Annotated in this window: 106 protein-coding genes and 3 pseudogenes (2 of these 109 cut by a window edge); 54 read left to right on the forward strand and 55 right to left on the reverse strand. The window is 65.4% G+C overall.

What is annotated here, in order from left to right; translation table 11 throughout:
* Positions 1-1,520: the 5' portion of a GMC family oxidoreductase gene (locus CLU85_RS20610; protein ID WP_100411916.1), read on the reverse strand. It extends 70 nt beyond the left edge of the window; only the first 1,520 of its 1,590 coding nucleotides appear in the window; it begins with the start codon at positions 1,518-1,520; its stop codon lies off the left edge, out of view.
* Between the two features lie 244 nt (positions 1,521-1,764).
* Between CLU85_RS20610 and CLU85_RS20615 the strand changes: the two genes are divergently transcribed.
* The 10 genes from CLU85_RS20615 to CLU85_RS20665 all read left to right on the forward strand — a co-directional run bounded on the left by CLU85_RS20615 (position 1,765) and on the right by CLU85_RS20665 (position 11,102).
* The gene (locus CLU85_RS20615) at positions 1,765-2,613 is read left to right on the forward strand and encodes a 3-hydroxybutyryl-CoA dehydrogenase (protein ID WP_100411917.1); all 849 of its coding nucleotides are present in this window, start codon (positions 1,765-1,767) and stop codon (positions 2,611-2,613) included.
* Between the two features lie 232 nt (positions 2,614-2,845).
* Entirely contained in the window at positions 2,846-3,679 is an 834-nt protein-coding gene (locus tag CLU85_RS20620) for a crotonase/enoyl-CoA hydratase family protein (RefSeq protein ID WP_100411918.1), read from the forward strand.
* Between the two features lie 271 nt (positions 3,680-3,950).
* Positions 3,951-4,415, forward strand: coding sequence for a MarR family winged helix-turn-helix transcriptional regulator (locus CLU85_RS20625; protein WP_100411919.1), 465 nt, complete (start codon positions 3,951-3,953; stop codon positions 4,413-4,415).
* A gap of 71 nt (positions 4,416-4,486) precedes the next feature.
* The gene (locus tag CLU85_RS20630; RefSeq protein WP_100412673.1) at positions 4,487-4,903 is read left to right on the forward strand and encodes an organic hydroperoxide resistance protein; all 417 of its coding nucleotides are present in this window, start codon (positions 4,487-4,489) and stop codon (positions 4,901-4,903) included.
* Between the two features lie 4 nt (positions 4,904-4,907).
* Positions 4,908-5,291, forward strand: a complete 384-nt coding sequence (locus CLU85_RS20635; protein WP_100411920.1) for a DUF1304 domain-containing protein — start codon at positions 4,908-4,910, stop codon at positions 5,289-5,291.
* A 135-nt stretch (positions 5,292-5,426) separates the two neighbouring features.
* Positions 5,427-6,185: a metallophosphoesterase gene (locus tag CLU85_RS20640; RefSeq protein ID WP_100412674.1), complete on the forward strand. Its 759-nt coding sequence runs from the start codon at positions 5,427-5,429 to the stop codon at positions 6,183-6,185.
* A 173-nt stretch (positions 6,186-6,358) separates the two neighbouring features.
* Positions 6,359-7,798: a bifunctional serine/threonine-protein kinase/universal stress protein gene (locus CLU85_RS20650; protein ID WP_100411921.1), complete on the forward strand. Its 1,440-nt coding sequence runs from the start codon at positions 6,359-6,361 to the stop codon at positions 7,796-7,798.
* 164 nt (positions 7,799-7,962) lie between these two features.
* Positions 7,963-9,057 (forward strand): DUF2855 family protein, encoded by a 1,095-nt coding sequence (locus CLU85_RS20655; protein ID WP_100411922.1) that lies wholly within the window; start codon positions 7,963-7,965, stop codon positions 9,055-9,057.
* 64 nt (positions 9,058-9,121) lie between these two features.
* A complete protein-coding gene (locus CLU85_RS20660) occupies positions 9,122-10,186 on the forward strand; it encodes a serine/threonine protein kinase (protein WP_100411923.1) in 1,065 nt (354 codons plus the stop codon).
* A gap of 181 nt (positions 10,187-10,367) precedes the next feature.
* On the forward strand, positions 10,368-11,102 hold the full coding sequence (locus CLU85_RS20665; RefSeq protein ID WP_100411924.1) for a response regulator transcription factor: 735 nt from the start codon (positions 10,368-10,370) through the stop codon (positions 11,100-11,102).
* A 15-nt stretch (positions 11,103-11,117) separates the two neighbouring features.
* Here the strand turns inward: CLU85_RS20665 and CLU85_RS20670 are convergent, their stop codons facing one another.
* The 3 genes from CLU85_RS20670 to CLU85_RS23475 form a co-directional block, all read right to left on the reverse strand.
* Positions 11,118-11,735: an exosortase H-associated membrane protein gene (locus CLU85_RS20670; RefSeq protein WP_100411925.1), complete on the reverse strand. Its 618-nt coding sequence runs from the start codon at positions 11,733-11,735 to the stop codon at positions 11,118-11,120.
* Positions 11,736-11,773: 38 nt separating this feature from the next.
* A complete protein-coding gene (xrtH, locus tag CLU85_RS20675) occupies positions 11,774-12,289 on the reverse strand; it encodes an exosortase H (RefSeq protein WP_100411926.1) in 516 nt (171 codons plus the stop codon).
* 151 nt (positions 12,290-12,440) lie between these two features.
* Positions 12,441-12,560 carry an IPTL-CTERM sorting domain-containing protein gene (locus CLU85_RS23475; protein ID WP_369858285.1) on the reverse strand — a complete coding sequence of 40 codons (120 nt, stop codon included), beginning with the start codon at positions 12,558-12,560 and terminating at the stop codon, positions 12,441-12,443.
* Between the two features lie 732 nt (positions 12,561-13,292).
* Here CLU85_RS23475 and CLU85_RS20690 point away from each other — a divergent pair.
* Positions 13,293-13,637 (forward strand): hypothetical protein, encoded by a 345-nt coding sequence (locus tag CLU85_RS20690; RefSeq protein ID WP_100411928.1) that lies wholly within the window; start codon positions 13,293-13,295, stop codon positions 13,635-13,637.
* Between the two features lie 83 nt (positions 13,638-13,720).
* Here the strand turns inward: CLU85_RS20690 and htpG are convergent, their stop codons facing one another.
* From htpG to CLU85_RS20725, 7 genes are all read right to left on the reverse strand, one after another.
* Positions 13,721-15,694 carry a molecular chaperone HtpG gene (htpG, locus tag CLU85_RS20695; protein WP_100411929.1) on the reverse strand — a complete coding sequence of 658 codons (1,974 nt, stop codon included), beginning with the start codon at positions 15,692-15,694 and terminating at the stop codon, positions 13,721-13,723.
* Positions 15,695-15,843: 149 nt separating this feature from the next.
* A complete protein-coding gene (locus CLU85_RS20700) occupies positions 15,844-16,779 on the reverse strand; it encodes an exopolyphosphatase (RefSeq protein WP_100411930.1) in 936 nt (311 codons plus the stop codon).
* Positions 16,780-16,884: 105 nt separating this feature from the next.
* Positions 16,885-18,186 (reverse strand): triacylglycerol lipase, encoded by a 1,302-nt coding sequence (locus tag CLU85_RS20705; protein WP_232727886.1) that lies wholly within the window; start codon positions 18,184-18,186, stop codon positions 16,885-16,887.
* Between the two features lie 64 nt (positions 18,187-18,250).
* A complete protein-coding gene (locus tag CLU85_RS20710) occupies positions 18,251-19,249 on the reverse strand; it encodes a pseudouridine synthase (protein WP_100411932.1) in 999 nt (332 codons plus the stop codon).
* A gap of 183 nt (positions 19,250-19,432) precedes the next feature.
* On the reverse strand, positions 19,433-21,727 hold the full coding sequence (locus CLU85_RS20715) for a bifunctional diguanylate cyclase/phosphodiesterase (RefSeq protein ID WP_100412675.1): 2,295 nt from the start codon (positions 21,725-21,727) through the stop codon (positions 19,433-19,435).
* A gap of 38 nt (positions 21,728-21,765) precedes the next feature.
* A complete protein-coding gene (locus CLU85_RS20720; protein WP_232727887.1) occupies positions 21,766-22,365 on the reverse strand; it encodes a methylamine utilization protein in 600 nt (199 codons plus the stop codon).
* Positions 22,366-22,408: 43 nt separating this feature from the next.
* Positions 22,409-23,308 (reverse strand): DUF4394 domain-containing protein, encoded by a 900-nt coding sequence (locus CLU85_RS20725; protein ID WP_100411933.1) that lies wholly within the window; start codon positions 23,306-23,308, stop codon positions 22,409-22,411.
* A gap of 393 nt (positions 23,309-23,701) precedes the next feature.
* Between CLU85_RS20725 and CLU85_RS20730 the strand changes: the two genes are divergently transcribed.
* Positions 23,702-25,414 (forward strand): methyl-accepting chemotaxis protein, encoded by a 1,713-nt coding sequence (locus CLU85_RS20730; protein WP_100411934.1) that lies wholly within the window; start codon positions 23,702-23,704, stop codon positions 25,412-25,414.
* Positions 25,415-25,513: 99 nt separating this feature from the next.
* Here the strand turns inward: CLU85_RS20730 and CLU85_RS20735 are convergent, their stop codons facing one another.
* Entirely contained in the window at positions 25,514-26,227 is a 714-nt protein-coding gene (locus CLU85_RS20735; RefSeq protein WP_198509226.1) for a Crp/Fnr family transcriptional regulator, read from the reverse strand.
* A 176-nt stretch (positions 26,228-26,403) separates the two neighbouring features.
* Between CLU85_RS20735 and CLU85_RS20740 the strand changes: the two genes are divergently transcribed.
* Positions 26,404-27,609, forward strand: a complete 1,206-nt coding sequence (locus CLU85_RS20740) for an ABC transporter substrate-binding protein (RefSeq protein ID WP_100411936.1) — start codon at positions 26,404-26,406, stop codon at positions 27,607-27,609.
* A 105-nt stretch (positions 27,610-27,714) separates the two neighbouring features.
* Here CLU85_RS20740 and CLU85_RS20745 read toward each other — a convergent pair whose 3' ends face one another.
* Positions 27,715-28,509 carry a general secretion pathway protein GspB gene (locus CLU85_RS20745; RefSeq protein ID WP_100411937.1) on the reverse strand — a complete coding sequence of 265 codons (795 nt, stop codon included), beginning with the start codon at positions 28,507-28,509 and terminating at the stop codon, positions 27,715-27,717.
* A 5-nt stretch (positions 28,510-28,514) separates the two neighbouring features.
* Positions 28,515-30,256, reverse strand: a pseudogene (locus CLU85_RS20750) (AAA family ATPase).
* Positions 30,257-30,488: 232 nt separating this feature from the next.
* On the opposite strand from CLU85_RS20750, the gene CLU85_RS20755 reads away from it, so the two are divergent.
* The 9 genes from CLU85_RS20755 to CLU85_RS20800 all read left to right on the forward strand — a co-directional run bounded on the left by CLU85_RS20755 (position 30,489) and on the right by CLU85_RS20800 (position 42,004).
* Entirely contained in the window at positions 30,489-32,435 is a 1,947-nt protein-coding gene (locus tag CLU85_RS20755) for a long-chain fatty acid--CoA ligase (protein ID WP_100411938.1), read from the forward strand.
* Positions 32,436-32,470: 35 nt separating this feature from the next.
* Positions 32,471-33,256 (forward strand): ABC transporter ATP-binding protein, encoded by a 786-nt coding sequence (locus CLU85_RS20760; RefSeq protein ID WP_100411939.1) that lies wholly within the window; start codon positions 32,471-32,473, stop codon positions 33,254-33,256.
* 15 nt (positions 33,257-33,271) lie between these two features.
* Positions 33,272-34,201, forward strand: coding sequence for a branched-chain amino acid ABC transporter permease (locus CLU85_RS20765; protein WP_100411940.1), 930 nt, complete (start codon positions 33,272-33,274; stop codon positions 34,199-34,201).
* Positions 34,202-34,355: 154 nt separating this feature from the next.
* Positions 34,356-35,432, forward strand: a complete 1,077-nt coding sequence (locus CLU85_RS20770) for a branched-chain amino acid ABC transporter permease (protein ID WP_100411941.1) — start codon at positions 34,356-34,358, stop codon at positions 35,430-35,432.
* Between the two features lie 132 nt (positions 35,433-35,564).
* Entirely contained in the window at positions 35,565-36,893 is a 1,329-nt protein-coding gene (locus CLU85_RS20775) for an ABC transporter substrate-binding protein (protein WP_100411942.1), read from the forward strand.
* Between the two features lie 226 nt (positions 36,894-37,119).
* Positions 37,120-37,932, forward strand: coding sequence for an ABC transporter ATP-binding protein (locus tag CLU85_RS20780; protein WP_100412677.1), 813 nt, complete (start codon positions 37,120-37,122; stop codon positions 37,930-37,932).
* Positions 37,933-38,156: 224 nt separating this feature from the next.
* Positions 38,157-39,404, forward strand: coding sequence for a phenylacetate--CoA ligase family protein (locus CLU85_RS20785; protein WP_100411943.1), 1,248 nt, complete (start codon positions 38,157-38,159; stop codon positions 39,402-39,404).
* 331 nt (positions 39,405-39,735) lie between these two features.
* On the forward strand, positions 39,736-40,722 hold the full coding sequence (locus CLU85_RS20790) for a tripartite tricarboxylate transporter substrate-binding protein (RefSeq protein WP_100411944.1): 987 nt from the start codon (positions 39,736-39,738) through the stop codon (positions 40,720-40,722).
* A 244-nt stretch (positions 40,723-40,966) separates the two neighbouring features.
* Positions 40,967-42,004, forward strand: a complete 1,038-nt coding sequence (locus CLU85_RS20800; protein ID WP_100411946.1) for a tripartite tricarboxylate transporter substrate binding protein — start codon at positions 40,967-40,969, stop codon at positions 42,002-42,004.
* 95 nt (positions 42,005-42,099) lie between these two features.
* Here the strand turns inward: CLU85_RS20800 and CLU85_RS20805 are convergent, their stop codons facing one another.
* Complete coding sequence (locus CLU85_RS20805; protein WP_100412678.1) at positions 42,100-42,426, reverse strand: DUF1840 domain-containing protein; 327 nt, start codon at positions 42,424-42,426, stop codon at positions 42,100-42,102.
* A gap of 367 nt (positions 42,427-42,793) precedes the next feature.
* Here CLU85_RS20805 and CLU85_RS20810 point away from each other — a divergent pair, with 367 nt between their 5' ends.
* The 7 genes from CLU85_RS20810 to CLU85_RS23675 are packed head-to-tail and all read left to right on the forward strand — an operon-like array spanning position 42,794 to position 50,138.
* Positions 42,794-45,145, forward strand: coding sequence for a bifunctional salicylyl-CoA 5-hydroxylase/oxidoreductase (locus CLU85_RS20810; RefSeq protein WP_100411947.1), 2,352 nt, complete (start codon positions 42,794-42,796; stop codon positions 45,143-45,145).
* A gap of 2 nt (positions 45,146-45,147) precedes the next feature.
* Positions 45,148-45,639 carry a MarR family winged helix-turn-helix transcriptional regulator gene (locus CLU85_RS20815; RefSeq protein ID WP_100411948.1) on the forward strand — a complete coding sequence of 164 codons (492 nt, stop codon included), beginning with the start codon at positions 45,148-45,150 and terminating at the stop codon, positions 45,637-45,639.
* Entirely contained in the window at positions 45,636-46,490 is an 855-nt protein-coding gene (locus CLU85_RS20820) for an enoyl-CoA hydratase family protein (protein WP_100411949.1), read from the forward strand. Before CLU85_RS20815 ends, CLU85_RS20820 begins: the two co-directional genes overlap by 4 nt.
* Positions 46,491-46,494: 4 nt before the next feature.
* Entirely contained in the window at positions 46,495-47,709 is a 1,215-nt protein-coding gene (locus CLU85_RS20825; protein ID WP_100411950.1) for an acyl-CoA dehydrogenase family protein, read from the forward strand.
* 7 nt (positions 47,710-47,716) lie between these two features.
* Complete coding sequence (locus tag CLU85_RS20830) at positions 47,717-49,378, forward strand: AMP-binding protein (RefSeq protein ID WP_100411951.1); 1,662 nt, start codon at positions 47,717-47,719, stop codon at positions 49,376-49,378.
* A 2-nt stretch (positions 49,379-49,380) separates the two neighbouring features.
* Positions 49,381-49,785 (forward strand): RidA family protein, encoded by a 405-nt coding sequence (locus CLU85_RS20835; protein WP_100411952.1) that lies wholly within the window; start codon positions 49,381-49,383, stop codon positions 49,783-49,785.
* Positions 49,782-50,138, forward strand: a complete 357-nt coding sequence (locus tag CLU85_RS23675; protein WP_157803993.1) for a DUF1010 domain-containing protein — start codon at positions 49,782-49,784, stop codon at positions 50,136-50,138. Before CLU85_RS20835 ends, CLU85_RS23675 begins: the two co-directional genes overlap by 4 nt.
* On the opposite strand, the gene CLU85_RS20840 is transcribed toward CLU85_RS23675, so the two are convergent.
* Positions 50,062-51,009, reverse strand: coding sequence for an EamA family transporter (locus tag CLU85_RS20840; RefSeq protein WP_100412679.1), 948 nt, complete (start codon positions 51,007-51,009; stop codon positions 50,062-50,064). The two genes, CLU85_RS23675 and CLU85_RS20840, sit on opposite strands and share 77 nt — an antisense overlap.
* Before the next feature lie 97 nt (positions 51,010-51,106).
* On the opposite strand from CLU85_RS20840, the gene CLU85_RS20845 reads away from it, so the two are divergent.
* A complete protein-coding gene (locus CLU85_RS20845) occupies positions 51,107-51,568 on the forward strand; it encodes an Lrp/AsnC family transcriptional regulator (RefSeq protein ID WP_100411953.1) in 462 nt (153 codons plus the stop codon).
* A 30-nt stretch (positions 51,569-51,598) separates the two neighbouring features.
* On the opposite strand, the gene CLU85_RS20850 is transcribed toward CLU85_RS20845, so the two are convergent.
* From CLU85_RS20850 to phnG, 12 genes and pseudogenes are all read right to left on the reverse strand, one after another.
* A complete protein-coding gene (locus tag CLU85_RS20850) occupies positions 51,599-52,195 on the reverse strand; it encodes a phosphonate degradation HD-domain oxygenase (RefSeq protein ID WP_100411954.1) in 597 nt (198 codons plus the stop codon).
* Between the two features lie 17 nt (positions 52,196-52,212).
* Complete coding sequence (gene phnE / locus CLU85_RS20855; RefSeq protein ID WP_100411955.1) at positions 52,213-53,019, reverse strand: phosphonate ABC transporter, permease protein PhnE; 807 nt, start codon at positions 53,017-53,019, stop codon at positions 52,213-52,215.
* Between the two features lie 34 nt (positions 53,020-53,053).
* Positions 53,054-54,002, reverse strand: a pseudogene (phnD, locus tag CLU85_RS20860) (phosphonate ABC transporter substrate-binding protein).
* Between the two features lie 46 nt (positions 54,003-54,048).
* Positions 54,049-54,909 (reverse strand): phosphonate ABC transporter ATP-binding protein, encoded by an 861-nt coding sequence (phnC, locus tag CLU85_RS20865; protein WP_100411956.1) that lies wholly within the window; start codon positions 54,907-54,909, stop codon positions 54,049-54,051.
* Between the two features lie 103 nt (positions 54,910-55,012).
* A complete protein-coding gene (locus CLU85_RS20870; protein WP_100411957.1) occupies positions 55,013-56,167 on the reverse strand; it encodes an alpha-D-ribose 1-methylphosphonate 5-triphosphate diphosphatase in 1,155 nt (384 codons plus the stop codon).
* Positions 56,164-56,894, reverse strand: a pseudogene (gene phnL, locus CLU85_RS20875) (phosphonate C-P lyase system protein PhnL). Before phnL ends, CLU85_RS20870 begins: the two are co-directional and overlap by 4 nt.
* The gene (phnK, locus tag CLU85_RS20880) at positions 56,891-57,679 is read right to left on the reverse strand and encodes a phosphonate C-P lyase system protein PhnK (protein WP_100411958.1); all 789 of its coding nucleotides are present in this window, start codon (positions 57,677-57,679) and stop codon (positions 56,891-56,893) included. Before phnK ends, phnL begins: the two are co-directional and overlap by 4 nt.
* Positions 57,676-58,137, reverse strand: a complete 462-nt coding sequence (locus CLU85_RS20885) for a GNAT family N-acetyltransferase (protein ID WP_100411959.1) — start codon at positions 58,135-58,137, stop codon at positions 57,676-57,678. The genes phnK and CLU85_RS20885 overlap by 4 nt, the downstream gene beginning before the upstream one ends.
* Positions 58,134-59,054: an alpha-D-ribose 1-methylphosphonate 5-phosphate C-P-lyase PhnJ gene (locus CLU85_RS20890; protein WP_100411960.1), complete on the reverse strand. Its 921-nt coding sequence runs from the start codon at positions 59,052-59,054 to the stop codon at positions 58,134-58,136. Before CLU85_RS20890 ends, CLU85_RS20885 begins: the two co-directional genes overlap by 4 nt.
* Complete coding sequence (locus CLU85_RS20895) at positions 59,051-60,163, reverse strand: carbon-phosphorus lyase complex subunit PhnI (RefSeq protein ID WP_100411961.1); 1,113 nt, start codon at positions 60,161-60,163, stop codon at positions 59,051-59,053. The genes CLU85_RS20890 and CLU85_RS20895 overlap by 4 nt, the downstream gene beginning before the upstream one ends.
* Positions 60,164-60,165: 2 nt before the next feature.
* Entirely contained in the window at positions 60,166-60,816 is a 651-nt protein-coding gene (phnH, locus tag CLU85_RS20900) for a phosphonate C-P lyase system protein PhnH (RefSeq protein WP_100411962.1), read from the reverse strand.
* Positions 60,813-61,325, reverse strand: a complete 513-nt coding sequence (phnG, locus tag CLU85_RS20905; protein ID WP_100411963.1) for a phosphonate C-P lyase system protein PhnG — start codon at positions 61,323-61,325, stop codon at positions 60,813-60,815. Before phnG ends, phnH begins: the two co-directional genes overlap by 4 nt.
* A 75-nt stretch (positions 61,326-61,400) precedes the next feature.
* On the opposite strand from phnG, the gene phnF reads away from it, so the two are divergent.
* The 5 genes from phnF to CLU85_RS20930 are packed head-to-tail and all read left to right on the forward strand — an operon-like array spanning position 61,401 to position 65,172.
* Positions 61,401-62,183, forward strand: coding sequence for a phosphonate metabolism transcriptional regulator PhnF (phnF, locus tag CLU85_RS20910; protein WP_100411964.1), 783 nt, complete (start codon positions 61,401-61,403; stop codon positions 62,181-62,183).
* Positions 62,170-62,898, forward strand: a complete 729-nt coding sequence (locus tag CLU85_RS20915; protein WP_100411965.1) for a DUF1045 domain-containing protein — start codon at positions 62,170-62,172, stop codon at positions 62,896-62,898. Before phnF ends, CLU85_RS20915 begins: the two co-directional genes overlap by 14 nt.
* Complete coding sequence (gene phnN / locus CLU85_RS20920) at positions 62,895-63,491, forward strand: phosphonate metabolism protein/1,5-bisphosphokinase (PRPP-forming) PhnN (RefSeq protein WP_100411966.1); 597 nt, start codon at positions 62,895-62,897, stop codon at positions 63,489-63,491. Before CLU85_RS20915 ends, phnN begins: the two co-directional genes overlap by 4 nt.
* A 19-nt stretch (positions 63,492-63,510) precedes the next feature.
* Positions 63,511-63,933 (forward strand): arsenate reductase (glutaredoxin), encoded by a 423-nt coding sequence (gene arsC / locus CLU85_RS20925; RefSeq protein WP_100411967.1) that lies wholly within the window; start codon positions 63,511-63,513, stop codon positions 63,931-63,933.
* A 39-nt stretch (positions 63,934-63,972) separates the two neighbouring features.
* Complete coding sequence (locus CLU85_RS20930; RefSeq protein ID WP_100411968.1) at positions 63,973-65,172, forward strand: MFS transporter; 1,200 nt, start codon at positions 63,973-63,975, stop codon at positions 65,170-65,172.
* Here the strand turns inward: CLU85_RS20930 and CLU85_RS20935 are convergent, their stop codons facing one another.
* Positions 65,173-65,847: a DNA-3-methyladenine glycosylase I gene (locus tag CLU85_RS20935; RefSeq protein ID WP_100412680.1), complete on the reverse strand. Its 675-nt coding sequence runs from the start codon at positions 65,845-65,847 to the stop codon at positions 65,173-65,175.
* Between the two features lie 82 nt (positions 65,848-65,929).
* Between CLU85_RS20935 and CLU85_RS20940 the strand changes: the two genes are divergently transcribed.
* From CLU85_RS20940 to CLU85_RS20950, 3 genes are read left to right on the forward strand one after another with little or no spacing between them, the layout of a single operon-like run.
* Complete coding sequence (locus CLU85_RS20940; RefSeq protein ID WP_100411969.1) at positions 65,930-67,084, forward strand: aminopeptidase; 1,155 nt, start codon at positions 65,930-65,932, stop codon at positions 67,082-67,084.
* Between the two features lie 13 nt (positions 67,085-67,097).
* Positions 67,098-67,505 carry a polyhydroxyalkanoic acid system family protein gene (locus CLU85_RS20945; RefSeq protein ID WP_100411970.1) on the forward strand — a complete coding sequence of 136 codons (408 nt, stop codon included), beginning with the start codon at positions 67,098-67,100 and terminating at the stop codon, positions 67,503-67,505.
* 17 nt (positions 67,506-67,522) lie between these two features.
* On the forward strand, positions 67,523-68,227 hold the full coding sequence (locus CLU85_RS20950; RefSeq protein WP_100411971.1) for a nitroreductase: 705 nt from the start codon (positions 67,523-67,525) through the stop codon (positions 68,225-68,227).
* Positions 68,228-68,266: 39 nt separating this feature from the next.
* Here CLU85_RS20950 and CLU85_RS20955 read toward each other — a convergent pair whose 3' ends face one another.
* Together CLU85_RS20955 and CLU85_RS20960 are read right to left on the reverse strand one after the other, a co-directional pair.
* Positions 68,267-69,175 carry a LysR substrate-binding domain-containing protein gene (locus tag CLU85_RS20955; protein ID WP_100411972.1) on the reverse strand — a complete coding sequence of 303 codons (909 nt, stop codon included), beginning with the start codon at positions 69,173-69,175 and terminating at the stop codon, positions 68,267-68,269.
* 133 nt (positions 69,176-69,308) lie between these two features.
* Positions 69,309-70,394, reverse strand: a complete 1,086-nt coding sequence (locus CLU85_RS20960) for an ornithine cyclodeaminase (protein WP_100411973.1) — start codon at positions 70,392-70,394, stop codon at positions 69,309-69,311.
* Between the two features lie 131 nt (positions 70,395-70,525).
* Here CLU85_RS20960 and CLU85_RS20965 point away from each other — a divergent pair, with 131 nt between their 5' ends.
* The 6 genes from CLU85_RS20965 to CLU85_RS20990 all read left to right on the forward strand — a co-directional run bounded on the left by CLU85_RS20965 (position 70,526) and on the right by CLU85_RS20990 (position 77,202).
* A complete protein-coding gene (locus tag CLU85_RS20965) occupies positions 70,526-70,945 on the forward strand; it encodes an Lrp/AsnC family transcriptional regulator (RefSeq protein ID WP_100411974.1) in 420 nt (139 codons plus the stop codon).
* Between the two features lie 457 nt (positions 70,946-71,402).
* Complete coding sequence (locus CLU85_RS20970; protein WP_100411975.1) at positions 71,403-72,548, forward strand: branched-chain amino acid ABC transporter substrate-binding protein; 1,146 nt, start codon at positions 71,403-71,405, stop codon at positions 72,546-72,548.
* Between the two features lie 37 nt (positions 72,549-72,585).
* Positions 72,586-73,584 (forward strand): tripartite tricarboxylate transporter substrate binding protein, encoded by a 999-nt coding sequence (locus CLU85_RS20975; RefSeq protein WP_232727888.1) that lies wholly within the window; start codon positions 72,586-72,588, stop codon positions 73,582-73,584.
* Entirely contained in the window at positions 73,581-74,759 is a 1,179-nt protein-coding gene (locus CLU85_RS20980) for a M20 aminoacylase family protein (RefSeq protein WP_100411977.1), read from the forward strand. Before CLU85_RS20975 ends, CLU85_RS20980 begins: the two co-directional genes overlap by 4 nt.
* 18 nt (positions 74,760-74,777) lie before the next feature.
* Complete coding sequence (locus tag CLU85_RS20985; protein WP_100411978.1) at positions 74,778-76,184, forward strand: amidase family protein; 1,407 nt, start codon at positions 74,778-74,780, stop codon at positions 76,182-76,184.
* Between the two features lie 70 nt (positions 76,185-76,254).
* Complete coding sequence (locus CLU85_RS20990) at positions 76,255-77,202, forward strand: hydroxymethylglutaryl-CoA lyase (RefSeq protein ID WP_100412681.1); 948 nt, start codon at positions 76,255-76,257, stop codon at positions 77,200-77,202.
* A gap of 65 nt (positions 77,203-77,267) precedes the next feature.
* Here the strand turns inward: CLU85_RS20990 and CLU85_RS20995 are convergent, their stop codons facing one another.
* A complete protein-coding gene (locus tag CLU85_RS20995; protein WP_100411979.1) occupies positions 77,268-77,522 on the reverse strand; it encodes an acyl-CoA-binding protein in 255 nt (84 codons plus the stop codon).
* 163 nt (positions 77,523-77,685) lie between these two features.
* On the opposite strand from CLU85_RS20995, the gene CLU85_RS21000 reads away from it, so the two are divergent.
* Complete coding sequence (locus CLU85_RS21000; RefSeq protein WP_100411980.1) at positions 77,686-79,320, forward strand: wax ester/triacylglycerol synthase family O-acyltransferase; 1,635 nt, start codon at positions 77,686-77,688, stop codon at positions 79,318-79,320.
* Positions 79,321-79,339: 19 nt separating this feature from the next.
* Positions 79,340-79,912 (forward strand): DUF922 domain-containing Zn-dependent protease, encoded by a 573-nt coding sequence (locus tag CLU85_RS21005; protein ID WP_232727889.1) that lies wholly within the window; start codon positions 79,340-79,342, stop codon positions 79,910-79,912.
* A gap of 16 nt (positions 79,913-79,928) precedes the next feature.
* Here the strand turns inward: CLU85_RS21005 and CLU85_RS21010 are convergent, their stop codons facing one another.
* The gene (locus CLU85_RS21010; protein ID WP_100411982.1) at positions 79,929-80,786 is read right to left on the reverse strand and encodes a LysR family transcriptional regulator; all 858 of its coding nucleotides are present in this window, start codon (positions 80,784-80,786) and stop codon (positions 79,929-79,931) included.
* 84 nt (positions 80,787-80,870) lie between these two features.
* On the opposite strand from CLU85_RS21010, the gene CLU85_RS21015 reads away from it, so the two are divergent.
* Positions 80,871-81,251: a tautomerase family protein gene (locus CLU85_RS21015; protein WP_100411983.1), complete on the forward strand. Its 381-nt coding sequence runs from the start codon at positions 80,871-80,873 to the stop codon at positions 81,249-81,251.
* Between the two features lie 27 nt (positions 81,252-81,278).
* Here the strand turns inward: CLU85_RS21015 and CLU85_RS21020 are convergent, their stop codons facing one another.
* Entirely contained in the window at positions 81,279-81,854 is a 576-nt protein-coding gene (locus CLU85_RS21020) for a TetR/AcrR family transcriptional regulator (protein ID WP_100411984.1), read from the reverse strand.
* A gap of 111 nt (positions 81,855-81,965) precedes the next feature.
* Between CLU85_RS21020 and CLU85_RS21025 the strand changes: the two genes are divergently transcribed.
* Entirely contained in the window at positions 81,966-82,433 is a 468-nt protein-coding gene (locus tag CLU85_RS21025) for a nuclear transport factor 2 family protein (RefSeq protein ID WP_100411985.1), read from the forward strand.
* Positions 82,434-82,534: 101 nt separating this feature from the next.
* On the opposite strand, the gene CLU85_RS21030 is transcribed toward CLU85_RS21025, so the two are convergent.
* Together CLU85_RS21030 and CLU85_RS21035 are read right to left on the reverse strand one after the other, a co-directional pair.
* Positions 82,535-83,638: a M14 family metallopeptidase gene (locus CLU85_RS21030; RefSeq protein ID WP_100411986.1), complete on the reverse strand. Its 1,104-nt coding sequence runs from the start codon at positions 83,636-83,638 to the stop codon at positions 82,535-82,537.
* Between the two features lie 87 nt (positions 83,639-83,725).
* Entirely contained in the window at positions 83,726-84,937 is a 1,212-nt protein-coding gene (locus CLU85_RS21035; RefSeq protein WP_100411987.1) for a M20 aminoacylase family protein, read from the reverse strand.
* Positions 84,938-85,014: 77 nt separating this feature from the next.
* Here CLU85_RS21035 and argE point away from each other — a divergent pair, with 77 nt between their 5' ends.
* Positions 85,015-86,172 (forward strand): acetylornithine deacetylase, encoded by a 1,158-nt coding sequence (argE, locus tag CLU85_RS21040; protein ID WP_100411988.1) that lies wholly within the window; start codon positions 85,015-85,017, stop codon positions 86,170-86,172.
* 59 nt (positions 86,173-86,231) lie between these two features.
* Here argE and CLU85_RS21045 read toward each other — a convergent pair whose 3' ends face one another.
* Both CLU85_RS21045 and CLU85_RS21050 read right to left on the reverse strand, forming a co-directional pair.
* Entirely contained in the window at positions 86,232-87,344 is a 1,113-nt protein-coding gene (locus CLU85_RS21045) for an ABC transporter substrate-binding protein (RefSeq protein ID WP_100411989.1), read from the reverse strand.
* 97 nt (positions 87,345-87,441) lie between these two features.
* The gene (locus CLU85_RS21050; protein ID WP_100411990.1) at positions 87,442-88,590 is read right to left on the reverse strand and encodes an ABC transporter substrate-binding protein; all 1,149 of its coding nucleotides are present in this window, start codon (positions 88,588-88,590) and stop codon (positions 87,442-87,444) included.
* A 129-nt stretch (positions 88,591-88,719) separates the two neighbouring features.
* Here CLU85_RS21050 and CLU85_RS21055 point away from each other — a divergent pair, with 129 nt between their 5' ends.
* Complete coding sequence (locus tag CLU85_RS21055) at positions 88,720-90,816, forward strand: molybdopterin-dependent oxidoreductase (protein ID WP_100411991.1); 2,097 nt, start codon at positions 88,720-88,722, stop codon at positions 90,814-90,816.
* Positions 90,817-90,927: 111 nt separating this feature from the next.
* Here the strand turns inward: CLU85_RS21055 and CLU85_RS21060 are convergent, their stop codons facing one another.
* From CLU85_RS21060 to CLU85_RS21080, 5 genes are all read right to left on the reverse strand, one after another.
* Positions 90,928-92,589 carry an MFS transporter gene (locus CLU85_RS21060; protein ID WP_100411992.1) on the reverse strand — a complete coding sequence of 554 codons (1,662 nt, stop codon included), beginning with the start codon at positions 92,587-92,589 and terminating at the stop codon, positions 90,928-90,930.
* Entirely contained in the window at positions 92,582-92,986 is a 405-nt protein-coding gene (locus tag CLU85_RS21065) for a DoxX family protein (protein ID WP_100412682.1), read from the reverse strand. The genes CLU85_RS21060 and CLU85_RS21065 overlap by 8 nt, the downstream gene beginning before the upstream one ends.
* Before the next feature lie 2 nt (positions 92,987-92,988).
* Positions 92,989-94,881, reverse strand: coding sequence for an amidohydrolase (locus CLU85_RS21070; RefSeq protein ID WP_100411993.1), 1,893 nt, complete (start codon positions 94,879-94,881; stop codon positions 92,989-92,991).
* A 160-nt stretch (positions 94,882-95,041) separates the two neighbouring features.
* Positions 95,042-95,725 carry a hydrolase gene (locus CLU85_RS21075; protein ID WP_100411994.1) on the reverse strand — a complete coding sequence of 228 codons (684 nt, stop codon included), beginning with the start codon at positions 95,723-95,725 and terminating at the stop codon, positions 95,042-95,044.
* A 105-nt stretch (positions 95,726-95,830) separates the two neighbouring features.
* Complete coding sequence (locus CLU85_RS21080) at positions 95,831-96,556, reverse strand: pirin family protein (RefSeq protein ID WP_100411995.1); 726 nt, start codon at positions 96,554-96,556, stop codon at positions 95,831-95,833.
* 180 nt (positions 96,557-96,736) lie between these two features.
* On the opposite strand from CLU85_RS21080, the gene CLU85_RS21085 reads away from it, so the two are divergent.
* Positions 96,737-97,639: a LysR family transcriptional regulator gene (locus CLU85_RS21085; RefSeq protein WP_100411996.1), complete on the forward strand. Its 903-nt coding sequence runs from the start codon at positions 96,737-96,739 to the stop codon at positions 97,637-97,639.
* A gap of 177 nt (positions 97,640-97,816) precedes the next feature.
* Here the strand turns inward: CLU85_RS21085 and CLU85_RS21090 are convergent, their stop codons facing one another.
* The 4 genes from CLU85_RS21090 to CLU85_RS21105 form a co-directional block, all read right to left on the reverse strand.
* Complete coding sequence (locus CLU85_RS21090; RefSeq protein ID WP_100411997.1) at positions 97,817-98,497, reverse strand: type 1 glutamine amidotransferase domain-containing protein; 681 nt, start codon at positions 98,495-98,497, stop codon at positions 97,817-97,819.
* A 171-nt stretch (positions 98,498-98,668) separates the two neighbouring features.
* Positions 98,669-99,775 (reverse strand): serine aminopeptidase domain-containing protein, encoded by a 1,107-nt coding sequence (locus CLU85_RS21095; protein WP_232727890.1) that lies wholly within the window; start codon positions 99,773-99,775, stop codon positions 98,669-98,671.
* Positions 99,776-99,974: 199 nt separating this feature from the next.
* Complete coding sequence (locus CLU85_RS21100) at positions 99,975-101,135, reverse strand: iron-containing alcohol dehydrogenase (protein ID WP_100411998.1); 1,161 nt, start codon at positions 101,133-101,135, stop codon at positions 99,975-99,977.
* Between the two features lie 398 nt (positions 101,136-101,533).
* Positions 101,534-102,550, reverse strand: coding sequence for a fumarylacetoacetate hydrolase family protein (locus CLU85_RS21105; protein ID WP_100411999.1), 1,017 nt, complete (start codon positions 102,548-102,550; stop codon positions 101,534-101,536).
* A gap of 117 nt (positions 102,551-102,667) precedes the next feature.
* On the opposite strand from CLU85_RS21105, the gene CLU85_RS21110 reads away from it, so the two are divergent.
* The 3 genes from CLU85_RS21110 (at position 102,668) to CLU85_RS21120 (ending at position 105,119) form a co-directional block, all read left to right on the forward strand.
* Positions 102,668-103,450 (forward strand): IclR family transcriptional regulator, encoded by a 783-nt coding sequence (locus tag CLU85_RS21110; RefSeq protein WP_100412000.1) that lies wholly within the window; start codon positions 102,668-102,670, stop codon positions 103,448-103,450.
* A 21-nt stretch (positions 103,451-103,471) separates the two neighbouring features.
* Positions 103,472-104,629, forward strand: a complete 1,158-nt coding sequence (locus CLU85_RS21115) for a DUF3108 domain-containing protein (protein ID WP_100412001.1) — start codon at positions 103,472-103,474, stop codon at positions 104,627-104,629.
* A 190-nt stretch (positions 104,630-104,819) separates the two neighbouring features.
* The gene (locus CLU85_RS21120; protein ID WP_100412684.1) at positions 104,820-105,119 is read left to right on the forward strand and encodes a DUF3567 domain-containing protein; all 300 of its coding nucleotides are present in this window, start codon (positions 104,820-104,822) and stop codon (positions 105,117-105,119) included.
* Positions 105,120-105,152: 33 nt separating this feature from the next.
* Here CLU85_RS21120 and CLU85_RS21125 read toward each other — a convergent pair whose 3' ends face one another.
* The 8 genes from CLU85_RS21125 to CLU85_RS21160 form a co-directional block, all read right to left on the reverse strand.
* Entirely contained in the window at positions 105,153-106,235 is a 1,083-nt protein-coding gene (locus tag CLU85_RS21125; protein ID WP_100412002.1) for an AbrB family transcriptional regulator, read from the reverse strand.
* 224 nt (positions 106,236-106,459) lie between these two features.
* Complete coding sequence (locus tag CLU85_RS21130) at positions 106,460-106,936, reverse strand: hemerythrin domain-containing protein (protein WP_232727963.1); 477 nt, start codon at positions 106,934-106,936, stop codon at positions 106,460-106,462.
* Positions 106,937-107,057: 121 nt separating this feature from the next.
* Positions 107,058-107,471, reverse strand: coding sequence for a ribonucleotide reductase subunit alpha (locus CLU85_RS21135; RefSeq protein ID WP_100412004.1), 414 nt, complete (start codon positions 107,469-107,471; stop codon positions 107,058-107,060).
* Positions 107,472-107,500: 29 nt separating this feature from the next.
* The gene (locus tag CLU85_RS21140) at positions 107,501-108,178 is read right to left on the reverse strand and encodes a nitroreductase (RefSeq protein ID WP_100412685.1); all 678 of its coding nucleotides are present in this window, start codon (positions 108,176-108,178) and stop codon (positions 107,501-107,503) included.
* A gap of 22 nt (positions 108,179-108,200) precedes the next feature.
* Positions 108,201-109,535 carry an NnrS family protein gene (locus CLU85_RS21145; protein WP_232727891.1) on the reverse strand — a complete coding sequence of 445 codons (1,335 nt, stop codon included), beginning with the start codon at positions 109,533-109,535 and terminating at the stop codon, positions 108,201-108,203.
* On the reverse strand, positions 109,532-111,979 hold the full coding sequence (locus CLU85_RS21150; protein ID WP_100412686.1) for an adenosylcobalamin-dependent ribonucleoside-diphosphate reductase: 2,448 nt from the start codon (positions 111,977-111,979) through the stop codon (positions 109,532-109,534). The genes CLU85_RS21145 and CLU85_RS21150 overlap by 4 nt, the downstream gene beginning before the upstream one ends.
* 96 nt (positions 111,980-112,075) lie before the next feature.
* Positions 112,076-112,756 (reverse strand): carbonic anhydrase, encoded by a 681-nt coding sequence (locus CLU85_RS21155; RefSeq protein ID WP_100412006.1) that lies wholly within the window; start codon positions 112,754-112,756, stop codon positions 112,076-112,078.
* Positions 112,757-112,792: 36 nt separating this feature from the next.
* On the reverse strand, positions 112,793-113,249 hold the 3' portion of the coding sequence (locus CLU85_RS21160) for a peptidylprolyl isomerase (protein ID WP_100412007.1). 482 nt of this gene lie beyond the right edge of the window; 457 of the gene's 939 nt are visible here — the last part of the coding sequence; its start codon lies beyond the right edge, outside the window — the gene reads right to left on this strand; its stop codon occupies positions 112,793-112,795.

Here is a 113,249-nt window from a genome sequence, read left to right on the forward strand (position 1 = left end):
CTCACGATGCGCGGCATGATCGATGCGTCCACCACGCGCAGGCCCAACAGGCCGTGCACACGCAACTGGGCATCCACCACATCCAGAGGCCCCGGGCCCATGCGGCAACTGCCCACAGGGTGGTAGATGGTGTCGGCGTACTGGCGGATGAACTGCTCAATCTCGGCATCGCTGCGGGCATGGGCCGATGCCGCCAGCTCCTTGGCGCCGAACTTGGCCAGCGCCGGTTGCATCAGGATCTCGCGCGTGCGCCGGAAGCCGCGCACCATGCGCACCATGTCGTCGGGGTCGGCGAGGAAGTTCGGGTCTACCAGCGGCAGGGCCATCGGGTCGCGGCTGGCCAGCGTGACCGAGCCCCGGCTCTTGGGCTGCAGCAGGCACACATGGGCCGAGTAGCCATGGCCGAAGACGGTCTTGCGCCCATGGTCCACCAGCTTGCCGATCACAAAGTGCAACTGCAGGTCGGGCGCAGGCTCTGAGGGGTCGCTCTTGATAAAGCCGCCCGCTTCGGCAAAATTGGTGGTCAGCATGCCAGTGCGGTGTTTGCGCCATTCCAAGATGCCGCGCACCGTCTGCGCCATGCCCGAGAGCGACAGGCCGAACAGGTCCTTCATTTCTGGCGCATCCAACACCTGCACCACATCCGGGTGGTCGTGCAGATGCGCACCCACGCCCGGCAGCTCGTGCAGCACCGGGATGCCATGCTGCTGCAGCTGCGCGCCCGGCCCCACGCCCGACAACATCAACAGCTGCGGCGAGAGCAGCGCGCCGGCGCTCAGCAGCACCTCGCGGCTGGCCTTTACCTGGTGCAGCGCGCCGCCCTGGCGGTATTCCACGCCCACGGCGCGCGTGCCCTCGAACAGGATGCGCGTAGCATGCGCCCCGGTAATGACCTGCAGGTTGGGCCGCGCGAGGTGCGGCGTGAGGTAACCCTTGGCCGCGCTGTGCCGCTCGCCGTTCTTGTGCGTGACCTGGTACAGGCCCACGCCCTCCTGCGTGGCACCATTGAAGTCGTTGTTGTGCGGGTGCCCGGCCTGCACACCAGCGTCGGTGAAATACCGGCTGAACCGGTTGGGTGCTCGCAGGTCCGCCACGTTGAACGGGCCGCCCTGGCCGTGCCACGCATCGGCGCCGCGCTCGTTGTTTTCGGCACGCAAGAAATAGGGTTTGACATCCTCCCAGCCCCAGCCCGGGTTGCCTTGGGCAGCCCAGTGGTCGTAGTCGGCATGCTGGCCCCGGACGTACACCATGGCATTGATCGAGCTGGAGCCCCCCAGCACCTTGCCGCGTGGCTGGTAGCCGCGCCGGTTATTCAGCGCGGCCTGCGGCGTGGTGTTGAAGCCCCAGCCGTTCAGCTCGAACTTGGCCATCACCGCCAGCCCGGCCGGGCAGTGGATGAGCACGCTCTTGTCGGCAGGACCGGCCTCCAGCAGGCAGACGCGCACGGCGGGGTCTTCGGTCAGGCGGCCAGCGAGTACGGAGCCTGCAGAGCCGCCGCCAATGACGATGTAGTCGAACATGTTGTCTTGTCTCCTCCGCCATGCTGTGTGGCGGGTTGGGTATGTAGGGCGAAGAACGGCTCACAAAACCAAGCCAAGCGGTGATGGCTCGGCGCCGCGCCGCAGGCAGTACGGGTAGTACGACAGGTCGCGGCGACGGCGCCCGAAGAGTTTTGTGGGCCGCGCCAAGCCACGATAACCGAACGGTCGTGCGATTCGCCTTACCATTCTGCCCATCCGTTTCACTTTGAAGAGGGCTCTCTATATGACGATTCAGACCGTAGGCATCATCGGCGCAGGCACCATGGGCAACGGCATTGCGCAGGCTTGTGCGGTGTCGGGCATTCACGTGGTGATGGTCGATATCTCCGATGCTGCAGTGCAAAAAGGCCTGGCCACCGTGGCGGGCAGCCTGGACCGCCTGATCAAGAAGGAAAAAATCAGCGCCGCCGACAAGGACGCTGCCTTGGCGCGCATCAAGGTCTCCACCAGCTACGACGACCTGAAAGCCGCGCAGCTCGTGATCGAGGCGGCCACCGAAAACTACGAACTCAAGCTCAAGATCCTGAAGCAGGTGGATGCCATCGTGGCCCCCGAGGTACTGATCGCTTCGAACACCTCGTCCATCTCCATCACCAAGCTGGCCGCCGCCACCAGCCGTGCCGACCGCTTTATCGGCATGCACTTCTTCAACCCCGTGCCGATGATGGCGCTGGTGGAGATCATTCGCGGCCTGCAGACCAGCGATGCCACGCACGACGCCGTGAAGGCCCTGGCCGAAGCCCTGGGCAAGAGCCCCATCACCGTGAAGAACGCGCCCGGCTTTGTGGTCAATCGCATCCTGGTCCCCATGATCAACGAAGCGTTCTTTGTGCTGGCCGAGGGCCTGGCCACGCCCGAGGACATCGATGCGGGCATGAAGCTGGGCTGCAACCAGCCCATCGGCCCGCTGGCGCTGGCAGACATGATCGGCCTGGATGTGTGCCTGGCCGTGATGGACGTGTACCTGACCGAGTTTGGCGACAGCAAATACCGTCCGTGCCCGCTGCTCAAGGAAATGGTGGCGGCAGGCCGCCTGGGCCGCAAGACAGGCCAGGGCGTGTATTCCTACTGACCCCCTGAGTCGCTTCGCGCCTTCCCCCCGGAGGGGGGACGCCCCCAGCGCACGGAGTGGAACCGACATTTGCATGTCGTGGCGGCCCTTGCGCGGGGGCACTGGTAAGGCGCCGCGCCGGTTTTTGAAGCCGCGGACGCATGGGAACCCGGCGCACATGCGTTGTCCCCCTGGGGACGGCGCAGTGAGCGCACCGGGTTTTCAATCGTGGAAACGAAAAGGAGACCCGGCCATGTCAGAAGTCAACACCACCACCCCCTCCAGCACCACGCCCCCGCCGGAGGGCTGCATCGACACCCTGGTGCTCGGCCACGTGCTGCTGATCGGCATCAACCGGCCGGCCAAGCGCAACGGCTGGACGCCCCCCATGTTCCGCCAACTGGCGGAGGCCTACACCCGCCTCGATGACGACCCGCAGCTTCGCGTCGGCGTGCTGCATGCCATGGGCGACCACTTCACGGCGGGGCTCGATCTGCCCGCCGTGAGCGCCTACATGCAGCGCGGCGAAAAAGCCATCCCCGAAGGCCTGGTGGAGCCCCATGACTACGGCCTGCCCGGCTACCGGCGCCGCACCAAGCCCATGGTGGTGGCGGTCAAGGGCATCTGCTTCACCGTGGGCATCGAGCTGATGCTGGGTGCCGACATCGTGGTGGCGGCCGACAACTGCCGCTTCTCGCAGATGGAGGTGCAGCGCGGCATCATGGCCACGGGCGGTGCCACGCTGCGCATGGCCGAACGCGCGGGCACGGGCAATGCCCTGCTGCATTTGCTCACGGCCGACGAGTTTGGCAGCGCCGAGGCGTACCGCCTGAACTTTGTGCAGAAAGTGGTGCCGGCTGGCCAGGAGCTGGACGAGGCATTGGCGCTTGCCCAGCGCATTGCCGCACAGGCGCCGCGCGCGGTGGTGGCCACGCGCCTGAATGTGCTCAAGGCCATCGAGCAAGGCCAGGCGGCTGCGGTGGCGGACTTCATCCCGGTGCAAAAGCAACTGGCCAACAGCGAGGACGCCGCCGAAGGCGTGCGCGCGTTTGTCGAGCGTCGGCCCGCGCAGTTCAGCGGGCGCTGAGGTCCTGGTGGTGCGTCGCCGCCGGAGCCACCACGCACCAAATTCCAAGCCAAATCGACCGCTAGCGCAGATAAATCATGCGCTAGCAGCTCCACTATTGATAGCACCGCCCAGCAAGCGACATGGATGCGGCGCCCCCGCATGCGCCAGCGGAGCGCGCGAATAGCACCGATGGCGCAGAGCCGCTCCCCCGCCGACACAATCCCATCCGATAACAAAGTTTTTCACAATTAAATTGCACACAATTTAATTTACCGCCACAATTCACCCCATGCCCAGCCACAGCACACTCCACACCCCCAGCCCCGCCGCCCTGCGGCTGGACAACCAGGTCTGCTTTGCGCTGTATTCCGCCTCGCTGGCGATGACCAAGTTGTACAAGCCGCTGCTCGATGGCATCGGCCTGACCTACCCCCAGTACCTCGTGATGCTGGTGCTGTGGGAGCAGGACGGCCTCACGGTATCCGAGCTGGGCGAGCGTCTGTTTCTCGACTCTGGCACGCTCACGCCGCTGCTCAAGCGCCTGGAGACCCAGGGCCACATCGCTCGGCTGCGCGATGCAGAGGACGAGCGCCGCGTGCGCATTTCCCTCACGGCAGAAGGCCGTGCACTTCGCAACCACGCAGAGATCATTCCGCAATGCGTGCTGCAAAACAGCCAATGCTCGATTGCCGAGCTGACGGCGTTGACCACCGAACTCAAACAGTTGCGTGGCCGGCTCAACCAGCAGCGCTGACGGCCACCACCAGCCCCATCACCGATTCCCTCCCCCGCCCGCCTGTGGGCAACAACCGCAAGGAAGACACCATGACCACACTCGAAAAAGTCCTGTACACCGCCAAGTCGCACGTGACCGGTGGCCGCGATGGCGCCGCCAAGACCGATGACGGCCGCCTGGACGTCAAGCTGTCCTCGCCCGGCACGGCCGGCACCGGCACCAACCCAGAGCAGCTGTTTGCATCGGGCTACGCAGCCTGCTTCATCGGCGCCATGAAGGCTGTGGGCGGCAAGATCGGCATCCCTGTGCCACAAGACGCGTCGATCGACGCTGAAGTGGACCTGGGTCCTATTCCGAACGCCTACGGCATCGCCGCCCGCCTGGCCATCAGCCTGCCCGGCCTGGACAAGGAAACCGCCCAGAAGCTGGTGGACGCAGCCCACCAGGTCTGCCCTTACTCCAACGCCACGCGCGGCAACATCGACGTCACCATCACGCTGGTGTAAGCCCATGGGCCGCCTGCTGATCCCTCGCATCGCGGTGGCCCTGGTGGCCATCGAGCATGTGTACATCCTCGTGCTCGAAATGTTCTTCTGGAACAAGCCGCTGGGGATGAAGACCTTCAACCTGACGCAGGAGCTGGCCGACGCCACCACCACGCTGGCGGCCAACCAGGGGCTGTACAACGGTTTTCTGGCGGCCGGCCTGTTCTGGGGGCTGTTCACCGGCAACCGGGTGTTCAAGGTCTTCTTCCTGGGCTGCGTGATCGTGGCCGGGGTGTTTGGTGCCGCCACGGCAGCGCCAAAAATTTTCTTCAGCCAGGCACTGCCCGCGATCATTGCGATGGCCCTGGTGCTGGCGCTTGACAAGCCTGCAACGCAGAAAAGCCCATAAACATCAAAAACCATAGCTGCCAGCGCTTATGGCATAAGCGCTGGCAGCTATTTTTTATTGAAAATCAAATGCTCCAGCCTGCATTGCAAGCTGGCATTCAGCGACACGCGCGATGATGGGGCTGGAGACAACCCCATGAAAATCGCCCTGCTGTCCGACATCCACGCCAACCGCCAGGCCCTGGACGCCTGCCTGCAGCATGCCCGCTCCCAGGGGGCGGAGCAGTTCGCTCTGCTGGGCGACCTGATGGGCTATGGCGGCGACCCCGTGGCGGTGGTGGAGCAGGTGCGTGACCTGGCCGAACAAGGCGCCCTGTGCGTGCTGGGCAACCACGACGCCATGGCCCTGGCCCCTCCGGCCAACCCGCGCAACCGCAGCGAGCTGGGCGCGCAGTGGACGCACGACCAGCTCGGCAACAGCCACATCGCCTTTTTGCAATCGCTGCCGCTCACCGCACGGCTGGGCAGCAGCGCGCTGCTGGTCCACGCCAGCGCCGACATGCCCGCGCAATGGCGGTATGTCGAAGACTCCAACGCCGCCGAGCGCAGCATGACGGCGGCCCAGGCCATCGACCCTGCCATCCGCTACGTCTTCTGCGGCCATGTGCACGAACAGGTGCTGTACTTCCTTACGCCCACCGCCAAACTCATGCGCTTTGCGCCCGAGCCCGGTGTGCCCGTGCCCGTGCCACCGCACCGCCAGTGGCTGGGCATCGTGGGCTCGGTGGGCCAGCCGCGCGACGGCGATGCGCGCGCCATGTACGCCGTGTTTGACGACACCGCCCGGCAGATCACCTTTTACCGCGTGCCGTATGACCACCTGGCCGCTGCCGCTGCGATCCGCGCGGCAGGCCTGCCCGGCTTCTACGCCGACCGCCTCGAAAAAGGCCAGTAGGGATGCGACACCCCCTGAGCGGCTACGCCGCTTCCCCCCGCTCTCGCATCGCTGCGCGCTGCGGGCAGGGAGACGACGCCAGCGCGGCGGGGCGGCCCTTGCGCGGCGTCTCTCGCTGAGGGTATGCCAGTTTCTTGCGGCGTGGTCGGCAGGCAGCAAAAGGAAGAACCGACATGAAATTGCTTGAGCCCGGCACCGAGATCGACGGCTTTCGCGTGGTGGACTGCATCCACGCGGGCGGCATGGCGCACATCTACGCGGTGGAATACGCGCAGGCCGACCGCAGCCCCGGCTTTCCGATGGCGATGAAGATCCCGCGCATGACAGCAGGTGACGGCGCCGAGAACATCGTGAGCTTTGAGGTCGAGCTACAAATCCTGCCCGTGCTCAGCGGCCCGCATGTGCCGCGTTTTGTGGCGGCGGGCGACCTGGTGCGCCTGCCCTACCTGGTGATGGAATACATCCCCGGCCAGACGCTGCAGCACTGGCTGGACGAAGGACCAGGGCAGTGCGACATCGCAACCATAGCCCGCCTGGGCGCGGCCACGGCCCACGCGGCGCACAGCCTGCACCAGCAGAACGTGTGCCACCTGGACCTCAAGCCCGCCAACGTGCTCATCAAGGCCGACAGCACCGCCGTGCTGCTGGACTTTGGCCTCTCGTGCCACGCGCACTACCCCGACCTGCTGGCCGAAGAAATGCGCCAGGCCGTGGGCTCGCCCGCCTGGATCGCGCCCGAGCAGGTGGTGGGCGTGCGCGGCGACCCGCGCAGCGACATCTTCGCCATCGGCGTGATGCTGTACGAACTGGCAACCGGCGAGCTGCCGTTTGGCGCGCCCACCACCAGTGGCGGCATGCGCCAGCGCCTGTGGATGACACCCGCGCCGCCGCGCAAACACCGCGCCGACATCCCGCCCTGGCTGCAGGAGGTCATCCTGCGCTGCCTGGAGCCCGAGGCCGCAAGCCGTTACCCCTCGGCCGCGCACCTGGCGTTTGACCTGTCCAACCCAGAGCAGGTACTCATCACCGAACGCGGCGAACGCACCGAGCGCACACCGCTGCGCACCCATGTGCGGCGCTGGCTGCGGGCGGCGGGCATGCATTACACGCCCAGCCCCCTGCCCTCGCAGCAGATCGAAGACACCCCCATCCTGATGGTGGCGGTGCCCCATGCCGATGTGAGCGACGCCACGCTGTATTCGCTGCGCCAGGCGGTAGCGCGGTCGCTGGGCATACGCCCCGGCGCACGCCTGGCCTGCGTGACCGTGATCTCGCCCGGCGCCAGCAGCACCAGCGACAGCGACCGCAGCGAAACCACGCTGCACCGCCAGCACATGGCGCGCCTGCGCCAGTGGGCCCAGGCGCTGGACCTGACCGGACATGCCGTGAGCTACCACGTGCTGGAATCGGGCGATGTGGCCCAGGCGCTGGTGCGCTATGCGGCCAGCAACCATGTGAGCATGATGATCGTGGGCGCCGCCACGCACGGGTTGCAAACGCAGCGCTTCTTTGCCACGGTGCCCATGCGCGTGGCGCGCGATGCGCCCTGCACCGTCATCCTGGTCAAGCAGGCGCTGCCTTTTGAGCAGCTGGGACAGGCGCTCCCGGGGTGATCCGGCCTCGCACTCCGCCAACCCATCCCACTACTTCCCGTTCGCTCCCATCCCGTTCAGGCCGCGAGTTGTTGCAGTGCGCCAGGCGTCCATCCACAGCGCGTCTGTCGCCGAGGCGGCGCGCCCCGCTTGAGTGCAGGCCCGCTTTCGTTTAGCGTGGTGGCATGAGCACCACCACCCTTCTCGTGCGCCAGGACCAGCTGGCCACCACCCGCCTTGTGACCACCGACGACACCCCGCTGGCCGAGGGCCAGGTCCGCGTGCGGGTGGAGTCGTTTGCCCTCACGGCCAACAACATCACCTACGCTGCGCTGGGCAACATGCTGAACTATTGGCAGTTCTTCCCCACCGGCGATGCGGGCTGGGGCATCGTGCCCGTGTGGGGCTTTGGCACCGTGGTCCAGTCGCTGAACCCGGCCGTGGCCGTGGGCGAGCGGCTGTACGGCTACTGGCCCATGGCCAGCCAGGCCGTGCTGTCGCCCGAGCGCGTCAACCCCACGGGGTTCAGCGACGGCGCTGCCCACCGCGCAGGCCTGCACGCGGTCTACAACCATTACCTGCGCACCAACACCGACGGGCTGTACCGCGCCGACAACGAAGACGTGCAGGCGCTGCTGCGGCCGCTGTTCATCACCTCGTGGCTGATTGACGACTTCCTGGCCGACCAGCAGTTCTTTGGCGCCCAGCGCATGCTGCTGTCCAGCGCATCGAGCAAGACGGCCTACGGCACCGCCTTCCAGCTCGCCCAGCGGGGCGGCATCGAGGTCATCGGACTCACCTCGCCCGGCAATGTGGCGTTTTGCGAAAGCCTGGGCTGCTACAGCCGCGTGGTCACCTACGACGCGCTGGACCAGATCGACGGTGCCACGCCCAGCGTGTACATCGACTTTGCGGGCAGCGTGGGCCTGCGCCAGCGCATCCATACCCACTTCACCGGCCTGGCCTACAGCTGCTCGGTGGGCGCCAGCCACGTGCAGGACCTGGGCGGTGCAGGCCAGCTGCCCGGTCCGCGCCCGGTGATGTTCTTTGCCCCCGCCCAGGTCAAGAAGCGCCACACCGACTGGGGCGCGCAGGGCCTGAACGAGCGCCTGGTGGCCGCCTGGAACCAGTTCAGCAGCGCTGTGTCAGCCGGGCCCCAGCCCTGGCTGGTGGTGCAGCACCATGCAGGGCCCGAGGCCACCCAGGCGCTGTTTGCCGCGGTGCTGGCAGGCAGCGGCGACCCGCGTGCCGGGCATATCGCCACCGTCTTGCCCCGCTGAGGCGGCCAGCCCCTCCAGCCACAGGCAGGCGCGAAGGCGGGAAGGCGGGCAGCGACAATGGGGCATGACCCCATTGCCCCCCGATACCGCGCCCAACATCTACGCTGCCACCGACCAACACCCTTACGCCCGACTCACCCCCGACCATGTGCTGGACGCACTGGCTGGCGTGGGCCTGTACGGCGATGGCCGCCTCATGGCCTTGTCGTCGTATGAAAACCGGGTGTACCAGGTCACGCTGGAGGACGGCGAGCGGGTGGTGGCCAAGTTCTACCGCCCCGGCCGCTGGAGCGAGGCGCAGATCCTGGAAGAACACGCCTTTGCCGCCGAACTGATGGCCGCCGAGGTGCCCGCTGTGGGGCCAGTGGTGCTGAACGGCACCACTTTGCACCAGCACGACGGTTTTGCGTTCTCGGTCAGCCCCTGGCGCGGTGGGCGCCAGCCCGAACTGGACGACTTTGAAGTGCTGGAATGGATCGGCCGCTTTCTGGCACGCATCCACACCGTGGGCGCGGCGCAGCCATTCGTGCACCGGCCGCTGCTGGACCTTCAGACCTTTGGCACGGCATCGCGCGACTGGCTGCTCACGAACGAGATCATTCCGCTCGATATGCAGGCGACCTGGAAGGCCCAGTGCGACAAAGCTCTCGATTTGATAGCTGCCCGCACAGATGGCAGTAGCACCACAGGTCGATTTGGCTTGAAAGATGCCACCCCCATCCGCCTGCATGGCGACTGCCACCCCGGCAACATCCTGTGGACGCCGCTGGACGAATGGGGCCGTGGCGGCCCGCATTTTGTGGACCTGGACGACGCGCGCATGGGCCCAGCGGTGCAGGACCTTTGGATGCTGCTGTCGGGTGACCGTCGCCAGCGCACGCACCAATTGAGCGCCCTGATCGACGGCTACGAGCAGTTCCGCAACTTCGACCGCCGCGAACTGGCACTCATCGAGCCACTGCGCACGCTGCGCCTCATCCACTACAGCGCCTGGCTCGCGCGCCGCTGGCAAGACCCGATCTTCCCGGTGAACTTTCCGTGGTTTGGCAGCAGCGACTACTGGCGTGGGCAGGTGGATATGCTGATCGAGCAGATCGAGGCGATGGAAGACGAGCCATTGACAGCCTGAGCCCACCCGCACGCCCCCCGTTGGCGTCACCGTTCGACGAGGGGGTGCTCCTCCCAAGCATTGCAAACGATTGTCAACCCACGCGCACAACAGACCGATGTCGGGCAACATCAAAGCGCTCCCCATCGAAGGGGCGTTCTGTAGATTTCCACGGGGCCCAGGCCCCTTGAGCCCGACCACCATGCGCATCGCAGTCCTTGACGACGACCTTCTCCTGCTGGAGCAGATCAAGACCACCCTGGAATGCCACAACCATGTGTGCCATACCTATGCTGACGGCACCAGCCTGCTCAAGGCCCTGCGGCAGGAAACTTTCGACCTGCTGATCGTCGACTGGCACCTGCCCGACATGGAGGGCACCGACGTCGTTCAGACGGTGCGCGACATGAACGGCATGCAGCTGCCCATTTTGTTCATCACACGCCGCAATGACGAGCGCGACGTGATCGAAGCCCTGTCACGCGGCGCCGACGACTTCATGAGCAAGCCACTGCGCATGGGGGAACTGGTGGCGCGAATCACCGCACTTCTGCGCCGCGCCTTTCCGGAAACCATGGGTACGCGCCTGGTGTTCGGCCCCTACCGCTTTGATGCCGACAAGCGCACTTTGTGCGTCGGCAGCCAACCCATTGAACTCAAGAACCGCGAGTACGAACTGGCGCTGTTCATGTTCCGCAACACCGGGCGGTTGCTGTCACGCACCCATCTGCGAGAGGCCGTTTGGGGCGACGCCACAGAAACCCCGTCGCGCTCGCTGGACACCCACATATCGCGCCTGCGGACCAAGCTGGAGCTAACGCCCGCCAACGGGTACATGGTTTCTGCGATCTATGGCATGGGGTATCGGCTCGATTCCATGAACACGAACGCCCCCCTTCTGCCTCAGCGCTCGACCGTCGCTGAAACGACGCTCTGAGCCCAAAAGACGAACTCAAGGCGAGGACACCGCAGGTGCCAGGGACTCGCGCCAACTGCGGATCAGTACGTCGTTCACAAACTTGCGGTCCATCCACAGCCATAGCAGGATGGGCACCAGCGAGGGCAATACCAATGAACCCAGTTGATAGCCGTACACAATCGCCTCCATCTGCCATTGCGCAATGCGCAGCAGGCGGATGTCGGCCTGGGCGGCAAGCACCATTTGCATCAGGGCACTCATCGTCAGGCTAAAAGCCTGGAAGGGAAGCAACAGGACATAGCCTGCAGCCATGCGGCGCACCCGCGCCCGACCACGGGCGGCGAGTACGAGTGCTAAAAATATGGGCAAACCATACGCATAACGGGCAGGGCTGACATCAATCGTGATCTCTCCACGGCGCCCACCTGCCTCAGGCACTGGGACGGAAATGGCGGTATCCACCTCCATGCTATCGGGCGACAAATGCACTTGCCGCACCCACATCGGCGCGCCTTGCTCCAACGCAATGTGCGAGAGCACCCCGACGGGATATGAAGTCCAGGCTGACACCACCGACCACAGGGCTGTGAGCGCCAAAATCCACCCGAAGGCAGAGAGCACAAAAATCGTCAATGGGGACAGGCGGCGCATGCAAAATTTCCTAGCATCTCGTTGTCAAAGACCGCCCCTCAGACCACTTCGGCCTGTGGTATCGCTTGGGCTTGTACCGCTTGATTGCCGGCACGCACCCACAACAGCCAGACAACCAGCACATCCAGCATGATGAGCGCCTGCCAGAGGTACTCATGCGCGAAGTTGAACACCTGCGTGTTCCACTGCCCCAGATAGAAAAGACTGATCACCCGTATCACATTGAGCCCCTGCACTGCCACGAAGCCGACGGCAAGGCCTATCAACTTATGGCGCCAGGAGGAGGGGAACGCGATCACGGCGGCAAACAACACGATGCATGCCTCGATCCCGTTGCAACCCGGTTCGATAGAAACGCCAAATCCAGTCACGGTATTCCACAGCACCTTGCCTGCCGCAGCCGCAGAGTTGTCAAACAGCGTCACCAGAGCCACACATGCGCGCGCCAGCAACGCGGTCCAGGGAAGTACCACATGCTGCTGCACCACCCCCAGCATATTGATACCAAAAAGGGAAAGCTGAAGCAGCACAAAAGTCAGGAAAAAACGCAGCATGGAACATCCCGGATGACGGAGGCGCCTGCAGTGAAAACCCAGGCGAAGCACGCATTATCGACAAACAAAAAAGGTCGGCACGCTATGGGAGGTTCCTGCCTCGCCTGGGCTGGTGCCCCTCCGAAAGGGAAGGAGGCCTGCCAGGAGACGATCAGCGGCGCCGACTCCACCCAGGCTGACACCATGCCATCAGACCCAGCATGGCAGACAACGTGATCAAGCCCCATTTTGACAACGTAGGGATACCGTTTGTGCCACCAGGGGGCGCCAATACGGTCGCGGTGGTGGTACCCGTCTTGTTGCCCGGATTGTTATCACCAGGCGCATGCAGCGTCGCGGAATTGACCAGTGAGCGCGTACCGATTTAGGGCAATGTCAGCGTCATACCCCGCGTGAAGCCCGCGATGCCCCAAACGCCAAAGGACCGCTGTGGCCGCCACAGTAATCGCAGGCATGTTGTTGAAATGGGTCCCGGTGTACTCTGTGCGTGTGGGGCTGATGGTGGCATCGCATCCCCATCCAGAACCAACTCCTGAGACGAAAGTCAGACCCGCCCCCAACGGCGTCTGTCACCGTGATAGGTTGACCAAAGAGTGACACACCACGATTGAGGCGCGTGTGATCGTGTACACCATGTTCGCGCCCTGAGCCACGTTGGCAATGGCGGCTGTTTTGGTGATCGATACATCCGCACTTCAGTATCTGTCGACAGGATGGATGTGCACGAACAAAGAATCGCTTCAATGGATTGAACACAAATTTTCCTGAAGTGAACGGCTCGAACTTTTGGTCACGCCGCCTCCGTGCCACGCCTCAGAGGCAGACCAGAAGAATCACGACGAACGAAGTACAGACAGGCCTTGCACATGCCTCGCGCCACCCCGATCCCCAACCAGGTGGCGCGACAGAACCGCCAGATCGTGGGGCGATCAAAAGGCTTGAACGAAGCCAACGTCGTCGGCTATGCTGCTATCTCTACCGTTTCCGCAAGCTAGGCGCGTCCATGAAGGATTTGATCCGCACGATCTTTTCGATCCGACAGGACCGCCGTCCCGCGCCGGTGGGGCATCTTCCACCGGTCGGGACGGTCATCTTGCGTGGAGAGCTGAAGATGGTGGTCACCCATCTCGTTCCCGGTGAGCTATGGGACTGGCTGGTGCTCTCCGGCTGGCGCAACATGCCCGTGAAGACGGATCGGCGCAAGGGTATGCGGCTGCCCGACGAGGCGCTCAAAACACTGATCGACGCAGAGCCACACGAGCGCAATCAGGTACACGCGCGCCTCCTGGAGCAAGCACTACCGCAAGAGCAGGCGGTCGGCACCCCACGCCCATCGGGAAAAAAATAAATCCCGGCACGCCAGGGCGTCCGGGGGGTTGAGGGCAAGCCCTTACCTCAGGGCTCTCCAAACGCGGAGAAGGATGACCTCTCTCAGACCAACAGCGCGTTCACACGCTTCACATAGGCGGCCGGGTCTTCAGGCAGTCCCCCTTCGGCCAGCAGCGCCTGATCAAACAGGATGTGGGCCAGGTCGTGGAAGTGCACGCTGCCATCGAGCTTTTTCACCAGCGCATGCTCGGCATTCACCTCCAGCACAGGTTTGGACTCCGGGGCCTGTTGGCCTGCCTGCTTGAGCATGCGGGCCAGCTGGGTGCTCATGCCGTCGTCCTGCACCACCAGGCAGGCGGGCGAATCGACCAGGCGCGTGGTCACTCGCACGTCTTCGGCCTTGTCCTTGAGGGCTTCCTTGAGCTTGGCCAGCACGGGCTTGAAGGCTTCGGCGGCTTCCTCGGCCGCCTTCTTCTCCGCATCGTCTTGTAGCGAACCCAAATCCACCGCGCCCTTGGCCACGCTTTGCAGCGGGGTGCCGTCAAAGTCGTTCAGGTAGTTCAGCGCCCACTCGTCCACGCGGTCGGTCATCAAGAGCACTTCAATGCCCTTCTTCTTGAAGACTTCGAGCTGCGGGCTGTTCTTTGCGGCAGACAGCGAGTCGGCGGTGATGTAGTAGATGGCCTCCTGACCTTCTTTCATGCGCGCCTTGTAGTCGGCAAAGCCAACGGTGGCGGTGTCGCTGGTCGTGGATGCAAATCGCAGCAGCTTGGCCAGGCGCTCGCGGTTGCCAAAGTCTTCGCCCAGGCCTTCTTTCAGCACCGCGCCAAACTCGGCGTAGAACGCGGTGTACTTGCCTTCCTTGGCCTTGTCGTCGGCGTCGACCACATCGGTCACGCCGTCCGCATTGGCTGTGGTGTCGTGCTGGTCATGTTTGGCCAGGTCTTCCAGCATGCTCAGCACGCGCTTGGTGCTGCCTTCACGGATGGCGCGCACGTCGCGGCTTTCCTGCAGCAGCTCGCGGCTCACGTTCAGCGGCAGGTCGGCTGAATCGATCACGCCCTTGACGAAGCGCAGGTAGGTGGGCATCAGCGCTTCGGCGTCGTCCATGATGAACACGCGCTTCACGTACAGCTTCACACCCGCCTTCTTGTCGCGGTTCCACAAATCGAACGGCGCCTTGGCGGGGATGTACAAGAGCTGCGTGTACTCGGTGTTGCCCTCGACGCGGTTGTGCGCCCAGGTCAGCGGGGCTTCGTGGTCGTGGCTGATGGCCTTGTAGAACTCGGCGTACTGCTCTTCGGTGATGTCCTTTTTGGGACGGGACCACAGGGCGCTGGCCTTGTTGATGGTTTCCCACTCGCCGGTCTTGACCATGCCGCCGGGCTGGCGGCCGCCGTTTTCGTCCGAAGCATTGATCAGCTCGCCATCTTTCCACTCTTCCTTTTCCATGAGGATGGGCAGGCTGATGTGGTCGGAATACTTGGCGATGACCTGCTTGAGCTTCCAGGCGTTGAGGTATTCCTCGGCGTCGTCGCGCAGGTGCAGGATGATGCTGGTGCCGCGTGCGGCGCGGGCGATGGCCTCCACCTCAAAGTCGCCGGTGCCACCGCTGATCCAGCGCACGCCTTCGTCGGCCTTGAGGCCTGCGCGGCGCGATTCCACCGTGATCTTGTCGGCCACGATGAAGCCCGAGTAAAAGCCCACGCCAAACTGACCGATGAGCTGGGCGTCCTGCTTCTGGTCGCCCGAGAGCTTGCCCATGAAGTCCTTGGTGCCGCTCTTGGCGATGGTGCCCAGGTGGTCGATGGCTTCTTGCTGGCTCATGCCGATGCCGTTGTCGGTGATGGTCAGCGTCTTGGCATCTTTGTCGAAGCTCACGCGCACTTCGAGGTTGGGCGCGTCTTCAAACAGGGCTGAGTTGTTCAAACCTTCAAACCGCAGCTTATCGCAGGCGTCCGAGGCGTTGGAGATCAGCTCGCGCAGGAAGATTTCCTGGTTGGAGTACAACGAGTGGGTGACCAGATGCAGCAACTGGGCTACTTCGGCCTGGAACGACAGGGTTTGCTTGCTCATGGGAAGTTTCTCTCTCGGTCGAGTCGGTCAATACAAAACAAAAGGGCCCGGCAGAAAAAATCACGCCTGCCGAACCAGCAGGCGTGATTTAGGGGCAACTCAGGGCTTTTCAAGGGCCAACGGGGCCGCCTGGTAGGCCCACCGGCGACTTAACCGTCGGCGTTGATGCGCTGAATCAGCGTCTTGAGCATGGCATCGGCCTTCTCATTGGCCACCTGGCATGTGCCTGCCGCCGCGTGGCCGCCGCCACCAAACTCCAGCATCAGGTTGCCGACATGGGTTTTGCTGCTGCGATCAAGGATGGACTTGCCCGTGGCAAATACCGTGTTTTGCTTTTGCAGACCCCACATGACGTGGATGGAGATATTTGCCTGGGGAAACAGCGCATAGATCATGAACCGGTTGGTGGCCCAGATGGTTTCTTCATCGCGCAGGTCCAACACCACCAGATTGCCGATGGCGATGGCGCAACTTTGCAACTGCGCCTTGGCTTTTGGCGCTTGCTCGCGGTACAGGTTCACACGCTCCTGCACATCTGGCAGCGCCAGAATCTCCTCGATGGTGTGGTCGCGGCAATACTGGATCAGGTCCATCATCAGCGCGTAGTTGCTGATGCGGAACTCACGGAACCGACCCAGACCCGTGCGCGAGTCCATGAGGTAGTTCAACAACACCCAACCTTGGGGGTTGAGGATGTCGTCGCGCGAATACTGGGCGGAGTCGGCCTGATCAACGGCCTCCATCATCTCGTCGGTAATGCGAGGGAATGCAGCCTTGCCGCCGTAGTGGTTGTAGACGACGCGTGCCGCCGAGGGGGCATGCGCCTCGATGATGTGGTTCTCGTCGCGACGGCCCGAGTTGCGGATGGTTTCGGACTCGTGGTGGTCAAACACCATGTGGGCGCCCGGCACATAGGGCAGGTTGGTGGTGATGTCCCGGTCTGTGATCGGCACTTTGCCGTCCTGCATGTCCTTCGGGTGGACGAAGGTGATTTCGTCGATCAGGTTGAGCTCGTTGAGCAGAACCGCGCAGACCAGGCCGTCAAAGTCACTGCGGGTCACCAGGCGGTATTTCGCATCACTCACTAAATTCTCCTTGTTACGTAGCGCATCGCGACATGGTAGCCGCGCCCCGGCACCTGGCAAGCACCGCGTGTGTCAAAAAGCAGGCCGTGCCCAGGTGCTCATGCATCAAGAGCCCTGCATCCAGTCCTGCAGCTGCCGGGCCACGCCCACATCCGCCAGCAGGTCCAGGTGCCCCAGGCGGTAAAACACCGCCTGCTGCGCCTTGGCAAAACCCAGCGTCCGCTCGCCATCATCGTGGATGCCCAGCGCACTGTGCAATGGCACCAACCCGTCCCCCACCAGCCGTTCGCCCACCGGGCTGCGCCGCGCCGCCAGCGTCGCCGCCACCGCGTGGCAAGCCACTCCGGCGGGCAGCGGCACCGGGGTGCGCTGGTCGGGGCTTTTGCGAAAGCGATCGCGCCCGAACCAGTCGGCATCGAGCACATGGCCGTAGCGCAGGTCAGTGATGCCCGCGCTGCGCAGCTGGGCCAGGCGTGCAAACGGGCGCGAATAGGGGGTACTTCCCAGCAGCACGTCCACCCAGTGGCCTGCGCGCTCCAGAGGCGCGCCATGGTGCGGCGTGCCCAGAAAGACCAGGTGGTGCAGCCGGGGCAGCCAGCCGCTGGCGCCTGCCGGCGCCTGAGCGGCATGGTGGCAGGCGCTGCGCGCCACGAGACCGCCCATGCTGTGGGCCACGATGGACAGATCCGTCACCGGCACGGGCCAGGAGGCCACCAGGGCTTCAAGCAGGGCCGACAGCTCAGCCCCGTTGGTGGAGGTATGCTGGCCCGTGTTGTAACGCAGGTACACCGGCGTGTAGCCCAGTGCCTGGGCCAGATGGGCGCCGTGGTCATGGTCGTGGCGGAGCCATTGCAGGTCGTTCATGCACAGGCCATGCACCAGCACCAAGAGCTTGCCCGTGGCCGCACCGGACGCGGCCAGCGCGCGCAGGTCCAGCGGCAGGCCGTGTTGGTACAAGCCCATCTGCGTGCACAGCGGGTTGCCGTCGCGCTGCAAGCGATCGCCCATCACGCCATTGAGTGCGGCAACCACCGCCTCGCGCTCCCAGTGCACCTCGCCCCTCGGGGTGGTGGAGGCAAAAAATGGCTCCAGCCGCGCCAGCCCGGCCTGCAGGCCAGCGTCCACCAGCTGTGTCACCCCCCGGATGCTTTGGTACACCAGACCGGTGAGCCCCCGCGCGCGACCCGGTTGGGCGCCCCCCGGCAGCCCCAGCGTGCCCAGTACCGACTGGTGCACGCCCTCGGCCACCCGGCTGATGCCGGTAGTGGCCTGTGTGGCCAGGCGGGCCACACCACGCAAGTCCGACGCACGCAACTGGCGCAGCGGATTGGCCGGAGCAGGCACTGCGCCTACACGGCGCTTTCCGCCAGGAGTGGGTGGCCCCAAGGGCGGTGGTGAGGGGGGCATGGGAGGCTCCGTTCAGACAATGCGATGCTATGCGCGGCATGCGTTACGCGGGGAGCCCACAGACTCAGAAGCGCTCTTGCGGCGACAGGTAGCGCCACTGCCCCGCGGGCAGGTTGCCCAGGGTCACGCGACCGATGCGGATTCGCTTGAGGCCCACCACCTTGAGCCCCACCAGTTCGCACATGCGGCGGATCTGGCGCTTTTTGCCCTCGGTGAGCACAAAACGCAGCTGCTCGGGGTTTTGCCAATCGACCTTGGCGGGCTTGAGCGCCTCGCCGTCCAGGCTCAGGCCATGGCGCAGGCGCTCCAGCAACTCAGTCGGAAACACCGCCTGCACATTGGTGCTGACAGGGTCACGCTCGTCAATTTCCTGCAGCGGCGCGGAGCGCTCGCTGGGGTGGCGGGGGACCGCCTGGCCGGGGGCCTGGTAGACCACGCGCACCAGGTACTCCTTTTCCATCTCGGAGTCCTCGCCGATGATCTGCCGGGCCACGCGGCCGTCCTGCGTCAGCACCAGCAGGCCCACTGAGTCGATATCCAGCCGCCCCGCAGGCGCCAGCCCGCGCAGTTGCGGGGGCGAAAACCGGTGGCGACTAGGGTCATCACGCCAGTGCGTGCGGGGATTGATCAGCGCCACGGCAGGCGTGTGGCCGTCTTCGGCCTGGCCGCTCACGTAGCCCATGGGCTTGTGCAGCAGGATGGTGACACGCTGCTCCTGAAAATCTTGAGCCACCTTGTCCACATCGATTCGATCGGCCGCTGTGACCTGCAGTCCCATGGGCGCCACCTCGCCATTGACCTTGACCCAGCCCTGGGCAATCCAGTCGTCGGCCTCGCGCCGCGAGCACAGCCCCAGCTCGGCCATGCGTTTGTTCAAGCGGGACGTGACCAACCCGTTCGCAGCGACGGTTGCAGCCGCCCGTACCGGCGCCTGACGCACCGGGGCAACAAACGCGCCCGTCGCCGTGCGGTAATTGGGAGGCGCGGGCGCCCTGGCAGGCCGGGGGGCAGGCGCAGGCCGCACGGGCGCTGCCTTGGCGGCGACGGCGGGGCGGCGCAGCACCGGGCGGGCAGTGGGCGCAGAGGCGGTTGGGCCATCTGCATTGGATGCAGCCGGGCTCACAGGCGGACGGGAACTGGAAGTAGACATTGCACGTATTTTCGCCTGCAAGCCAGACGGACCAAAAGTGGGAACCCATCGGCAATGCCCAGGAGGCCATCGCGACCGATGAATAACCCGTGAAGCTTACCCCTGGCGCGCCTGCCAGGCCAGGAAATCGTCGACCGGCAGGGGCCGCGTGATGTGGTAACCCTGCGCCTCATCGCAGGCCAGCGTACGCAGATGCTCCAGGATCCCGGCAGTTTCCACGCCCTCGGCCACCACGGTAAGCCCCAGGTTATGCGCCAGGTCAATGGTCGAGCGCACGATCATCGCGTCGTCTTCGCCCGTCTCCATGCCCATCACAAACGATTTGTCGATTTTGAGTTCATCCACCGGCAAGCGCTTGAGGTAGGCCAGCGACGAATAACCCGTGCCGAAATCGTCGATGGACAGTTTGAAGCCCTGCTCGGACAGCCGGTTGAGCATGGCCTCGGCGCGCTGCGGGTCGTCCATGATCGCGCTTTCGGTGATCTCCAGACAGAAGGCACTGGCCTGTACGTCATGCCGCACCAGGATGTCGGCCAGTCGGTTGCTGAGTTCCGGGTCGAGCAGGTCGCGGGTGGACAGGTTGACCGACACCCTGAGCGGCAGGCCCTGCGTGCGCGGGTCGGCCAGCAGCCGCGCAACCTCGTCAAACATCCACAGTGTGAGCTGGCGCACAAAACCGGTCTGCTCGGCAAACGGGATGAACTCCATCGGGGGAACCAGCCCCCGCTGCGGATGCTGCCAGCGCACCAGCGCCTCGGCCGACAAGCCGGGCTGCCCATGCAGCGACACCTTCGGCTGCAGATACAGGCGCAGTTCATGGTGCTCCACCGCGTGGCGCAGCTCGGTCAGCAGCGACAGGGTCTGTGCACTGGCCGAGTCGAAAGCAGCGTCGTACTGCAATGCACCACTGAGCTTGCGCTTGGCTGCGTACATCGCAATCTCCGAACGGCTGAGCAGGGTGTCAGCATCATCGGCATCATCCGGCCAGCAGGCAAAACCGATGCCGGCGCTCAAATCCACGGTCTGGTCTTCAAACGCCAAAGGCTCCTCGAACGATTGGTTGATGCGCTGGGCAATGTCATGGGCGGCAGACGCATCGGCACAAGGCAGCAAGATGGCGAACTGATTGCCGCCCAAACGCGCCACCATATCGTCGGGTGAGCGAACTTGCCGACTCAAGCGCCCAGCCACAGCCTGCAACAACCGGTCGCCAAAGGCGTAGCCCAGTACGTCATTGACATGCTTGAACCGATCCAGATCAAGGGTGAGCACCGCCAAGGGCTGCTCTGACGTAGCACTGCCCGCAATGGCCTGAACGACCGTCTCGCGAAAACGTTCGCGATTGGGAAGACCCGTCAAACGGTCCCAGTAGGCCAGGCGGCGAATCTCGGTTTGCTGCGCACCAATGTCCACCCGCATGTGGTCGAACGAACGCGCCAGGTTGCCAATCTCGTCGGTGCGGTCGGTGTGCTCCAGCGGCACATCGTATTCTCCGCGCGAGAGCCGCTGCGTGGCGGCAAGCAGCGAGCGCAGCGGCGTTGTCAGACGCTGCGCAACCACCCCGGTGCCCGCGGCAAACAACAAAACGCCCGCCACGGTGATGATGGCCAGGAGCACCTGCAACTGGCGGTAGGGCGCTACCACTTCATCCACCGAACGCAGCAACAGCGAGCGGACCTCCCCACCCACGCTATCGAGCTGGCTGGAGCGCGCCAGCAACGTGCCCTCGGCCGTCTGAATCTCGCCCACCGCCCCGGCTTCCCGTTGCAGCAAAGCCAGGGCATCCGGAGGCAGCGTGCTCACGGGGACTTTCACCGCGCCATCGGCCCCCTTGACCACCAGCGCCACATGCACCGACAAGAGCTGCCGCATTTCGTCGGCCCGCGACTGATCGATCGGGAACCCCATCAGTACCCAGCCAATGACCACAGGCGCCCGCATGGGCACCATCACAAACTGGTAAGGCACGCCGTCCATGACGGCGATCTGGCTGCCCTGGGGTTGCGACGCCAGGCGTGGCACCACCAGGCCCAGCGTGGCAGGAAACCGCTCCATCCGGTCCGACAGGCTCACCGCCCGCAGCTCCAGACGGGTATCCAACAGGGCTGTCACAGCGGCGCCGATGCGGCTACCGTGGTTTTCAAGCACCGACTGGATCGTCTCCTCGTCACCGGAGTTCACCGCCGATCTGAAGCCGTAGTCGGCAGCCAGCAGGGCCGAGCCCTGGCGCAGTCGCTCGGCGTTCTGGTCCAGCAGGCGGCTCCAGATGTTTTCGTCCAGATCCAGGGCCCGTGCGATCTGGGCCCGCGCATTGCGGTCGATAGAGGCCCGCACCACAGCAAACCCGGCCGCCTGCACGATGAGCAGCAGCAACAGCGACAACCCCACCATCCGCAGGATCAGGCTGCGCCGAACCAGGCGCAGCCGCGTCAAGGCTGCAGCCCCGTCATACGCACCGAGGCAGCAGCAGTCCCCGCCGCAGGCACCGTCACCGTTTGCTCCAGTGCCGGGGCGCCCACCGGCAAGCGGATGTGCCAGGTCCTCAGCCTGTAAGTGCCTGGCGGTACGTTGTCGAGCAGCGCCTTGCCACTACCAGCCGGTGTGCGGGCGTAGTAAGGCGTGTCCACCACCAGAATCCAGCCCACCATCTGGTCATGGATATTGCAGCCCAGTGCCACCACCCCCGGTTTGTCGAAAAGAACGGGGTTGGAGGGGGTTCCGCTATAGAGCTTGAGCTCAAACTTCTTGGTCGGAGAAAACGAATACACATGGTGCCGCACCGAGTCGCGGTTAGGAAACAGCACTTCGGTTCCCGCCGTCACCACCAGCACACCGGGCACGAACTGCCTTTTTTCCTGCGCCATTTCGGCGCCAGCCAGCGGCTTGACCTCCTTGCGCGCCTCAGCGGAGTCCAGAAAGACCACCGCGTCCGCCAGTGGTTTGCCCAACGCATCCAGTACGTCCACTTGCAGCGTTCCCGAATGTGCCAGGGTGCTCAGCCCCCCAGGCACACTGCCACGCTGGCCCACCGCACTCGGTCAGCGCAGCGCGCAAGAAGCACAAGGCCTTGCCTCATGGCTCTATGGCCATGCCCAACAGCGGGGCGCCTTCGCCCACCGTCCCCAAAGGCTTGGTGGCGCCGGTGGCCAGGTCCACCTGGTGCAGCAGGGTCTGGCTATGCGCAGCACTGCGCACAGCCACCAGCGCCGTATTGCCCACATCGGCAATGTCGAACGCCACGTCGGTGAGGGGCCCCAGCCCCAACGACCCCACGGTGCGCAACTGACCGGAGTTGGGCGAGACCACCGGCAGGGTGCCCTCGCGCGAGCCCTGCATGACCAGCACGCCCAACGCACGGTCGATGGCGTAGTTGGTGGTGATCTTGCTGTCGTTCGGGTTGTAGGTGTAAGCCGCCCCGGCGATATCAGGCTTGCGACGGGCGTTCACATCGCCCCAGGCATAGCGCAGGGCCGGGTCGGGTTGCACACCGTCCACCGCCGGATCACCATCCACCGCCGCGCCGGTGTCCGGGTGCAGGCGCAGGTTCTGACCGGTGTTGGACACCACGCGGATGCGGTCTGCGGCCGGGTTGAAGTCGAAACCGAACACGGCCCCGTTCAAAGGCAGTGCAGCAGGCGCAGCCCCCACCGGGCGCAACGCACCGCTCGGAATGTCCAGCGTGTACAAACGGCCCGCTTGCGAGAGCGCATACAACACGCCCTTGGCCACCCGAAAGTCGATGCCCACCAGGCGCTCGCCAGCAGGCAAGCCCGTCACCGGACGCCGTTCCAGGATGCGGTCAGGTTGTGCGGCATGAAAGGTGATGAGTTCATGCGACGCCGTCACCGCAACCACCGTCTCCCGCAGCCTCGCGTCGGACGCAGGCGTCGCCGCACAGCCAGCCAGCAAGGCAGAAATCGCCAGCACAGCAAAGGCTGCACGAAGCTTCGAAGGGGGAAGAACGGAGTGCATCAAAGACCTCGCAAGTGTTACAGGTTTATACCTGATGGGCGCCATCCCCGCAGCACCCAAGGGCAAACCCCGAGCCCGCTGGAAATGTTCAAATTCAATAGCAACATACCATTGAAAATAAAGCGCTTGACACGATTTTTTGCAAATCCACTGCGCCACTTTCTGTTGCATTTTTACGCACACACGTCACCCGTGTGCTCGGCTAATTTGTAACAAGTCCGTCCATGCATTTCGGGCATGGTCCCATCCGCAACGCTCATGACACATTGTGTCGTTTTTGCCTACACTGCCCCGACCACGCCCCCGGCCTCTCCGCACACCCCAAGTGTGGGCACCGTTATTGCTTCGGCCTGTTCACACTGTTTGATTCCCTTCGAGACAACAAGGACCCCCATGTCGGCCGCTTCTTCACTCAAATCCTTGTCGATCTCCAGCCGGCTCAGCCTCGGGTTTGGCTGCATGTTGGTGCTCATCATCGCGGTGGCAGCCTTGGGCCAGTGGTCTGTCAGCCAAGTACATGACCAGATGCGCCAGATCACCGGCACCGGGGCCAACAAGGCCAAGCTGGTCAATGGCATGCTGGAGGGCGTAAGCGCCATCGGTATCCAGAGCCGGTCGGCCGCGATGCTCAACGACATCGACCCCAAGCAGGCTCGCGAGCAAATAGCTGCCGTGGGCAAGACGCTCAAGGAGTACAGCACCCAGGAAGCGGCGCTGACCGAGCTACTCACCCCTGCCCTCGCCACCCCCGCCGAGATCAGGCTGCTGGGCGAGGTGAAGGCGCTGGGCCAGAAAACCCGCCCCGAACTCGACAACGCCATCAAAGCCGCGGACGACGGTGACACCGTGAGCGCCACACTGGCGCTCATGACCCGGGTGGCACCCGGCGAGACTGCCTGGCGCGCCAAGCTGCGCGAACTGGTCGAACTGCAGAGCGCCCTCAACACCGAAGCCACGGCGTCGACCGAGCAGACCCAAAGCAACGCGCGTGTGGTGGGTGGCCTGCTGGTGCTGCTGGCCATTGGGCTGGGTGCGCTGATTGCGTGGCGCATCACCTCCAGCATCACAGCGCCCATTGGCCGGGCTGTGGTGGTGGCAGAACGCATCGCACGTGGCGATCTCACCTCGCAGGTGGAAGTGCGCATCCACGACGAAACCGGCCGTCTGCTCGAAGCTATCGCAGCCATGCAGGAGCGCTTGCGCACTCTGGTGGGTGAAATCGGCCAGACCGCCGACTCCATTCTTGTGGCCAGCTCCGAGGTCGCCTCGGGCAACCTCGACCTGAGCCAGCGCACCGAACAAACATCGCACAACCTGCAAAGCGCGGCCACATCGCTGGTCGATCTGACCGGCACCGTCTCGCAAAGCGCAGACTCGGCCCGACAGGCCAATCAGCTGGCCTCCACCGCATCGGACGCCGCCACACGCGGAGGCGAAGTGGTGTCGCAAGTGGTGCGCACCATGGACACCATCAGCGCCAGCTCGCGCAAGATCGCCGACATCATCAGCGTGATTGACGGTATCGCGTTCCAGACCAATATCCTGGCCCTCAATGCGGCCGTAGAAGCGGCCCGTGCTGGCGAGCAAGGCCGTGGTTTTGCCGTGGTCGCGGGCGAGGTGCGCAGTCTGGCCGGCCGCTCGGCCAATGCAGCGCGCGAAATCAAGGCGCTGATTGGCGCCAGTGTGGATCAGGTGCAAGAGGGAAGCACCCTGGTGAACCATGCGGGCAAGACCATCGAAGAACTGGTGCTGTCGGTGCGCCGCGTGTCAGACATCATGGGCGAGATCACCGCCGCCACCCAGGAACAAAGCCAGCGCATCGGCCATGTCAGCCACTCGGTGGGCGAACTCGAAGAGATGACGCAGCAGAACGCCGCACTGGTGGAAGAAGGCGCCGCCGCCGCCGACAGCCTCAAAGACCAGGCCGGGCGCCTGACGCAGATGGTGGGCACTTTCCGGCTCACGCGTGTGGGTGGCGATGACAACAGCTGGGGTGCGGCAACCCCTTCTGCATCGCCCATGGCCGTGCCAGCGCCAGCGCGTACGGCAGCCCCGCGCGCCCTGGCCTCAGCCATCTCCCGCGCTCCGGCACTGCCACGCAGCTAACTCGACTTTAAAACTGGCGCGGCCTACACCAGGGGCGCCGAGCAAGGGCCGCCCCGCAGCGAGGGCGCCATCCCCGTCAGGGAGAAGGCGCAAAGCGCCTCAGGGGGGAGTCACACTGGACCGCAGCGCCGCCAGGTCCAGCACGCGCAGGCCGCCGTATTCCACCCGGATCGCGCCCTGCCCCTCCAGCGCCGCCAGAGCTTCGTTCACCCGCTGACGCGACAGCCCCACCAGGTAAGCCAGCTCCTGCTGCGTGATGCGCAGCACCTCACCCACGCCCGGGTACAGCACGGGGTTGAACAGCGATGCCAGGCTGCGCGCCACGCGCACATCGGGGTTGTTCAGGCGGTCGATCTCACGGGCGGCAATGAACTGGCCCAGGCGCTCGTTGAGCTGATTCATCACAAAGCGGTTGAAGCCAATGGAGTGGTCAAGCAGCCAGTGAAAGCTGTCAATCGGCAGCCCCGCCACCACGCTTTTGCGCAGCGCCTGAATGTTGTAGCGGTAGGGCTCGCGCTTGATGGTGGTGCCCTCGCCAAACCAGCCGCCAGGCGGCAGGCCTGCATAGGTCATGGTCTGGCCCTGGGCGTTGTCGGTGCTCATCTTGAGCAGGCCCTCCACCACACCGAACCAGTAGGTGACCGGGCGCCCCACGCGGCACACGTAGTCTCCCGCCTTGGCATCGCCCACCAGCAACGAGGCCACGGCACGCTCGCGCTCGGCGGGCAGCAGCAGGTTGAGCCACGGAATACCGTCCAGTTCCTGCGGCGTGGGCGACCGGCGCCGCTGGTGCAGTGACAAGTCCTGGTTCATGCGTGGGTCCATAGCGCAAAGGTTCTCATGAAAAAGGGCGGCCCGCAGCGACAGTGAGGGGCGGGAATACCACGACCCCAATTGTCGTCAGACTGACAAAAAAATGCCAATCGTGACGGGATGATGTCGCCTCGCGCCCCGGCCGCATCCGACCGGCACCCGAGGAGACCCGCACCATGACCCGACAACCGCCCACCGACACGCACACCAGCGCCCCATTGCAACGCGTCCCAAGCCCCCTGGCCCGCCGCCAGGTGCTGGCCACCGCAGCCGCCGCAGCCGTTGGCCTGCCCTGGCTGGGCTGGGGCGGCCCCGCCCGAGCGCAAGAGGGCACGATCAGGATTGCGCAGTCCACCGCCCTCACCGGGCCCCTGGGGGATCTGGGATCGGCCATGCACCAGGGCGCCAAGGCAGCGTTTGCGGCCATCAATGCGCGCGGCGGCATCCATGGCAAGGCCATCGAACTGGTCACCCAGGACGACACCTACGACGTACCCAAGGCGTTGGCCAATGTGGAACAGTTCCTGGCCGACCCGGGCTACTTTGCTTTGTTCAACTGCATGGGCACCCCCATGATCGACGCGATGCTGCCCAAAGTGATGGAGAGCGGCATCCCGTTCTTCGCCCCCTTCACCGGCGCGCAGCTGAGCCGCACCAAAAGCGCCCGCAACGTGTTCAACATCCGCGCCAGCTATGCCGACGAGGCCGAAAAACTCGTGCAGCACCTGTCAACCATCGGCATCCAGCGCATCGGCATCGTCTACCAGAACAACTCGTTCGGCAAAGAAGTGTTCACGGCGGCCAAGCAGTCGATGGATCGCCTCAAGCTGCCCGAGGCACTGAGCGTGACGGTGGAGAACAACGCCTCGGACGCAGGCGCTGCCGCCACCAAACTGGCGAGTGGCAACCTGGAGGCCGTCGTGATCGGCCTGGCTGGCAAGCCCACGCTGGAGTTCGTGAAAGCCTATCGCACCCTCAAGCGGGGCGTGACGCTGTATGCCCTGTCGGTGATGGGCACGCCCGCCACGGTAAAGGCCCTTGGCGCGGACGCCACAGGCATGGCGATTTCGCAGGTGGTGCCCCTGCCGTCCAACGTGGTGATGCCCGTGGTACGCGAATTCCAGGCCGCCTGGAAGGCCTCGGGCGCCACCGCCGAGCCCTCCCACCTGGCGCTGGAGGGCTACATCAACGCCCGCGTGTTTGCCGAAGCCCTGCAACGCGCAGGCCGCAACCCCACGCGTGCAGCCTTCATCGACGCCACCTGGAACCTCAAAAAGTGGGACCTGGGCGGTTTTGAGATCAGCGCCAGCACCCCCGACCGCAACGCCTCGCGTTTTGTGGAGCTGACGCTGGTGGGGCGCGATGGGCGGTTCATCCGCTGAGGGCGGTGCTATTGCTCTGACGAAAACTATCAAATAGATAGCACCTTGCGCATACGCATCAAGCGCTACCGGCCGATTTCTATGTGTAAAGCGCCTATGAGGCGCCTACTGTGACGCCAACCCGTACCGGTACCCCTTGAAGGACCAGATGGTCCGCCCGGGTTCGATCTTCTCCAGCAGCAAGCCGGGGCCAGCGGGATCCCCCTCATGCAGCACCTGACCATTGACGATGGCCATGCGGTACACCGGGTTGCTGGAATAGGTCACGCCAGAGATTTTCAGCGAGGGCAGCTGCGCGCGCACGGCCTCAGGAAGATCCGCCTGTGCAAACACGGTGCCCGTGGGCGCTGCCACAGCCGGGGCAGGGGTCGGGGTCGGCTCCTTGGGGATGACGACGCGGGCAACCGCCGCAGTGTCCCGGGCTGGCTCTGCTGCGCGTGAGCGGGCCGCTTCTGCGGCCAGTGCACGCTGGGCGGTCGGCACTGCGGCGGGTTTCTCGCGCTGTTCTGCGGGTGCCAACCCACCCGGCAACGGACGGGCCCCAGACGGAGCTGCCGGGGACGGCACCGCCGCAGGCGCCAATGCTGCAGGAGGCGCCGCCACGGGTGCAGCGACAGGGGATGCCAAGCCAGACAACGGCGATGGCGATGGCGACACAGAGGTTGCCGCAACCACGCCCCCCGCCCCTGGGGCATTGCGCTGCATCATCCACCAAGCACCGGCAGCGGCCACACCGGCCACAGCCACCAGGGTCACAACGACCAGCAGCGGGGCAACCACCGACCGCGCCGCCACTGGCGCCGCACCAGGCACTGGGACCACCTGCGTATGAAGCCCCGGCACAGCGCCTCGGCCCCGTTCGGCTTCTGCGCGGCGCAACGCATCAAGAATGTAGGACATGAAAATCAGACTCCGGTGCGCAAACGCGGTTCGCTCACGCCATTGACGCGGTTGAGCAACATGAGGGTCAAAGGGCCGGCGCGGCCGTCTGGCGTGACGCCCTGGGCCAACTGAAAGCGCTGGACACGGGATTGACGCACTGCGGTGGTAGCAGGTCGCCCGCCTGCCCCCAAGCCCCCGGCAGCGGCGGTCGCCAGTTGTTTGTCGAGCCAGGCGGCACCGGCGACGGTCTCGGTGATCTCGCCTTTGTCGGGCATGCCGGGCGGGGCGCGCCACAGCGTGGCAATGTCGCCGCGCCACACCTGCGCCAGCTCTGCCACGGGCACCCGCAGCGTGTGGCCGGAGCCTTCCAGCGTGGCCATATCACCGTCGAGGCCGCGCAACACGGCAGCTACCACCACGTCGCCCTCCTCCGATGGGAAAAGCGTCAGCAGCACGGGCCGGTCGATTTGTCGCACCAGATTCAGGCCCGCGCGACGATTGCGGTAGCAGCGAAGGCCATCGCGTGGCAGTGTGGCACAGGCGTCCGCCCCATCCGGCAGGCGTGCTCCCCAGGCAGACGCCAGTGCCTGCCACGCCAAGGCATCGCTGGCGGGCTGCGCCGCAAGAAACTGCTGCAGGCCAGACAAAGGCGCCAAGACCTTGGCAGCAGGCACCGAAACCGCACTGGCCGGGCCCGCCGCAGGGGGCGCCCCTGCGGTACCTGCCACAACAGGGTTGCTGCCAGCGGGCGACTGCTGGACAGCCGCGCCGGGGCGTGCTGGCGCGGTGGCAACCACGGCCCCCCCGCCTTGTGGCGGCGGGGGCCACACCCCCAGAACGCCGACCACAGCGGCCACCAAGGCCGCCCCCGCCAAAGCCCCCATCCCCGCAACGGCCCAGCGAGGCCAGCCCCCCGGGCAGTGCGCGCGGCGGCCGCAGAGGCGGGCGCATCAAACACCTCGCGGGCGGCGCGGTTGACGATGGCCACATTGACCTCACGCACTCCTGCGGCGTAGGCCCCCAGCAGCGCCCGGTCGCACAGCAGGTTGATGCGCCGGGGCACACCCCGCGACAGCTTGTGCACGCGCCGAATGGCGCGCCGGCTGAAGGGCTGCGGCCCGTTCAGGCCCGCCACGGCCAGGCGGTGCGCAATGTACTGCTGCGTCTCCTGCGGGCTGAGCGCATCCAGATGGAACCGCGCGATCACGCGTTGCGCCAGCTGCTCCAGCGAAGGGCTGGCGACCATGGCGCGCAGCTCTGGCTGGCCGATGAGAATGATTTGCAGCAGCTTGCGCTCGCTGGTCTCCAGGTTGGTCAGCAGGCGCAACTGCTCCAGCACATCGGCCGAGAGGTTCTGCGCCTCGTCAATGATGAGAACGGTATTGCGTCCGGCCCCATGGGCTGCCAATAACGCCGCGTTGAGCGGGTCGATGTAGTCCTTGACCGTCTCCCCCCCTGGCACCGTGGGCTGGTGGGGCACACCAAACTCATCGCAGATGGAGCGCAGAAGCTCCTCCACCGTGAGCTTGGGGTTGAAGATGTAGGCCACATCGCAGTGCGCCGGGATCTGCTCCAGAAAACAGCGGCACACCGTGGTCTTGCCAGCCCCCACCTCCCCCGTGAGCAGCACAAAACCGCCCCCGGCATCCAGCCCGTAGAGCAGATGGGCCAGCGCCTCGCGATGCCGCTCGCTCATGAACAGGTAGCGAGGGTCCGGGGCAATAGAAAAAGGGGGATGCTGAAGACCGAAAAACGGGGCGTACATACCCTGAGGATACCGCCCCATGCGAAGCCCTTCCCCTTGCGCCCCAGCACCACACTGCACAGGCCCAGCCGTCCGAGGCAGGGTTTCACCCGACAAGTAGTTTCCCGTAAATTGTCGTCGGCAAGACAAGATAACGTCAAAGTGCGTCCTAGCATCGGACCCAACACGCAAACACAAGCTTGCGCGCCCGGCAGTCACCGGGCTGACACCCTCTCACTTTTAGGAACCTGCAATGTTGACCACGTTCCCGCAACTGCTGCTCAAGCATGCCGCCGAACGCCCCACGGCACCGGCCCTGCGCGAAAAAGAATATGGCATCTGGCAGGCCCACAGCTGGGCTGATCTGGCACGCATGGTGGAGCAGGTGGCTGCCGGGCTGCACCTGGCCGGCCTGCAGCGCCATGAGCACATGGTGGTGATCGGGGCCAACCGCCCGCGCCTGTACGCCACCATGCTGGCTGCGCAATCGCTGGGGGCCATCCCGGTGCCGCTGTACCAGGACGCCGTGGGTGCCGAGTGCATTTTCCCGCTGAACAACGCTGAAGTGCGCTTTTGCCTCGTGGAAGACCAGGAGCAGGTAGACAAGCTGCTCGAAATCCGCGAGCAGTGCCCGCAAATCTCCAACATCTTCTTTGACGACCCACGCGGCCTGCGCAAGTACGCCGAAGAAGGCCTCGCATCTCTGGACTCGCTGATCGAGGCAGGCCAAGCGCATGTCGCGAAGAACCCCCAGTGGTTTCGCAACGAGGTCGCCAAGGCCCAGCCCGATGACGTGGCCGCGATGTTCTTCACCTCGGGCACCACCGGCAACCCCAAGGGCGTGGTGCACACCCACAGCACGCTGCTCGACCGCGCCAGTGCAGGTGCCGAGTTCGACAAGCTCACCAGCGCCGAAGAAGTGCTGGCCTACCTGCCGCCCGCCTGGATCGGCCAGAACATCTTCAGCTACGCGCAGTGGCTGGCCTGCGGCTACGTGGTCAACTGCCCCGAGTCGGCCAGCACCGTGACCATCGATTTGAAGGAAGTGGGCCCCACGTACTACTTTGCGCCCCCCCGCATTTTTGAAGGCCTGCTGACCAGCGTGATGATCCGCATGGAAGACGCGGGCGCCCTGAAGCGCAAGATGTTCCACGCCTGCATGGCCGTGGCCCAGCGCGTGGGACCGGCGCTCATGGATGGCGAAGCGGTTGGCACACTCGACCGCATCAAATATGCCATGGGCAACCTGCTGGTGTACGGCCCGCTGCGCAACAACCTGGGTTTCAGCCGCGTGCGCGTGGCCTACACGGCGGGCGAAGCCATTGGCCCCGACCTGTTCACCTTCTACCGATCCATCGGCATCAACCTCAAGCAACTGTACGGCTCTACTGAGACCGCCGTGTTTGTGTGCCTGCAGCCCGACAACCAGGCCCGCGCCGACACCGTGGGCGTGCCCATTCGCGGCGTGGAGATCAAGGTGGCCGACAACGGCGAGATCCTGGTCAAATCCGCCGGATTGCTCAAAGAGTACTACAAGAACCCCAAGGCCACCGCCGAGGTGCTGACGGCCGACGGCTGGTACCACACCAGCGATGCGGGCTTTCTGGACGCACACGGCCACCTCAAGATCATCGACCGCGTGAAAGACGTGGGCCGCATCATGGGCGGCGCCAACGACGGTGCCATGTTTGCGCCGAAGTATGTGGAGAACAAGCTCAAGTTTTTCCCGCACATCAAGGAAGTGGTGGCCCTGGGCGACAAGCGCGAGAGGGTCTGCGTGATGGTCAACATCGACTTCGACGCCGTGGGCAACTGGGCCGAGCGCCGCAACCTGCCCTACGCGGGCTACACCGACCTGGCGCAAAAGCCCGAGGTGTACGAATTGATCCGCGAATGCATCGAGAAGGTCAACGCCGACCTCGCCACCGACGCCATGCTCGCGGGCAGCCAGGTGAGCCGCTTCCTGGTGCTGCACAAGGAGCTGGATGCCGACGACGGCGAGCTCACCCGCACCAACAAGGTCCGCCGGGGCTTCATTGCCGACAAGTACGGCGTGCTGGTCGAGGCGCTGTATGCCGGGCGCACCGAGCAGTACATCGAGACCCAGGTGAAGTTTGAAGATGGCCGCACGGGCAGCGTGAGCGCCACGCTCAAGCTCTCGGATACAAAAACTTTTGCGCCGGTGAAAACTGCCGCATGAAACCCGCGCTCTACCCGCTTGAGAAGCCACTACCCATGACCACCAAGAAGATCGGCGACGTCATTCTCGACGTCAAGAACATCAGCCTGCGGTTTGGCGGGGTGAAGGCGCTGACCGACATCTCGTTCAACGTGAAAGAGCACGAGATCCGCGCCATCATCGGCCCCAACGGCGCGGGCAAGAGCTCCATGCTCAACTGCATCAACGGCGTGTACACGCCGTCCGAAGGCTCCATCACCTTCCGTGGCAAGACGTTTGACCACATGAACTCGCGCCAGGTGGCCGAGATGGGCGTGGCGCGCACGTTCCAGAATCTGGCGCTGTTCAAGGGCATGAGCGTGATCGACAACATCATGACCGGCCGCAACCTCAAGATCAAAAGCAACCTGCTGCTGCAGGCGCTGCGCTGGGGCCCCGCCGAGCGCGAGGAAATCCGCCACCGCGAGTACGTCGAACACATCATTGACTTCCTGGAAATCCAGGCCTTTCGCAAAACACCTGTGGGCCAGCTGCCCTACGGCCTGCAAAAGCGCGTTGATTTGGGCCGTGCACTGGCCATGGAACCACAAGTGCTGCTGCTCGACGAGCCCATGGCCGGCATGAACGTGGAAGAAAAGCAGGACATGTGCCGTTTCATCCTGGACGTGAACGACGAGTTCGGCACCACCATCGTGCTGATTGAGCACGACATGGGCGTGGTGATGGACATCAGCGACCGCGTGGTGGTGCTCGACTACGGCAAGAAAATCGGCGACGGCAGCCCCGACGAAGTACGCAGCAACGAAGACGTGATCAGTGCCTATCTGGGCACATCGCACTGATCGGGAGAACGACACATGGCATTCTTTCTGGAAACCCTCATCGGCGGCCTCATGGCCGGCATGCTGTATTCGCTGGTCGCACTGGGCTTTGTGCTGATCTACAAGGCCTCGGGCGTGTTCAATTTTGCGCAGGGCGCCATGGTGCTGTTCGCAGCGCTGGCCATGGCCCGCTTTGCCGAGTGGATTCCCAGGTGGACCGGCATCGACAACCCCATCGTGGCCAACCTGGCGGCCTTTGTGATTGCAGGCGCCATCATGTTCGTGGTGGCCTGGCTGATCGAAAAACTGGTGCTGCGCCACCTCGTGAACCAGGAAGGCGCCACGCTGCTCATGGCCACGCTGGGCATCACCTACTTTCTCGAAGGCCTGGGCCAGACGCTGTTTGGCAGCGACATCTACAAAATCGATGTGGGCATGCCCAAAGAGCCCATCTTCGCGTTCGACAGCGTCTTTCAGGGCGGCATCCTGATCAACAAGGAAGACGTGATCGCCGCCGCCATCGCGGCAACCCTGGTCGCCCTGCTCTCGGTGTTCTTCCAGAAAACCTCCACCGGGCGCGCACTGCGTGCCGTGGCCGACGACCACCAGGCCGCGCAGTCCATAGGCATTCCGCTCAACCGCATCTGGGTGATCGTGTGGTGCGTGGCGGGTGTGGTGGCCCTGGTGGCCGGGATGATCTGGGGCAGCAAGCTGGGCGTGCAGTTCTCGCTGACAACCGTAGCGCTGCGTGCGCTGCCCGTGGTGATCCTGGGCGGCCTCACCTCGGTGCCCGGCGCCATCATCGGCGGCTTGATCATCGGCGTGGGCGAGAAGCTGTCGGAGGTGTACCTGGGCCCGTTTGTGGGCGGGGGCATCGAGATCTGGTTTGCGTATGTGCTGGCGCTGGTGTTTCTTCTGTTCCGGCCACAAGGTTTGTTCGGAGAAAAAATCATTGATCGCGTATGAAATACGAGAGCAATGATTTTTCGAAGGAGGCTCAACGTGCGCAGCACGTTGACTGTGGGAACGACGTTCACACAGGGCACCGCAGGTGCGCCCCCGTGCAAACGATCACACACCGCGTCTAACCCATAACAAGAACGAACCCAGGAGACACACCATGCTCTACCGCGAAAACGGCCAGTTCAAAACGAGCTACCGCGCCGACCAACAGATCTTCCCCATCGCGCAGGACCGCATCGCCGTTGGCATCATCCTGGCCCTTGCATTCATCGTCGTGCCGGCCTTCGCCAGCGACTACATCTTTCGCGCCATCCTGATCCCCTTCGTCATCATGGCGCTGGCGGCTCTGGGAGTGAACATCCTCGTAGGCTACTGCGGCCAGATCTCGCTGGGCTCGGGCGCCTTCATGGCGGTGGGTGCCTACGGCGCCTACAACTTTTTCGTGCGCTTTCCGGGCATGCCGCTCATCCCCGCGCTGATCCTGGGCGGACTGTGCGCTACGTTCTTCGGCATCCTGTTCGGGCTGCCCAGCCTGCGCGTCAAGGGCCTGTACCTGGCCGTGGCGACGCTGGCCGCGCAGTTCTTCAGCGACTGGATGTTCCTGCGCATCAAGTGGTTCACCAACAATTCCGACTCCGGGTCGGTCTCGGTGAACAACCTGCAAGTGTTTGGCATGCCCATCGAAAGCGCCACCAGCAAATACATCTTCTGCCTGGCGCTGCTGGTGGTCGTGGCGCTACTCGCCAAAAATCTGGTGCGCGGCGCGATCGGCCGCGAATGGATGGCCATCCGCGACATGGACGTGGCCGCCGCCGTGATCGGCATCCGCCCCATGTACGCCAAGCTCAGCGCGTTTGCGGTCAGCTCGTTCATCGTGGGCATGGCGGGCGCGCTCTGGGCCTTTGTGCACCTGGGGGCCTGGGAGCCTGCGGCGTTCTCGGTGGAAATCTCGTTCCGCTTGCTGTTCATGGTGATCATCGGCGGGCTGGGCTCCATCGCCGGGGGCTTCTTTGGCGCCGCCTTCATCGTGGTGCTGCCCATCGTGCTCAACCAGTTCCTGCCCGCCTTCATGGGGCTGTTCGGCATCGAGGTGTCCACGGCGGGTGTTTCACACGCCGAGCTGATGATTTTTGGCGCGCTGATCGTTTGGTTCCTGATCGTGGAGCCGCATGGCCTGGCCAAGCTGTGGTCCACCGCCAAGCAGAAGTTGCGCCTGTGGCCGTTCCCGCACTGAGCGCCTGACTGGCACTTATTGCGGAAACCCCTTACTCGCAATTCCCGATACGTAGACCCAGCGTTGCCGCGTTAACTGTCTGTCCATCTGGTTTTTCCCGTGCTTCAACACATTCATCCAAAGGAGACATCCATGAAGCTTTCGAAACTCGTGATCGCCGCAGCGGTGGTTGCTGCCGGTGCCTCGTCCATCACGACGAGCGCCTTCGCGCAGGCCAAGGAGCAGTTCTTCCCGCTGCTGTCCTACCGCACCGGCCCCTACGCCCCCAACGGGGTGCCATGGGCCAATGGCAAGCAGGACTACATCAAGATGATCAACGCCCGCGACGGCGGCATCAACGGTGTGAAGCTCACTTTTGAAGAATGCGAAACCGGCTACGCCACCGACCGGGGCGTGGAATGCTACGAGCGCCTGAAGGGCCGTCCCGGCGTGTCGCTGTTTGACCCACAAGCCACCGGCATCACCTTTGCGCTGACCGAAAAAGCCCCCGTCGACAAGATCCCGCTGATGACCTTGGGCTACGGCCTGTCGGTCGCGCAGGACGGCCAGGCCTTCAAGTGGAATTTCCCCTTCATGGGCAGCTACTGGACGGGCGCCGACATCCTGATCCAGCACATCGGCAAGACGGCTGGCGGCCTGGACAAGCTCAAGGGCAAGAAGATCGCCCTCGTGTACCACGACAGCCCGTTCGGCAAGGAGCCGATCCCGCTGCTGCAAGAGCGCTCCAAGATGCACGGCTTTGAACTGCAGATGCTGCCGGTCACAGCACCCGGCGTGGAGCAAAAAGCCACCTGGCTGCAAGTGCGCCAGAGCCGCCCTGACTATGTGCTGCTGTGGGGCTGGGGCGTGATGAACTCCACCGCCCTGAAGGAAGCCCAGGCCACGGGCTTCCCGCGCGACAAGCTGTATGGCGTGTGGTGGGCCGGTGCCGAGCCGGACGTGCGCGACGTGGGCGAAGGCGCCAAGGGCTACCACGCCCTGGCACTGAACGGCTACGGCACGCAGAGCAAAGTGATCCAGGACATCATGAAGCATGTGCACGACAAGGGCCAGGGCACGGGCCCCAAGGACGAAGTGGGCTCGGTGCTGTACACGCGTGGCGTGATCATCCAGATGCTGGCCGTCGAATCGGTACGCCGCGCACAGGAGCGTTTTGGCAAGGGCAAGGTCATGACCGGCGAGCAAGTGCGCTGGGGCATGGAAAACCTCGCCCTGGACCAGAAGAAGCTCGACGCCATGGGTTTTGGTGGCGTGATGCGCCCCGTGTCCACCAGCTGCGCCGACCACATGGGTTCCACCTGGTCCCGCGTGCACACCTGGGACGGCAAGAAGTGGGACTTCTCGTCCGACTGGTACCAGGCCGATGAACAGATCATCAAGCCCATGGTCAAGGCGGGCGCCGACAAGTACCTGGCCGACAAGAAGATGACGCGGCGTGAGGCGGCGGATTGCCAGTCTTGATTCGGACCATCCCCCTGAGGCGCTGACGCGCCTTCCCCCTTCTCTCGAATCGCTGCGCAATTCGGGAAGGGGGACGACACCAGCGCGGCGGGGCGGCCCTTGCGCGGTGTCCCTGGCGATGGCGCTGCGACCGTTTCAACGGGGGGGTTGAGCGGCTGCCTTCGGGCAGCCGCCAATCCAAAGGGTTGTGCAACAACCCTTTGGATTGGTACAGGAAGGCAACACCATGGACTCCAACAGCAACATCGTTCTCAACGTCAACGGCATCGAAGTCATCTACAACCACGTGATCCTGGTGCTCAAGGGCGTCTCGCTGCAGGTGCGCGAGGGCTCCATCGTGGCCATCCTTGGCGGCAATGGTGCCGGGAAAACGACCACGTTGCGGGCCATCTCCAACCTGCTCAAGGGCGAGCGCGGCGAGGTCACCAAGGGCTCCATCGAGCTGCGCGGCGAGCGCATCGAAAACCTGTCGCCCGCCGACCTGGTGCAGCGCGGCGTGGTGCAGGTGATGGAGGGCCGGCACTGTTTTGCCCACCTGACCATCGAGGAGAACCTGATGACGGGCTCGTACACCCGCACCAGCAAGGCCGAAATCGCGGCCAACCTCGAGAAGGTCTACAACTACTTTCCGCGCCTCAAGACGCGCCGCACCTCGCAGGCCGCCTACACGTCGGGCGGTGAGCAGCAGATGTGCGCCATCGGCCGCGCGCTCATGGCCAACCCCAGCATGGTGCTGCTCGACGAGCCCTCGATGGGCCTGGCGCCGCAGATCGTGGAGGAGGTGTTCAACATCGTGAAGGACCTGAACACCAAGGAGAAGGTGACCTTCCTGTTGGCCGAGCAGAACACCAACATGGCGCTCAAATATTCCGACTACGGCTACATCATGGAAAGCGGCCGCGTGGTGATGGACGGCATGGCCAGCGACCTGGCCAACAACGAAGACGTCAAGGAGTTCTACCTGGGCGTGGGCGGCGGCGAGCGCAAGAGTTTCAAGGACGTCAAAAGCTACAAGCGGCGCAAGCGCTGGCTGGCTTGAGGAGCCCCCTGCGGCGCTGCGCGCCTTCCCCCTCAGGGGGACGCACCCGGTGGCCTGGCAAAGCCAGTTCCACGGGTGCGCTGGTGGGTTAGCGCGGGCGACCAGGGCCGTGTTCTTTTTCAGACCTCGAACGGAATCACTCTCAATTTCATAGCTGCTTGCGCTTTATGGATAAGCGCTAGAGGCCAATTTCACTTTCAACCACCTCACAAGGAAACCCAGGCATGAGCACGTTCTATGACGCCCTGGAAACACGCAGCCCCGCAGAGCGCGAAGCGGCGCTGATGGCTGCGCTGCCGCAGCAGATCGCCCATGCCCAGAAGGCATCGCCCGCATTTGCCAGCATCCTGGCTGGCGTGGATGCGTCCAACATCACCAGCCGCACCGCGCTGGCGCAGCTGCCCGTCACCCGCAAGTACGAACTGCTGGAGCGCCAGCAAGCGGGCCGCGCCACCAACGTGTTTGGCGGGTTCAGTGCGCTGGACTTTGGCGCGGGCATGACGCGCGTGTTCGCCAGCCCCGGCACCATCTACGAGCCCGAGGGCACACGGCCGGATTACTGGCGCATGGCGCGGGCGATCCACGCCGCAGGTTTTCGTAGCGGCGAGCTGATCCACAACAGCTTCAGCTACCACTTTGTGCCTGCGGGTTCGATGATGGAGACCGGTGCCCACGCGCTGGGTTGCACCGTTTTTCCGGGCGGCACAGGTCAGACCGAGCAACAGGTGCAGGCCATGGCCGAGCTGCGGCCTGCAGGCTATATAGGCACGCCCAGCTTCCTCAAGATCATTGTCGAAAAGGCCGCCGAGATGGGCATTCCCCTGCCCAGCGTGAAGAAAGCCCTGGTCTCGGGCGAGGCGTTCCCGCCCTCGCTGCGCGACTGGTTTGCCGAACGCGGCATTGCGGGCTATCAGTGTTATGCCACGGCCGACCTGGGGCTGATTGCCTATGAAACCTCGGCCCGCGAAGGCCTGGTGCTCGGTGAGGGTGTGATCGTCGAGATCGTGCGCCCCGGCACGGGCGATCCCGTACCGGAGGGCGAGGTCGGCGAGCTGGTTGTCACCACACTCAACCCCGACTACCCGCTCATCCGCTTTGGCACGGGCGACCTGTCGGCGGTGTTGCCCGGCCACTGCCCCACAGGCCGCACCGCCACCCGCATCAAGGGCTGGATGGGCCGCGCCGACCAAACGACCAAAGTGCGCGGCATGTTTGTGCACCCCGGTCAGGTCGCCACCATTGCTCGGCGTTTCCCGCAGGTACTGCGCGCGCGCCTTGTGGTCAGCGGCGAAATGGCCAATGACCAGATGGTGCTGCAGGTCGAAACCACCGAAACCGCCGAGGGCCTGGCCCACCAGCTGGGCGACGCCATCCGCGAGGTGACCAAGCTGCGCGGTGATGTGCAGATGGTGCCCCCAGGCACGCTGCCCAACGACGGCAAAGTGATCGAAGACGCGCGCAGCTACAAATAGCCCTCTGTGTTGCCTGCGGCCGCACCCCTCGTGCGTGCCGCAACCCACGCAGAGACCGCGGGGCATTGCAAAGGCAGGAGGGATGAGGGCCGTGCCCGCCGGGGACTGCACCCAGCGGGTTTGCGGCAACGCAAGACATCCCCATTTTGGCGGTGGACGTCGCAGTGTTTACCCTAACGAATGCTGCATTTTTAATAGCAAGTAGCGCTTTATTGACAAGCGCTTCTGGCCTATTTGGCTTAAAGACCATGCGGCGCGTGGGCTACGTAATATCCGCAATGCTCCACCAAACCCCCCTCGCTATCATGGCCCGTCATTTACAGGAGAGATCATGAAAACAATGCTGAAACTCGCACTGATCGCTGCGGCCGCTGTGGCAGCCCTCGGCGCCAACGCCCAAGACTACCCCGCCAAGGACAAGACGGTCACCCTGGTGGTGCCCTTTGCAGCCGGCGGCCCCACAGACCGCGTGGCGCGCGACCTGGCAGAAGCTCTGCGCAAGCCCCTGGGCGCCAACGTGGTGGTGGACAACACCGCCGGTGCCGGTAGCTCCATCGGCGCGGCCCGCGTGGCCCGTGCTGCGCCCGACGGCTACACGCTGCTGCTCAACCACATTGGCATGTCCACCATGCCCGCGCTGTACCGCAAGCTCGCGTTCAGCGTGCCCAACGACTTCGAATACCTGGGCATGGTCAATGAAGTGCCCATGACGCTGATCGCTCGCCCCACCATGCCAGCCAATAACTTCAAGGAGTTGACGGCCTGGATTCAGCAGAACAAGGGCAAGATCAACCTGGGCAACGCTGGCCTGGGCGCCGCCTCGCACCTGTGCGGCCTGATGTTCCAAAGCGCCATGCAGGTGGACATGACCGCCGTGCCCTACAAGGGCACAGCCCCCGCCATCACGGACCTGATCGGCGGCCAGATCGACCTGCTGTGTGACCAGACCACCAACACCACCGGCCAGATCGAATCCAAGAAGGTCAAGGCCTATGCCGTGACCACCGCCAAGCGCCTGACCACGCCGGCCCTCAAGGACCTTCCCACCCTGGCCGAGTCAGGTTTGAAAGACTTCAATGTGAGCATCTGGCACGGCATGTACGCCCCCAAGGGCACGCCGGCCGACGTGCAAAAGAAGATCAACGAAGCCCTCAAGGTGGCCCTGAAAGATCCCGAATTCATCAAGAAGCAGGAAGGCCTGGGCGCAGTGATCATCACCGACAAGCGCGTGGACGGAGCGGAGCACAAGAAGTTCGTGGTCTCCGAGATCGAAAAGTGGGGCGCAGTCATCAAGGCAGCAGGCACCTACGCCGACTGATGGCCTGAGACTTGTGACGACCGCATGTACACAGGGCCTCACGGCCCTGTGGGCTGCCCCCAGAACCGCTGTGCACCGCAAGGTGCCAGCGGTTTTTTCGTGGCGACCGTGATGATCGATTCCGATGCGGTGGGTCAAACCACCCGCACCCCCCGCGTGCCGGTTCGGGTTATCCATCTGCCCCAACCGCGCCAGCCCGCGTAGAACACGGGCATACCTGCACCCACAAGTCACAAGGACCCCCATGGCACACGCCTCCATCGCCCACCCTTCCCGCCGCCTGACCCTGGCCATCGCCGCCAGCGCTTGCGTGCTGGCCTGCTCCCTCTCTTTGCTCACGTCTCCCGCCCAGGCCCAGTCCGCCTGGCCCAGCAAACCTGTGCGTATCGTGGTGCCCTTCGCACCCGGAGGCACCACCGACATCCTGGCCCGCGCCATGGCGCCCGAGCTGTCCAAGGCATTCGGCCAGCAGTTCATTGTGGACAACCGTGCAGGCGCCGGAGGCAACGTGGGCGCCGAGATCGTGGCCAAGGCGCCCGGCGACGGCTACACGCTGCTCATGGGCACCGTGGGCACACACGGCATCAACCGCGCGCTGTATGCCAAGCTGCCCTACGACCCCATCAAGGACTTTGCGCCCATCACGATGGTGGCAGCGGTGCCCAATGTGATGGTGATGAACGCCGACAAGGCCAAGGCCCAGGGCATCCACAACGTGCAGGACTTCATCCGCGTGGCCAAGGCCAACCCCGGCAAGATGAACATGGCATCGAGCGGCAACGGCACGTCGATCCACCTCGCGGGCGAGTTGTTCAAGAGCATGACCGGCACCTTCATGCTGCACCTGCCCTACCGGGGCTCCGGGCCTGCGCTCATGGACATGGTGGCGGGCAACGCCGATGTGATGTTCGACAACCTGCCCTCATCGATGGCCCAGATCAAGGCCGGCAAACTCACCGCGCTGGCCGTGACCAGCTCTGAGCGCTCCAGCGCCATGCCCGAAGTCCCTACCGTAGAGCAGGCCGGTGGCCCCACCCTCAAGGGCTATGAGGCCAGCTCATGGTTCGGCCTGCTGGCACCGGCGGGCACACCGCCCGACATCGTCAGCCGCATTCAACAGGAGGTCGCAAAGTCGCTGGCCACGCCTGCGATGAAGGAGCGTTTGGTGGCCCAGGGCGCCATTCCTGGCGGCAACACACCGGCTGAATTTGCCAAGCACATCGACAAGGAACACAAGAAGTGGGCGCAGGTGGTCAAGGCGTCGGGGGCGAAGGTGGACTGAGCGCCCTGCCAGGCGCTGAGACCCATCGGCCTGAACCCAGAGAGCAAAAGAAAAGGCCCGCAGATGCGGGCCTTTCGCATGGCTTTGGCAGGGGCCTAAACCCCCCACACCACATCCGCCGTCTCGGCCGCGCTCTTGCGCAGCATCTCGATGAACGGTGCCGCGCGCTGGCGCAGGCGCACAGCCTCGGCACTGCCGCCCGGTTCGTCGTCATCGCCCCTGCCCTGCCCCTCCTGCACCGGCGGTTGGGCCTCGCTGGCCGACACAGCCGCCTCCAGCGCAGCGATGGCATCGGGGATCTGCGCGGCCGTCAGGATGCCGCTGGCGCCAGGGCCCTTGCCGATGATCTCCAGGATCTGGCGGCCCTGGGGTTCGAGCATGATCAGGTCGGCGGCGGCTTTGGACTTGAATTTGTAGAGCATGGTGGAGCGGGTCCTTTCAGGTTGCGGTCGTTGTCGATTGCCTTCTGCGCAGTTGCGCTTGATGGCCTTGATGATTTGATCGGTGGACACGTCAGTCCCCGCGTGCACAGGTGGCCTGATTGTGCGCCGGGCAGGGCCCGCCCGACAGAGACGGCACTCACGCAGCACCTTATCGCCCGCTCTGCGGCTCCCCGTGCGGCATCCACCCCATGGGGCGAAGGCCGTTACGCAATCCGCTTGTCGCAGCGGGCCCGCAGGGGTGCGCACGGCGCAACACCACCCCCATCCTGACCGTAACCAGCCTCCCCAGCCGCTTTCGGGGATCGCCCCATTGACAGCAATTTGTTTAAGCCTAAACTATTTTCCCATGAACATCCTTTGCATCGGTGGCGGCCCCGCAGGCCTGTACTTCGCCCTGCTCATGAAGCAGCAGAACCCTGCCCACCACGTGACGGTGGTCGAGCGCAACCGGCCGTTTGACACCTTCGGCTGGGGCGTGGTGCTGTCGGACCAGACGCTGGCCAACCTGCAGGCGGCTGATGCGCCCACGGCCGCACTCATCGGCGATGCGTTCAACCACTGGGACGACATCGAGGTGTTTTTCAAAGGCCGCAGCGTGCGCTCCACCGGCCACGGCTTTTGCGGTATCGGGCGCAAGCGGCTGCTCAACATCCTGCAGGACCGGTGCCTGGCAGTGGGCGTGGACTTGGTGTTTGAGACCGATGTGGCAGACGACCAGGTGTTGGCCGCGCAGTACCAGGCCGACCTGGTGATTGCCTGCGACGGCCTCAACAGCCGCATCCGCACGCGTTACGCCACCACCTACCAGCCCGACATCGACCTGCGTGAATGCCGCTTTGTGTGGCTGGGAACGCACAAAAAGCTCGACGCATTTACGTTTGCTTTCGAGCAGACGGAACATGGCTGGTTCCAGGCGCACGCCTACCAGTTCGACGCAGATACCTCCACCTTCATCATCGAAACGCCCGAGGCGGTATGGAAGGCGCACGGCCTCGACCAGATGGAGCAACCCGAGGCCATTGCGTTCTGCGAGAAGCTGTTTGCAAAGTACCTGGATGGCAACGCACTCATCAGCAACGCCACGCACCTGCGCGGTTCGGCCAACTGGATCCGATTTCCGCGCGTGATCTGCAACACCTGGGTGCACCGCGAGACCATTGGCGGCAAGCGCGTGCCCATTGTGCTGATGGGCGATGCGGCGCACACCGCGCACTTCTCGATTGGCAGCGGCACCAAGCTCGCGCTCGAAGATGCGATTGATCTGGCCAACGAATTCGCCACCGGCCTGCCCATCGACGAGGTGCTGCAGCACTACGAGGCGCGCCGCAGCGTCGAGGTGCTCAAGATCCAGAACGCCGCGCGCAACTCCACCGAGTGGTTCGAAAACGTGGAGCGCTACGCGGGCATGCCCATCGAGCAGTTGGCCTACTCGCTGCTCACGCGCAGCCAGCGCATCAGCCACGAGAACCTGCGCCTGCGCGATGCCGCGTGGCTGGAGGGCTACGAGGCATGGCTTGCAGGTGGCAAGGCGGCTATTCCGCCCATGCTCACGCCGTTCACCCTCAAGGGCATCACGCTCAAGAACCGCATCGTCGTGTCACCCATGGCCACTTACAGCGCGGTCGATGGCGTACCGCAGGACTTTCACCTGGTGCACCTGGGCGCCCGCGCGCTGGGCGGTGCCGCCCTGGTCATGGTGGAGATGACCAGCCCCACGCCCGAAGGCCGCATCACGCCCGCCTGCACGGGGCTGTGGAACGACGCACAGCAAGCCGCGTTCACGCGCATCGTGCAGTTTGTACACGCCAGCAGCACGGCCAAGATCGGCCTGCAGCTGGGCCACAGTGGCCCCAAGGGCTCCACCCGCGTGGGGTGGGAGGGCACGGACGAGCCGCTGGAAACGGGCAACTGGCCGCTGCTGGCCGCCAGCCCGCTGGCCTACGGTGCGCAGAACCAGGCGCCCGCCGCCATGACGCGCGCCGACATGGACGCGATGACCGCCGCGTTCGTCGCCAGCGCGCAGCGCGCCGTGGCCTGCGGCTTTGACTGGCTGGAGCTGCACTGCGCACACGGCTACCTGCTGGCCAGCTTCATCAGCCCCATCACCAACCAGCGCACGGATGACTACGGCGGCAGCCTGGCCAAGCGCTGCCGCTACCCGCTCGAAGTGTTCACCGCCGTGCGTGCCGTGTGGCCGCAGGGCAAGCCGCTGAGCGTGCGCATCTCGGCGCACGACTGGGTGCCCGGCGGCACCACGCCGGACGATGCCGTGGCCATAGCCCGCCTGTTCAAGGCGGCTGGTGCCGATCTGATCGACGTGTCCTCCGGCCAGACCACGCGCGCTGCCAAGCCCGTGTACGGCCGCATGTACCAGACGCCGTTTGCCGACCGCATCCGCAACGAGGTGGGAATTGCCACCATGGCCGTGGGCGCCATCACCGAGGCAGACCAGGCCAACAGCATCATTGCGGCCGGCCGCGCCGACCTGTGCGCCATTGCCCGCCCGCACCTGGCCGACCCGGCCTGGACGCAGCACGCCGCCGCACAGCTGAGCCCCATCGCCGCGGCCCACATCGACTGGCCGGTGCAGTACCACAGCGGCCGCGACCAGATGCTGCGCGAGATTTCCAAGCAAAAACAGGTCGCAGCGCTTGTCAATATTGCACAAGCAGCTAGCAAAACAGAAGCGATCGAGTAGCCATGGACCTCGAAGCCCGCATGCACGATGCCGCGCCCAGCGAGCACCCCGAAGCCCTGCGCCTGTGGCTGCGCATGCTCACCTGCACACAGCTCATCGAAAAGCAGGTGCGCAGCCAGCTGCGCGCACAGTTCGACACCACCTTGCCACGCTTCGACCTGATGGCGCAGCTGGAGCGCGCGGACGGTGGCATGAAGATGAAAGACCTCTCGCGCCGCATGATGGTGACGAGCGGCAACATCACCGGCATCACCGACCAGCTCGTGGCCGAAGGGCTGGTGGAGCGCATGGACGTCGAAGGCGACCGCCGCGCCTACCTGGTGCGCCTCACGCCGCAAGGCCGTGAGCAGTTCAACACCATGGCGCGCCAGCACGAGCAGTGGATCGTCGAGGCCTTTGCCACGCTGGGCGAGCGCGATATCGCCACCTTGTACCGCCTGCTGGGCAAGGTCAAAGAACACACCCAAAACAACTCTCTGGAGACAACCGAATGAAACACTTCATCGGGGCGAGCAACCCCATGCGCGAACAGTTCAACCCCCAGGCCAGCTATGTGGCTGAGAATTTTGCGTGGAGCTTTGACGGCGGCGTGGGCACCGTCACGCTCAACCGGCCCGACCGCAAGAACCCGCTCACCTTCCAGAGTTATTCGGAGCTGCGCGATTTTTTCTATGCGCTGCGGTTTGCCACTGATGTGAAGGCCATCGTCGTCACCGGCGCGGGTGGCAACTTCTGCTCGGGCGGCGACGTGCACGAGATCATCGGGCCGCTGACCACCATGACCATGCCCGAGCTGCTGGAGTTCACGCGCATGACGGGCGACCTGGTCAAGTCCATCCGCGCCTGCCCGCAGCCCGTGCTGGGCGCCATCGACGGCATCTGCGCTGGCGCGGGCGCCATGATGGCGCTGGCCTGCGACATGCGCTACGGCACCGAGGCCACCAAGACCGCCTTTCTGTTCACCCGCGTGGGCCTGGCCGGTGCCGACATGGGCGCCTGCGCATTGCTGCCCCGCATGATCGGCCAGGGCCGCGCCAGCGAGCTGCTGTTCACCGGCCGCGCGATGACGGCGCACGAAGGCCTGGCGTGGGGCTTTTTCAACGACCTGTACGCCAGCGCCGACCTGCTGGCCAACGTGCAGGCCACGGCTCGCACGCTGGCCGACGGGCCCACGTTTGCCCACGGCATGACCAAGACCATGCTGAGCCAGGAGTGGAGCATGACCATCGAGCAGGCCATCGAGGCCGAGGCGCAGGCGCAGGCCATCTGCATGCAGACGGAAGACTTCCGGCGTGCGTACAAGGCGTTCGCCGCCAAGCAAAAGCCCGTGTTTCAGGGAGATTGAACGCATGCACATCGCCACGCCCCCAGCGCCCTGCCCGCCCTCGACGGCGCACCTGGCCCTGCCCTTCTTTGACGACGCGCACCGCGCGCTGGCCGACGGCCTGGTGCCCTGGGCCGCCGCGCAGGAGGTCGATGAAACCGACGATCGCGCCGCCTGCCGCGACTGGGTCAAACGCCTGGGCGCTGGCGGCTGGCTGCGCTACTGCGTGCCGGCCGCGCACGGCGGCGCGCTGCCCGCACTCGACTCGCGCGCGCTGGTGCTGCTGCGCGAGACGCTGGCCTACCACTCGCCGCTGGCGGACTTTGCGTTTGCGATGCAGGGGTTGGGCAGTGGTGCGATCACGCTGGCGGGCAGCCCCGCGCAGCAGGCGCACTACCTGCAGGGCGTGGCGCGTGGCGAACTGATTGCCGCGTTTGCGCTGAGCGAGCCCGAAGCCGGGTCGGATGTAGGCGCTATGCAAACAATAGCTGCTAGCGCTTATCCATCAAGCGCTAGCGGCCAAAAAGACCATAAATCGACCTTTTCACTCACCGGCACCAAGACCTGGATCAGCAACGGCGGGATTGCCGATTTCTACTGCGTGTTCGCCAAGACCGAACCTGCGGGCGGCACCCGGGGCATCAGCGCCTTCATCGTCGATGCGAACACGCCAGGGCTGGATGCATCACGCCACATCCACGTGATGGCGCCGCACCCGCTGGCCACGCTGCAGTTCACCGACTGCACCGTGCCCGGCACCGCCCTGTTGGGCGAGGAGAACGGTGGCTTCAAGCTGGCCATGCGCACGCTCGACATCTTCCGCGCATCGGTCGCCGCCGCTGCCCTGGGCATGGCGCGCCGCGCGCTGGCCGAGGCCGTGCACCACGCGCGCCAGCGCCGCATGTTCGGCCAGACGCTGGCGGACTTCCAGCTCACGCAGGCCAAGATCGGCGAGATGGCCGCGCTGGTGGACAGCGCTGCGCTGCTCACCTACCGCGCGGCCTGGCTGCGCGACACAGGCCAAGCCCGGGTCACGGCAGAAGCCGCCATGGCCAAGATGACCGCCACCGAAAACGCCCAGCGCGTGATCGACATGGCGCTGCAACTGCATGGCGGGCGCGGCGTAGAGGTGGGCAGCAAGGTCGAGTCGCTGTACCGCGACATCCGCTCGCTGCGCATTTACGAAGGCGCCACCGAAGTGCAGCAACTCATCATCGGCAAGGCCGTTCTGCAGGAGTGATCTGACCATGCGTGTTTCTTCCGCCCAGCCTGACCATTTCGTGCACGACCGGTTGCCGCCCGCGTCGGCCCTGCCAACGATGCGCTACGACCTGCCCGAGCTGCAGATCGCCGGTCAGGCCAACCTCGTACAGGCCCTGTTCGACCAGGCCGAACGCGCCGGCCACATCGACCGCCCGCTGCTGCGTGGCCCGCACCGCACCTACACCTACCGCGACGCCCGCGCCGAGGCGGCGCGCATTGCCGAATTGCTGACGCAAGACCACGGCCTGGTGCCCGGCAACCGCGTGCTGCTGCGCGGTGGCAATACCGTGGAGATGGCGCTGGCCTGGCTAGGCACCGTCTATGCGGGGTTGATTGCCGTGGCCACCATGCCGCTGCTGCGCGCGGTGGAGCTCGGCAGCATCATCGAGCGCGCCCAGCCCACGCTGGCGCTGTGCGACGGCCGCCTGCTGGCGGAGCTGCAAATGGCACAGGCCCAGCACCCGGTGTTGGCTACCCTCGTGCCCTTCCACACCGCCCCCGATGCGGCCGACCTGCTGCAACGCGCGCAGGGCAAGCCCGGCACCACGCCGCCCTGCCCCACGTCGGCAGACGACATCGCGTTGATGGCGTTCACCTCGGGCACCACAGGGGCGCCCAAGGCGGCCGTGCACACGCACCGCGACGTGCTGGCAGGCTGCGAGGCCTGGCCGCGCCATGTACTCAAGGCCACGCCCGACGACATCGTGGCGGGCTCGCCACCGCTGGCGTTCACCTTTGGCCTGGGCGGCTTGCTGGTGTTTCCGATGTGGGCCGGGGCCAGCGTGTACTTTCCCGACCGGCCCTACACGCCCGAAACCATGGTGCGGCTGATGCGCGAAGCGGGCGTGACCATCTGCTACACCGCGCCCACGTTCTACCGGCAGATGGCGCCGTTCGCCAAAAATATCGGTCTGCCGCAACTGCGCATCAGCGTGAGCGCCGGCGAAGGCCTGCCCGACGCCACACGCCAGCTCTGGACGGACGCCACGGGCCTCGACATGACGGATGGCATCGGTGCCACTGAGATGTTCCATATCTTTGTCTCGTCGCCCGGCGGTGAAAGCCGGCGCGGCGCGATTGGCAAGGTGGTGCCTGGCTACACCGCCAAGGTGGTGGACGACGAGGGCAACGAGGTGCCACGCGGCACCGTGGGCAAACTCGCAGTGATCGGCCCCACAGGCTGCAAGTACCTCGACGACCCGCGCCAGGCCAAGTACGTGAAGAACGGCTGGAACTACCCGGGCGACGCCTTCACGCAAGACGCCGACGGCTACTTCTTCTACCAGGCGCGCGACGACGACATGATCATCACCGCCGGCTACAACGTGGGCGGCCCCGAAGTGGAAGACGCCCTGTTGCGCCACCCAGCGGTAGCCGAATGCGGCGTGATCGGCGTGGCCGACGAAGAGCGCGGCATGGTGGTCAAGGCCATCTGCGTGTTGAAGCCCGGCCACACGGGCGACGCAGCCATGGTCAAGACCTTGCAAGACCACGTGAAAGCCACCATCGCTCCGTTCAAATACCCCCGCGTGGTGGAGTTTGTGACCGCCCTGCCGCGCACCGAAACCGGCAAGTTGCAGCGCTTCAAGCTGCGCCAGGGCGTGGCCGCTCCGGCGCCTTCCCACTCTTCTACAAAAACAACATGACGATGAAAAACACCCTTTTGCAACCCGAAGGCTGGGTCGCCCCCAAGGGCTACGCCAACGGCATGGCCGCGCGCGGCACCATGGTTTTTACCGGTGGCCAGATCGGCTGGAACGCACAGCAGCAGTTTGAGAGCGATGACTTCATCGACCAGACAAGGCAAACGCTGCTGAACGTGCGCGCCGTGCTCGAAGCCGGTGGCGCGGGGCCGGAGCACCTGGTGCGGCTGACCTGGTATGTGGTGGATCGCAAGGAATACAACGCGCGCCTGAAGGAGCTGGGCGCGGTGTACCGTGAGGTGTTGGGCAAGAACTTTCCGGCGATGGCGTGTGTGCAGGTGGCGGGGTTGATGGAAGAGCGGGCGAAGGTAGAGATTGAGGCAACGGCAGTGGTGCCGGATGCTGAGTGAGATGCTTCTTTGGCAAAGAATTCGAAGGATTTTTGGCTGCTAGCGCTTGTGATGTAAGCGCTGATAGCTATTGTTTTTGCAGTGCCACGCCGCCACTTGAACCGTTCGGGCTGAGCTTGTCGAAGGTTGTGCGCCCGCCCCACCCGTTCGGGCTGAGCTTGTCGAGGCCGGGCGCACACCCCGGCCTCCGCCCCCAACCCAAGCACGCCTCTTCAACCAACCCACCCAGCCTTCGACAGCCTCAGCCCGAACAGACTGCCCTTTCCATCCTCCCGACTACCCCGCACGAAACCCCATCAAAGCCGTCCGACGAACCACCCACCAAGCCAACACAGGCTTGCCATACAAAATAAACACAAGCGCTGCCGCAATCAACGGCAACGCCGCAAACACCCACCCCGTCAATAACTCTCCCCCCATCGCCACCCCCACCAGCAACGCCACAGCCGGGTTCACAAACGAATAGCTTCCTGCCAGCGCCGCCGATGTGTTCTGCAGCAGCCACAGGTACGCATTGAGCGCCACCAGCGTGCCAAAAACCAGCAGATACACCCAGGCTGCCCACGACTTGGCGCTGACCTGCCCCAGAGCAGAAAGTGGCTCAAACCACAGCGCCACCACCAGCCCCATGGCGCCGCCCACAAACCATTGCGCGGCCGAGGCCATCGCCGGTGCGGGCAGCGCCAGCTTGCGCGAGGCATACGAGCCGATACTCCAGCACAGCGGTGCACCAAACGCCAGGGCCGCACCCAGCCAGGTGGCCGAAAAGTCGCCCTCCATGGCCAACAGCAACGCCCCCACCACGCCCAGCGCCAGACCGATCCAGCTCGTGAACGGCACGCGCTCACCGCCCCAGCGCGACCACAGCGCCAGCCACATGGGCATGGTGGTGACCACCGTGGCCATGAGGCCCGAGCCAATGCCGAGCTTTTGCGCAAAGCCGATGAGGTTCATCGCCAGAAACACCATGAGCCCGCCCACCAAGGCCGAATTGCGCCATTGCTCGCGCGTGGGCAGCGCATGGCCCTGCCACAGCGCGACCAGCAACATCACGCCACCTGCACACAGAAAACGGATGGCATTCATGAGCAGCGGCGGCATGCTCTGCAGCGCAATGCCGATGGCGAAATACGTGGTGCCCCACACCACATAGACCAGCAGCAGTGCCATGGCGACAGCCCAGCTTCGCTGTGATTGGGGTTGCGCATTGAAAATTGCCGGCATATTCTTCACCTGACCGAATAATTTATGGAAACCGCGACGTTTCCGGAATTTTTACCAAAATCAGGCGGCTATGCAAGCAAATATTCAGACAGATGACATGGACGCCAGAATTATTTCTGCATTAGGGGCGGATGGCCGACGTTCGTACGCCGATGTAGGCGCCGAAGTGGGACTGTCCACCGCCGCCGTGCACGAGCGCGTGAAGAAGCTGCTGGACAAGGGTGTGATCCGCCGTTTTTCGATCAGCGTGGACCCGGAGCGCGTGGGGCTCAACTTCACGGCGTTTGTGGCCATTCGCAACGACGGCGGTATTCACTGCCGCGACGTGGCACCACGGCTGCGCGCCATGCCCCAGGTCGAAGAGCTGCACAGCGTGGCGGGCGAATACGACTTTCTGGCGAAGGTGCGGACTACGCATGCGCGAGCCCTGGAAGACGTGATCTACGAAATCAAGGCCATTGCCGGCGTGGCCCGCACCACCAGCACCGTGGTGCTCAACACCGAGTTCGAAGACCGCCCGCTGGACCTCGCGTGGGTGAGCGCGGGCAAAGACAGCTGACGCGACCCGACCACCGCGCCAACGGCAGCGTTACTGCGCCCAGGCTGCCGAATAGCGGTACAGGTAAATGACGGGAGCAGCCTGGACCGGTGCATCGGCCACGCACTCCATGAGCGACAGATAGTGTTTCAACGACCGCGTCGCCAGCCCCGGCACCTTGGCATGGTCGTCGTAGCGGCGCAGGCGGATGGCCTCCTGCGCAAAGGGCTGGGCCGCGAACTGCATCGCTTCTTTGGGCGTGAAGGCGCCGCCCTGCAACACCAGGCTGTGCTGCGACGCGGGCGACAAGGTCTCCCAGTATCCCGGCTCCATGGTGCACAGGTAGCGTTTGGCGTCCACATGCAGGCGGATGGGTTCCAGCACCGCATCGGGCAGCAAGCCACGCAAGAACGGGATGGCCATGTACTGATGCAAGTCGTCCTGCTCAGCCGTGTCGCCACCCGGTGCCAGCAGGTGTCCCAGGTCGTGCAACAGGGCAGCGACGACGGTGGCTGGGGTTTCGCCCGATTTTTCGGCCCACTGCGCGCACTGCAGCGCGTGCTCCAGCTGGCTCACCGCCTCGCGGCCGTACTGGTTCACACCCCGGGTGGCGAGCAGGTGGGCAATGTCGTCAAGGCTCAATGCCATGGGGTATTCCTCAGAACTTAGACCAGTGCCTTGCGGATGCGGGCCGACACCACGTCGATGACACTCACGGTGACCACGATGATGAGCATCACCGCGCAGGTCTCGGCGTACTGGAAGCCGCGAATGATCTCCCACAGCACCACGCCAATGCCGCCAGCGCCCACCATGCCCACCACCGACGCTGAGCGCACATTGGCCTCAAAGCGGTAAAGCGTGTACGAGATCCACAGCGGCATCACTTGCGGGATCACGCCATAGATGATTTCGTGCAGGGCGCTCGCACCGGTGGATCGGATACCTTCCACGGGCTGCGGGTCGATGGCCTCCACGGCTTCGGAGAACAGTTTGGCCAGCGTGCCCGAGGTATGGATCCACAGTGCCAGCACGCCCGCAAACGGCCCCAACCCCACGGCCACCACGAACAGCATGGCAAACACCATTTCGTTGATGGCGCGGCACGCATCCAGCACACGGCGCACCGGCTGGTACACCCACCACGGGACGATGTTGGACGAGGCCAGCAGCGCCAGCGGCACCGCCGTGACCACCGCCAGCGCCGTGCCCCACAGCGCGATCTGCAAGGTGACCAGCATCTCCTGCACATAGATCTGCCACTGCGAGAAATTGGGCGGAAAGAACTCCGCCGCATAGCTGACCATGTTGCCCGAGTCGTTCCACAGGTCGAGCGGGCGCATGTCGGCGCCCTTCCAGGACGCTGCCAGCAACACCAGCAGAATGCCCCACGACAGGTACCAGCCCAGGCTGCGCTTGGGCGCCGTGGTGCTGGCCAGCGTGGCCAGCGAAGGATTCAGAGCAGAGGACATGGAAATACCCGGGCGGTGGACTCGAACACGGCGCTTACTTCAGCGACGCCAGTTGCTGGTCGATCTCGGCCAGCCGGGTCTTCTTGTCAGCATCGGCCAGCGTGCCATCGGCGTCGATCTTGTTGCGCTTGCCAAAAAGATCCAGCTGGCGAATGGGCGTGAGCTGCGCGTTGGTCGATGGCTTGAAACCCGAGAGCTTGGAGATTTTCATCACGATCTCCTTTTCGCGCGCATCGGTCTTGGCGTAGTTGTAGAAGAAGTCGCGGATCTTGGTCTTGGTGGCCTCAGGCAGGTCCTTGCGGATCACCAGGGGTGTCGAGCGGGATCAAGGGCGAGGTCCAGACGATCTTGATGTCCTTGAACTTCTCGGGCTGGCGCTCCTTGATCTTTTCAAGGTTCTCGCTGTTGTTGGTGGCCACGTCGACCTGCTTGTTGGCCACGGCCAAGGCGTTGGTCTCGTGGTTGGCACTGCGTGTGATCTTGAAGTGGGTCTTGGCGTCGACCTTGTTCTGCGCAAAGGCGTAGTAGCCGGGCACCAGGAAACCCGAGGTGGAGTTGGGGTCGCCATTGCCAAAGCTCAGCGACTTGCCGTTCTTGAGCACGTCGTCCAGCGTGGCCAGCGGGCTGTCCTTGTGCACGATGAGGTGCGAGTAGTAGCCCTGCGTGCCGTCGGCGTTGACCATCTGCGCGAACACTTCGCCATTGGCGCGGTCCACGGCTTCCATGGCCGACTTGTTGCCCAGCCAGGCCACCTGCATCTTGTTGAAGCGCATGGCTTCAATCAGGCCGGCGTAGTCGGACGCGAAGAAGGCATTGATCTTCAAGCCCGTCTGCTTGGCCATGTCATCCAGCAGGGGCTGCCAGTCGGCCTTGAGGTTTTGCGAAGCCTCGGTCGAGATCATGCCGAAGTTAATGTCCTGGGCCAACGCGCCCGTGGTCAATCCCAGGCCGAGGGTCAGTGCGGCGCACAGTTTCTTAAACATGGTGAAAGCTCCAGAGAAGGGGGAATGGGAAGAATCGAAAGATTGCTCAGGCGGCCTGGGCCATGGCAGGTGCCCATTGCGGGACGGGCGTTGGTGCAAACACGGGCGCAGTGTGGGCACCGGCTGCATCCGACAGGATTTCGTCGGCGTGCACGCCATACAGGCTGCGCAACAGGGCGGGAGTGAGTGCGGCAGAAGGACCGTCGTACACCACCTGCCCATGGTGCAAGGCCACCACGCGCGGGCAATATTTGATGGCCACATCCACCTGGTGCAGCGACACGATGACGGTGCAGCGGTCCTCACGGTTGATGCGCGCCAGGATGTCCATGACCTTGCGCGAGGATTCGGGATCGAGCGAGGCAATGGGCTCGTCGGCCAGCACCACCTTGGCGCCCTGCACCAGCGTGCGGGCAATCGCTGCACGCTGCTGCTGCCCGCCCGACAAGGTCGATGCACGCTGTGCATGGCATTCGGCAATGCCCACGCGGTGGAGGGCTTCGAGCGCCAGCGCGCGCTCCTGCGGCTTGAACATACGCAACCAGCCCCGCCACCGGGGCGTGCGGTGTAGCAAGCCGACCAATACATTCATCAGCACTGGCAAACGGTCCACCAGGTTGAACTGCTGGAACACAAAACCCACCTGCGAACGCACTTGGCGGATGTCGCTGTGGATGCGGCCGCCCTGCTGCACGCAGCGGCCATCCACCTCGATCCGCGAATCGCTGGAGGCATCTGCCACCACCAGACCCGCCACATGGCGCAGCAGGGTGGATTTGCCCGAACCCGAGGCGCCGATCAGCGCCACCATCTCGCCGCGCTGCACGGTGAGGTTGATGTCGTGCAGGGCGTGCTTGCCGTTGGCAAAGTGCTTGTTCAGTTGGTGGATATGAAGTGCCGCTGGCATGGCCGCCTCCTTGGGGGGTTAAGTCGTCTAGACAACCAGAGTGTGGTTGTCGCGCGTGACAGTGCTTTGACAGTTGGGAGAAGTTTGGGTGTCAGAGAGGGCCCTAGAGCACGCGCTGCCCTTCGCGCCATACGCCGCGCACCACGGCCTGGCGACCGCCACAGGGCAGTGCGGCCATGTGCACCTGCACCAGGTCAGCGCGCAGGCCGGGCGTCAACGCGCCCCGGTCCGCCATGCCCGCGGCGTGGGCCGGGTTGCGGGTGACGGTGCCCACCGCTTGTGGCAAGGGCAGGATGCCGTCATCCACCAACCGCATCACGGCGCTCAACAGACTGCCGGGCACGTAGTCGGATGACAGGATGTCCAACAGGCCTGCACGGGCCAGGTCAGCAGCAGCCACATTGCCCGAATGCGAGCCGCCACGCACCACGTTGGGTCCGCCCATCACGGTGAGCAGGCCGCGCTCGTGCGCCGCCTGCGCGGCCGCCAGAGTGGTGGGGAACTCTGACATCGCAGCCCCCTCCGCATGGGCCTGCTCCACATGCGCCACCGTGGTGTCGTCGTGGCTGGCCAGCGAGATGCCGTGGGTGCGGCAGTAGTCCACAAAATAAGCACGGTGCGGCTCGGCGTACTGGGCCTGCAGCGTGGCGGCGTGCGCCACCTGGCGCTCGAACTTCTCAGCGCTCCAGCCTTTCTTGCCCGTGTAGTAAGTACGCGCCTGCTCGATGTTCTCCCACTGGCGCTGGCCCGGGGTGTGGTCCATCAGCGAGATGAGTGACAGGCGCGGGTGCCCGCGAAAGGGCGCGAACAGGTCGATGGTGTTGGGCGCTGGCAGCTCGCAGCGCACATGCAGGTGGTGGTCCGCACGCAGCAGGTTGCGCTCGGTGCAGGTGTCAATGGTGTCGAGCACCCGGTTCCAGGCGCTGCCGCGCAGGCTGTCCACGTCGGCTTCACCCACGCCCAGCGCATCGAGCACGGTGGTGATGCCTGCGGCCGCAATCTCGGCATCGTGCGCCAGCAGCGCAGGCATCTCGGCCCATTGCACCTTGGGGCGCGGCATGAGGTGGCGCTCGAAATTGTCGGTGTGGATTTCCACCAACCCGGGCAGCAGGTAGTCACCGCCCAGGTCGATGCCATGCAGGGCTGAGGTGCCACCGCCGTCCACCGCCGCGATGCGCCCGCCATTCACTTGCAGACTGCCCTGCACCACCTCGTCAGGCAGCACCATGCGGGCGTTCTTGAACACGGTGGCGGTCATGCCGATGCTCCCCGAAAGTCACCCACGTTCACACGGCGCGTGGCCACGGCGGCGCCCACCTGTGCATCATGAAAAATGCCGACCAGGGCCGCACCGCGCGCCACCGCTTCGCGAATCATGGAAATCACCGTCTCGGTGTTGGCAGTGTCGAGCGATGCGGTGGGCTCATCCAGCAGCAGCAGCGGCTTGGGCTTGATCATGTTGCGGGCAATGTTGATGCGCTGCTGCTCGCCCCCGAGAAGGTGGCGGGTGGCAGGTGCCACAGTCGCTCGGGGATACGCAGGCGGGTGAGCCACTGTCGGGCGACCTCGCGTGCAGCCTCCAGAGCAGCCTCATCGTCGCCCGCGTCTTCCGCCAACGGTTCCGCCACGACATCCAAGGCGCAAACGCGCGGTATGACCCGCAGGAACTGGCTCACATACCCCACGGTGTCGCGCCGTAGCTGCACCAGCGCACGCGGCGTGGCCTGCGTCACATCCACCACGGAGCCATCGGCCGAGCGCACCGTGATGCTCCCCGCATTGACCCGGTAGTTGGCGTAAATCATTTTGAGCAGCGTGCTTTTGCCCATGCCCGAGGGGCCGTCAAGCACCACACATTCACCGGGCTGCACGGCCAGGTCTACCTGGGCGAGCACGGGCAGTTCGATGCCGTTCTGGTGGTGCAGGGTGAAGCGCTTGGCCACCCCTTGCATCTGGAGAATGGGCGCAATGGAAGGCTGGTTCATGGCTGCAGTACCGAAGAAACGAGGAGCTGGGTGTAGGGGTGTTGCGGGTCGTCGAGCACCTGGTCGGTCAGGCCCGCTTCGACCACACGGCCGCGCTGCATCACCACCATGCGGTGCGCCAGCAGGCGTGCCACGGCCAGGTCGTGCGTGACCACAATGGCCGCCAACTGCATCTGCCGCGTGAGTTGACGCAGAAGGTCGAGCAGGCGTGCCTGCACCGACACGTCGAGGCCCGAGGTGGGCTCGTCCATGAACACCAGGCGGGGCTGAGTAACGAGGTTGCGCGCAATCTGCAGGCGCTGGCGCATGCCGCCCGAAAACGTGCGCGGCGCGTCGTCGATGCGGGTGGCATCGATCTCCACACGCTGCAGCCATTCCATGGCCGTGGCGCGCAACTTGCCATAGTGGCGTTCGCCCTGGCCCATCAGGCGCTCGCCCACGTTGGCGCCCGCCGAGACATCCATGCGCAAGCCGTCCGCCGCGTTCTGATGCACAAAGCCCCAGTCGGTGCGGGCCAGCAGGCGCTGCTGCGCTTCGGTCATGGCATAGATGTCCTGCAGCTCGCCGCTGCGCTGGCGGAACTGCACCGAGCCCTCGTCAGGTGCACTGCGTGCGGCGATGGCGTTGAGCAGCGTGGACTTGCCGGAGCCAGACTCGCCCACCACGGCAAGCACCTCGCCGGGCCACAGATCGAAGGAGGCGTCTTGCAGCGCCACACGGTCGCCGTAGCGCTTGCTGACGTTGCGCACGCTCAGCAGCGGCGCAGCACTTTCAGATGGATTCATGTGAGGTTCTCGATCACAAAACTCAGGCCGTGCTGCGCAAAGCCCAGGGATTCATAAAAGGCATGGGCGCCAGCACGGCGGGCGTTGGACGAGAGCGCGAGCTTGTAGCAGCCTGCCTCGCGCGCCTGCTGCATCGCATGGGCCATCATCTGGCGGCCGATACCACGGCCCTGCTGGGATGACTCCACCACCACGTCTTCGACGATGGCTGAAGGCGAGCCACGGTGTGCGAGGTTGTGCATGATGAGCAGCGCATACGACCCCACCACGGCGTCCTGTACCGCCGTGTCGCAGGCCACCCACAGGCGGTAGCTGGGGTAGCGGGCAAACTGCTGCCACATGGCCTGCGCTTCCTCCAGGGTCAGCACGTCTGCTGGGCTGTCTTCGATGGCAGCGTACAGAGAGAGCACGCTCTCCAGGTCACCGGGCCGGGCTTCGCGAATGTGCACGGTGCTCATGCTGCGCCACCCTCCACCACCACCGGCCCAGTGTGCGGAGACTGGCGTTCCTGGCAATAGTCCGAGTCGGAACACACATGCATGCGCCCACCCTGGTCATCAATGATCACCTCATCGAGAAAGCTATCAGTAGCGCCACACAGCGCACAGGCCGCGTCCCAGCGCTGCACCTCAAAGGGGTGGTCCTCAAAGCCCAGACTTTCGACCGACGTGTAGGGTGGCACGGCGTAGATGCGCTTTTCGCGGCCCGCGCCAAACAGCTGCAGCGCGGGGTTCATGTGCATCTTGGGGTTGTCGAACTTGGGGATGGGCGACGGCGCCATCACATACCGACCATTCACCAGCACAGGGTAGTCGTAGGTGGTGGCGATGTGGCCGTAGCGGGCGATGTCTTCGTACAGCTTCACGTGCATGAGACCGTACTCAGCCAGGCCGTGCAGGGTCCGTGTCTCGGTCTCACGCGGCTCCAGGCGCTGCATGGGCTCGGGCACCGGCACCTGGTAGACGATGACCTGGCCTTCGGCGAGCGGTGTCTCAGGGATGCGGTGGCGCGTCTGGATCAGTGTGGCTTCGCGGGTGCGGGTGGTGGTGGCCACGGCGGTGGTGCGCTCGAAAAATCGGCGGATGTTGACGGCGTTGACCGTGTCGTCCGAGCCCTGGTCGATGACCTTGAGGCAGTCCTGCGGGCCGATGATGGACGCGGTGACCTGGATGCCGCCCGTGCCCCAGCCATAGGGCAGCGGCATCTCGCGCGAGCCAAACGGCACCTGGTAGCCGGGGATGGCCACGGCCTTGAGGACGGCGCGGCGGATCATGCGCTTGGTGCGCTCGTCCAGATAGGCGAAGTTGAAGTGGCCGTCCACCGGCGCAGCGTCGGCGGGCAAGCCCATCATGGCGGGTTCCATGGGTGCGTTCATGGGGCTTCTTCCATGTGGAGGGTTGCGGGGTGGGGTGCAGCGGCGCGCATCTTGCGCACCAGTTCCAGCTCGGACTGGAAGTCCACGTAATGCGGCAGCTTCAGGTGCTGCACAAAACCTGAGGCCTCCAGGCTGTCGCTGTGGCCCAGCACAAATTCCTGCATCTGCGCTGGCGACTCCACCGGCTCGCCCAACTCATCGGCACGCAACGCCCGGTCGACCAGACTCATGGCCATGGCCTTGCGCTCGCTGTGGCCAAACGCCAGGCCGTAGCCGCGCGTGAACTGCGGGGGCTGGCTCTTGCTGCCCGCAAACTGGTTCACCATCTCGCACTCGGTGATCTCGATGTCGCCGATGTCGATGGCAAAACCCAGCTCTTCGGGCTCCATCTCCACCGCCACTGTGCCCAGGCGCACTTCGCCCACAAAGGGATGCGAGTGCGAGTACCCACGCTGGGTGGAATACGCCATGGCCAGCAGAAAGCCCTCGTCACCGCGCGCCAGATTCTGCAGGCGCGTGGCCCGGTTCGCCGGGAAACGCAGCGGCTCCCGCGTAAGGTCGGTGGGCACAGGGTCGCCGGGTGGCACTGGGCGTGTCTCGATCAGGCCTTCCTGGTTGAGCAAGTCCACCACGCGCGGTGTGGTGCCGGGTGGCGGTGCGGCCGGAGTTGCAGCACTCAGCGCGGCGTCTGGCAGCCTGCCCTCCGCCAGCAGCGAGAAGTCCAGCAGTCTCTGCGTGTAGTCGTAGGTGGGGCCCAGTACCTGTCCGCCGGGCAAGTCCTTGAAGGTGGCGGAGATGCGGCGGTCCAGCGTCATGCGGGCGGTGTCGAGCGGGCAGGTCGTGCCCAGGCGCGGCAGCGTGGCGCGATAGGCGCGCAGCAAGAAGATGGCTTCGACCAGGTCACCGGATGCCTGCTTGATGGCCAGCGCGGCCAGCTCGGGGTCGTACACCGAGCCTTCGGTCATCACGCGGTCCACGGCCAGCTTGAGCTGCTGGCGGATCTGCGCCACCGACAGCTCGGGCTGCGTGATATCGCCCCGACGCTGCTCGGCCAGCAGGCGGTAGCTGTGGAGGATGGCGGCTTCTCCGCCCTTGACGGCAACGTACATGTTCAGGCCTCCTCGGTGTGCAGCGCGCCTTCACGGCTCGCGGTGATGCGTGTGGTACGTGGCAGGCCGACGATGTGCACCGCCGTGCCCAGCAACACATCCACACCACAAGGAAACACCGCATGGTTGGCGAACCACTGGGCGTCAAAGTCAGCGGGCAGACCGTCCACCTGCAAGGCCGCAGCGCCCTGAATTCCCGGGCCCGTCAGGTGCCACGTATCCGCAGCGCCCACCGTGGCGACGGTGGCCTGCGCCACATCCACCACACAGGTCGCCGATTGGTCCGGATAGGTGTCGCTGCCTGGGTTCAGGCTCCGCAGCGCTGGCAACGCATCGCCCTGCGCGACCCACACAAACCGGGCCGTTGCAGGATCGCTCACCAGCGTGCAGCCCGTGTGAAAGCGCAACCAGGCACCTGCCTCACTGGCCGCCAGGCGCGGTGACAGCCACAGCGTGCAATCGCTGTCGAGCAAAGCCAGCAGCACGGCCGCCGATGCGGCATGGCCCACCGCTGGGGTTTGCGCGTCATGCTCAACCGCCACGCAGCGGCCGGGGTGCGACAGCGCCTGCAACACGGCTCGGAACACAGCCTGGCTGCCTAAGGCCTCGTTAGAGAAGCCCGCGCCCAAGGATGCCAAGCGAGTCGCGCTCATTCGACATCCTCCTCGGCATCGGAGCCACTTTCGCGCGCTACGGTAAAGAAGTCGACCTTGGTGCTGGCCGCACGCGCCTGGCGATCGGCCTGGCTGCGGCGCAGGTGGCAGCGAATCGGCTCCAGCAAGTGGGCGTCCAGCTGGGTCTGCTGGGTGGGGTCCTGCAGCAATGCATCGGCCAGGGCAGCCAGCTGCACCTGGCGGTGCGATCGACCCAGCACATAGGCCACCCCCACGGTGGCATCGGCAGCATCAGAACCAGTGGCCACACGCAGTGCGCAACGGGTCACGGTAACCTCACCCAGATTGAAGCGCTCGCCCGTGCCACCCGCACGGCCCTGCACCATCATCAGGCCGGTCTCGGGGGCGCGCAGCCAGCGCGCGGGGCGCGTGGCCTGCTGCTGCAGCGCAGATTCGAGCAGGCCCAGCGGTGCCCGGGCCAGCAGCGCCATCCAGTGCGCACGACCCAGAGGGCGGCCGGGACCCGGGTTGTCAAAGGCTTGAAACATGAAAGTGTTACCCTGAAAGTTGTATAGACAAATTGAACAACTGGCGCCAGCTTAAAGAGCGCGCATGTAGGTTTCATGACAGCCAGCACCCCCCCCCTCTCCAGCGCTCTGGAGATCCCTGCCCCACCGCCACTGCGCCCCGCACGCGACAGTTTCTGGACCCGCATCGCCGCCGAACTGGCTGACGCGATCGGCAACGGCATCTACCCCCCGGGCCAGCGCCTGCCCTCGGAACACGCGCTGGCAGAGCAGTTCGGTGTGAACCGCCACACCATCCGCCGCTCGCTGGCCAGTCTGTGCAGCCAGGGGCTGGTGCGCATCACCCAAGGCAGCGGCACCTATGTGGAAGACTTTGCGGTGGACCTGGTACTGGGAAAACGTACGCGCCACCAGCAGGGGCTGGCGCAGGCCGGGCTGCGCGGCAGATTGGTGGTACTGCAGGCACAGACGGTGCGGGCCACCGTTGCCCTGGCCAAGGCCTTGCAGGTGCCTGCGCGCAGCCCGCTGCTGGCCCTGCGTGTGATGGGCGACGCCGAAGGCCAACCCCTGCACCTGAGCGAACGCTACTTTCCCCTGCACCGCTTCGAAGGTCTGGCGGCTGTGGTGCGTGAGACCGGCTCCATCACCGCCGGGTTTTCCGCCCACGGCGTGGCCGACTACACGCGGCGCGAAAGCCGCATCACGGCCGAGTTACCCAGCGCAGAGGTGGCAGCACAGTTGCGCCAACCTGCCACACGCCCAGTGCTGCTGGTAGAGAGCCTGAATGTCGACCTCGCGGGCACCCCTATTGAATGGGCCCGAGCCTGGTTTGCGGGCGACCGCGTGAAACTGACCATAGACCACGATGAACCACACTGAAGCCACCACCGCCCACCATCGCTATGCGGTGTATTTCGCGCCCAGCCCCGGTAGCCTGGGTTGGCTGGCGGGCAGCCATTGGCTGGGCCGCTGCGCCGCCCTGCTGCAACCCTTGCAGCAACTGACGATTGAAGGGGTGACCGCCGAAGACCTGCATCGGCTGACCGCCGCACCCCGCCGCTATGGCTGGCATGCCACGCTCAAGGCACCGTTTGCACTGGCGCCAGGTACCGACTGGATCACGCTGCACCAGGCCGTGCAGGCCGTGGCCCACAAGCTGCAGCCTTTTGTGCTGCCACCGCTGCATGTGGAGCGCATCGACAACTTTCTGGCGCTGGTCCCCGCCCCCTCGCACCCTGCCAATGCAGCCGTCCACGAAGCCGCTGCGGCCTGCATCACGCAGTTGCAGTCACTGGCCGCTCCTTTGGGGGATGCCGAACTGGCCCGCAGGCGGTCCGCAGGACTGACGCCCCGGCAGGACGCGCTGCTGCAGCGCTGGGGCTATCCATTTGTGCTGGAGGAGTTCCGGTTCCACCTGTCCATCACGGGCGACCTGCGGCAGGTGGACAGCCAAACCCAGGCCCTGGTGCTGGATGCCGCGCAGGAGTTTTTCGCAGACCTGCCCACGCTGAAGTTCAACAGTCTGGCGCTCTTCGCCGAGCCCACGCCCGGAGCGGACTTCGTGCTGCTCGACCATCTGGAGATGGGCGCATGACAGCCCGGCTGATTTACTTCATGGGCCCCTCTGGCGCAGGCAAGGACAGCCTGCTGGACTGGTTGCGCCCGCAGCTTCTGGGCCCCGTGCACTGGGCACAGCGCACCATCAGCCGCCCGGCAGTGCCCGCAGGTGAGGACCACGAGAGCGTATTGCCCGAGGCGTTTGCGGCGCTGCGCCGCGACCAGGCCTTTGCCCTGCACTGGGAGGCCAATGGACTGGGCTACGGCATCCGGCACACGCAGCTCGCGCCGCTGGCCTGTGGCCAGTGGGTGCTGCTCAACGGCTCGCGGGCCTACCTCCCCGAGGCATTGGCGCGGTTCCCCGATCTGGTGACCGTGCACATCACCGCCAGCCCATCGGTGCTGCGCGAGCGGCTTCTGTCGCGCGGCCGGGAGACCCCCGACCAGGTGGAGGCCCGTGTGCAGCGCGCGCTGGCGTATTCACCGCCCCCAGGCGCCGCCAGCCTGGAAGTGCACAACAACAGCACATTGAGCGACGCGGGCCAGCAGCTGCTCCATGCGCTGGGCCAGCTGCCGGATGGGCCCGTGCACACTGGCAAACTTTCGCGTATGCACCCAGCCCTTTTGTAAGCCATTCATCGCACCCACCATGACTGCCATCACCCTCTATCACAATCCCCAATGCGGCACGTCACGCAACACGCTGGCCATGATCCGCAACAGCGGCGTGGAGCCCGAGGTCATCGAGTACCTCAAGACTCCGCCCGACCGCGCCACGCTGGTGGCCCTGATTGCCGCTACCGGCGAGCCGGTGATCAACGCCGTGCGCACGAAGGAAGCGGTCTTCACCGAATTGCAGCTGAACGCGCCGGGCGTGACCGATGCCCAGCTCATCGAGGCCATGCTGCTGCACCCCATCCTCATCAACCGGCCCATCGTCGTGACGCCGCTGGGCACGCGGCTGTGCCGCCCGTCGGAAAGGGTGCTGGACATCCTGCCCGCGCCCCAACAAGGCGCCATCACCAAAGAAGACGGTGAAGCGGTGATCAATGCCCAGGGCCAGCGTGTCTGACCCCACGGTACGCGCGCAGGCCGCCATGCCCTGCAGGGCATGACCACCGCCTCACAACGCTGGACCGTGGCGCGCCTGGGCACGGCCCAGACCCTGGCCTGGGCCTCGTCCTACTACCTGCCCGCCATGCTGGCCGCGCCCATGGCCCGCGACCTGGGCGTGGCCGCTCCCACGGTGTTCGCCGCGTTTTCGCTGGCGCTCATCGTGTCGGCCCTGATGGGGCCACTGGCAGGCCGGGCCATCGACCGCCATGGCGGTCGCCCTGTGCTGGTGGGCACCAACCTGCTGTTTGCCGCCGCGCTGGCTGGCATGGCGATGGCGCAAGGCCCCGTGGGCCTGTTTGCCGCCTGGGTGCTGATGGGCGTGGCCATGGGGTCGGGCCTGTACGAGGCCGCGTTTGCCACGCTGGTGCGCCTGTATGGGCAAGGCGCACGTGGCGCCATCACCGGTATCACGCTGATTGCGGGTTTTGCCAGCACCGTGGGCTGGCCGCTGTCGGCCTGGATGGAAGTGCAATGGGGCTGGCGCGGCGCGTGTGCGGGCTGGGCCGTACTGCACCTGCTGGTGGGGGCGCCGCTCAACGGCTGGCTGCCCCGCATCGCGGGTGAAGAGATTGCCCCGGCCACGCCAGAAGGCGCATCCATACCCCACACCGCCCCGCCTGCTGCACAGGCATCGCCCGCCCCAGATCAAGCCTTGCGAACCACCGTGCTGCTGTCTTTCGTTTTTGCCGTCACATGGTTCACCAGCACGGCCATGGCGGCCCACTTGCCTCGGCTGCTGCAAGCCAGTGGCACGTCACTGCAGGCCGCTGTGGCCATGGCAGCGCTGGTGGGCCCGGCCCAGGTGGCGGCGCGGCTGCTGGAGTTTGGCTTTCTGCGCCGCCTGCACCCGCTGCTGTCGGCACAGTTGGCTGCGGCCGCACATCCGGTCGGCGCGGCCCTGCTGATGGTGGTGGGCGGGCCCGCAGCGGCAGTGTTCACCCTGCTGCACGGCGCGGGCAACGGCATCCTGACCATTGCCAAGGGCACGCTGCCGCTGGTGCTGTTCGGGCCGACAGGCTACGGCGCGCGCCAGGGGCTCATGATGGTGCCCGCCCGGGTGGCACAGGCCTTTGCGCCGGTGCTGTTTGGCATGCTGCTCGATGGTGTGGGCGCTGCCGCCCTATGGGCCACCACGCTGCTGGGCCTGGCTGCGCTGGGTGCTTTGTGGATGTTGCGGCCGGTAGCGCAGCGCTGATCAGCCGCGCGGCACCACAAATGTTGCACGTGCCTGCAACGCCTGTGTACGCGAGTGACAACCCTCCAGGTGGTCATTCACCAGCCCCATGGCCTGCATGAAGGCGTACACCGTGGTGGGTCCCACAAAGCTCCAGCCGCGTTTTTTCAAATCCTTGGATAAGGCGATGGACGCGGGCGATGTGGACAGGTTGCGAGCGACCTCGCGCGTGAGGCGCTCGGGCCGGTCGGCGGCAGCGGGCTCGTAGCGCCACACGTAATGCGCCAGGGATCCGAACTCGCGCCGAAGCTCCAGCACGCGGCGGGCGTTGTTGATGGTGGACTCAATCTTCCCCCGGTGGCGCACGATGGCGGCGTCCAGCACCAGACGCTCGACATCGGCGGGTCCGAAGGCGGCGACCTGCTCAGCATCGAAGTTCGCAAACGCGGCGCGAAAGCCCTCGCGCTTGTTCAAGATGGTGAGCCAGCTCAGACCCGACTGGAAGCCCTCCAGACAGATCTTCTCAAACAGCCGCCGGTCATCCGCCACCGGAAAGCCCCACTCCTGGTCGTGGTAGTGACGATAAAACGGGGTGGCCTGGCACCAGGCGCAGCGCGGGCACCCGGCGTCGTCGGCCACCAAGCCATCCGGCAAATCAGGCTGGTCACGCGGTGGGGGGATAGGTTCATCAGTCATGCGCTGCATTCTAGAAACTGCACCGGCCACGCTCCTGACACCCCTTCGCACGGCCCGCGCGATCTGCCCATAAACTGCCCGCATGCGCCATCTTCTCCCCCGTCTGCGAGCCTTGTCTCCCGTGCTGATCAGCCTTGCCCTGGCGGGCTGCGCCAGCACCACCGGCCCCACCAGCGCTTTCGGCTACTACTGGCAGTCGGTGCGGGGCCACATGCAGCTGATGCACGCGGCCGAGCCCATTGACCGCTGGATCGCTCGCACCGACATCCCCCCTGCCTTGCGCGAGCGCCTGCAACTGGCGCAGCGCGTCCGCGCCTTTGCCGTGGCCGAGCTGGGCCTGCCCGACAACGCCAGCTACCGCCGCTATGCCGACCTCAAGCGCCCCGCCGCCGTGTGGAACGTGGTGGCTGCGCCGCCCTATGCGCTGACGCTGCACACCTGGTGTTTCCCGGTCACGGGCTGCATTGGCTATCGCGGCTACTTCACCGAGGCTGCGGCACAGACCGAGGCGGCCGAGCTGGCGGCGCAGGGCCTGGAGGTGGAGGTGTACGGCGTGCCCGCGTACTCCACGCTGGGCTACATGAACTGGGCGGGGGGTGACCCACTGCTCTCCACCTTCATCGCCTGGCCCGAGGGCGACTTTGTGCGCCTGCTGTTCCACGAGCTGGCGCACCAGGTGGTCTATGCCAAGAACGACACCTTGTTCAACGAGTCGTTTGCCACAGCGGTGGAGCGCATCGGCGTGGCGCAGTGGCTGGCCACGCAGTCCACGCCCGCCGCACGCGAGGCCTACGCCACCGGCGAGGCCCGGCGCAGTGCCTTCCGCGCGTTGACGCGGGCCACACGCGCCCGGTTGGCAGCTATTTATGAACAAAAAGAGGCTCCAGCGCTTGATGGTAAATCGCTAGCAGCTATGAAAAATGAAGCAATGCGTGCCTTCCGCACCGACTACGCTGCCCTGCGCGCGCGCTGGCTGGACACATCCAGCGGTGGCGCGCCCCAAGCCACAACGGCCCAGGTGGCAGGCTACGACCGCTGGGTGGCCCAGGCCAACAACGCCAGCTTTGCCGCCCAGGCCGCCTACGACGAACTGGTGCCCGCGTTCGAAGCCCTCTTCGAGCGCGAGGGCCGCAACTGGCCCCGGTTTTATGATGCCGTACGACAACTGACGCAGCAGCCCCAGCCACAACGCCACGAGGCCTTGCGCGCCCTGCGGCCTTCCCAGACAACGCCCTAAGGAGACACCACCCATGCCAGACATCCACATCCACCGCGACCACCACCTCGGTTTCAAGGAGGCGCGCAAGGTCGCCTTCTCGTGGGCCGAAAAGGCCGAAGAAAAATTCGACATGGAATGCACCTACGAAGAAGGCGACAAAGAAGACCTGCTCACCTTCACCCGCTCGGGCGTCAAGGGGACGCTGCTGGTGGATGCACACCAGTTCGAGATGAAGGCGCAGTTGGGCTTTCTGTTCGGTGCATTCAAGGACCGCATCGAAGCCGAGATTGCCGAACAACTGGATGCCCTGCTCAATGCACCGCACCCCGGCGCGAAGAAGCCCGCTGCCGACAAAAAGAAACATGCTGCAGAGGCGGGGGCAGACAAACCGGCGACCAAGGCGACGGCCAAACCTGTCGCCAAAGCCAAGAAGGCATAGCCGCCAGGGCCGTCACCATGACATCCACCACCACAGACACTCCCGCCCACAGTCCGGCATTCGACACGCTCTCTGCACTGCTCCACACCCGTTACAGCTGCCGCGCCTTTCTGCCCGATCCGCTGCCGCGCACCACCATCGAAGCCATCCTGGCCACCGCACAGCGCACGGCATCGTGGTGCAACGCGCAGCCCTGGCGGCTCACCATTGCCAGCGGCGCCACGCTGGAGCGCCTGCGCAGCGCACTGCAGGCACACATGGCCACTGCGGCCCCCAGCCCCGACCTGCCCTGGCCCCGCGAATACCGGGGCGTGTACCAGGAGCGGCGGCGCGAATGTGGCTGGGGCCTGTACGAAGCCCTGGGCATTGCCAAGGGCGACCGCGAGGCCTCGATGCGCCAAGCGGCACAGAACTTCACGATGTTCGGCGCGCCGCATGTGGCCATCGTCACCAGCGATGAGGCACTGGGCACCTATGGCGCGGCGGATTGCGGCGCGTATGTGGGCAACTTCATGCTGGCCGCGCACAGCCTGGGCGTGGGCTCCATCGCCCAGGCCGCGCTGGCGTCGTACCCCAGCGTGCTGCGCGAGGTGCTGGGCATTGGCGAAGACCGCAGCATCGTCTGCGGCATCTCGTTCGGCATGGCAGACCCCGAGCATCCGGCCAATCACTTTCGCACCACGCGCGCGCTGGCCAGCGACAGCGTGGAGTGGAAGGACTGAGTCTTTTTGCTTTGACCACCACCACAGGGGTGCCCGAGGTCAGCGGGACGGCTGGCCCTTGCAAACGTCCTCCAGGCACTGGGCCATGTATTCCGTGGCCGGCATGAGCGGAACGTCGGGCCGCGTGAGCAGCTTGAGCGTGAGCGTGCCCACCTGCAACGCCGATGGAGGCACGGCCACCATGCCCCGGCACTCAGGCAGGCGCAGCAGGGGTGCGGGGATGATGCCCGCCACGTCGCTGTGGCGCATCACGGCCAGCGCGGTCAGTGTCTCGGCATAGACGATCTGCTGCGGCGGGGCGACGCCAGCGCGTTCAAAAATGGCGCGCAGGTGTGCGCTCTTGAGGCCATCGCGCGGGCCGGTCAGCACCCATTCGAGCTGCGCCAACGCAGCCGGTGTGGGGTTGATCAGCACAGGGTGGCCAGCGCGCACGGCAATCGATTGCTCCAGCTCCAGGATCGACCGGTCGTTGAACTCGCCCACAGGCAGATCGCCCGTTTCGGCCACCACGGCCAGGTCGAGCGTGCCCTCCCTAAGGCGGGGCACTACACGGGACATCAGCCCTTCGGCCAGCTCTACCGACACCTTGGGGTAGCGCTGGCGAAACCAGCTGAACACCTGGCCGAGGTGGGTCAGCGTGATGTAGGGCGTGAGCGCCACGCGGATCTGGCCCTGTTGCTCGTCGGCCGCGTGGCTCAGTTCTTCGTCGGCCAGGTCGAGTTGGCGCGTGACCAGCCGGGCCCGGGCCAGCAGGCGCTGCCCGGCGTCGGTCAGCACCACGCCGCGCGGGCTGCGGCGGATCAGGGCCACGCCCGCGTCTTCCTCCAGCTGGCGCAGTGACTTGGTCAACGCCGCCTGCGACAGGTGCAGATGGCGTGACGCCGCGCGGATGCCGCCGTGCTCCACAACACCCACCAGGGCGCGCAACTGGTGCAGGCGCAAAGTCATGGCTGGTGGGGGCCGTCAGCCCGGGGGGGTGTACGCATGGCGTGAGTTTACGGCGACGCTGCAAGCGCTCCGCCGCACAGCCAAGGCGCAGCGAACCGGGTGCGTTCGGTGCGTCCAGCGCACCAATGCTGCGTCATGCCAGCGCGTGCGCGGGCTGTGCGCCAGCCGGCTGAGCCACTGGCTTTTGCTGCAGCACCGCAAACAGGTCCTTGGGGTCGTCCAGCACAGGGATCAGCGCCATGCGCTCGCCAACTCCCAGGGCCAGGGCGGTGTCGCGCATGAAACGCAGAGCCGAAAAGTCCTCCAGCGCAAACCCGACCGAATCGAACACTGTGACCTGGGTGCCGGCCGTACGGCCCGGTTGCTGGCCAGCGAGCACTTGCCACAGCTCTGTCACCCCAAAGTCGGCGGGCAGCTGCTGGATGTCGCCCTCGATGCGGGTTTGCGGCGCGTACTCCACAAACACCGTGCCTTGGCGCAGCACCTCGGCATGCAGCTCGGTCTTGCCGGGGCAGTCGCCACCCACGGCATTGATGTGCATGCCAGGCTCGATCATCTCGGGCGTGAGGATGGTGGCATTGGTTTTGTCGGCCGTGACCGTGGTCACGATATCGGCGCCACGCACGGCCTCGGCCACACTCGTGCACACCCGGGCAGACAACCCCGTGCCGCGCAGGTTGGCCACCAGCTTGGCGGTGGCGGCGGGGTCGGTGTCGAACAAGCGCACCTCGGTGATGCCCATCAGGTGGTGGAACGCCAGCGCCTGGAACTCGCTTTGTGCCCCATTGCCGATCAGCGCCATGGTGCTGCTGTCGGGCCGGGCCAGCGCGCGCGCCGCCACCGCAGACATGGCGGCCGTACGCAGCGCCGTGGTGAGGGTGAGTTCACTCAGCAGCAGCGGCGTACCGGTGGCCACGTCGGCCAGCACGCCAAACGCCATCACGGTGGACAAGCCCTGGCGCGTGTTGCCAGGGTGACCGTTGACGTATTTGAACGAGTAGGTCACGTCGTCGGCAATGGGCATCAGCTCGATGACACCCTGGCGCGAATGGTTGGCCACACGCGCGGATTTATCAAAGTCGCCCCAGCGCAGAAAGTCAGCGCGAATGTTGTCGGCAATGCCGCGAAGGCAAGCCTCCAGTCCCGTACGGCGAACCAGCTCGACCACTTCGGGGGCGCTAAGGTACAGGGTGTCGGTGTGGCGTGATGGTGGTGTCATGGGAGTCTCCGTTTAGTCAAAAAGCGATGCATGCAGTTTCTTGCAGGTGCATGGCAATGTGAATCGGCAGTTCTGTAGCGCCATGCGTGTTCTTTTGCCAAAATGACAGCAATCACCACCATTTTGAAAATATGGATGAACTCGACAACACCCTGATCGGCCTGCTGCGCACCGATGCCCGCATGAACATCGCCGACCTAGCGCACAAGCTGGGGGTGTCGCGCGGCACAGTCACCAACCGCATTCGCAAGCTGGAGGACACCCAGGTCATCTTGGGCTACACCGTCAAACTGCGCCCCGACGCCGAGCCCGACCGCATCCGCGCCTGGATGGGCGTGTTGGTGGAAGGCAACCAGACCCGCCAGGTGATTGCAAGCCTGCTGGGCGAACCCGGCGTATCGGCCTTGCACGACACCAATGGCCGCTGGGACCTGCTGGCCGAGCTGGAGGCCCGCTCCATGAACGAGCTGTCGCAGGTGCTGGAGCGCATCCGCCTGATTTCGGGCATCCGCAGCACCGAGACCAACATCCACCTGACCACTTACCGCTAAGAGCCTGCTTACGATCTCCCAGGGGTCGCGCAGCGGTCTTTGCGGGATGGGGTGCAAGGCGCGCGGTGCGCAGTGGATAGCCCCGCTATCCACAAGCGCCGCAACGCCGCAGACCGCCCGCAAAGACCCCTGCCCGAAGGGTTGGAGCGAAATCGGGTGATTGGACGCCCCAGCTGCTTGCATGGGCATGAGCCCATGCGGCGCATCCGAAGCATCCACTCATCCCGATTGCGCGCCAACGCGATCCCCTGCGAGATCGTAAACAGGCTCTAAGGATCCGGCGACACCAACAGTCCGCCCGGGATGAACCGAGGAACAAGACACAAGTGAAAACCAATGGTTGTCATGCGCATAAATGACAGCCTTACCGGGGCAGCACCTGCCGCCTAGCATGGCCTTCGGGATGAACAACTCCACGCCGCAGAAGCGTTGATGCCATCCCACCACAGGAGACAACATGCCCCGCCGCCAACGATCCATCGCCACCTGCCTGCTGCTGAGCAGCGCAGCCATCGCCCCCTTCACCGCCCTCGCACAAACACCCCTGACCGTGCGCATCGGCCAGGTGGGCCCCACGTCCGGCCCGGCCGCCCACCTGGGGGCCGACAACGTCAATGGCACACGCCTGGCCATTGATGATCTGAACGCTGCGAATGTGCTGATCGGCGGGCGCAAGGCCCGCTTCGAGCTGATTGCCGAAGACGACGCGGCCGACCCCAAGCAGGGCACCCAGGCCGCGCAAAAGCTGTGCGACCAGCAGGTCAACGGCGTGGTGGGGCACCTCACCTCGGGCTCCACCATGCCCGCGTCCAAGGTCTACAACCAATGCGGCATCCCGCACGTCAGCCCCGTCGCCACCAACCCGCGCCTGACGCAGCAGGGCTTCAAGACCAGCTTTCGCCTGCTGGCCAACGACAACGCCATGGGCGATGCGCTGGCCCGCTACGCCCACAGCACGCTCAAGCTGACCAAGGTGGCGGTGGTCGATGACCGCTCTGCCTACGGCCAGGGTGTGGCCACCGTGTTCAAGAAAACCGCCCAGTCGCTGGGCCTGGCGGTGGTGGACGAGCAGTTCACCCACGACAAGGCCGCCGACTTTTCGGCCATCCTCACGGCCATCAAGGCCAAGGGTGCGCAGGCCATCTTCTACGGCGGCCTGGACACCCAGGCCGGCCCGATGCTGCGCCAGATGGGCACACTGGGCATGGGCAAGGTCCACCTGTTTGGTGGCGACGGCATCTGCACCGTGCGCCTGCCCGAGCTGGCCGGTGGCGCGGCCAACGTCACCGCCGTCACCTGTGGCGAAGGCGGCTCCTCCATCGAGAAAATGCCTGGCGGCCTAGCGTGGAAGGCCCGCTACGACGCGCGTTTTCCGGGCCAGTACCAGGGCAACGCACCGTACGGCTACGACGCTATGATGGTGCTGGCCGAGGCCATGAAAAAAGCCGGATCGGCCGACCCCAAGGTGTATGGCGCCGAACTGTTTCGCATCGACATGCCCGGCGTGACCGCGCGCATTGCCTTTGACGCCACCGGCGAACTCGCCAACCCTGCCCTCACGCTGTTCCAGTTCAAGGACGGCAAGAAGCAAGCCCTCAATTGATCTTGATGTGCCACACCTGACGATGAAAGCCACTTCCATGAAAAAAACCCTCGCCCCTTTGTCTGCGGCACTGTCCATCGCACTGGGGAGCCTGATCTTGAGCGGCGCCGCCCTGGCCCAAAGCTTCCCCTCCAAACCCATCATGCTGATGGTGCCCTACCCCGCAGGGGGCCAATCCGATGTGATCGCCCGGCTGGTGAACACCGCGCTGGCCAAGCAACTGGGCCAGCCCGTCATCGTGGACAACCTGGGCGGTGCCGGGGGCGCCATCGCTGCCCAGAAGGTGCTGAGCGCACCGGCCGACGGCTACTACATCTTCCAAGGGTCGCCCAATGAACTGATCCTCACGCCGCTGGCCAATGCCGCCGTGAAGTTCAAGACGGAGGATTTCCGCGCTGTGCAGATGGTGGCGCTCGCCCCGATTGCCATCACCGCCCGCAAGGACCTGCCGGCCTCCAACGCGGACGAACTGGTGGCCCTGGCCGCCAAGTCCGCCGCCGAAGGCAAGCCGCTGAACTTTGCCAGCGTGGGCAACGGCACCTTCTACCACCTGCTGGGCGAACAATTGGCCCGCCGCGCCAACACCACCATGCAGCACATTCCCTACAAAGGTGGTGCCAACGTGCTGCAAGATCTGCTGGGCGGGCAGATCGATATCTTCCTCACGCCGTATGGCGCACCGCATGTGGCCATGGACAAGCAAGGCAAGATCAAGTTCATTGCCACCCTGTCGCCCACCCGCGACACCCTGTTGCCCCACGTGCCGTCCGTGGACGAAGGCAAGGCGCTCAAGGGCTTCAACTACGACATCTGGACCGGCTACTTTGTGCGCAAGGACACGCCCGAGCCCGTGGTGCAGGCCCTGCAAAAGGCGCTGGCCGAAACCCTGCAGGACCCTGCTGTGCGCGCCGCGCTGGAGGCGCAAGGCCAAGTGGTGCCCAAGGCCCAGAGCCTGGCCGAGGCCGCCAAGGCCTACAGCGACGGCGCAACGACCTACCGTGCCATTGCCAAGAGCATCAACCTGCAACCGCAATGAGCCCGCGCACCGACCTGCTGAAAGCGCTGGCATCACAGGCCCCCGAGTTCGTGGCCTTGCGCCGGGACATTCATCGCCACCCAGAACTGGGGCTGCAGGAACACCGTACCTCGGATCTGGTCGCACAGCGCCTGGCAGACTGGGGCTACACCGTGCACCGGGGCCTGGCGGGCACCGGCGTGGTGGGCCAGCTGCGCAAGGGCACGGGCACCAAGCGCCTGGGCCTCAGGGCCGACATGGACGCCCTGCCACTGCAAGAGGCCAACACCTTCGCCCACGCCAGCTGCCATGCGGGCGTGATGCATGCCTGCGGCCATGACGGGCACACCGCGATGCTGCTGGCAGCAGCCCGCCACATCGCCACGGAGGTCGATTTCTCCGGCACGCTGAACCTGATCTTCCAGCCGGCCGAGGAACACCCCGGCGGCGCACGCATCATGATCGACGAGGGGCTGTTTGACCGCTTCCCTTGCGATGCGATCTTTGCGGCGCACAACATGCCGGGCCATCCCGCCGGCCAGCTGGTGTTCCGTGAAGGCGCCGCCATGGCGTCGAGCGACGATGTGACCATCACCCTGCAGGGCACGGGTGGTCATGGCGCCATGCCCCACAAGGCCACCGACTGCGTGGTGGCAGCCTCGGCCATCGTGATGGCACTGCAAACCGTGGTGTCCCGCAACGTCGATCCGCGCCAGACCGCCGTGGTCACGGTGGGCTCGTTCATCGCGGGCCAGGCCAACAACGTGATCCCGGATTCGGCACGGCTCGAACTGAGTGTGCGGGCGCTCGACCGTGAGGTGCGCGACCTGCTGGAGCGGCGCATCCGCGCGCTGGTCACGGCCCAGGCCGAGAGCTTTGGGGTGAAGGCCAACATCCGCTACCACCGCGACTACCCCGTGCTGGTCAACACCGCTGCCGAAACTGCGTTGGCACGCCAGGTCGGCCTGGAGCTGCTGGGCGCCGAGCGCGTCACGTTGCAGGGCGAGGCGCTGACCGGCAGCGAGGACTTCGCCGTGATGCTCGACCACTGCCCCGGCAGCTACCTGCAAATTGGCAACGGCGCGGGCGAGGGCTCGTGCATGGTGCACAACCCCGGCTACGACTTCAACGACGCGATCTTGCCCATCGGCGCGGCTTACTGGGCGCTGCTGGTGCAGCGCTTTCTGACCCCCTGAACCCCGAGGATTTTTGTCATGACCCAAGAACTCTGGCGCTTGGACGCCACCGAGCTGGCCGCTGCCATTGCCCAACGCACAGCCAGCGCCACGGAAGCCACCCACAGCGTGCTGGACCGCATCGGCCAGACCAACCCGCGCATCAACGCCTTGCCCGATGTGATGCGCACACAGGCCCTGGCCGCGGCCGAGGCCGCAGACCGTGCCCAAGCTGCAGGCCAGGCCTTGGGCCCACTGCACGGGGTGCCGGTCACCATCAAGGTCAACATCGACACGGCCGGCACAGCAAACACCGATGGCATCGCGGCGATGAAGGACAACATCACCCCCGAAGATTCGCCCCTGGTCGCACACCTGCGCAACGCGGGCGCCATCATCGTGGGGCGCAGCAATACCCCCGCCTTCTCGCTGCGCTGGTTTACCGACAACGATGTACACGGCCGCACGCTCAACCCCTTTGACGAGCGCTTTACGCCGGGCGGCTCCAGCGGCGGCGCAGCGGCTGCCGTGGCCTGCGGCATGGGCCCCATTGCCCACGGCAACGACTACGGCGGCTCGGTGCGTTACCCCGCCTGGGCCTGCGGCGTGGTGGGGCTGCGCACCACGGCGGGCCGCATCGGCTCGTACAAGCCCAGTTCACCCAGCCGAGGGATCACCACCCAGCTCATGTCGGTGCAAGGGCCGCTCACCCGCAGCATTGCCGACGCGCGGCTGGCACTGGAGGTGATGGCACAGCCCACCCCGCTGGACCCGTACTGGGTGCCCGCGCCCCTGGACTACGCCGAGGCCCCGAAGCCCTTGCGCGTGGCCTTGTTCAAGCGCCACCCCAGCTACACAGCCGACCCCAGCGTGGTGGCCGCGCTGGAACAGGCCGCGCAATGGCTGGTCGATGCGGGCTGCGAGGTTGAGGAAGTCGAGCCACCGCACTTTGAAGAAGGCGCGCAGCTATGGCGCGACCTGGTCTACAACGATCTGCGCCGTGGCGGCATTGCCGCAGTCCACGCCATGGGCGATGCCTCGGTGCGCAAGAATCTGGACTTCTGCATGCAGGGCACCCCCGACCTGAGCCGTGACGATTTTCTGGCGGGCCTGATGCGCCGCCAGGACATCAGCCGCAGCTGGTCCGTGTTTCTGGAACAGTACCCGGTGCTGCTCATGCCCAACTCATGGGAGCGCCAGCTCCCCGTGGACGACGACACGCACTCTGCCGCCCGCATGCAGCAGATCCTCGCCGCCCAGAGCCCGCTGCTGGGCACCGCCATGCTGGGCTTGCCGGGCCTGTCGGTACCTACTGGTCTGAGCCAAGGCTTGCCCGTGGGCGTGCAGCTGGTGGCCAACCGCTACCGTGAAGACCGCCTGCTCCGGGCGGGGGCACTGATTGAAGCGCGGGCGCAGTTCAACGCGCTGGAACACCTGCCGTTCTAGAAGGGAGCCCATGGAGGGGACGGCCCACAACACCGGGGTACCATACCTCGCAGCCGTCCCCTGCCCCGCCATGCCCAGCCCATCCACCACCAACCACCCCACAGCCCCCGACGTTCTCATCAGCGAAGTGGGGCCGCGCGATGGCCTGCAGTCCGTCAAAGCCACCATGCCCACGGCCGACAAGCTGCGCTGGATCGACGCCCTGGTGGCGGCCGGCCTGCGTGAGATCGAAGTCGGCTCGTTCGTGCCGGCGCGCCTGTTGCCGCAGATGGCCGATGTGGCCGAGGTGGTCCGCCACGCGCTCACCCACCCTGGCATCACCGTGATGGCGCTGGCGCCCAACCTGCGCGGCGCCGAAGCGGCCCTCGCTGCAGGTGTGCACAAGGTCACGCTGCCGGTGTCGGCCAGCGCCGCCCATTCGCTGGCCAATGTGCGCAAGACGCGGGAGGCCATGGTCGAAGAAGTGCGCGCCGTGGCCCGGCTGCGTGACGCACAAGCCCCCGGCGTGCTGGTGGAGGTGGGGTTGTCCACCGCCTTTGGCTGCACGCTGCAAGGCGAGGTGCCCGAGGACGATGTGATCTGGCTCGCTCGCCTGTGCGCCGAGGCGGGCGCTGACGAGGTGGGGCTGTCAGACACCACCGGCATGGCCAACCCGGCGCAGGTGCGCCGCCTGTTCACACGCCTGCGCGCCGAGCTGGGTGCCAAAGCGGGTGCGGCCCACATGCACAACACCCGCGGCCTGGGCCTGGCCAATTGCCTGGCGGCCTACGACGTGGGGGTACGCACCTTTGATGCGTCGCTGGGCGGCCTGGGGGGTTGCCCTTATGCGCCGGGCGCGTCGGGCAACGTGGTGACCGAAGACCTGGTGTTCATGTTCGAGGCCATGGGCATCACCACGGGGGTAGACCTGAAGCGCCTGATGGCCGCACGTGCGCCGCTGCAGGCGGGTCTGCCAGGCGAGCCGATCTATGGCATGACGCCGGAAGCGGGATTGCCCAAAGGATGGGTTCCGGGCTAGGCACCTCACGTGCGAAAGAGAAAAAGGCGACCCAGGTCGCCTTTTTCTTTGGGGGAAGCGTCGTATCAGCTCAGCGAAGCAATCAAATCCACGTACAGCTGCTTGGCCTCGTCGGCGCCCGTACCCTTGAGCTTTTCCCAGGCGTCCCACTTGGCGCGACCCACCATGTCGGAGAAGCTGGGCTTCTTCTCGGCGTTGTCGCCCGCAGTGGCCTGCTTGTAAAGCGCGTAGATCTTGAGCAGCGTGGCGTTGTCGGGACGCTCACTGAGATTCTTGGAATTGGCCACAGCGGCTTCGAAGGTGGCGGTCAGATCGGCCATGTCGGTTGCTCCTTGAATGAGAATCGAAAGAAAAAGATGGGGGAGGGAAAGAACGGTGTTGGCAAGGGGTTGCTGCGTTGTATCTTACGGGCTGCGCGCCACCCCAAGCGGTGCGATCCATAGAGGCAAGCCCCCAAAAACAAACACAACAGGTGTACATCTGATGGTGACCCGCATTCCAGCCCCCAGCGCCGCTGTCTCCGAAAGCGCTACCCCTGCCTTGCGCAAGGTCCGCACCCAGGCCCCCGATGTGGCGCGCCGTGCAGCACAGGCCCTGCCGCCCGCAGCCCGCAAAGCAGCCACCGTGGTGCAGAAGAACGTGCGCCGCGCCGCCACCGGCATGCTGGGCCTCTCGGGCGAGCGCATGAGCAAGGTCGATACGGCCTGGCTGCGCATGGACTCGCACAGCAACCTGATGATGATCAACGGGGTCTGGACCCTGTCGCCAGGCGTCACCTGGGAAGTGCTGAGCGAGCGCGTGCAGCAGCGCCTGCTGCAGTACCCGCGTTTTCACCAACGTGTGGTGGAAGACGCGGCAGGTGCCACCTGGGTCGAAGACCGCGACTTCGACATCGCCGCGCATGTGCTGCGCGAGAAGCTACCGCACCACCCTGGCCGCAGCATGCAGCGCGCGTTGCAGGACCGCGTGGGCGAACTTGCCATGCAGCCACTGGATGGACGCCGCCCCTTGTGGCAGATGCACCTGATCGAAGACTTCGTGGGCGACGACGGCCAGCCGGGCAGCGCGCTCATCGTACGCATCCACCACTGCATTGCCGATGGCATTGCACTGATCTCGGTGACCATGTCGCTGGTGGACGGTGGCTCGGAGCCGCCCAAACGCAAACCGCGCGCAGACAAGGACACCGCCACGGGCGAAGACTGGATTGCCGACGCGCTCATCAAGCCCTTTACGGACATGACCGTGAAGGCGCTCGACCTGGCCGGCGACGGCGCCGCAAAATCATTCAAGATGCTGGGCGACCCCGAGAAAACCATGCACCACGGACTGGCGGGCACGATGGACATGGCCCGCGTAGCGTACCAATTGGTGAGCGATGCAGCGGCGCTCGCACTGATGCCTGACGATTCCCCCACGCGTCTGAAAGGCCAGCCCGGCAGCGCCAAGCGCGTGGCCTGGTGCCCACCCATACCGCTGGAAGAGGTCAAAGCCATCGGCAAGGCCCTCAACTGCTCGATCAACGATGTGCTGCTGTCCTGCGTGGCGGGTGCCATCGGCGGCTACCTGCGCAACCAGGGCGACGACCCTACGGGCCAGGAAATTCGCGCCATGATCCCGGTCAACCTGCGCCCCATGGAGGAGGCCTGGAAGCTGGGCAACCGCTTTGGACTGGTGCCGCTGGTGCTGCCGATTGGTGTGGCCAACCCCGTAGAGCGCGTGTACGAGGTGCGCAAGCGCATGAACGCGCTCAAGGGCAGCACCCAGCCCATCCTGGCGTTTGCCATGCTGGCCGTGGCGGGCCTGATGATCAAGCCCGCGCAGGACGCGCTGCTCAACCTCTTTGGCCGCAAGACCACGGCAGTCATGACCAACGTGCCCGGCCCCAAGGAGCAGCTCACGCTGTGCGGCTCACGCGTCACGCAGTGCATGTTCTGGGTGCCGCAGTCGGGCGACATTGGCCTGGGGGTCTCCATCCTCAGCTATGGCGGCGGCGTGCAGTTTGGCGTGATCACCGACACCACGCTGTGCCCTGAGCCCCAGCAGATCATCGACGCCTTTGCGCCCGAGTTCGACCAGCTGTCGCTGCTCACGCTGATGCTGCCCTGGGGCAAGTGAACGACGAGGGGCCACGGTGGTGAATGCGCGCGCGACGAGCCTTGGCGGGGTGCTGGCAGTCCTGGTCTGCGGGGGTTCCGCCCAGGCCTCCGTCACGCAAGAACACACCCTGCGGCCCTACCCCGTGCGCGCCCAGCCTGGCGAGACCTTGCGGCAGGCACTGAATGCTGCCACCCCCATCACGGTCAATGCTCAGCGCTTTCATGGCCACACCCGCTGGGATGTGCGCTGGACCTTTCGCTGGTGGCGTGAGGCCTCGGGCCGCTGCACCCTCACCGAGGTCACCACCCGACTGCGCACCGAGGTTCAATTGCCCGAACTGCGCAGCGCCACCCCCGCCCAGCAAGCGGTGTTCGACCGGTACCTGCCCGCGTTGTCCCGCCACGAACAAGGCCATGTCCAGTTCGGTCGTGACGCGGCGCTGGCGATTGACCAGGGCATTGCTGCGCTGCCCGTAGCGCCAGACTGCGCAACACTGGAGCGCGAAGCCAACGCGCTGGGCCAGCGCCAGCTGCGCGACCATGCCGAGCGCGAGAAGCAGTATGACCGCGACACCCGTCATGGCGCGTCGCAGGGCGTCAGGCTCGAGTGAATCCGCCGCGGTGGCACTAGCCCCGCACCGCGCTGCGGAAGGCCGCCGACAGAGCCACGAGCGCATCGTGTGGCCGGCCGTCCTTGGCACGCGCGTGCAGCAGCACAGGCAGGCGCGGCAGCGCTGGCAGACCCAGGCGCACACCCACATTCACCGCCCCCAGCGGAAGCATGCGCGGCGCCAGCGCCGCCACGCCCAGCCCGGCCATCACGGCTGCCGCCACGGCAGCAACGCCTCCACCCACAAACACCTCGGCCCAGGCGATGCCCGCAGCGTCCAGCGCCTGCGCTGCCATCGCCCGCACACCACAGGGCTCTGCCAGCGTGGCCAGGGGCAAGGGATCGCCCGCGCGGTGCTGCCAGCCGGGGCCAGCGAACCAGCCGAAGGGTTCCTCGGCCAGCAACTCGCCATCACCGCGGCCCACGTGCATGCGGGCCAGCACGGCATCCAGCTCACGCCGGTCGTAGCTTTGCAGCAGGTCGCCCGATGAGCCGATGCGGATTTCGATGAGCAACTGCGGGTCCTGCGCGTTCATGCGGGCGATCAGCGCAGGCAGCTCTGGCCCCGCCACATGGTCACTGATGCCGATCGTCAACCGCTGGCGGGCATGGGCGAAGGTGGCGAGTGCGCGGTCGTGCACGGCCAGAAGCTCGCGGGCGTGCTCCAGAAAGGCCGCGCCCCTGGCCGACAGCTGTACGTGGCGCGGCGTGCGCTCGATGAGCCTGCAGCCCAGCCGGTCCTCCAGCCGCTTGAGCTTCAGGCTCATCGCGGCCTGCACCGAGCCCATGGCTTCGGCGGCCCGCGTGAAGCTGCCCAGCTCGGCAATGCGGACAAAAGCCTCGACAGCATCCAGATCCAGAGATCGCTCAATCATTTGAATTTGATATTTCTGAAATAGGTACCCATAGGATATTCATATGGATAGCATTTCGCCAGCATCTTGTGAAAGGACCCTGCAATGCCACTCGTTCATATCGCCCTGCGCGCCGGAAAACCCGAGGCCTACCGGCAAGCGATCTTCGACACGCTGTACCGCGCCATGCGCGAGACCTTCAACGTGCCCGAGGACGATCAGTTCATGACCGTCACCGAGCACGAGGCCGCGAACTTCCGCTACAGCCCGTCGTACCTGGGCGTGGCCCGCAGCGACGACGTGGTGTTCATCCAGATCACCGCCAACAACACGCGCAGCCTGGAGCAGAAAAAGGCGCTGTTCCAGCGCATTGCGCAGCTGCTGGGCGAGAGCCCAGGCCTGCGGCCGGAGGATGTGTTCGTCAACATCGTCGAAGTGGCCAAGGAGAACTGGTCCTTCGGTCACGGCCTGGCGCAGTACGCGTGAGACAAGGCGCAGCGCCCGCTGCGGGCGCTACGGCTGCGGTGCAAGACCCTCCAGCAGCCGCGCCACGCTGCCCAGCACCGCCTTCACAGGCTCGCCCATCTGCACCCGCACGATGGCGCCCTCCACCACCAGGGTTACGGCCTCGGCGTCGCGCGCCCGCTGCACGCCAGGGGGCAGCAGGGTGGCCACCAGGTCGGTCATCTCCCGTTTGTGGCGCTGCGCAATCGCCACCACCTCGGGCACCGTGCTGCCCACCTCACCCACGCTGTTGATGAAGGCACAGCCCCTGAAGTCATCGCGGCCAAACCATTCGGACAGCGTGGCAACCAGCGCATCCATGCCGGATGCGCCACCATGCCGCTCCAGGGCCGCAGCAAACCAGGCGATCCAGCCCGCATGGCGGTATTCGAGGTAGGCGCAGATGAGATCGTTTTTGCTGGGGAAATGCCGATAGAAGGTGACCTTGGTCACCCCCGACTCGGCGATCACGCGGTCGATGCCCGTGGCACGAATACCGTCGCGGTAAAAAAGTGCGTGCGCGGTCAGCAGCAGGCGGTCGCGGGCGGGCAAGTCTTTCCAGGCAGGCGATGGCAAGGGGATCATGCAGGCATTGTAGACAAGTCTGTCTACATCCCGCTATGATGCCGCGTAGACAGACTTGTCTACGCGGCATCATTCTTTTCGATCCCTCCTCGTTCACCCAAGGTATTGCCCATGGAATCCCGCCCTCCTCTTCCGCCCTTTTCCTTGCAAACCGCGGCCCAGAAAGTGCGCCTGGCCGAAGACGGCTGGAACTCGCGCGACCCCACGCGCGTGGCTCTGGCCTACACGGAGGACACACGCTGGCGCAACCGGGCCGAGTTTCCGGTCGGGCGCGCTGCTGCGCAGCAGTTTCTGGAACGCAAGTGGGCGCGCGAACTGGACTATCGGCTCATCAAGGAGCTCTGGGCGTTCAGTAGTCACCGCATCGCCGTGCGGTTTGCCTACGAATGGCATGACACCGCAGGCCAGTGGTGCCGCAGCTATGGCAACGAAAATTGGGAGTTCAACGACGCTGGCCTGATGGCCGTGCGCCACGCGAGCATCAATGATCTGCCCATCGCGGCGTCCGACCGGGTGTTCTTCTGGCCGCTGGGGCGGCGCCCGGATGACCATCCAGGGCTGAGTGAACTGGGGCTGTGAGCGTTCTGCTCACTCCTTGTGGCGGAGCAACGCTGCGAATCAAATGCTATAAATTCAATAGCATTTAGCGCTTACCCAGAAAGCGCCAGAGGCACTTTTTATCAAATTTTCCCCGCCAAACCATCCACCGCCTGGAACATCGACTGCCGCGCCTGGCTGATGATCTGGCCCTTCCACTCGGGCGTATCCGTGTAGAACGCCGCCAGCATCTGCGCCTTGATCTGCGCGGTCTTGTCAGCGGGTGTGTCGGGATGCAGGTTCAGCCACTGCTCGGCACGGATCGCATTCATCACGTCGAGCACGGGCACGGTGCCGTACTCCATGGCGATTCCGGTGTACTCCGCGTGGGGGCATTCATCGTAGATGGAGGTCCACATCAGGCCGGTAAGGAAGGCCGAGGTGGACGAGCCGTCATAGATGGAGGTGACCGGCGTGGCGCCGCCACCGTCCCACCAGGCGCGCGCGCGGGCCACGGCCACGGAGTCGTCGTTGCCGGCGTAGATGCGTTCGCCATGGCCGCTGGGGCCCAGGCCGGTGTGCAGGTCGATCCACGCAATGTGCGACGCCCCCGTGCCATGCTGGCGCAGCACCTGGCGCAGCGTGCGGTTGCTCCAGGTGGGCTCGGTGCCACCAAAGAACACGCCCTGTGGAAACTCATGCTGGCCTTGCGAGATGGCGGCCTGCCATGCGGCCTCGCCCTTGGTGGCGATGTACTGCTGCACGGCCGCCTGGTTGTCGGGGCCGGGTGGCCATTGCCCGGGCAGCAGCAGGGGCTGCACCTCGCGGTAGGCGGCGTTCACGGGCAGGGGCTTGGTGAAATCCTGGAAGTTGCGGTTCAGGTCCACGTTCTCGTGCGTAAAGCGGCGCACATGCGAGAAGCCATACGGGTTCAGTGCATGGATGTAGAGCGTCGCCACACCGGCATCGCGCGCCTTGGCGCGCCACTCGGCATCGTGCAACGAAAACACCTGCACGCCACTGCCGCAGTAGCCCTCTACGCCATGGCAGGCGCTGCTCACGACGAGCAGCTTCTTGGCATCGGCGGGGCCGTCGCGTACCACGTCCATGGCCAGGTCTTCGCCATCGCGGCCCTTGAGCGGATGGGCATGCGACTCGATGGGCAGACCCGCGGTGGCCGCAGCCTCTAGAAACTTTTTACGGGCCTGGGCGTAACTGGGCGAGAAGGCTTCAACGACACCGATCATGGACAAGGGCTTTCGACAAAATTCGACAAAACAAAACCCGGGCGCGCGCAGTGTGCGTCCGGGGCAGGTGTGAGACCGACCAGAACGTCAAGCCGCGCTGGAGGGCTGGGCCAGCCACTCTTCGGCCAGCTTGACCCAGTAAGTGGCCCCCAGCGGGATCAGGTCGTCGTTGAAGTCGTAGCTGGGGTTGTGCAGCATGCAGGGCCCGCCGCCATGGCCCATCTCGCGGTGGGTTCCGTCGCCATTGGCGATGAAGCAATACGCGCCGGGCTTGGCCTGCAGCATGTAGGCAAAGTCTTCGGCGCCCATGGTGGGCTCTTGCGCCAGCACGCGCTCTTCGCCCACGATGGTGGTCATGACCTTGCGGGCAAACTCGGCCTCGGCGGGCGAGTTGATGGTGGGCGGGTAGTTGCGCACGAACTCGAATTCGCAGGTGGCGTCGTGTGCAGCGCAGGTGTGCTCGGCCACCTGGCGCATGCGCTTTTCGATCAGATCGAGCACCTCCACAGTGAAGGTGCGCACCGTGCCCTGCAGCTCTACGCTGTCGGGCACCACGTTGGTGGCCTCACCCGCATGGATCATGGTGACCGAGATCACGCCCGCGTCCACCGGCTTCTTGTTGCGGCTGATGATGGTCTGGAAGGTCTGCACCATCTGGCAGGCAATCGGCACCGGGTCAATGCCGGTGTGCGGCAACGCGGCGTGGCCACCCTTGCCGCGCAGCGTGATCTTGAACTCGCTGGTCGACGCCATCACCGGGCCGGGGCTCACGGCAAACGTGCCCACCGGCATGCCGGGCCAGTTGTGCATGCCATACACAGCCTGCATGGGAAACTGCTCGAACAGGCCGTCTTCGATCATCACGCGGGCACCGCCGCCGCCCTCTTCCGCAGGCTGGAAGATCAGGTACACGGTGCCATCAAAGTCGCGGTGCTTGGCGAAGTGCTGGGCTGCCGCCAGCAGCATCGCCACATGGCCGTCATGGCCGCAGGCGTGCATCTTGCCTTTGTGAACGCTGGCGTGGGCGAAGGTGTTGAACTCCTGCATGGGCAAGGCATCCATGTCGGCACGCAAGCCAATGGCACGGCCGCTGGCGCCGCCGTCGCGGCCCTTGACGATGCCCACCACGCCCGTCTTGCCCAGCCCCCGGTGGATGGGAATCCCCCATTCGGTGAGCTTTTGGGCCACCACGTCGGCGGTGCGCACCTCTTCGAAGCACAGCTCGGGGTGGGCGTGAATGTCCCGGCGCACTGCTGCAATACTGGCCGCCTGGGTGACGATGGAGTCGATAACGTTCATGATATGTGTCCTTACGATCTCACAGTCTAGCCCGACAGCAACACACGTGCCAACCCGGGTTATTCGCTAGCCACTCCATGATTTCTGCCCACGCCCTCGAACTTGCGCAAACCCTGGTGCGCATGAACACCGTCAGCCACAACTCCAACCTGGAGCTGATCCACTTCATCCGCGACCACCTCGCCAAGCTCGGTGTGAAGAGCCGGCTGACCTTCAACGAGGACAAGACCAAGGCCAACCTGTTTGCGACGCTGGGCGAGGGCAAACCCGCCGGCGTGATCCTTTCGGGCCACACTGACACCGTGCCATGGGATGGACAGGACTGGACCATGGACCCACTGAGTGCGCTGGTCAAGGACGGTAATCTGTACGGGCGCGGCAGTGCCGACATGAAGGCCTTCATCGGCATCGCCGTATCGCAGGCCGAGCAGTTTTTGAACAGCAACGCGCCCTTTGCCATCCACTACGCATTCAGCTATGAGGAAGAAATAGGCTGCTTTGGCGTGAAGGAACTCATCGCCGACCTGCGCGATGCCAGCATCCAACCCCTGGCCTGTATCGTGGGCGAACCCACCAGCATGGTGCCCGCCATCGCCCACAAGGGCGTGTACCGCTACAAATGCTGCGTGCGTGGCAAAGAGGCGCACTCGTCCCTCACGCCCCAATCGGTCAACGCCATCGAGATGGCCGCCCGTGTGGTCAGCCGCCTGCGGGACATGGGTGAGGGATTCGAGAAGAACGAGCCCCGGTTTGAAGGCTTTGACGTGCCGTTCTCCACCACCAGCGTGGGCCAGTTCCATGGCGGTATTGCCGACAACGTGGTGCCGCGCGACGCAGAGTTCCGCTACGAGTTCCGCGACCTGCCCACCGCCAATGCAGCGCAGATGCAGGCCGAGGTGGTGGCCTACGCACAGTCGCTGGAGCCTGCCATGAAAAAGGTGGCGCCCGCTGCAGGTTTCGGCTTTGAGACCATCTGCGAGATACCGAGCTTTCTGGGCAACAAGGACGACCCCGTCACGCGCCTGGCGCAAGAACTCACGGGCGAACAAGGCACCACGCTGGTGGCCTTCGGCACCGAAGCAGGGCTGTTCAAAAATGCGGGGATTTCCACCGTGGTGTGTGGCCCCGGCAGTATCCAGCAAGCGCACCAGCCCGACGAGTACGTGAGCCTGGAGCAACTGGCCCGCTGCGAGGCGTTCATGCAGGGACTGGCTCGCACGCGCACGCTGGGCTGATCAGCCCCTGGACCTGCGCACATACAAACGCACTGGCGGGCGGGCGGGCGGCTATTCCCCTATTCCCGCACCCGCCCCTGCCCGTCGATCAGGCCCAGCTCCAAGAGGCGGGATGCCACGCGATCTCCCGCAAAGTGCACGCGAAAGCCTCCCAGGTTCAGTTCCTCCATGCCCTCCAGCGTCTTGCGCAGGCGGGCGCGGGTGATGTCCTTGCCCATGCGGCGCAGCGCCTCGGTCATGACACGGGCCGCAATGTAGCCCTCGAGCATGTAGACGTTGGGCTTGCCAAGCTTGGCGGCGGCCGCATCAGCTTGCAGATCGCGCACGATGGCCAGGCGCGCGTTGTCGCTGCGGGGCACGCCCCGCACCACCACAACGCCTGCGCCCGCCGTGCCCAGTTGCTCTGCCAGCAGGCTTTCCCCCGTGTTTGAAAACCCGTAGACCGGCCCGCGAAAGCCCTGTGCGCGCAGCTCCCGGATGGCAGTGGCGGCCCCACGCGCATCGCCAATCACCAGCAGCGATTCGGGCTTGGCCGCCAGCGCTTTGTCGGGTGAGGTGATCGACCCCTTGAACACCAGGTTCGCACCCAGGCCGTTGAGGGTATTTTCGGCCGACTCCAGCGCCGCCAGAGATTCGCTATCGGCCCCGTGCAACAAGGCCAGCTTGCGCACGCCCAGCGTGGCGGCGTGGCGCATTACGGCCACCGACTCTTCGGCATAACCCGGCCGCAACGTGAACACGTTGGGGTAGACCGCTCCACGGAACTCGTCGCCCCCTGCCATGGGCGCAAACAGCAACACATCGCTGTCCTTGATGAGTTTGTAGCTGGCCGTGACCTGGGGCGAGCCGTAATAGCCCAACAGCGCCAGCGGATTCTGCGCGAGCAACTTCTGGGTGTTGGCCGCTGCCTGCTCGGGCGAGCCTGCATCGTCAAGCGTGACCAGCTCAATGGGCCGTCCACCGATGCCGCCAGCGGCATTCACCCGGTCAAAGTGGAGCTTGGCGCCCTGCTGGAATGGCACGGCCAAGCCCGCGCCAGCACCGGTGAGCGCCACCGACTGTCCGAACACGATGGGTGCCGCAGGCGCCTGCGCCAGCGCGATGGAACTGGCCACCAGCGCCAACAGGGCGCAGCAAGCGCGCGCCCACCGTGCAGAGTATGTGAATTGCATTGCCGCCTCCGAGGCCTGCACCACAAGCGGCGCAGTGCGCGCGAATATAGGAGCGGAGCGGCACACACGCCATCCGCATTGGCCCTACGTTGCCCGTTCAGGTGCGCACGCGCCCGTCCCCGGTCAGCATCGACACCTCGACAAACTTAGACGCCGCATGGCTGGTGGCGCTGAACGACACCGGAAAACCAGAGATCACCTGGCTGCCGATCGCCTCGGTGCCCGCGATGAAACTCTCGCGCGTGATCTTTCCACTGGCCTGGGCCTGGCGCAGGCCTTCGGCAAAAACGCGTGCAGCCAGATAGCCCTCCATGCTCGAATAGTTGGGCTGCACCTTGTCGCCCCCCTTCTTGATGGCCTCCAGAAACTCGCGCGTGATCTGGCGCGAGGGCTGGTAGGGCGAGGGCACCACCTGCGACACCACCACGCCCGCACCATCCTTGCCCAGTTCATCGGCCAGTGCCTGCGTGCCCACAAACGACACGTTATAGAACGTGCCGCCAAACCCCGCCTTGCGGGCCGCGCGCACAAAAGCTGCGCTGCCGGAGTAGGCCGCAATCTGCACCACGGCATCGGGCATGGCGGGCACCAGCTTGTCCACGGCCGCTTTCACGTCGGTGGAGTTGCGCTCCACCGTGGCCGTGGCCACCGGCGCCAGTTTGAGCTCGGCCAGTGCCCGTGTCACCCCGTCGAGCCCCGCCTTGCCATACGCGTCGTTCTGATAGAACACCGCGATCTTCTTGAGCCCCAGGTTGGTGAGCTGGCGCACGATGAGCGCGGTCTCGTCGTAGTACGAGGCCCGCACATGAAAAATCAACCGATTGAATGGCTGGCGCAGCGCTTCGGCGCCGGTGAAGGGGCCGAAAAACGGCACCTTCTCCTTGGTAAACAGCGGCATTGCAGCCAGGCTGGTGGGGGTCCCGATATAGCCAAACAGGGCAAACACATCGTCCGCAATGAGCTTGCGGGTGTTCTCCGCGCAACGATCCGGCTCATACCCATCGTCCATGGTGCGGATTTCGATCTGCCGCTTGCCCACGCCCCCCTGGGCATTGAGCTGATCAAAAAACAGTTTGGCCCCTTGGTTGAACTGCACGCCAAGCTGGGCGGCAGGGCCCGTGAAGGCGGCCGATTGTCCCAGCACAATGCGCCCTTCGCTTTGGGCATGCGCTACTTGGAAACTCCCCAGCGCCACAGCACCCAAGCCCACGGAAAACTGCCTGCGCCCCAATACCGCTTGGTTCATGGTGAAATCTCTGCTCTTGTAAAACGAGGGCGACCCCTCTGCGCTGCCTTCAGGCAGCCTCCTGGGAACAGCGGCAACGTATGCACGCCGTTTCCAACCCTGCTTGCAGTTTAACGATCAACCCACAGAATGCCCACGTCTTCTGCCGCTAATTCCCCTCAGTCTGTACCGATTCAGGTGCGCGGGGCTTGCCCGCACGACTGCCCGGACACCTGCGCTTTGCTCACTACGGTGGACAACGGCGTCGCCACCCGCGTGCAAGGCAACCCCGACCATGCCCACACCGATGGCGTGCTGTGCGCCAAGGTCTCTAAATACACCGAACGCAGCTACCACCCCGAGCGCATCCTCACCCCGCTCAAGCGCAGCGGTCCCAAGGGCAGCGGCCAGTTCGCATCGGTCACTTGGGACGAGGCACTGAGCGACATTGCGTCCCGCCTGCAGGCCATTGCCACCCGCGCGCCGGAGGCCATCCTGCCCTACAGCTACGCGGGCACCATGGGCATGGTGCAGGGCGAGAGCATGGACCGGCGCTTCTTCCACCAACTCGGCGCCTCGCAGCTCGACCGCACCATTTGCGCGTCGGCCGGGGCCGAGGCCCTGGTGCAGACCCTGGGCGGCAAGGTGGGCATGAAGGTGGAGTTTTTTGCCGAAGCCCAGCTCATCCTGATCTGGGGTAGCAACTCGATTGGCAGCAACCTGCATTTTTGGCGCTACGCGCAGCAGGCCAAGAGGAGTGGTGCCAAGCTGGTGTGCATTGACCCGCGCAAAACCGAAACCGCCGACAAGTGCCACGAGCACATCGCGCTGCGCCCCGGCACCGACGCCGCGCTGGCCCTGGCGCTGATGCACGAGCTGATCGTGAACGACTGGCTCGACCATGACTACATCGCCCGCCATACGCTGGGCTGGGACCCGTTGCGCGAGCGCGCCCTGCAATGGCCGCCCGAGCGCGCGGCCGAGGTGTGCGGAGTACCAGTCGAACAAATCCGCCAGCTGGCCAAAGATTACGGCACCACAAAGCCCGCCGCCATCCGCCTGAACTACGGCATGCAGCGGGTGCGCGGCGGCGGCAATGCGGTGCGCGCCGTGGCCTGCCTGCCTGCGCTCACGGGCGCGTGGCGCCACCGCGCCGGTGGCGTGTTGCTGTCCAGCTCGGGCCAGTTCCCGGCGCAGCGCGCCGTGCTGCAGCGGCCCGACCTGATGCCGGCCAAGACACCGCGCACCATCAACATGTCCACCATCGGCGACGACCTGCTGCGCGAGGCATCGGCACAGTTGGGCCCGAAAGTCGAGGCCATCGTGGTCTACAACAGCAACCCGGTGGCGGTGGCTCCCGATTCGGGCAAAGTGGTGCAAGGCTTTGCGCGCGAAGACCTGTTCACGGTGGTGCTGGAGCATTTCCAGACCGACACCGCCGACTACGCCGACTACATCCTGCCCGCCACCACACAGCTTGAAGCCTGGGACATTCACCTGAGCTACGGCCACACCGATGTGCTGCTGAACCGCCCCGCCATTGCACCGCTGGGCGAGGCGCGCAGCAACGCGCAGATTTTTCGCGACCTGGCCGCCCGCATGGGTTTTACCGACCCCTGCTTTGCCGACAGCGACGAGGCGCTGTGCCGCCAGGCCTTTGGCGATACGGTGGACTACGCGCTGCTCGAATCACAAGGGTTCGCTACGCTGGCGCTGCCCGATGCGCCGTTTGCCGAGGGCCAGTTCCCGTCGCACTCGGGCAAATGCGAGTTCTACAGCGCACGCCTGGCCGCACAGGGCCTCGACGGCCTGCCCGACCACCTGCCCAATTACGAGCTGCAGGGCACCAACGCCCGCCACCCACTGGCCATGATCTCGCCGCCTGCACGCAACTTTCTGAATTCGACCTTCGTGAACGTGCAAAGCCTGCGCAACATTGAAGGCCGACCAGTGCTGGAGATCCACCCCGACGACGCCGAGGCGCGCGGCATCACCAACGACGCCGTGGTGCGCGTGTTCAACGACCGGGGCAGCTACGAGTGCCACGCCACCGTCTCGCGCCGCGCCCGCCCCGGCGTGGTCAACGGCCTGGGCATCTGGTGGCGCAAGCTGGGGCTGAACGGCACCAACGTGAACGAGGTCACCAGCCAGGCCCTCACCGACCTGGGCCGGGCGCCTACGTTTTACGACTGCCTGGTGGAGGTGGAGGCCAGCTCCGTGCACGCAGCCATCGATTCGACCGCCTGAGGGCAGCGGGCTGAAGGCGCATGGGAGCTGGTTAATTACTCCAAATTCAATAGCTACCAGCGCTTCACCATCCAGCACCAGAGGCCATTTTGGCCCTGAATCTGTCCGCAATCATCCGTGTGCATGGGCCGCCGCAGTGTCGGCGTTCGCGCCAACGCCCTCGGCACTGAGCGCCAGAAAGTGGTGCACCACCGGCCGCTCTGGCCCGGTGTGGAACCGCAGGGCCTGCGCCTGCAGATCGGCGTCGGCTTTGGACACGCGGCCATGCTGGCGCAGGTGCTCTGCCCACGACTCGACCAGAAACCACTCGATCACCCGGCCCGGCTCGCCCGCGTGCTCGGCCACGCCCCAGGCATAGGCGCCATCGCGGCGGCGTTCGGCGGCGAGGTGTTGCATGGCCTGCAAAAACGCGGGCAGGTCGGGTTGGGCGATGCGGTACTCGATCTGCACCATCACCGGGCCCCGGTCGTGCGCGATGGGCTCTGCCAGCAGCGGCTCGGGCCAGTGGTTGGACGGTTGCAGATCCGCCTCGCCCGTGGGCAGCTTGACGCGGTGAAAAATGAACGCCACCACCACCAGGCCCGCCGCGCCCAGCAGCAAGGTCACGGGCAGGCCCGCCTGCCCCGCCATCAGGCCCCAGCCCAGGCTGCCTGCCGCCATGGCGCCGTTGAACACCATGAGGTAAATCGCCAGCCCCCGCCCGCGCACCCAGTTGGGCAGCACCGCCTGGGCCACGCCGTTGAGCGTGGTCAGCGCAACGATCCAGCCGGTGCCCAGCACCAGCATGAGCGCCACCGCCACCCACTGGGGCGGCGCTGTCGCCAGCACCGCCATCACCCCGGCCGATAGCAGCGACGCCAGCAGCACCAGCCCGTCGGTGTCCAGGCGCTTGCGCAGGCGCGGCAGCAGCAGCGCTCCCACAATGGCACCCGCCCCCACGGCACCCAGCATCACACCGTAAAAGCCTGCCGTGCCACCCAGCATGCGCCGCGCCACCAGCGGCAGCAGTGCCCACACCGAACTGGCGAACAGAAAGAACACCGCGGCGCGCAGCAGCACCACATGCAGCTCGCGGCTGGCACGGGCATAGCGCACGCCCGCGCGGAAGGCGCCGAAGAACTGCTCGTTGAGCCCGTTGGATGGAGTCTTGGGTCGCTTCCACCACACCAGGGCGGCAATCACAAACGCATAGCTCAACACGTCGAGCCCATAGGCCGCCGCCGCGCCAAAGCTGGCCAGCAGCAGCCCGCCCGCCGCCGGGCCCACCGCGCGGGCGATGTTGATGCCCAGCGAGTTCAGGGCCACGGCGCTTTTAAGCTCGCTGCGCGGCACCAGCTCGGGCACGATGGATTGCCAGGTAGGGCCCATCAGCGCGGCGCCAATGCCGCCCACAAAGGTCAGCGCCACCAGCCATTCCACGGTGAGCGCATGGGTCTGCGCCAGCACCAGCAGCGTGCCGCTGACGGCCGCCAGCAGCACCTGCACGCCGATCAGAAAGCGACGGCGGTCGAGGATGTCGGACAGCACCCCGGCAGGAATCGCCAGCAGAAATACCGGCAGCGTGGCCGCAGTCTGGATCAGCGCCACGGCGGTGGGGCTGGACGACAGCTCGGTGACCATCCACGCGCTGGCAACATCGCGCATGAAGCTGCCAATGTTGCCCAGCACCGTAGCGGCCCACAGCACGGCAAAGACGGGAATCGCCAACGGCGCGAAGCTGCCCGACGCTGCGGGCGTGGCCGCAGCCGAGTTGGGGTGTTGTTGATCAGGCATCAGCGCCTCCAAGGTCGTACCAGGCCACGAGCAGAAAGCCGCCCGCAAGGCCCCAGTGTTCAAAAAATGTGTGGGTCACCCGCTGCCGCTCGCCGGGCGGCGCGGACCAGAAACGATCGGCCAGCAAAGCTGCGAGCACGGTGAATCCCGCCAGCGCCAACGCGCCCAGCCAGCGGTACCAGCCGGACACGATCAGCGCCGACGCGCCAAGCTGCAGCACCAGCGTGGCCGCCGCCATGGGCGCTGCGGGCACCAGGCCCAGCGAGCGCATTTCGGCCACCGCCCCGGCAAAGTCGCACGCCTTGCTCACGCCACTTTGCAGGTAGGCAGCGCACAGGCACAGCAGCGCCAGCGTCTGCACCAAAGGGGCCGTGGCGGCAGAACGCAGCGTGTCCATCGTCATACCGCCCAGCACGCGCAGCCCAGCGCGCCCCAAAAGCTCTTGAGGTCGGCAATCGGCAGCTTGCTGCTCCACGCCGTGGCGTGCTGGTGGCCGTGCACGTTGCAGTCGTTGGCGCAGGCGCAGGCGGCGGCGGCACGGCGCATCACGACTTGCAGCGGCGCACCTTCGTACTCGCCCCAGTTGCCATAGCCCCGAAAGGTGCGCACGGGCGACCAGTCGGGCATGGCAGGCGGCGGTGCCGCATCGTCCAGCGCCGCAAAGTCGCCCACGCCGTAGACCACCTTGCCGCCCACCACCGTGAGCAGTGCGGTGGAGTCGGCAATGTCGGACTCGGGGCAGGCGAAGAAGTCGCGGTCGGGCACGATCAGGTCGGCCAGCTGGCCCGCCTGAATGCGGCCTTTCTTGCCCTCTTCGTTGCTGAACCAGGTGACGTTCTCGGTCCACATGCGCAGCGCGGCGTCGCGGCTGAGGCAGTTGCGCTGCGGCGTGATCTGCAGGCCGCCCACCGTTTTGCCGGTGATGAGCCACGACAGCGACACCCACGGGTTGTAGCTGGCCACGCGGGTGGCGTCGGTGCCAGCCGACACGTTCACACCCTTTTCCAGCATGCGCTTGACGGGTGGCGTGGCCTCGGCCGCGCCCGCTCCGTAGCGCTCGATAAAGTATTCGCCCTGGTAGGCCATGCGGTGCTGCACGGCCACGCCGCCGCCCAAAGCCGCGATGCGGTCGATGGATTTTTCGGAGATGGTTTCGGCATGGTCGAAGAACCAGTTCAGGCCCGCCAGTGGCGTGTCCTGGTTCACCTTTTCAAACACATCCAGTGCGCGGTCGATGGTTTCGTCGTACGTGGCGTGCATGCGCCAGGGCCAGCGGTTCTGCGCCAGGATGCGCACCACACCTTCCAGGTCGTCTTCCATCTCGGGCACCAGGTCGGGGCGCGGCTGGCGAAAGTCTTCAAAGTCGGCCGCCGAAAACACCAGCATCTCGCCCGCGCCGTTGTGGCGAAAGTAGTCGGTACCCTGCTTGTATTGCGACGTGGCCGTCCAGTTCAAAAAGTCTTCTTTTTCCTGCTGGGGCTTTTGCGTGAACAGGTTGTAGGCCAGGCGGATGGTGAGCTGGTCGGCATCGGCCAGCTCCTGGATCACCTGGTAGTCGTCGGGGTAGCTCTGAAAGCCACCGCCCGCGTCGATGGCGCCCGTCACGCCCAGGCGGTTGAGTTCGCGCATGAAGTGGCGTGTGGAATTGACCTGGTAGGCGTGCGGCAGCTTGGGGCCCTTGGCCAGCGTGGCGTACAGGATGGACGCGTTAGGCTTGGCCAGCAGCAAGCCGGTGGGGTTGCCCACACTGTCGCGCACGATCTCGCCGCCGGGCGGCGCAGGCGTGTCGCGGCCGTAGCCCACGGCACGCAGCGCGGCGCCGTTGAGCAGTGCGCGGTCGTACAGATGCAGGATGAACACCGGCGTGTCGGGCGCCACGGCATTCAGCTCGGCAATCGTGGGCAATCGCTTTTCAGCGAACTGGTGCTCGGTGAACCCGCCCACCACACGCACCCACTGCGGCGCGGGCGTGATGGCCACTTGCCGCTTGAGCATGCCCATGGCGTCGGCCAGGCTCTTGACCCCGTCCCAGCGCAACTCCAGATTGAAGTTGAGCCCGCCGCGAATGATGTGCAGGTGGTTGTCGATGAGCCCCGGCAGCACACTGCGACCGCCCAGGTCGATGACCCGCGTGCCCGCACCGGCCAGCGCCATCACCTCGCGGTCTTCGCCCACGTGGGTGAAGCGCCCCTGCGCGATGGCGACCGCACTGGCCGTGGGGTTGGCGCGGTCCAGTGTGGTGAAGCGGCCGTTGCGCAAGATGAGGTCGGGGGTTGGGGCGGGTAGGTTCATGTCTTGGGGCTCAGAGAATTTCAGCAATGGCAGAGCGCAAAAAGGGTGCAGTGGCCGTAGCGAGCGGCCCTAGCCTGCATCGAGGACCGCAGCCGTACAAGCGTACGGCGAGAACCGCAGGTGCGGGATTCGGCCGCGCAGTAGGCTGATGCGCCCTTTTTTAGGCTTCGTGGGCGTTGAACATGGCCTTGGCGTAGGTGATGCCCAGGCCATAGCCGCCGCCGAACTTCTTGGCGATGCCCGTCGTCATGTCGTACGTCTCGCCCCGCGCCCAGTCGCGCTGCAGCTCCAGCAGATATTGCAACGCCGTGATGGGGCGTGCGCCCGCTTGCACCATGCGCTCCATCGCGCGGTTGTGCGCTTCTGCCGAGATGTCGCCGCTGGCGTCGGCAATCACGTACACCTCAAAGCCCTGGTCCAGCGCCGACAGCGCGGGGCCGACGATGCACACGCTGGTCCACAGGCCCGCCAGCACGATGCGCGGCTTGCCGATCTCATTGACCTTGGCAATCACGGCCTCGTCTTCCCAGGTGTTCATGGACGTGCGGTCCAGCAGCGCCTGGCCCGGGAACGGTGCTGTGACTTCGTCAAACATGGGGCCGCTGAAGCTCTTCTCGGCCACGGTGGTCAGGATGGTGGGCACGCCGAAGCCCGCCGCCGTGCTGGCCACCAGGCCGGCGTTGGACCGCAGCGTGATCGCGTCAATGGAGTGCGTGGCAAACGCCATCTGCGACTGGAAGTCGATCATCACCAGCGTGTGGTCGTGCGGGCTCAGCAGTGAGGCACCGGGCGTGGCGGTGGCGACGGGGCGAGCGATGGGGGTATTGGTTTTGTTGGCAGACATGGCGGGCTCCGAAAAAAGCAGAAGAAGAAGAAGAAGAAGAAAAGGAAAAAAAGCAAAAGAAAGGCCGGGCCCGGGACTCCCCCGGGCCGCAGGCGCACCAGCACTTCAGCGCGGCATGGCGGGCAGCTCGTTGGGACGCAAGTCAAACACCAGCACCTCAGCGCCCTGGCCGTTGGCAAAACGCAGCGCTCCGGCATCGCGGATGCGGGCGCCATCGCCTTCGTCCAGCCGCTCGCCGTTGACTTCGACGCTGCCACGGGCCAGATGCACATACACGTTGCGGCCCGGGCCCACGTCCAGTTCGGCAGATTCGCTGCCGTCGAACAGGCCGGCATAGACCCGGGCGTCCTGGTGCACCGCCAGCGATCCGTCTGTGCCATCCGGCGAAATGATCTGGCGCAGCTGGCCGCGCTTTTCGGCCTCGGTGAAGTGCACCTGCTGGTAGCGAGGTTCTGCACCGACCTCGCCGGGCACGATCCAGATCTGCAGGAAGTGCACAGGTTCGTCGGCCGAGTGGTTGAACTCGCTGTGCTCCACGCCGGTGCCGGCGCTCATCATCTGCACGTCGCCGGGGCGAATCACCGATCCGGTGCCCATCGAATCCTTGTGCTCCAGCGCGCCTTCCAGCACGTACGAGAAGATTTCCATGTCGCGGTGCGCATGCTTTCCGAAGCCCTTGGACGGAGCCACGCGGTCGTCGTTGATGACCAGCAGGTCCGAGAAACCTTGCTGGTTCAGGTCACGGTAATGGCCAAACGAGAAGGTGTGGCGTGAGTGCAGCCAGCCGTGGTTGGCGTTGCCACGGTGTTGGGCTTTGCGGATTTCGATCATGGTGGATGTCCTTTCTTCGTCGATGGAGTTCACACTGCGGTCTTTGAAACCATCTGCCTTATTCGTAAAGGCTTCAGTGCTGCGGTGAAGAAAGTATCTCGCGCCTTGACCGCCATCAGGTTGAAAGGTTTCACCATTCATCATCGATAATTTCGATGATCCAGATCAAGGAAACGCCCGATGTTGAAACTCACGCTCGAAGCCATCGAAACCATTGACGCCATTGCCCGCCACGGCTCTTTCGCGGGAGCGTCGGAGCGGCTGCACAAGGTGCCGTCGACCATCTCGTATGCGGTGAGCAAGCTGGAGGAACAGCTGGGCCTGGCCCTGTTCACACGCAACGGCCCGCGCGTGACGCTCACACCGGCCGGGCACGAAATGGTCAAAGAAGGCCGCTGGCTGCTGGCTGCAGCGGGGCAGCTTGAATCGCGCATGCGGCAGATCGCCACGGGGTTCGAGTCGGAGTTGCGGTTGATGCACGACTCGCTCATCCCCACCAGCGCGTTCAACCCCGACATTTGCGCGTTTGAAGACCTGAACTGCGGCACGCGCCTGCGCATCACCAGCGAGGCGCTCACCGGCACGTGGGAGGCGTTGCGCGAGGCCCGCGCCGACATTGTGGTGGCGGCTGGCGAGGGCCCGGCAGGCGGCGGCTACAAGGCCGTGGCGGTAGGCACCTTGGCGTTCGCGTTCTGCGTGACCGCCACGCACCCGCTCGCCCAGTTGCAGCGGCCACTGACACGCGCAGATCTGCTCGACCACACCGCCGTCGTGGTGGGGGACGGCGCACGGCTGCTGAATGACCGCACGGTGGGTTTGTTGTCAGGCCAAAGGCGCATCACCGTGCCGTCGATGCAGGCCAAGATTGCCGCGCAAGCGGCGGGCCTGGGGCACGGCTTTGTGCCGCGTGCCTGCGTGCGCGTGGAGCTGGAGACCGGGATTCTGGTGGAACTGCAAGTGCAAGAGCCGCGCCCGGACGAAACCTTCTGGCTGGCCTGGCGGCCCGAGCACATGGGCGAGGCGCTCAAGTGGTGGCGCCAGCGGCTGGACCGCCCGCTGTTGCCAGGCATCCTGCCGTATTGATGGGGGCGCAGGGCCTGCCCGGGGACCGGCGGCCACGTCCCACCCGCATTGAATCAATTTTGATAGCTGCCAGTGCTTATCCACCAAGCACCAGCGGCCATTTTGGCTTGAAGCCGGATGACACACCACGGGCCGCCAGCCCAGGGCCACCGCAATGAGGCGACGCCCTGGTGTGGCTCACCCCAATTGCTTGAGCAGTGCGTGCGCCCCTTGCTCGGAGGACGCGGGGTTTTGCCCGGTGATCAGCGTACCGTCGGTCAGCACATAAGGCGCCCAGTCGGCCCCTTTGGAATACGCACCCCCGTTGGCCTTGAGCATGTCTTCCACCAGAAAAGGCACGACCTTGGTGAGCTGCACGGCCTCTTCTTCAGAGTTGGTGAACCCGGTAACTTTTTTGCCTTTGACCAACGGCGCGCCATCGGGCGCCTTGGTGTGGCGCAACACACCGGGCGCGTGGCACACCAGCGCCAGCGGCTTGCCAGCGGCAAACGTTTTTTCGATGAGCGCGATGGATGCCGCGTCTTCGGCCAGGTCCCACAGGGGGCCGTGGCCGCCGGGATAGAAGACCGCATCAAAGTCATCCACGCTCACGCCCGACAACCGCACGGTGTGGGCCAATTGTTGTTGCGCATCGGCATCCCCCTTGAACCGGCGCGTGGCGTCGGTCTGCGCATCGGGGTCATCGCTTTTAGGGTCGAGCGGCGGCTGGCCGCCCTGGGGAGATGCCAGTGTGATGTCAGCCCCCGCGTCTTTGAAAACGTAGTACGGAGCGGCAAATTCTTCGAGCCAAAAACCGGTTTTTTTGCCGGTGTCGCCCAGTTGGTCGTGGGACGTGAGAACCATCAGGATGTGGGCCATGGGGGTCGCTTTCGCAGGTCAGAAAAACAGAAGCGACCACCCTATCAGTCATCGGGCCCGCTGTCCCTCGTTGTGCGCAGGTTGGCGGCATTGGCTTACAGACCAGAACCTCTCGTGCGGTGCGGACCCCACCTGCAGGTCAGTATTTCAGCCCTTTCGCATTTCCGCCGTTCAGCGCCACTGTCGCGCCAGAAACTCAGCGACCTCGTTCTCCAGCGTGGGGTGGTAGGCCACCCGGTCAAAGCCCTCCGGGTTGGCGGCAGCGTCCCCGGCGTCAGACGCCAGCGGCCAGACAGACTGGGCCATGAAGGCGAAATGGCCCGCACCCGGCACGGTGCTCGCCGGGGCAGACGGCAGGTTCGCGGCGACATAGCCGCCGTGGTACTTGCCCGTGAGCACGGCATCGCGCTCGGCCACCATCAGCCGCACCGGCACGCTGATGGCCTTCAGGCTCTCGGGGGTGAACACCACCGCCATGGGCGCCATGGCCACCACGGCGCGGATGCGGGGGTCTGCCACCGAGACCCGCGGGCCGTCGAGCGCGGCAGCACCGGCCTGTGTGGGCACTGAGGCAGCGGGTGCAGGGGCGGCGGCGGCAAGGGCCTTCTGGGGAGCCTGCGCGGCCTGGCCACCAGCGGGGAGCTGGCCCAGGCTGCAGAAGCCGGGGTCGTCCGACACGCTGCGGCAGTGCTGTGCCGCACGGGTAGGTTCGGCCTGTGCGCCGGCCAGTGCCAGCACGGTGTAGCCGCCTGCCGAGTGCCCCACGGCGCCGATGCGCCCGGCGGGAATTCGGGGGCCCCACTCGGGGCTGGCCAGCAGCGCATCGAGCACGCGGCTCACCTGGCGGGGGCGCTCGCTGAAGTAGCGGCCCGAGGTGATCATCGAGCGGTCTTCCCAGTTGTCGCCCGGGTGGCGCAGCGCCGCCACCAGATAGCCGTCGGCCGCCAGGCGCGTGGCCAGGTTGTGGTGGCCCAGTTCATGGCCGCCCGTGCCGTGCGAGATGAGGACCAGGCCTTTGAGGGGCGCTGCAGCCACCGGAGCACCCGGTGTCACCACGGGCCGCCAGGGGCCCATGGGCACCGTGCGGGCCACGGCAGGGGTGGGGTAGAACAGCGCCACGGTCACGGGCTCTGCGCCGGGGACGACCAGGGTGCGCAGGCCCGCGTACTGCGCCGATGCGGGGGTAGCCCAGGCCAGCAGTGTCACAAGAGCCGCCAGCAGCGGTGCGCGCGCCTTGCGCCATGCGGAGCGGAGGGCCAGGAGGAGGATGAGGGTCACGGTGCGCCTTTCGTCAAATGCCGCCCAGGGAGGCGGCTTGACGGCACTGTAGGCAGCGCAGGTGGCAGACTCCAGCACTCTGCGACGAAACGCGGCTGCACGGCGCGAAACGCAGCGCTGGGGGGTCGAGCCGGAGGGGCGAGACACGCCCGCCCTCTCCGCCCTCTCCGCCCTCTCCGCCCTTCCCGCCCGCGACGGGTTACAGCGCGGCTTCGAGGATGCGGCGGCTCACGACGGGCGTGATCTCGCGCTGCTCGCCCAGCGTCACCATGCCGTGCGCTTCGAGCTGCGCCACCACGGTATTCACCACCTCTGCGCCCAGGCCATAGCCCGACAGGCGCGTAGCGATGCCCATGCTTTCAAAGAAGTCGCGCGTGCGTTCGATGGCGGCGGTGATGCGCTCGTCGTCGGTGCCGGTGGTGATGCCCCAGACCCGCTCGCCGTACTGCAGCAGCTTGGCGCGCTTGGGCACGCGGCGCTCGTTGAGCAGCGCAGGCAGCACGATGGCCAGCGTGCGCGCGTGGTCGATGCCATGCAGCGCCGTCAGCTCGTGGCCGATCATGTGCGTGGCCCAGTCCTGCGGCACACCCGCGCCGATCAGGCCATTGAGCGCCATGGTGGCGGCCCACATGAGGTTGGCACGGTCGTCATACACGGGCTCGGGGGCAGTCAAGAGGCGCGGGCCGATCTCGATCAGCGTCTGCAAAATGCCTTCGGCAAAACGGTCTTGCACCGGCGCGTTGACCGGGTAAGTCAGGTACTGCTCTACCGTGTGCACAAACGCATCGACCACGCCGTTGGCCAGCTGCTGGGGTGGCAAGGTGTAGGTCTTGGTGGGGTCGAGCACCGAGAACACCGGGTAGGTGTGCACGCTGCCAAAGGCCAGCTTGGCCCCCTTGCCGCGGTGGGTAATGACGCCGCCGTTGTTCATCTCCGAACCCGTGGCAGGCAGCGTGAGCACGGTGCCAAACGGCAGCGCGCCCGTGATGTTGCGGCCGTGTTTTTCCAGAATGTCCCAAGGCTCACCGTCAAAGTTCACGGCCGCTGCGATGAACTTGACCGCGTCGATCACCGAACCACCGCCCACCGCCAGCAGAAAGTCAAACCCGCCTTCGCGGATCTGCGCCACTGCCTTCATCGAGGTTTCGTAGCTGGGGTTGGGCTCGATGCCATTGAAGGTGGCGTGCTGGCGCTCGCCCAGCGCGGCGCGCACCTCGGCCAGGGTGCCGGTCTTCTCGGCACTGGCGCCACCCACCAGGATCAGCACCTTGGCGGCGGCGGGCACCAGCTTGGCCAGGTCGGCGATACGCCCCTGCCCGAAGGCGATGTGGGTGGGGTTGTGAAAGTCGAAATTGAGCATGGGAATCTTTCTGAGGAGGCCAGCGCATGCGCTGTTGCGGGATGCATTGTGCGACGCTCCTGCGCGCGAGACTGGTCGCGCGGGTGATAACCCTGGAGCCGCCCCGCCCAGGACCGCCGAGGCCTGCACCACCCGGCGCTGATGCCCACCCATCCAGCTTTACGCCGGCGGTCTTGATGATCTCGCCCCAGCGTTTAGCGCATGGCTTCGGCCACGGTGCGCGCCTGCACCTCAGTACCCCCACCGGCCGGGTAGGGCACCACCCAAGGCAAGGACTGGGCCGGCAGCAAGGTTCAGCACCGCATGGGGGTTGCCCAAGATGATCACTATTATTTCAATAGCTGCTAGCGCTTATACATAAAGCGCTACAGCCATATTTCGCCCAAATTAGCAGCCGTTCAAGCGTCGACCGAGGAGGCGATGGCCTGGTCGATGGCTCCGAAGATGCTGGCGCCGTCCTTGCCCTTGACCTCAATGCGGATGGTGTCGCCAAACTTCATGAACTCGGTGCTGGGCTTGCCGTCCTGGATCGTTTCGATGCAGCGCTTTTCGGCAATGCAGCTGTAGCCCTTGGGCCATTCGGTGCGGCCGTTGGCGTCGGTCACGCCCTTGTTGCTGACCGTGCCGCTGCCGATGATGGAGCCTGCGCGCAGGTTGCGCGTCTTGGCCACGTGGGCAATCAGCTGGCCGAAGTGGAAGGTCATCTCGGGGCCCGCGTCGCACATGCCGACCTTGCGGCCGTTCCAGGTGGATTGCACGGTGAGGTTCACGCGGCCGTGGTCCCAGGCGCCGCCCAGCTCGTCCAGCGTCACGGCCACGGGGCCGAAGGCGGTGGCGGGCTTGGCCTGGAAGAAGCCAAAACCCTTGGCCAGCTCGGCGGGGATCAGGTTGCGCAGGCTCACGTCGTTGGCAATCATCACCAGGCGGATGCCGTCCAGCGCCTGGTCGGCGTTGGTGCCCATCTTCACATCGCCCGTCACCACGGCGATCTCGGCCTCAAAGTCGATGCCCATGGCTTCGCTGGGCACCACGACGTCGTCGCAAGGGCCTATGAAGTCGTCGCTGCCGCCCTGATACATCAGCGGGTCGGTGTAAAAACTCTCGGGCACCTCGGAGTTGCGCGCTTTTCGCACCAGTTCAACGTGGTTGATGTAGGCAGAGCCGTCGGCCCACTGATAAGCGCGGGGCAGCGGGGCCATGCACTGGGCCGGGTCGAACGGGAAGGCGTGGCGCGCACGGCCGCTGTTGAGCTGGTCGTACAGGTCCTGCAGCTGGGGCGACAGGAAGCCCCAGTCGTCCAGCACCTGCTGCAGCTTGCTGGCAATGCCGGTCGCATAATGGGCCGTGCCCAGGTCGCGGGAGACGACAACCAGTTGGCCGTCGCGCGAGCCGTCTTTGTAGGTAGCAAGTTTCATGGTGGCAGAACCTTTGTCTCAAGGGGTTGAAATGGGCAGCTTGAAGAGGCAGCCTCAGCGTTAATTACGCTTTGGTAAATTGATTTAACTAAACAAAACTCCCGAATTTTAGTGCACATGGACAAAGAACGTGCAGGAATCCAGTCCGTGGAAGTCGGATTTGCCTTGCTGGACGGGTTGACCCGCTCGCGCGGCCCCCTGATGCTCAAGGATGTGGCTGCCGCCGCAGGCATGAGCGCAGCCAAGGCACACCGGTATCTGGTGAGCTTTCAGCGCTTGGGCCTGGTCACGCAGGACCCGCGCAACGCGCGCTACGACCTGGGGCCCGCCGCCCTCAAGCTGGGGCTGGCGTCGCTGGCCCGGCTGGATGCGGTGCGCCTGGCCCGCGAGCGCATGCCCGAGTGGATGGAGGCCGTGGGCCACACGCTGGCGCTGGCCGTGTGGGGCAACCACGGCCCCACGATCGTGCACTGGGAGGAATCACCCCAGGCCGTGACCGCCAACCTGCGACTGGGCGACGTGATGCCCCTGCTGTCATCCGCCACGGGCCGCTGCTTTGCCGCGCACATGGCACCCGATGTGATGACACCACTGCTCAAGGAGGAACTGGCCCGCGCTGCCAAGATGCGCCGTACCGACCTGCCCACCACCATGGGCGAAGTGAACACCCTGCTGGCCGAAGTGCGGGAGCGCGGCGTGGCCCGTGTGGTGGATACCCTGCTGCCCGGCATCGTGGCGTTTTGCGCCCCGGTGTTCGACTCGGACGGACACCTGGAGCTGGGCATCACCACGCTGGGGTCCATCGCCACGTTCGACCCCGAATGGGGCGGCGCTATCGACGCCCCGCTGCGTGCGGCGGCGGCCCAGCTGTCACGCGACCTGGGCGCTGGCAGCGCCTGACCCGAGGCGCCGCCACACGCCATGCCCCGCCGCGCGCTGGTTTTCATCACGGCCCTGGTACTGGCACTGCACTGGCTGGTATTGAGTGGGGTGCCACTGGCCTGGGACAGCCCGGCCCAGCCCACGGGGCGCGTATTCAGCACACGCAGCATTGCCGCAGCGCCTGCGCCTTCTGCGGCAGCGGCGGTGACCCCCAATGCACCGCCCCCCCCGACCGCGCCCCCCAAGCCCACGGTGCGCAAAAGCCCCCCCGCCCCGAAGCCGCTCCCTGCCCCACCCAACCAGGGGGCGCCCCAACCCTTGGACTCGCTCAAAACGCCTGCCGAAGCGGCCACCGATACAGAGGCCAATTTGGCCGTGGCCAACGCTTCACCAGAGACCGCTGGCGTCGATACCCCCCTTGCCACGCCGCCCGCCGCACCTGCGTCCTCAGAGACAGCGCCACCACTACCGCCTGCCGGGGACAACCCGACCGGCGCAGGGGTGGACATCACCCCCCCTGGCGGCACAGGCCGCAGCCCCAGCACCGTGCCGCCGCCCGTGCGCATCCCGGCGCCCACACGGCTGGCTTTCGAGGTCAGCGGGCAAGCCAAAAAGTTCGCCTACAGCGCACGGGCCGAACTGCTGTGGCAGCACGATGGCAACCGCTATGAGGCGCGGCAGGAGGTCAGCGCTTTTCTGGTGGGCTCGCGCACGCAGTCCAGCACGGGCCAGATCGCGCCGCAGGGCCTATTGCCCGAGCGGTTTTCCGACCGCGCCCGCAGCGAGCAGGCCGCACACTTCGACTACGCCAAAGGGCGTGTGACCTTCAGCGCCAACACACCCGATGCCCCCATGGGGCCTGGCACACAAGACCGCCTGAGCATCTTCATCCAGCTGGGGGCGATGCTGGCCGCCGACCCGGACCGCTTTGCGCTTGGCACTCAGGTCACCCTGACCACGGTGAGCGCCCGCAGCGCCGACCGCTGGACCTTCACGGTCGAAGGCTCCGAAACGCTGGACCTGCCCGTAGGCCCCACCCCTGCCCTCAAGCTTCAACGTCTGCCCCGCAAGGACTACGACCAGAAGGCCGAACTGTGGGTGGCCCCTGCGCTGGGCTACCTGCCCGTGCGCATCAAGCTCACCCAGGCCAATGGCGACTTTGCCGACTTGCGGCTGCGCAGTAGCAGCGCGCCCTGAGTCCACCCCGTCCTCCGGGGGTGTTGCGCAGGAACGCCAACCGGGCAAAAAAGACCCACGAGGCCGGCGCACTCTGAAATTCGTGAAATACTGCAACGCAGCAGGGGACAAAAGCCCGGGGCAAACCCCCTGCCACTTGAACTCTGCGAACCCGCTGTCATCTGACATCTATATCGACAAGGGGAACACGATGCACATGCTCTACGACTCAGAATCTTTCGTGGTAGTCCACATGCTGCCCGACGCCGTGGAGAAAAAGAGCGCCCAGGTGCTCAACGACACCGCCCCCGCCATTCCCCAGCTCGCACGCCACGGCTTTGAGATCGTGGACAAACGCTCAGGCAAAGAGGTGTACCTCGACGGCTCCTGGGCCGAGATGTTCCAGGAACAGATCCTGGCCTGGCAACGCGATACGCCCACGCAGGAAGAGGTAGAAGACGCTCTGGATCGCTACGCGGGCCTGGCGCAGAACCCCGTCGTTGTGCATTGACCCATCGCGGGGCCATCCGCCTGCGGCGGTGGTTCAGCCTTCGGTGCCCTGCGCTGACCTCGGCGGATAGATCCGCCGGTACAGCGGGTCCACCAGCATCAGCACCGCAATCAGACGGCACACCTGGAACGCGGTGACCACCGGGACCCCCAGTTGCAGGACCTTGGCTGTGATGGCCATTTCGGTAATGCCGCCCGGCGAGGTGCCCAGTAGCAGGGTCACCCAGGGAAGCCCGGTGGCCCAGGCCAGTGCCGCGGCGAACAAGGCGCAGACCCCCATCAGTCCCAGCGTGCCCACGGCCACCGTCGCCAGCCAGCGTGGCGCTGTATGCAAAAACTCTGCGCGAAACCGCACGCCCAGGCTCACCCCAATCACCAGTTGCGCGGCATTGACCATGCCCTGGGGCACGGCGGACAGGCTCAACCCTGCCATGGTGAGCCCCATGGACACCAGCATGGCCCCCATGAACCACGGGTTGGCGCGGCCCAGACGCTCCATGACCAGCGCCCCAGCGCCAGTGAACAATGCCAGCAGTACCAACCCGGGCCAGCTCACCACCCGCAGCATGGGCGGCAGGATGTCCAGGCCATGCAGGCCACTCCACTGCAGCGCAAACGGAATCGTCACGGTGACGATCAGCAGGCGCAGGCTGTGGCTGGCCGCCACCAGGTCTGTGCGGGCGTTCTCGCGCTCGGACAGCAGCGTCATCTCCGACGCCGCGCCAATCGCGCCCGCAAAGTAGCTGGTGGCGCGCAGCATGGGTGCGGGTACGCCATGCATGCGCGGTGCATGCACGCGGTACAGCCAGGCGCCGAACAGCCAGCCCAGAAACAGCGCCCAGACGATGCCCAGCGCAATGGCCCACCACAGGCCGCCAATCAGCGCCACCACCTGCGGCGTGAAATACAGGCCCAGCGCCGCCCCAATGGTCCACTGCCCCGCATTGCGCAACGGGCCCCAGCTTTCCGTGGGCCCGCCAGCCATCGACGCAACAGAGGTGACCAGCAGCGGGCCGATCATCCAGGGCAAGGGAGTGTTCAGGGCTACGCAAACGGCAGCAGCCGCCCACGCCAAAGCCAGCGTGGCGACGGTACGGAGAATGAAGAGGGGGCGCATACAAAACGACCAACGGACAAATCGGGTCGGCCCGCCAAGTATCGCGTGCCCATCGCGTCTTCCTGCGCAACAAGTATTGCCCAGGCGGCATGTCTGACATCGCCAGCGGGCAACATCGGCACGACGTCGCGCACAGCGATGCTGTTCACCCCGGCGATTTAACGCCAAATATGCGTATAGCGCATGCCCTCCATGCGGTAGCAGCTCTTATTTCAATAGCATTCTCAGCCCCCTCGGCGCGCAGCCATCTCCCTGCCCATGGCGGTCAGGGAGTCCGGGGCCAGCAGGGCCGCAGCAGCCGGGTAGGCAGCACCCTCTTCCGCTGCAATGTGGGCGTCGTAACGTGTGGCAAACCGGTCCAGAGCGACCTCGTCCTGGGGCTTGAAGCCCTGGGCGCCAGCGTCCACCAGTGCCAACAGGCCCCCACGGGCCTCAGCCCAGTCGGCCGCCATGGCAACATGGTCGTACTGCAACCGCAACACGAGCGCCTTCACCTCGGGCGTGGCCTGCTCCAGCAGCAGCGGGAACACATGCAGCTCTTCATCCTCGTGGTGCAGCGGCGCCGCCATGTCGAAATAACGCAGCACATCCCGCGCGGCTTGGCGGGCCTCATCGTCCGCGCCCCGCGCCTGCACATGGGCCCGCAACCGGGCCAGCAAACCCAGCGTGCGTTGCACGCGTTCGTGGCAGGCCTCCAGCATGGCAAAAGGCTGCTCAAACCCCACCGCAGGCGCGCTGAAGCCCGGTATGTGCCGGGCCGAGGCGCTGCTGGCAGATGAAGACACAGGAACGGGAACAGGGGACGCAGTCACGACCCCGTCCTCACCCAAACCGCACGGGCTGGCCCTGGCGGTCGAACGGAATGTATGCACCATGGGCGCCCCCCTTGATCGCATCCACCATGCGCTGCAAAGGCGCCTCCGCATCAGCGCTGCTGGGGGCCTTGTTCAACGTGCCCGACAGAGCCGCTGCAAACACCATGGCCCAGTCGTGACCGGGGGCCGTGAACTGGCGCGCCTCTTCCACCAAGGCGGCGAACGACAGCAGTTCTTGCGGCGTCTTGTCCACACACATCAACGGCACCAGGGCTCCGCCCTGCCCGGCCTCAAAGCGCGCGCGCTGCCCAGGGGTAGCGTCATCGGGCAATTCAACGGCGGCAAACACAAACAACAGGCGCTGGGGTTCAGGTTGCATCCGTGCAGCTTGCAGCAGATCGTCGAAACTGGAAATGTCCATGAAAAAATCTCGCAATAAAAAAGGGCTGTTCAGAACCCGGGCACCACGCCCCGGTCCACATCCAGCGTGCTGACATAGGTGTTGGTCAAAGGCCGCGCCCGCACGGCCTTGCGCGACTGTACGGTGCCAATGCTGATGAAACACAGCGCCTGCTCGGATGTCGCCAACTGGAACAACGAGCGCAAGCTGGCGGCCTTGAGCGCCTTGCCGCTGGTCAGCGCCGAACCATACCCCTGCGCCGTGGCCATGAGCAGCATGTTCTGCACAGCGCAACCGGCTGAGACAGTGCGCTCGGCCAGATCAATATCGGGGTCACCCCGCTCTGCATCCACCACCGCCAGCAACAACAGCGGGGAGCGGTACGCCTTTTCGCGCGCCTGTTCGGCCTGCTCGGATGTGGCGGCGGGGTCGCGCTCCAGCAAGGCCTGGGCAAACACGTCCGCCAGTGGGGCGCGCGAAGCCTCTGGCACCAGGACAAAACGCCAGGGCACCAGTTGGCCGTGGTCCGGTGCATGGGCCGCAGCACCGAGAATCTGGGCCAGCTCAGCTGCGTTGGGCCCGGGCGATCCGAGGCGCTTGGGCAATATGGTCTGGCGCGACTGTATCAACGCAGCCGCCATGCCCGCCACATCGTCGACCACCGAAGGGCGGACGGCAGCGGGGAGCGACTTGGACGCGGGATTCAAAGGCCAGGGGATGACTGCCATGACAAACAATCCTTGAAAGGGCTCAGCCCGGCCGACCATCGGCCCGCAGGCAGCCATACCAACGGCCCAGGCGCACACCCCAGGCCCCCATCGTGCCAGCCCAAAGCACTGCAGCCAACGGCAAAAGCCAGAGCGACACAAAACCGGGAACACCGGGTGCCGCTGCAGCAATGCGCAGCACCGTGGCTGCCTGCAGCAGCCAAAACAACGACCAGGCCAGACGGTCGGCCACCAGTGCACGCCCGCTGTGCCCACAAGACACCCGCGTGACCATGGCCAACATCAACGACGCCAGGCACCCCATGGTGAGCGCATGCAGCGCACCCAGGCCCAGGCCACCAACACCCAGCCCCCATGCCAGCCACTGCGATACGCCACCCAGCAAGAAGGCCACGCCCAGCCACAAAAACCCGATGTGCAGCATGGCCAGCAACTTGTTCTTGAGGCTCTGCACCAACCCCCACACGCAAGCCAGCCAGACCAGAATGCCCCCCACGACCAACTGCAGCATGCCATGCAACAGCCCCCAGGCGGGGCCAGCTGTACTTGCGGATACCCCGGCCCATTCGAGCCACACGGCCAGCACCTGCAGCAGCGCTGCCGCCAGCATGAGCCACAGTACCCAGAAAGGCCGCCAAGCCTGCACCATGGGCATGGCGCTGGAAGTAAAAAATGGAATCATGCGGTGTGCCACCGTGACGTACACCACGACCACAAACCCCCACAGGCCCGTGAACACCCAGGCCCTTGCCGCGGCAGGGGCGCCCAGCACCAGGCCAAGCCACAGCCCCGCCACGCTGATGCTGCCGAGCAGGCAGGCGCCCGCAATCACGCGCGCATGAAGTTGATCTTGCGCCTGGCTCAGCCAAACACGGCCCCAAAACTGAACCGTCATCCACACCAGCCCGCCACAGGCCAACGCAAGCCCGGCCAACGCAAGGTAGACATGCCAATATGCGCCCGCCAACCATAGCAACCATCCCGCCGCCTGGGCGAGCAAGGGAAAACGCAGGGCATTGACGGGCAGAGGCTCCACGCCCAGCCACTTGGGGCCCGCAGTGAAGAGAAAGCCCGAAAAGAACAGCGGGATAAAACCGAACGCCATCACCGCCGAGTGCACCAGCGTCGGAGGCAGCGCTGAGGGCAACCCCCACCACTGGGTGGACCGATCCACCTGCACCAACGCCCACCACATCCCCGAGGCCACCAACACCACCATCGCCAGCAAAAACCCCAGACGGTGGGGCGCCAGCATCACATAGCGCCAGCGCCAGTGTTTATCCATCTGTGCAAGCACCTCGGCAGAGGGCTTGCCAGATGCCACGCGCAACGGAATGCTGGGGCGCGAGGTGGTCACCCACAGCTTCCCAGATGCCCGCACTGCGTGCAGTAGTCGCAGCCATCCTTGCGGATCACGGCGTGGGCGCCACATTCGCTGCACTTCTTGCCCGCCATGGCCTGCGGCACTGCCAAGGGGAGTGGCACGGGCTCATCGAGTGGCAATTGCTGCTGCACCGGGTCGGCCACGCGACGGGCCAGGATGTTCTGGATGGCATAGGCCATGGCGGCCACTTCGGAGTCGTGCCACATGGGCACCAGCGTGCCATCGTCCTTGCGGTGCGTGCCCAGGCGCACGGGGCCCCGGTCCCAGGCCACCTTGCGCATGTCGCTGAGCGCACGCTCCAGGAAGCCGCCGCGTGCCGCCAGGGACAGCATGCGCATGCTGGACGTGATCCACTGTTGCGACTCACCACTCTGGCCCACGGGCATGAAGAACTCGATGGCCCGGTCCACCGTACCGTTGCCCACCCCGGTTGGCACAGGCAGGAAGGAAACGATCAGGTACAGCGTCTTGTGGCCTTCCTGCGTCCAGTATTCGAGCTTTTCGGCCACCGCCGAGAGACCACCTTGCGGGCGGCTTTCGATCACGGTGCGCATGGGGTCCACTGGCGGCACGGGTGGCACTGGCGTCGGCAACGGTGCGACAACGGGCGCGGGTGCTGCATGGGTCTCCAACACGGACCCCAGGATGGCATTGGGCCGGTAGGTCGCCAGGCCCTTGAGCTTGGCACGCCAGGCCTGCAGATACAGGTCCTTGAAGCCCTCGTAAGGGTAGTCGGCGGGGATGTTCACCGTCTTGGAAATGGCGGTGTCCACAAAGGGCTGCACGGCCTCCATCATGGCGATATGGCCTTCAGCGGGCATGGCCAGGGCAGAGACAAAATACTCTGGCAGAGCATTCACATCGCCACCCAGATCCCGGTAAAGACGCCAGGCATGGTCTTCGACCGCGTACTCTGAGGTGCTGCCATCGGATTCGCGCTTCTTGCGCTTGTACATCCAGGAGAACGGTGGCTCGATGCCGTTGGAGGCATTGTCTGCAAACGCCAGGCTCACGGTGCCGGTCGGTGCAATGGAAAGCAAATGGCTGTTGCGAATGCCATGCTGGCGGATCGCAGCCTGGAGCGAGTCGGACAAGCGGCTGGCAAAGGTGCCCTCCGACAGATACGGCTCCGCCTGGAATTTGGGGAACACCCCTTTCTCGCGCGCCAGATCCACCGACGCGGCGTAGGCCGCATCGCGCATGCACTCGGCAATGCGTGCGGCCATGTTGCGGCCCTCGGGCAGGTCGTAGCGCACGCACAGCATGGCCAACGTATTGCCCATGCCGGTAAAGCCCACACCAATGCGCCGCTTGGCCATGGCCTCGTCGCGCTGCTGCGGCAGTGGCCAGTAGGTGACGTCCAGCACGTTGTCGAGTGCACGCACCTGCAGCGCCACCGCCTTCGTGAAGGCGTCAAAATCAAACGCAGCCACGCCGTCAAAACCGAAGGGGTGACGAACAAAGCGGGTCAGGATGATGGGGCCGAGGTCGCAACACCCATAGGATGGCAGCGGCTGTTCACCGCAGGGGTTGGTGGCCGCGATGTCTTCGCAGTAGTGCAGGTTGTTGTCTTCGTTGATGCGCCCCAGAAACAGGATGCCGGGCTCAGCGAAATCGTAGGCTGACTTCATGATCGTGTCCCACAGCTCCCTCGCTGGAACGGTGGCGTACACCCACAGACCGTCGGCACGCTGGCGAGCGCCCTGGGCCAGCAACGCAGCGCCTGGTTTGGCCTTGTGCACCAGCTCCCATTGCGCGTTGTTCTGCACGGCATGGATGAACTCGTCCGATACGCCCACCGACACATTGAAGTTGTTCCAGCGGCCCGGCGTGCGCTTGGCCGTGATGAACTCATGCACATCGGGATGATCAATGCGCAGCACGCCCATCTGCGCGCCCCGACGCGCTCCCGCGCTCTCCACGGTGGAGCACGACTGATCGAACACATTCATGTAACTGCAAGGCCCCGACGCCATAGAGGCTGTGGCCTTGACCTGCGCACCCTTGGGCCGGATGCGGGAAAAGTCATAGCCCACGCCGCCGCCGCGCCGCATGGTCTCTGCGGCCTCGCGCAGCGCCTCGTAGATGCCCGGAAAGCCCTCGTCGTCCACCCCTTGGATGCAATCGCCCACAGGCTGTACGAAACAGTTGATGAGCGTCGCCTGGATGTCGGTGCCTGCAGCACTCATGATGCGGCCCGCGCCAATGGCACCCGCTTTCAGGTTGGCCAGGAACAGGGATTCGTACTTGTCGCGCAACTCCGGCAACTCGACCGAGGCAAGGGCTCGCGCAACGCGCTGGTACAGCTCGTCGGCCGTGGTTTCGCCCGGTTTGAGGTACTTCTCGCGCAGCACATCCAGGCTGATGGGCTGCAATGGCGAAGTGGAAATGAGGGGGGGCTGGGGTTCGCGTTTCATGGGGGCCGATGATTTGGTTTTCACGCCAGAGCGGTCTTGCGTTCCATCAAGAAGAACGCATTCCAACCACAGAGGCCGCCAGAATGCAGGACAAGGTCAAAGTTCGTCCAGAAGAACCTGACCATCATGCTCCACGTAGGGGTGGTAAGGGCCGGTTCCGCTGTTGTCTGCGCGCGAGGCCGGTACAAAACCACCGGTCTTGACATCAAACACATGGACTTCTCCTTCCTCGATCACATAGTGCCAGCCGTGCAGGCTGATCTGGCCTGACTGCACGCGGCTGCGCACCATGGGGTATTCCATGAGGCGTTCGAGCTGCAGCACCACTGCGCGCTGCTCGGTGCGGCGCAGCACTTCTGGACCAGGCTGCATGGGCAGCAGGGCCTCACGCCCCAGGTCCAGCCAGCGATTCAGGTTGGGGGCCTCGGGCGACACGTCACCATACATCGCCTTGATAGCCCCACAGTGACTGTGGCCGCACACCACGATGCGGCGCACCTGCAGGTTGAGCACCGCAAATTCGATGGCTGCCGTGGTGCCGTGATGGCCGTGTGATCCGTCGTAGGGCGGGATGAACGCACCGACATTGCGCACCAGAAACAGCTCACCCGGGCCCGCCCCCGTCAGCAGGTAAGGCACCAAGCGCGAGTCAGAGCAGCCAATGAACAGGGTTGTGGGGTGCTGCCCCTCGTCCACCAACGATTGAAACTGTTCGCGGTATTGAGGAAATGCATCGTTGTGAAAACGGCGCAGGCGATCCAGCAGTTCGTCGGGCATGGGGCGGGGCGGCAATGCGTGGGTGCGCTTGTCAGATCACTGAACCAGGGGGGATTCTGCGGCGTCCAGGTCCACCCCCTCCACCACGGCCGCGCCTGCCAGCAGCTGCAGGTATTGGCGCAGTGCATTCACCCAGGCCTGCTGGCGCAGAGTGAGCGCAATGGCCTGGCGCACTTCTTCGAAGGCGGGCTGTTGCCCTGGGTCGCGGGCCACCACCTCCACCACATGCAGGCCAAAGCGGCTGTGCACCAGGCGGGCCAGCACCCCGATCTCGGCGCCGCCAAACACCTCGCGAGCGAACTCGGGGGCGCAATCAGCGCGGGTCAGCCAGCCCAGGTCACCGCCCTGCTGGCCGCTCGGGCAGTTAGACCACTGGGCGGCCGCCTTGGCAAATTGCGCGCCGCCATCGTCGGCGCAGCGCAGCTCAATCAGCAGGGCCTCGGCACGCAGTCGCAGCTGCTTCACATCCACGCCCGGCGTCACAGCAAACAGC

The organism is Acidovorax sp. 69 (genome assembly GCF_002797445.1).
GTDB lineage: Bacteria > Pseudomonadota > Gammaproteobacteria > Burkholderiales > Burkholderiaceae_C > Acidovorax.

Coding starts and splice junctions, on each gene's coding strand:
- CLU85_RS20835 (WP_100411952.1), top strand. CDS start 49,381: ATGAAAAACACCCTTTTGCAACCCGAAGGCTGGGTCGCCCCCAAGGGC.
- CLU85_RS20640 (WP_100412674.1), top strand. CDS start 5,427: ATGAAAATCGCCCTGCTGTCCGACATCCACGCCAACCGCCAGGCCCTG.
- CLU85_RS21030 (WP_100411986.1), bottom strand. CDS start 83,638: ATGATCGGTGTCGTTGAAGCCTTCTCGCCCAGTTACGCCCAGGCCCGT.
- CLU85_RS20930 (WP_100411968.1), top strand. CDS start 63,973: ATGACCACCGCCTCACAACGCTGGACCGTGGCGCGCCTGGGCACGGCC.
- CLU85_RS20725 (WP_100411933.1), bottom strand. CDS start 23,308: ATGCACTCCGTTCTTCCCCCTTCGAAGCTTCGTGCAGCCTTTGCTGTG.
- CLU85_RS21155 (WP_100412006.1), bottom strand. CDS start 112,756: ATGCCCGACGAACTGCTGGATCGCCTGCGCCGTTTTCACAACGATGCA.
- CLU85_RS20625 (WP_100411919.1), top strand. CDS start 3,951: ATGCCCAGCCACAGCACACTCCACACCCCCAGCCCCGCCGCCCTGCGG.
- phnG (WP_100411963.1), bottom strand. CDS start 61,325: ATGTTTCAAGCCTTTGACAACCCGGGTCCCGGCCGCCCTCTGGGTCGT.
- CLU85_RS21060 (WP_100411992.1), bottom strand. CDS start 92,589: ATGCCTGATCAACAACACCCCAACTCGGCTGCGGCCACGCCCGCAGCG.
- CLU85_RS21150 (WP_100412686.1), bottom strand. CDS start 111,979: ATGAAACGCGAACCCCAGCCCCCCCTCATTTCCACTTCGCCATTGCAG.
- CLU85_RS20915 (WP_100411965.1), top strand. CDS start 62,170: ATGAACCACACTGAAGCCACCACCGCCCACCATCGCTATGCGGTGTAT.
- CLU85_RS20980 (WP_100411977.1), top strand. CDS start 73,581: ATGAGCCCGCGCACCGACCTGCTGAAAGCGCTGGCATCACAGGCCCCC.
- CLU85_RS20650 (WP_100411921.1), top strand. CDS start 6,359: ATGAAATTGCTTGAGCCCGGCACCGAGATCGACGGCTTTCGCGTGGTG.
- CLU85_RS21115 (WP_100412001.1), top strand. CDS start 103,472: ATGCCCCGCCGCGCGCTGGTTTTCATCACGGCCCTGGTACTGGCACTG.
- CLU85_RS20655 (WP_100411922.1), top strand. CDS start 7,963: ATGAGCACCACCACCCTTCTCGTGCGCCAGGACCAGCTGGCCACCACC.
- CLU85_RS20670 (WP_100411925.1), bottom strand. CDS start 11,735: ATGCGCCGCCTGTCCCCATTGACGATTTTTGTGCTCTCTGCCTTCGGG.
- CLU85_RS20715 (WP_100412675.1), bottom strand. CDS start 21,727: ATGGTGGGGTTGTCGCTGTTGCTGCTGCTCATCGTGCAGGCGGCCGGG.
- CLU85_RS20735 (WP_198509226.1), bottom strand. CDS start 26,227: ATGAACCAGGACTTGTCACTGCACCAGCGGCGCCGGTCGCCCACGCCG.
- phnF (WP_100411964.1), top strand. CDS start 61,401: ATGACAGCCAGCACCCCCCCCCTCTCCAGCGCTCTGGAGATCCCTGCC.
- CLU85_RS20770 (WP_100411941.1), top strand. CDS start 34,356: ATGCTCTACCGCGAAAACGGCCAGTTCAAAACGAGCTACCGCGCCGAC.
- CLU85_RS20730 (WP_100411934.1), top strand. CDS start 23,702: ATGTCGGCCGCTTCTTCACTCAAATCCTTGTCGATCTCCAGCCGGCTC.
- phnH (WP_100411962.1), bottom strand. CDS start 60,816: ATGAGCGCGACTCGCTTGGCATCCTTGGGCGCGGGCTTCTCTAACGAG.
- CLU85_RS20660 (WP_100411923.1), top strand. CDS start 9,122: ATGACCCCATTGCCCCCCGATACCGCGCCCAACATCTACGCTGCCACC.
- CLU85_RS20790 (WP_100411944.1), top strand. CDS start 39,736: ATGAAAACAATGCTGAAACTCGCACTGATCGCTGCGGCCGCTGTGGCA.
- CLU85_RS21135 (WP_100412004.1), bottom strand. CDS start 107,471: ATGGACATTTCCAGTTTCGACGATCTGCTGCAAGCTGCACGGATGCAA.
- CLU85_RS21120 (WP_100412684.1), top strand. CDS start 104,820: ATGCACATGCTCTACGACTCAGAATCTTTCGTGGTAGTCCACATGCTG.
- CLU85_RS20960 (WP_100411973.1), bottom strand. CDS start 70,394: ATGACACCACCATCACGCCACACCGACACCCTGTACCTTAGCGCCCCC.
- CLU85_RS21140 (WP_100412685.1), bottom strand. CDS start 108,178: ATGGCAGTCATCCCCTGGCCTTTGAATCCCGCGTCCAAGTCGCTCCCC.
- CLU85_RS20895 (WP_100411961.1), bottom strand. CDS start 60,163: ATGTACGTTGCCGTCAAGGGCGGAGAAGCCGCCATCCTCCACAGCTAC.
- CLU85_RS21105 (WP_100411999.1), bottom strand. CDS start 102,550: ATGAAACTTGCTACCTACAAAGACGGCTCGCGCGACGGCCAACTGGTT.
- CLU85_RS21110 (WP_100412000.1), top strand. CDS start 102,668: ATGGACAAAGAACGTGCAGGAATCCAGTCCGTGGAAGTCGGATTTGCC.
- htpG (WP_100411929.1), bottom strand. CDS start 15,694: ATGAGCAAGCAAACCCTGTCGTTCCAGGCCGAAGTAGCCCAGTTGCTG.
- CLU85_RS20815 (WP_100411948.1), top strand. CDS start 45,148: ATGGACCTCGAAGCCCGCATGCACGATGCCGCGCCCAGCGAGCACCCC.
- CLU85_RS20955 (WP_100411972.1), bottom strand. CDS start 69,175: ATGACTTTGCGCCTGCACCAGTTGCGCGCCCTGGTGGGTGTTGTGGAG.
- arsC (WP_100411967.1), top strand. CDS start 63,511: ATGACTGCCATCACCCTCTATCACAATCCCCAATGCGGCACGTCACGC.
- CLU85_RS21055 (WP_100411991.1), top strand. CDS start 88,720: ATGCCCACGTCTTCTGCCGCTAATTCCCCTCAGTCTGTACCGATTCAG.
- CLU85_RS20965 (WP_100411974.1), top strand. CDS start 70,526: ATGGATGAACTCGACAACACCCTGATCGGCCTGCTGCGCACCGATGCC.
- CLU85_RS20975 (WP_232727888.1), top strand. CDS start 72,586: ATGAAAAAAACCCTCGCCCCTTTGTCTGCGGCACTGTCCATCGCACTG.
- phnK (WP_100411958.1), bottom strand. CDS start 57,679: ATGAATCCATCTGAAAGTGCTGCGCCGCTGCTGAGCGTGCGCAACGTC.
- CLU85_RS20970 (WP_100411975.1), top strand. CDS start 71,403: ATGCCCCGCCGCCAACGATCCATCGCCACCTGCCTGCTGCTGAGCAGC.
- CLU85_RS21050 (WP_100411990.1), bottom strand. CDS start 88,590: ATGAACCAAGCGGTATTGGGGCGCAGGCAGTTTTCCGTGGGCTTGGGT.
- CLU85_RS20805 (WP_100412678.1), bottom strand. CDS start 42,426: ATGCTCTACAAATTCAAGTCCAAAGCCGCCGCCGACCTGATCATGCTC.
- CLU85_RS20945 (WP_100411970.1), top strand. CDS start 67,098: ATGCCAGACATCCACATCCACCGCGACCACCACCTCGGTTTCAAGGAG.
- CLU85_RS20840 (WP_100412679.1), bottom strand. CDS start 51,009: ATGCCGGCAATTTTCAATGCGCAACCCCAATCACAGCGAAGCTGGGCT.
- CLU85_RS21130 (WP_232727963.1), bottom strand. CDS start 106,936: ATGCTGGAGGCCTGCCACGAACGCGTGCAACGCACGCTGGGTTTGCTG.
- CLU85_RS20630 (WP_100412673.1), top strand. CDS start 4,487: ATGACCACACTCGAAAAAGTCCTGTACACCGCCAAGTCGCACGTGACC.
- argE (WP_100411988.1), top strand. CDS start 85,015: ATGATTTCTGCCCACGCCCTCGAACTTGCGCAAACCCTGGTGCGCATG.
- CLU85_RS21080 (WP_100411995.1), bottom strand. CDS start 96,556: ATGATCGAAATCCGCAAAGCCCAACACCGTGGCAACGCCAACCACGGC.
- CLU85_RS21045 (WP_100411989.1), bottom strand. CDS start 87,344: ATGCAATTCACATACTCTGCACGGTGGGCGCGCGCTTGCTGCGCCCTG.
- CLU85_RS20635 (WP_100411920.1), top strand. CDS start 4,908: ATGGGCCGCCTGCTGATCCCTCGCATCGCGGTGGCCCTGGTGGCCATC.
- CLU85_RS20775 (WP_100411942.1), top strand. CDS start 35,565: ATGAAGCTTTCGAAACTCGTGATCGCCGCAGCGGTGGTTGCTGCCGGT.
- CLU85_RS20780 (WP_100412677.1), top strand. CDS start 37,120: ATGGACTCCAACAGCAACATCGTTCTCAACGTCAACGGCATCGAAGTC.
- CLU85_RS20820 (WP_100411949.1), top strand. CDS start 45,636: ATGAAACACTTCATCGGGGCGAGCAACCCCATGCGCGAACAGTTCAAC.
- CLU85_RS20870 (WP_100411957.1), bottom strand. CDS start 56,167: ATGACCGCCACCGTGTTCAAGAACGCCCGCATGGTGCTGCCTGACGAG.
- CLU85_RS21035 (WP_100411987.1), bottom strand. CDS start 84,937: ATGAACGTTATCGACTCCATCGTCACCCAGGCGGCCAGTATTGCAGCA.
- CLU85_RS20885 (WP_100411959.1), bottom strand. CDS start 58,137: ATGAGCACCGTGCACATTCGCGAAGCCCGGCCCGGTGACCTGGAGAGC.
- CLU85_RS20755 (WP_100411938.1), top strand. CDS start 30,489: ATGTTGACCACGTTCCCGCAACTGCTGCTCAAGCATGCCGCCGAACGC.
- CLU85_RS20845 (WP_100411953.1), top strand. CDS start 51,107: ATGGACGCCAGAATTATTTCTGCATTAGGGGCGGATGGCCGACGTTCG.
- CLU85_RS20850 (WP_100411954.1), bottom strand. CDS start 52,195: ATGGCATTGAGCCTTGACGACATTGCCCACCTGCTCGCCACCCGGGGT.
- CLU85_RS21020 (WP_100411984.1), bottom strand. CDS start 81,854: ATGATCCCCTTGCCATCGCCTGCCTGGAAAGACTTGCCCGCCCGCGAC.
- CLU85_RS21065 (WP_100412682.1), bottom strand. CDS start 92,986: ATGGACACGCTGCGTTCTGCCGCCACGGCCCCTTTGGTGCAGACGCTG.
- CLU85_RS21125 (WP_100412002.1), bottom strand. CDS start 106,235: ATGCGCCCCCTCTTCATTCTCCGTACCGTCGCCACGCTGGCTTTGGCG.
- CLU85_RS20935 (WP_100412680.1), bottom strand. CDS start 65,847: ATGACTGATGAACCTATCCCCCCACCGCGTGACCAGCCTGATTTGCCG.
- xrtH (WP_100411926.1), bottom strand. CDS start 12,289: ATGCTGCGTTTTTTCCTGACTTTTGTGCTGCTTCAGCTTTCCCTTTTT.
- CLU85_RS20800 (WP_100411946.1), top strand. CDS start 40,967: ATGGCACACGCCTCCATCGCCCACCCTTCCCGCCGCCTGACCCTGGCC.
- CLU85_RS20995 (WP_100411979.1), bottom strand. CDS start 77,522: ATGGCCGATCTGACCGCCACCTTCGAAGCCGCTGTGGCCAATTCCAAG.
- CLU85_RS20745 (WP_100411937.1), bottom strand. CDS start 28,509: ATGTCCTACATTCTTGATGCGTTGCGCCGCGCAGAAGCCGAACGGGGC.
- CLU85_RS21100 (WP_100411998.1), bottom strand. CDS start 101,135: ATGCTCAATTTCGACTTTCACAACCCCACCCACATCGCCTTCGGGCAG.
- CLU85_RS20825 (WP_100411950.1), top strand. CDS start 46,495: ATGCACATCGCCACGCCCCCAGCGCCCTGCCCGCCCTCGACGGCGCAC.
- CLU85_RS21075 (WP_100411994.1), bottom strand. CDS start 95,725: ATGTCTGCCAACAAAACCAATACCCCCATCGCTCGCCCCGTCGCCACC.
- CLU85_RS20985 (WP_100411978.1), top strand. CDS start 74,778: ATGACCCAAGAACTCTGGCGCTTGGACGCCACCGAGCTGGCCGCTGCC.
- CLU85_RS20760 (WP_100411939.1), top strand. CDS start 32,471: ATGACCACCAAGAAGATCGGCGACGTCATTCTCGACGTCAAGAACATC.
- phnC (WP_100411956.1), bottom strand. CDS start 54,909: ATGCCAGCGGCACTTCATATCCACCAACTGAACAAGCACTTTGCCAAC.
- CLU85_RS20620 (WP_100411918.1), top strand. CDS start 2,846: ATGTCAGAAGTCAACACCACCACCCCCTCCAGCACCACGCCCCCGCCG.
- CLU85_RS20785 (WP_100411943.1), top strand. CDS start 38,157: ATGAGCACGTTCTATGACGCCCTGGAAACACGCAGCCCCGCAGAGCGC.
- CLU85_RS20890 (WP_100411960.1), bottom strand. CDS start 59,054: ATGAACGCACCCATGGAACCCGCCATGATGGGCTTGCCCGCCGACGCT.
- CLU85_RS20810 (WP_100411947.1), top strand. CDS start 42,794: ATGAACATCCTTTGCATCGGTGGCGGCCCCGCAGGCCTGTACTTCGCC.
- CLU85_RS20765 (WP_100411940.1), top strand. CDS start 33,272: ATGGCATTCTTTCTGGAAACCCTCATCGGCGGCCTCATGGCCGGCATG.
- CLU85_RS20665 (WP_100411924.1), top strand. CDS start 10,368: ATGCGCATCGCAGTCCTTGACGACGACCTTCTCCTGCTGGAGCAGATC.
- CLU85_RS21015 (WP_100411983.1), top strand. CDS start 80,871: ATGCCACTCGTTCATATCGCCCTGCGCGCCGGAAAACCCGAGGCCTAC.
- phnE (WP_100411955.1), bottom strand. CDS start 53,019: ATGTCCTCTGCTCTGAATCCTTCGCTGGCCACGCTGGCCAGCACCACG.
- CLU85_RS21090 (WP_100411997.1), bottom strand. CDS start 98,497: ATGGCCCACATCCTGATGGTTCTCACGTCCCACGACCAACTGGGCGAC.
- CLU85_RS20990 (WP_100412681.1), top strand. CDS start 76,255: ATGCCCAGCCCATCCACCACCAACCACCCCACAGCCCCCGACGTTCTC.
- CLU85_RS20690 (WP_100411928.1), top strand. CDS start 13,293: ATGAAGGATTTGATCCGCACGATCTTTTCGATCCGACAGGACCGCCGT.
- CLU85_RS20830 (WP_100411951.1), top strand. CDS start 47,717: ATGCGTGTTTCTTCCGCCCAGCCTGACCATTTCGTGCACGACCGGTTG.
- CLU85_RS21025 (WP_100411985.1), top strand. CDS start 81,966: ATGGAATCCCGCCCTCCTCTTCCGCCCTTTTCCTTGCAAACCGCGGCC.
- CLU85_RS20950 (WP_100411971.1), top strand. CDS start 67,523: ATGACATCCACCACCACAGACACTCCCGCCCACAGTCCGGCATTCGAC.
- phnN (WP_100411966.1), top strand. CDS start 62,895: ATGACAGCCCGGCTGATTTACTTCATGGGCCCCTCTGGCGCAGGCAAG.
- CLU85_RS20705 (WP_232727886.1), bottom strand. CDS start 18,186: ATGCCCCCCTCACCACCGCCCTTGGGGCCACCCACTCCTGGCGGAAAG.
- CLU85_RS21085 (WP_100411996.1), top strand. CDS start 96,737: ATGTTGAAACTCACGCTCGAAGCCATCGAAACCATTGACGCCATTGCC.
- CLU85_RS20615 (WP_100411917.1), top strand. CDS start 1,765: ATGACGATTCAGACCGTAGGCATCATCGGCGCAGGCACCATGGGCAAC.
- CLU85_RS21010 (WP_100411982.1), bottom strand. CDS start 80,786: ATGATTGAGCGATCTCTGGATCTGGATGCTGTCGAGGCTTTTGTCCGC.
- CLU85_RS20740 (WP_100411936.1), top strand. CDS start 26,404: ATGACCCGACAACCGCCCACCGACACGCACACCAGCGCCCCATTGCAA.
- CLU85_RS21070 (WP_100411993.1), bottom strand. CDS start 94,881: ATGAACCTACCCGCCCCAACCCCCGACCTCATCTTGCGCAACGGCCGC.
- CLU85_RS20940 (WP_100411969.1), top strand. CDS start 65,930: ATGCGCCATCTTCTCCCCCGTCTGCGAGCCTTGTCTCCCGTGCTGATC.
- CLU85_RS21000 (WP_100411980.1), top strand. CDS start 77,686: ATGGTGACCCGCATTCCAGCCCCCAGCGCCGCTGTCTCCGAAAGCGCT.